Annotated in this window: 109 protein-coding genes, 3 tRNA genes, 3 rRNA genes, 1 riboswitch and 2 other annotated features (1 of these 118 running past the window's edge); of the genes, 79 read left to right on the top strand and 36 right to left on the bottom strand. The window is 48.3% G+C overall.

From position 1 onward, the window contains the following. Window positions 1–474 precede the first annotated feature (474 nt). The 3 genes from ACU70B_RS09285 to ACU70B_RS09275 are packed head-to-tail and all read left to right on the top strand — an operon-like array spanning window position 475 to window position 1,440. Window positions 475–702, top strand: coding sequence for a DUF3791 domain-containing protein (locus ACU70B_RS09285; protein ID WP_447183278.1), 228 nt, complete (start codon window positions 475–477; stop codon window positions 700–702). Then, window positions 699–1,196 (top strand): DUF3990 domain-containing protein, encoded by a 498-nt coding sequence (locus ACU70B_RS09280; RefSeq protein WP_447183277.1) that lies wholly within the window; start codon window positions 699–701, stop codon window positions 1,194–1,196. The genes ACU70B_RS09285 and ACU70B_RS09280 overlap by 4 nt, the downstream gene beginning before the upstream one ends. 13 nt (window positions 1,197–1,209) lie before the next feature. Next, the gene (locus ACU70B_RS09275) at window positions 1,210–1,440 is read left to right on the top strand and encodes a hypothetical protein (RefSeq protein ID WP_447183276.1); all 231 of its coding nucleotides are present in this window, start codon (window positions 1,210–1,212) and stop codon (window positions 1,438–1,440) included. Between the two features lie 199 nt (window positions 1,441–1,639). Here the strand turns inward: ACU70B_RS09275 and ACU70B_RS09270 are convergent, their stop codons facing one another. Together ACU70B_RS09270 and ACU70B_RS09265 are read right to left on the bottom strand one after the other, a co-directional pair. Then, window positions 1,640–2,431, bottom strand: coding sequence for an MBL fold metallo-hydrolase (locus ACU70B_RS09270; RefSeq protein WP_447183275.1), 792 nt, complete (start codon window positions 2,429–2,431; stop codon window positions 1,640–1,642). Window positions 2,432–2,597: 166 nt separating this feature from the next. Further along, window positions 2,598–3,371 carry a carbohydrate deacetylase gene (locus ACU70B_RS09265; RefSeq protein ID WP_447183274.1) on the bottom strand — a complete coding sequence of 258 codons (774 nt, stop codon included), beginning with the start codon at window positions 3,369–3,371 and terminating at the stop codon, window positions 2,598–2,600. A gap of 547 nt (window positions 3,372–3,918) precedes the next feature. Between ACU70B_RS09265 and ACU70B_RS09260 the strand changes: the two genes are divergently transcribed. Beyond that, window positions 3,919–5,469 (top strand): L-lactate permease, encoded by a 1,551-nt coding sequence (locus ACU70B_RS09260; RefSeq protein WP_447183273.1) that lies wholly within the window; start codon window positions 3,919–3,921, stop codon window positions 5,467–5,469. 120 nt (window positions 5,470–5,589) lie between these two features. Here the strand turns inward: ACU70B_RS09260 and ACU70B_RS09255 are convergent, their stop codons facing one another. Next, complete coding sequence (locus ACU70B_RS09255) at window positions 5,590–5,853, bottom strand: hypothetical protein (protein WP_447183272.1); 264 nt, start codon at window positions 5,851–5,853, stop codon at window positions 5,590–5,592. 287 nt (window positions 5,854–6,140) lie between these two features. Here ACU70B_RS09255 and ACU70B_RS09250 point away from each other — a divergent pair, with 287 nt between their 5' ends. The 18 genes from ACU70B_RS09250 to ACU70B_RS09165 all read left to right on the top strand — a co-directional run bounded on the left by ACU70B_RS09250 (window position 6,141) and on the right by ACU70B_RS09165 (window position 21,770). Further along, entirely contained in the window at window positions 6,141–6,611 is a 471-nt protein-coding gene (locus tag ACU70B_RS09250) for a DUF3842 family protein (RefSeq protein ID WP_514393149.1), read from the top strand. A gap of 66 nt (window positions 6,612–6,677) precedes the next feature. Continuing rightward, window positions 6,678–7,289: an FmdE family protein gene (locus tag ACU70B_RS09245; protein WP_447183271.1), complete on the top strand. Its 612-nt coding sequence runs from the start codon at window positions 6,678–6,680 to the stop codon at window positions 7,287–7,289. Next, the gene (locus ACU70B_RS09240; RefSeq protein WP_447183270.1) at window positions 7,282–8,076 is read left to right on the top strand and encodes a CooT family nickel-binding protein; all 795 of its coding nucleotides are present in this window, start codon (window positions 7,282–7,284) and stop codon (window positions 8,074–8,076) included. Before ACU70B_RS09245 ends, ACU70B_RS09240 begins: the two co-directional genes overlap by 8 nt. Before the next feature lie 244 nt (window positions 8,077–8,320). Beyond that, the gene (cbiM, locus tag ACU70B_RS09235) at window positions 8,321–9,040 is read left to right on the top strand and encodes a cobalt transporter CbiM (protein WP_447183269.1); all 720 of its coding nucleotides are present in this window, start codon (window positions 8,321–8,323) and stop codon (window positions 9,038–9,040) included. Continuing rightward, window positions 9,033–9,347: a PDGLE domain-containing protein gene (locus ACU70B_RS09230; RefSeq protein WP_447183268.1), complete on the top strand. Its 315-nt coding sequence runs from the start codon at window positions 9,033–9,035 to the stop codon at window positions 9,345–9,347. Before cbiM ends, ACU70B_RS09230 begins: the two co-directional genes overlap by 8 nt. Window positions 9,348–9,491: 144 nt before the next feature. Beyond that, window positions 9,492–10,340 (top strand): cobalt ECF transporter T component CbiQ, encoded by an 849-nt coding sequence (cbiQ, locus tag ACU70B_RS09225; RefSeq protein ID WP_447183267.1) that lies wholly within the window; start codon window positions 9,492–9,494, stop codon window positions 10,338–10,340. A 101-nt stretch (window positions 10,341–10,441) separates the two neighbouring features. Then, the gene (locus tag ACU70B_RS09220; protein WP_447183266.1) at window positions 10,442–11,239 is read left to right on the top strand and encodes an energy-coupling factor ABC transporter ATP-binding protein; all 798 of its coding nucleotides are present in this window, start codon (window positions 10,442–10,444) and stop codon (window positions 11,237–11,239) included. Window positions 11,240–11,771: 532 nt separating this feature from the next. Beyond that, window positions 11,772–12,122, top strand: a complete 351-nt coding sequence (locus ACU70B_RS09215) for a hydrogenase maturation nickel metallochaperone HypA/HybF (RefSeq protein WP_447183265.1) — start codon at window positions 11,772–11,774, stop codon at window positions 12,120–12,122. Further along, the gene (gene hypB, locus ACU70B_RS09210) at window positions 12,122–12,781 is read left to right on the top strand and encodes a hydrogenase nickel incorporation protein HypB (protein ID WP_447183264.1); all 660 of its coding nucleotides are present in this window, start codon (window positions 12,122–12,124) and stop codon (window positions 12,779–12,781) included. Before ACU70B_RS09215 ends, hypB begins: the two co-directional genes overlap by 1 nt. Window positions 12,782–12,875: 94 nt before the next feature. Further along, window positions 12,876–13,934, top strand: a complete 1,059-nt coding sequence (locus ACU70B_RS09205; protein ID WP_447183263.1) for a hydrogenase small subunit — start codon at window positions 12,876–12,878, stop codon at window positions 13,932–13,934. Next, window positions 13,934–15,403 carry a nickel-dependent hydrogenase large subunit gene (locus tag ACU70B_RS09200; protein ID WP_447183262.1) on the top strand — a complete coding sequence of 490 codons (1,470 nt, stop codon included), beginning with the start codon at window positions 13,934–13,936 and terminating at the stop codon, window positions 15,401–15,403. The genes ACU70B_RS09205 and ACU70B_RS09200 overlap by 1 nt, the downstream gene beginning before the upstream one ends. An 8-nt stretch (window positions 15,404–15,411) precedes the next feature. Further along, the gene (cybH, locus tag ACU70B_RS09195) at window positions 15,412–16,059 is read left to right on the top strand and encodes a Ni/Fe-hydrogenase, b-type cytochrome subunit (RefSeq protein WP_447183261.1); all 648 of its coding nucleotides are present in this window, start codon (window positions 15,412–15,414) and stop codon (window positions 16,057–16,059) included. A 19-nt stretch (window positions 16,060–16,078) separates the two neighbouring features. Beyond that, complete coding sequence (locus ACU70B_RS09190; RefSeq protein ID WP_447183260.1) at window positions 16,079–16,546, top strand: hydrogenase maturation protease; 468 nt, start codon at window positions 16,079–16,081, stop codon at window positions 16,544–16,546. 105 nt (window positions 16,547–16,651) lie between these two features. Next, entirely contained in the window at window positions 16,652–18,922 is a 2,271-nt protein-coding gene (gene hypF / locus ACU70B_RS09185; protein ID WP_447183259.1) for a carbamoyltransferase HypF, read from the top strand. Continuing rightward, a complete protein-coding gene (locus tag ACU70B_RS09180) occupies window positions 18,922–19,140 on the top strand; it encodes a HypC/HybG/HupF family hydrogenase formation chaperone (RefSeq protein ID WP_447183258.1) in 219 nt (72 codons plus the stop codon). Before hypF ends, ACU70B_RS09180 begins: the two co-directional genes overlap by 1 nt. 2 nt (window positions 19,141–19,142) lie before the next feature. Next, entirely contained in the window at window positions 19,143–20,210 is a 1,068-nt protein-coding gene (gene hypD / locus ACU70B_RS09175; protein WP_447185743.1) for a hydrogenase formation protein HypD, read from the top strand. 81 nt (window positions 20,211–20,291) lie between these two features. Beyond that, entirely contained in the window at window positions 20,292–21,302 is a 1,011-nt protein-coding gene (gene hypE, locus ACU70B_RS09170; RefSeq protein WP_447183257.1) for a hydrogenase expression/formation protein HypE, read from the top strand. A 177-nt stretch (window positions 21,303–21,479) separates the two neighbouring features. Beyond that, window positions 21,480–21,770 carry a hypothetical protein gene (locus tag ACU70B_RS09165; RefSeq protein WP_447183256.1) on the top strand — a complete coding sequence of 97 codons (291 nt, stop codon included), beginning with the start codon at window positions 21,480–21,482 and terminating at the stop codon, window positions 21,768–21,770. 12 nt (window positions 21,771–21,782) lie between these two features. Here the strand turns inward: ACU70B_RS09165 and ACU70B_RS09160 are convergent, their stop codons facing one another. From ACU70B_RS09160 to ACU70B_RS09150, 3 genes are all read right to left on the bottom strand, one after another. Continuing rightward, complete coding sequence (locus tag ACU70B_RS09160; RefSeq protein WP_447183255.1) at window positions 21,783–21,965, bottom strand: hypothetical protein; 183 nt, start codon at window positions 21,963–21,965, stop codon at window positions 21,783–21,785. Between the two features lie 2 nt (window positions 21,966–21,967). Beyond that, complete coding sequence (locus tag ACU70B_RS09155; RefSeq protein WP_447183254.1) at window positions 21,968–22,153, bottom strand: hypothetical protein; 186 nt, start codon at window positions 22,151–22,153, stop codon at window positions 21,968–21,970. Window positions 22,154–22,282: 129 nt separating this feature from the next. Next, window positions 22,283–23,617 carry an ISNCY family transposase gene (locus tag ACU70B_RS09150; protein WP_447183053.1) on the bottom strand — a complete coding sequence of 445 codons (1,335 nt, stop codon included), beginning with the start codon at window positions 23,615–23,617 and terminating at the stop codon, window positions 22,283–22,285. Window positions 23,618–23,961: 344 nt separating this feature from the next. On the opposite strand from ACU70B_RS09150, the gene ACU70B_RS09145 reads away from it, so the two are divergent. From ACU70B_RS09145 to ACU70B_RS09135, 3 genes are all read left to right on the top strand, one after another. Further along, on the top strand, window positions 23,962–24,354 hold the full coding sequence (locus ACU70B_RS09145; protein ID WP_447183253.1) for a hypothetical protein: 393 nt from the start codon (window positions 23,962–23,964) through the stop codon (window positions 24,352–24,354). A gap of 114 nt (window positions 24,355–24,468) precedes the next feature. Further along, window positions 24,469–25,389, top strand: coding sequence for an MBL fold metallo-hydrolase (locus tag ACU70B_RS09140; RefSeq protein ID WP_447183252.1), 921 nt, complete (start codon window positions 24,469–24,471; stop codon window positions 25,387–25,389). Between the two features lie 11 nt (window positions 25,390–25,400). Then, complete coding sequence (locus ACU70B_RS09135) at window positions 25,401–25,811, top strand: hypothetical protein (RefSeq protein WP_447183251.1); 411 nt, start codon at window positions 25,401–25,403, stop codon at window positions 25,809–25,811. A 20-nt stretch (window positions 25,812–25,831) separates the two neighbouring features. Here ACU70B_RS09135 and ACU70B_RS09130 read toward each other — a convergent pair whose 3' ends face one another. Continuing rightward, window positions 25,832–26,038: a hypothetical protein gene (locus tag ACU70B_RS09130; protein ID WP_447183250.1), complete on the bottom strand. Its 207-nt coding sequence runs from the start codon at window positions 26,036–26,038 to the stop codon at window positions 25,832–25,834. Window positions 26,039–26,246: 208 nt separating this feature from the next. Here ACU70B_RS09130 and ACU70B_RS09125 point away from each other — a divergent pair, with 208 nt between their 5' ends. Beyond that, on the top strand, window positions 26,247–27,851 hold the full coding sequence (locus ACU70B_RS09125; RefSeq protein ID WP_447183249.1) for a DNA recombination protein RmuC: 1,605 nt from the start codon (window positions 26,247–26,249) through the stop codon (window positions 27,849–27,851). 301 nt (window positions 27,852–28,152) lie between these two features. Here the strand turns inward: ACU70B_RS09125 and pdaB are convergent, their stop codons facing one another. Continuing rightward, entirely contained in the window at window positions 28,153–28,887 is a 735-nt protein-coding gene (pdaB, locus tag ACU70B_RS09120) for a polysaccharide deacetylase family sporulation protein PdaB (protein WP_447183248.1), read from the bottom strand. Window positions 28,888–28,945: 58 nt separating this feature from the next. Next, the gene (locus ACU70B_RS09115) at window positions 28,946–29,698 is read right to left on the bottom strand and encodes a polysaccharide deacetylase family protein (RefSeq protein ID WP_447183247.1); all 753 of its coding nucleotides are present in this window, start codon (window positions 29,696–29,698) and stop codon (window positions 28,946–28,948) included. Between the two features lie 256 nt (window positions 29,699–29,954). Between ACU70B_RS09115 and ACU70B_RS09110 the strand changes: the two genes are divergently transcribed. Beyond that, window positions 29,955–30,029, top strand: a tRNA-Val gene (locus ACU70B_RS09110). A 514-nt stretch (window positions 30,030–30,543) separates the two neighbouring features. Here the strand turns inward: ACU70B_RS09110 and ACU70B_RS09105 are convergent. The 4 genes from ACU70B_RS09105 to ACU70B_RS09090 all read right to left on the bottom strand — a co-directional run bounded on the left by ACU70B_RS09105 (window position 30,544) and on the right by ACU70B_RS09090 (window position 34,170). Further along, window positions 30,544–31,260, bottom strand: a complete 717-nt coding sequence (locus ACU70B_RS09105) for a 4Fe-4S double cluster binding domain-containing protein (protein WP_447183246.1) — start codon at window positions 31,258–31,260, stop codon at window positions 30,544–30,546. Window positions 31,261–31,332: 72 nt separating this feature from the next. Then, on the bottom strand, window positions 31,333–32,406 hold the full coding sequence (locus ACU70B_RS09100) for a sugar ABC transporter substrate-binding protein (protein WP_447183245.1): 1,074 nt from the start codon (window positions 32,404–32,406) through the stop codon (window positions 31,333–31,335). Between the two features lies 1 nt (window position 32,407). After that, window positions 32,408–33,394, bottom strand: a complete 987-nt coding sequence (locus tag ACU70B_RS09095; protein WP_447183244.1) for an ABC transporter permease — start codon at window positions 33,392–33,394, stop codon at window positions 32,408–32,410. A 17-nt stretch (window positions 33,395–33,411) separates the two neighbouring features. Beyond that, a complete protein-coding gene (locus tag ACU70B_RS09090) occupies window positions 33,412–34,170 on the bottom strand; it encodes an ATP-binding cassette domain-containing protein (protein ID WP_447183243.1) in 759 nt (252 codons plus the stop codon). 171 nt (window positions 34,171–34,341) lie between these two features. On the opposite strand from ACU70B_RS09090, the gene ACU70B_RS09085 reads away from it, so the two are divergent. Continuing rightward, a complete protein-coding gene (locus ACU70B_RS09085) occupies window positions 34,342–35,142 on the top strand; it encodes a pseudouridine-5'-phosphate glycosidase (RefSeq protein ID WP_447183242.1) in 801 nt (266 codons plus the stop codon). Between the two features lie 206 nt (window positions 35,143–35,348). Here ACU70B_RS09085 and ACU70B_RS09080 read toward each other — a convergent pair whose 3' ends face one another. Continuing rightward, the gene (locus ACU70B_RS09080; RefSeq protein ID WP_447183241.1) at window positions 35,349–36,671 is read right to left on the bottom strand and encodes a hemolysin family protein; all 1,323 of its coding nucleotides are present in this window, start codon (window positions 36,669–36,671) and stop codon (window positions 35,349–35,351) included. Window positions 36,672–37,172: 501 nt separating this feature from the next. On the opposite strand from ACU70B_RS09080, the gene ACU70B_RS09075 reads away from it, so the two are divergent. Beyond that, on the top strand, window positions 37,173–38,621 hold the full coding sequence (locus ACU70B_RS09075; RefSeq protein ID WP_447183240.1) for a metallophosphoesterase family protein: 1,449 nt from the start codon (window positions 37,173–37,175) through the stop codon (window positions 38,619–38,621). 78 nt (window positions 38,622–38,699) lie between these two features. On the opposite strand, the gene ACU70B_RS09070 is transcribed toward ACU70B_RS09075, so the two are convergent. Beyond that, window positions 38,700–39,929: a thiolase family protein gene (locus ACU70B_RS09070; protein WP_447183239.1), complete on the bottom strand. Its 1,230-nt coding sequence runs from the start codon at window positions 39,927–39,929 to the stop codon at window positions 38,700–38,702. A 562-nt stretch (window positions 39,930–40,491) separates the two neighbouring features. Here ACU70B_RS09070 and ytxC point away from each other — a divergent pair. The 23 genes from ytxC to ACU70B_RS08955 all read left to right on the top strand — a co-directional run bounded on the left by ytxC (window position 40,492) and on the right by ACU70B_RS08955 (window position 67,580). Beyond that, entirely contained in the window at window positions 40,492–41,427 is a 936-nt protein-coding gene (gene ytxC / locus ACU70B_RS09065; protein ID WP_447183238.1) for a sporulation protein YtxC, read from the top strand. Window positions 41,428–41,607: 180 nt separating this feature from the next. Then, on the top strand, window positions 41,608–42,198 hold the full coding sequence (locus tag ACU70B_RS09060) for a DUF445 domain-containing protein (RefSeq protein WP_447183237.1): 591 nt from the start codon (window positions 41,608–41,610) through the stop codon (window positions 42,196–42,198). A 29-nt stretch (window positions 42,199–42,227) separates the two neighbouring features. Next, window positions 42,228–44,135: a threonine--tRNA ligase gene (gene thrS / locus ACU70B_RS09055; protein ID WP_447183236.1), complete on the top strand. Its 1,908-nt coding sequence runs from the start codon at window positions 42,228–42,230 to the stop codon at window positions 44,133–44,135. Between the two features lie 332 nt (window positions 44,136–44,467). After that, entirely contained in the window at window positions 44,468–45,001 is a 534-nt protein-coding gene (gene infC, locus ACU70B_RS09050) for a translation initiation factor IF-3 (protein ID WP_447185742.1), read from the top strand. Next, window positions 45,001–45,195, top strand: a complete 195-nt coding sequence (gene rpmI, locus ACU70B_RS09045; protein ID WP_447183235.1) for a 50S ribosomal protein L35 — start codon at window positions 45,001–45,003, stop codon at window positions 45,193–45,195. The genes infC and rpmI overlap by 1 nt, the downstream gene beginning before the upstream one ends. A 19-nt stretch (window positions 45,196–45,214) precedes the next feature. Next, the gene (rplT, locus tag ACU70B_RS09040; RefSeq protein ID WP_447183234.1) at window positions 45,215–45,574 is read left to right on the top strand and encodes a 50S ribosomal protein L20; all 360 of its coding nucleotides are present in this window, start codon (window positions 45,215–45,217) and stop codon (window positions 45,572–45,574) included. Between the two features lie 74 nt (window positions 45,575–45,648). Further along, complete coding sequence (locus ACU70B_RS09035) at window positions 45,649–46,443, top strand: TrmH family RNA methyltransferase (protein ID WP_447183233.1); 795 nt, start codon at window positions 45,649–45,651, stop codon at window positions 46,441–46,443. 160 nt (window positions 46,444–46,603) lie between these two features. After that, window positions 46,604–46,829: a binding site (T-box leader), on the top strand. 47 nt (window positions 46,830–46,876) lie between these two features. Next, a complete protein-coding gene (gene pheS / locus ACU70B_RS09030) occupies window positions 46,877–47,899 on the top strand; it encodes a phenylalanine--tRNA ligase subunit alpha (RefSeq protein ID WP_447183232.1) in 1,023 nt (340 codons plus the stop codon). Window positions 47,900–47,913: 14 nt separating this feature from the next. Further along, window positions 47,914–49,962, top strand: coding sequence for a phenylalanine--tRNA ligase subunit beta (gene pheT / locus ACU70B_RS09025; protein ID WP_447183231.1), 2,049 nt, complete (start codon window positions 47,914–47,916; stop codon window positions 49,960–49,962). Between the two features lie 174 nt (window positions 49,963–50,136). Continuing rightward, window positions 50,137–51,813 (top strand): uridine kinase family protein, encoded by a 1,677-nt coding sequence (locus ACU70B_RS09020; RefSeq protein WP_447183230.1) that lies wholly within the window; start codon window positions 50,137–50,139, stop codon window positions 51,811–51,813. Between the two features lie 53 nt (window positions 51,814–51,866). Further along, window positions 51,867–52,595, top strand: coding sequence for a response regulator transcription factor (locus ACU70B_RS09015; protein ID WP_447183229.1), 729 nt, complete (start codon window positions 51,867–51,869; stop codon window positions 52,593–52,595). Beyond that, window positions 52,588–54,357, top strand: a complete 1,770-nt coding sequence (gene pnpS / locus ACU70B_RS09010; RefSeq protein WP_447183228.1) for a two-component system histidine kinase PnpS — start codon at window positions 52,588–52,590, stop codon at window positions 54,355–54,357. The genes ACU70B_RS09015 and pnpS overlap by 8 nt, the downstream gene beginning before the upstream one ends. Window positions 54,358–54,546: 189 nt before the next feature. Further along, the gene (locus ACU70B_RS09005; RefSeq protein WP_447183227.1) at window positions 54,547–55,404 is read left to right on the top strand and encodes a phosphate ABC transporter substrate-binding protein; all 858 of its coding nucleotides are present in this window, start codon (window positions 54,547–54,549) and stop codon (window positions 55,402–55,404) included. A 44-nt stretch (window positions 55,405–55,448) separates the two neighbouring features. Beyond that, window positions 55,449–56,408 carry a phosphate ABC transporter permease subunit PstC gene (gene pstC / locus ACU70B_RS09000; RefSeq protein ID WP_447183226.1) on the top strand — a complete coding sequence of 320 codons (960 nt, stop codon included), beginning with the start codon at window positions 55,449–55,451 and terminating at the stop codon, window positions 56,406–56,408. Beyond that, a complete protein-coding gene (pstA, locus tag ACU70B_RS08995) occupies window positions 56,395–57,228 on the top strand; it encodes a phosphate ABC transporter permease PstA (protein ID WP_447183225.1) in 834 nt (277 codons plus the stop codon). The genes pstC and pstA overlap by 14 nt, the downstream gene beginning before the upstream one ends. Window positions 57,229–57,243: 15 nt before the next feature. Next, window positions 57,244–58,005 (top strand): phosphate ABC transporter ATP-binding protein PstB, encoded by a 762-nt coding sequence (gene pstB, locus ACU70B_RS08990; RefSeq protein ID WP_447183224.1) that lies wholly within the window; start codon window positions 57,244–57,246, stop codon window positions 58,003–58,005. A 15-nt stretch (window positions 58,006–58,020) separates the two neighbouring features. Then, on the top strand, window positions 58,021–58,698 hold the full coding sequence (gene phoU, locus ACU70B_RS08985) for a phosphate signaling complex protein PhoU (protein ID WP_447183223.1): 678 nt from the start codon (window positions 58,021–58,023) through the stop codon (window positions 58,696–58,698). Window positions 58,699–58,932: 234 nt separating this feature from the next. Continuing rightward, window positions 58,933–59,211: a cell division protein ZapA gene (locus ACU70B_RS08980; protein ID WP_447183222.1), complete on the top strand. Its 279-nt coding sequence runs from the start codon at window positions 58,933–58,935 to the stop codon at window positions 59,209–59,211. 3 nt (window positions 59,212–59,214) lie between these two features. Beyond that, entirely contained in the window at window positions 59,215–60,870 is a 1,656-nt protein-coding gene (gene polX, locus ACU70B_RS08975; RefSeq protein ID WP_447183221.1) for a DNA polymerase/3'-5' exonuclease PolX, read from the top strand. A 180-nt stretch (window positions 60,871–61,050) separates the two neighbouring features. Then, window positions 61,051–61,716, top strand: coding sequence for a DUF421 domain-containing protein (locus ACU70B_RS08970; RefSeq protein ID WP_447183220.1), 666 nt, complete (start codon window positions 61,051–61,053; stop codon window positions 61,714–61,716). A gap of 21 nt (window positions 61,717–61,737) precedes the next feature. Further along, on the top strand, window positions 61,738–62,706 hold the full coding sequence (locus ACU70B_RS08965; RefSeq protein WP_447183219.1) for an NGG1p interacting factor NIF3: 969 nt from the start codon (window positions 61,738–61,740) through the stop codon (window positions 62,704–62,706). Window positions 62,707–62,747: 41 nt separating this feature from the next. Further along, on the top strand, window positions 62,748–65,237 hold the full coding sequence (locus tag ACU70B_RS08960; RefSeq protein WP_447183218.1) for a U32 family peptidase: 2,490 nt from the start codon (window positions 62,748–62,750) through the stop codon (window positions 65,235–65,237). A 3-nt stretch (window positions 65,238–65,240) separates the two neighbouring features. Beyond that, window positions 65,241–67,580, top strand: coding sequence for an endonuclease MutS2 (locus tag ACU70B_RS08955; RefSeq protein ID WP_447183217.1), 2,340 nt, complete (start codon window positions 65,241–65,243; stop codon window positions 67,578–67,580). 141 nt (window positions 67,581–67,721) lie between these two features. Here the strand turns inward: ACU70B_RS08955 and ACU70B_RS08950 are convergent, their stop codons facing one another. Further along, window positions 67,722–70,160: a transglycosylase domain-containing protein gene (locus ACU70B_RS08950; RefSeq protein WP_447183216.1), complete on the bottom strand. Its 2,439-nt coding sequence runs from the start codon at window positions 70,158–70,160 to the stop codon at window positions 67,722–67,724. Window positions 70,161–70,361: 201 nt separating this feature from the next. On the opposite strand from ACU70B_RS08950, the gene tyrS reads away from it, so the two are divergent. Next, window positions 70,362–71,543: a tyrosine--tRNA ligase gene (gene tyrS, locus ACU70B_RS08945; protein ID WP_447185741.1), complete on the top strand. Its 1,182-nt coding sequence runs from the start codon at window positions 70,362–70,364 to the stop codon at window positions 71,541–71,543. A 33-nt stretch (window positions 71,544–71,576) separates the two neighbouring features. On the opposite strand, the gene ACU70B_RS08940 is transcribed toward tyrS, so the two are convergent. Then, window positions 71,577–71,828, bottom strand: coding sequence for a hypothetical protein (locus tag ACU70B_RS08940; protein WP_447183215.1), 252 nt, complete (start codon window positions 71,826–71,828; stop codon window positions 71,577–71,579). Window positions 71,829–71,915: 87 nt separating this feature from the next. Further along, complete coding sequence (locus ACU70B_RS08935) at window positions 71,916–72,962, bottom strand: GT-D fold domain-containing protein (protein ID WP_447183214.1); 1,047 nt, start codon at window positions 72,960–72,962, stop codon at window positions 71,916–71,918. Window positions 72,963–73,109: 147 nt separating this feature from the next. On the opposite strand from ACU70B_RS08935, the gene ACU70B_RS08930 reads away from it, so the two are divergent. Next, window positions 73,110–74,039: an NAD-dependent epimerase/dehydratase family protein gene (locus ACU70B_RS08930; protein WP_447185740.1), complete on the top strand. Its 930-nt coding sequence runs from the start codon at window positions 73,110–73,112 to the stop codon at window positions 74,037–74,039. A gap of 219 nt (window positions 74,040–74,258) precedes the next feature. Here ACU70B_RS08930 and ACU70B_RS08925 read toward each other — a convergent pair whose 3' ends face one another. The 4 genes from ACU70B_RS08925 to gltX all read right to left on the bottom strand — a co-directional run bounded on the left by ACU70B_RS08925 (window position 74,259) and on the right by gltX (window position 77,529). After that, window positions 74,259–75,056, bottom strand: coding sequence for a MerR family transcriptional regulator (locus ACU70B_RS08925; RefSeq protein ID WP_447183213.1), 798 nt, complete (start codon window positions 75,054–75,056; stop codon window positions 74,259–74,261). 734 nt (window positions 75,057–75,790) lie between these two features. Next, window positions 75,791–75,866: transfer RNA gene (locus ACU70B_RS08920), tRNA-Glu, on the bottom strand. Between the two features lie 7 nt (window positions 75,867–75,873). Further along, window positions 75,874–75,947 (bottom strand) — tRNA-Gln (locus ACU70B_RS08915). Window positions 75,948–76,068: 121 nt separating this feature from the next. Beyond that, window positions 76,069–77,529, bottom strand: a complete 1,461-nt coding sequence (gene gltX, locus ACU70B_RS08910) for a glutamate--tRNA ligase (protein ID WP_447183212.1) — start codon at window positions 77,527–77,529, stop codon at window positions 76,069–76,071. A gap of 162 nt (window positions 77,530–77,691) precedes the next feature. Here gltX and yunB point away from each other — a divergent pair, with 162 nt between their 5' ends. From yunB to ACU70B_RS08885, 5 genes are all read left to right on the top strand, one after another. Then, window positions 77,692–78,348 carry a sporulation protein YunB gene (yunB, locus tag ACU70B_RS08905; RefSeq protein ID WP_447183211.1) on the top strand — a complete coding sequence of 219 codons (657 nt, stop codon included), beginning with the start codon at window positions 77,692–77,694 and terminating at the stop codon, window positions 78,346–78,348. Between the two features lie 263 nt (window positions 78,349–78,611). Then, a 16S ribosomal RNA gene (locus tag ACU70B_RS08900) occupies window positions 78,612–80,282 on the top strand. Window positions 80,283–80,482: 200 nt separating this feature from the next. After that, window positions 80,483–84,030: ribosomal RNA gene (locus ACU70B_RS08895) — 23S ribosomal RNA — on the top strand. Window positions 84,031–84,333: 303 nt separating this feature from the next. Continuing rightward, window positions 84,334–84,446, top strand: a 5S ribosomal RNA gene (gene rrf, locus ACU70B_RS08890). The 16S, 23S and 5S rRNA genes sit together here, the layout of an rRNA operon. Continuing rightward, on the top strand, window positions 84,438–84,695 hold the full coding sequence (locus ACU70B_RS08885) for a hypothetical protein (RefSeq protein WP_447183210.1): 258 nt from the start codon (window positions 84,438–84,440) through the stop codon (window positions 84,693–84,695). Before rrf ends, ACU70B_RS08885 begins: the two co-directional genes overlap by 9 nt. Here the strand turns inward: ACU70B_RS08885 and ACU70B_RS08880 are convergent. After that, entirely contained in the window at window positions 84,692–85,297 is a 606-nt protein-coding gene (locus ACU70B_RS08880; RefSeq protein ID WP_447183209.1) for an RDD family protein, read from the bottom strand. The genes ACU70B_RS08885 and ACU70B_RS08880 overlap by 4 nt on opposite strands. 17 nt (window positions 85,298–85,314) lie before the next feature. Further along, on the bottom strand, window positions 85,315–86,307 hold the full coding sequence (gene sppA, locus ACU70B_RS08875) for a signal peptide peptidase SppA (RefSeq protein WP_447183208.1): 993 nt from the start codon (window positions 86,305–86,307) through the stop codon (window positions 85,315–85,317). 353 nt (window positions 86,308–86,660) lie between these two features. On the opposite strand from sppA, the gene ACU70B_RS08870 reads away from it, so the two are divergent. Further along, a complete protein-coding gene (locus ACU70B_RS08870) occupies window positions 86,661–87,311 on the top strand; it encodes a hypothetical protein (protein WP_447183207.1) in 651 nt (216 codons plus the stop codon). Between the two features lie 113 nt (window positions 87,312–87,424). On the opposite strand, the gene ACU70B_RS08865 is transcribed toward ACU70B_RS08870, so the two are convergent. The 5 genes from ACU70B_RS08865 to ACU70B_RS08845 all read right to left on the bottom strand — a co-directional run bounded on the left by ACU70B_RS08865 (window position 87,425) and on the right by ACU70B_RS08845 (window position 92,565). Continuing rightward, entirely contained in the window at window positions 87,425–88,105 is a 681-nt protein-coding gene (locus ACU70B_RS08865; protein ID WP_447183206.1) for a hypothetical protein, read from the bottom strand. A 148-nt stretch (window positions 88,106–88,253) separates the two neighbouring features. After that, on the bottom strand, window positions 88,254–88,829 hold the full coding sequence (locus ACU70B_RS08860; protein ID WP_447183205.1) for a DUF4489 domain-containing protein: 576 nt from the start codon (window positions 88,827–88,829) through the stop codon (window positions 88,254–88,256). A gap of 248 nt (window positions 88,830–89,077) precedes the next feature. Continuing rightward, entirely contained in the window at window positions 89,078–90,802 is a 1,725-nt protein-coding gene (locus tag ACU70B_RS08855) for an NADH-dependent [FeFe] hydrogenase, group A6 (protein ID WP_447183204.1), read from the bottom strand. 23 nt (window positions 90,803–90,825) lie between these two features. Next, window positions 90,826–92,049 (bottom strand): NADH-quinone oxidoreductase subunit NuoF, encoded by a 1,224-nt coding sequence (gene nuoF, locus ACU70B_RS08850; RefSeq protein WP_447183203.1) that lies wholly within the window; start codon window positions 92,047–92,049, stop codon window positions 90,826–90,828. Between the two features lie 72 nt (window positions 92,050–92,121). After that, window positions 92,122–92,565 carry an NADH-quinone oxidoreductase subunit NuoE family protein gene (locus ACU70B_RS08845; RefSeq protein WP_447183202.1) on the bottom strand — a complete coding sequence of 148 codons (444 nt, stop codon included), beginning with the start codon at window positions 92,563–92,565 and terminating at the stop codon, window positions 92,122–92,124. A gap of 279 nt (window positions 92,566–92,844) precedes the next feature. Further along, a riboswitch (molybdenum cofactor riboswitch) is annotated at window positions 92,845–92,985 on the bottom strand. Between the two features lie 305 nt (window positions 92,986–93,290). On the opposite strand from ACU70B_RS08845, the gene ACU70B_RS08840 reads away from it, so the two are divergent. Both ACU70B_RS08840 and ACU70B_RS08835 read left to right on the top strand, forming a co-directional pair. Next, window positions 93,291–93,995: a sigma factor gene (locus ACU70B_RS08840; RefSeq protein ID WP_447183201.1), complete on the top strand. Its 705-nt coding sequence runs from the start codon at window positions 93,291–93,293 to the stop codon at window positions 93,993–93,995. 16 nt (window positions 93,996–94,011) lie between these two features. Continuing rightward, on the top strand, window positions 94,012–94,953 hold the full coding sequence (locus tag ACU70B_RS08835; protein WP_447183200.1) for an anti-sigma-I factor RsgI family protein: 942 nt from the start codon (window positions 94,012–94,014) through the stop codon (window positions 94,951–94,953). Between the two features lie 58 nt (window positions 94,954–95,011). Here the strand turns inward: ACU70B_RS08835 and ACU70B_RS08830 are convergent, their stop codons facing one another. From ACU70B_RS08830 to flgG, 3 genes are all read right to left on the bottom strand, one after another. Next, the gene (locus tag ACU70B_RS08830) at window positions 95,012–95,371 is read right to left on the bottom strand and encodes a GerW family sporulation protein (protein ID WP_447183199.1); all 360 of its coding nucleotides are present in this window, start codon (window positions 95,369–95,371) and stop codon (window positions 95,012–95,014) included. 116 nt (window positions 95,372–95,487) lie between these two features. Then, window positions 95,488–95,871, bottom strand: a complete 384-nt coding sequence (locus ACU70B_RS08825; protein WP_447183198.1) for a rod-binding protein — start codon at window positions 95,869–95,871, stop codon at window positions 95,488–95,490. Between the two features lie 6 nt (window positions 95,872–95,877). Further along, window positions 95,878–96,666, bottom strand: a complete 789-nt coding sequence (gene flgG, locus ACU70B_RS08820; RefSeq protein ID WP_447183197.1) for a flagellar basal-body rod protein FlgG — start codon at window positions 96,664–96,666, stop codon at window positions 95,878–95,880. A gap of 327 nt (window positions 96,667–96,993) precedes the next feature. Here flgG and ACU70B_RS08815 point away from each other — a divergent pair, with 327 nt between their 5' ends. Then, complete coding sequence (locus ACU70B_RS08815) at window positions 96,994–97,287, top strand: YlmC/YmxH family sporulation protein (protein WP_447183196.1); 294 nt, start codon at window positions 96,994–96,996, stop codon at window positions 97,285–97,287. A gap of 136 nt (window positions 97,288–97,423) precedes the next feature. Beyond that, window positions 97,424–97,876: a transcriptional regulator NrdR gene (gene nrdR / locus ACU70B_RS08810; protein WP_447183195.1), complete on the top strand. Its 453-nt coding sequence runs from the start codon at window positions 97,424–97,426 to the stop codon at window positions 97,874–97,876. Window positions 97,877–97,902: 26 nt separating this feature from the next. Here nrdR and ACU70B_RS08805 read toward each other — a convergent pair whose 3' ends face one another. Then, window positions 97,903–98,739 (bottom strand): helix-turn-helix domain-containing protein, encoded by an 837-nt coding sequence (locus ACU70B_RS08805; protein ID WP_447183194.1) that lies wholly within the window; start codon window positions 98,737–98,739, stop codon window positions 97,903–97,905. Window positions 98,740–98,746: 7 nt separating this feature from the next. After that, window positions 98,747–99,031, bottom strand: coding sequence for a hypothetical protein (locus ACU70B_RS08800; protein ID WP_447183193.1), 285 nt, complete (start codon window positions 99,029–99,031; stop codon window positions 98,747–98,749). A gap of 131 nt (window positions 99,032–99,162) precedes the next feature. Here ACU70B_RS08800 and pgeF point away from each other — a divergent pair, with 131 nt between their 5' ends. The 10 genes from pgeF (at window position 99,163) to ACU70B_RS08750 (ending at window position 106,974) form a co-directional block, all read left to right on the top strand. Then, on the top strand, window positions 99,163–99,900 hold the full coding sequence (gene pgeF, locus ACU70B_RS08795; RefSeq protein ID WP_447185739.1) for a peptidoglycan editing factor PgeF: 738 nt from the start codon (window positions 99,163–99,165) through the stop codon (window positions 99,898–99,900). A 12-nt stretch (window positions 99,901–99,912) separates the two neighbouring features. Continuing rightward, window positions 99,913–100,632 carry a response regulator gene (locus ACU70B_RS08790; RefSeq protein ID WP_447183192.1) on the top strand — a complete coding sequence of 240 codons (720 nt, stop codon included), beginning with the start codon at window positions 99,913–99,915 and terminating at the stop codon, window positions 100,630–100,632. Between the two features lie 12 nt (window positions 100,633–100,644). Beyond that, window positions 100,645–101,682 carry a sensor histidine kinase gene (locus ACU70B_RS08785; RefSeq protein ID WP_447183191.1) on the top strand — a complete coding sequence of 346 codons (1,038 nt, stop codon included), beginning with the start codon at window positions 100,645–100,647 and terminating at the stop codon, window positions 101,680–101,682. A gap of 166 nt (window positions 101,683–101,848) precedes the next feature. Further along, window positions 101,849–102,529 (top strand): YggS family pyridoxal phosphate-dependent enzyme, encoded by a 681-nt coding sequence (locus ACU70B_RS08780; protein WP_447183190.1) that lies wholly within the window; start codon window positions 101,849–101,851, stop codon window positions 102,527–102,529. 54 nt (window positions 102,530–102,583) lie between these two features. Beyond that, window positions 102,584–103,015 carry a cell division protein SepF gene (locus ACU70B_RS08775; protein WP_447183189.1) on the top strand — a complete coding sequence of 144 codons (432 nt, stop codon included), beginning with the start codon at window positions 102,584–102,586 and terminating at the stop codon, window positions 103,013–103,015. Next, complete coding sequence (gene proC, locus ACU70B_RS08770; RefSeq protein WP_447183188.1) at window positions 103,015–103,821, top strand: pyrroline-5-carboxylate reductase; 807 nt, start codon at window positions 103,015–103,017, stop codon at window positions 103,819–103,821. Before ACU70B_RS08775 ends, proC begins: the two co-directional genes overlap by 1 nt. 17 nt (window positions 103,822–103,838) lie before the next feature. After that, a complete protein-coding gene (locus tag ACU70B_RS08765; RefSeq protein ID WP_447183187.1) occupies window positions 103,839–104,105 on the top strand; it encodes a YggT family protein in 267 nt (88 codons plus the stop codon). Between the two features lie 127 nt (window positions 104,106–104,232). Beyond that, the gene (locus ACU70B_RS08760; RefSeq protein WP_447183186.1) at window positions 104,233–106,155 is read left to right on the top strand and encodes a peptidase U32 family protein; all 1,923 of its coding nucleotides are present in this window, start codon (window positions 104,233–104,235) and stop codon (window positions 106,153–106,155) included. Window positions 106,156–106,186: 31 nt separating this feature from the next. After that, entirely contained in the window at window positions 106,187–106,681 is a 495-nt protein-coding gene (locus tag ACU70B_RS08755; RefSeq protein ID WP_447183185.1) for a DivIVA domain-containing protein, read from the top strand. A gap of 2 nt (window positions 106,682–106,683) precedes the next feature. Beyond that, window positions 106,684–106,974: a DUF167 domain-containing protein gene (locus tag ACU70B_RS08750; RefSeq protein WP_447183184.1), complete on the top strand. Its 291-nt coding sequence runs from the start codon at window positions 106,684–106,686 to the stop codon at window positions 106,972–106,974. Here the strand turns inward: ACU70B_RS08750 and ACU70B_RS08745 are convergent. Continuing rightward, window positions 106,965–107,861, bottom strand: coding sequence for a DMT family transporter (locus tag ACU70B_RS08745; RefSeq protein ID WP_447183183.1), 897 nt, complete (start codon window positions 107,859–107,861; stop codon window positions 106,965–106,967). The genes ACU70B_RS08750 and ACU70B_RS08745 overlap by 10 nt on opposite strands. A gap of 404 nt (window positions 107,862–108,265) precedes the next feature. On the opposite strand from ACU70B_RS08745, the gene ACU70B_RS08740 reads away from it, so the two are divergent. The 4 genes from ACU70B_RS08740 to nth all read left to right on the top strand — a co-directional run bounded on the left by ACU70B_RS08740 (window position 108,266) and on the right by nth (window position 111,310). Further along, a complete protein-coding gene (locus tag ACU70B_RS08740) occupies window positions 108,266–109,054 on the top strand; it encodes a basic amino acid ABC transporter substrate-binding protein (protein WP_447183182.1) in 789 nt (262 codons plus the stop codon). A 140-nt stretch (window positions 109,055–109,194) separates the two neighbouring features. Next, window positions 109,195–109,866, top strand: a complete 672-nt coding sequence (locus ACU70B_RS08735) for an amino acid ABC transporter permease (RefSeq protein ID WP_447185738.1) — start codon at window positions 109,195–109,197, stop codon at window positions 109,864–109,866. Continuing rightward, window positions 109,863–110,585 (top strand): amino acid ABC transporter ATP-binding protein, encoded by a 723-nt coding sequence (locus ACU70B_RS08730; protein WP_447183181.1) that lies wholly within the window; start codon window positions 109,863–109,865, stop codon window positions 110,583–110,585. The genes ACU70B_RS08735 and ACU70B_RS08730 overlap by 4 nt, the downstream gene beginning before the upstream one ends. Window positions 110,586–110,680: 95 nt before the next feature. Further along, the gene (nth, locus tag ACU70B_RS08725) at window positions 110,681–111,310 is read left to right on the top strand and encodes an endonuclease III (RefSeq protein ID WP_447183180.1); all 630 of its coding nucleotides are present in this window, start codon (window positions 110,681–110,683) and stop codon (window positions 111,308–111,310) included. Between the two features lie 10 nt (window positions 111,311–111,320). Here the strand turns inward: nth and ACU70B_RS08720 are convergent, their stop codons facing one another. Next, a complete protein-coding gene (locus tag ACU70B_RS08720; RefSeq protein WP_447183179.1) occupies window positions 111,321–112,601 on the bottom strand; it encodes a methyl-accepting chemotaxis protein in 1,281 nt (426 codons plus the stop codon). A gap of 218 nt (window positions 112,602–112,819) precedes the next feature. Continuing rightward, window positions 112,820–113,040 (top strand) — a binding site (T-box leader). Between the two features lie 54 nt (window positions 113,041–113,094). On the opposite strand from ACU70B_RS08720, the gene ileS reads away from it, so the two are divergent. Then, window positions 113,095–115,343: the 5' portion of an isoleucine--tRNA ligase gene (gene ileS / locus ACU70B_RS08715; protein WP_447183178.1), read on the top strand. It continues 529 nt past the right edge of the window; only the first 2,249 of its 2,778 coding nucleotides appear in the window; it begins with the start codon at window positions 113,095–113,097; its stop codon lies beyond the right edge, outside the window.

The raw sequence follows: 115,343 nt of genomic DNA, 5'->3' as shown, positions 1-115,343 counted from the left end.
CGATCCTCTCAACGTTTAGCATGCTACTGCATTTGCCGATTGCCGAAGAATACAGCATAATAATGAAAACTCATCAAATTTGGCGGGAAAACCATTGATTTAGCTTCATTTGACACAAGGTATTTTGGGGTGGGAAACGAATTAAAAGAGATAAAAAGGCCAAGCAAGAAGGGTTAAGTGCTGGAAGATGTGAAGGTCTGCAAAGTGCTTAAAACTATGGAGTGGATATGATAAATAGATATATGATGGCAGTTGATTAGAAAAGTTGGCGACTATCCGGGAATTCCGGATAGTTCAAACCTGGTTAAGTATTACGGCAGGAATTGCATATACTGCCGAGGACGGTAAAAAGTATAATAAGGTAAGACAGAGCTTGTATTGTTATAATAAAATTATAGAGGCCATCGTTGTGTGCTTATTGGACTAAGAAGTTAATGAAGCAATGATAATATATCGTGTGAAAGGAGGAGGCTAATGCTTACAAAACAAAGCAGGAATGTCATAAATTTTATGGTAGCCTGCGTTAACGAATTTGCTAATAAATTCGGGTTAAGCGAGAAAGAAGCCTTCGACTATTTGCATAAATACAACGGAATAGCGTTCATTAAGGATCATTACGAAGTCCAGCATTGCCTTAGTCTGGAGGATACCATTGACGATCTTGTTGCGGTGTGCAAGAACCATGGAGGGTTTTTAACATGATTTTATATCATGGCTCAAATGTGTTGGTTGAAAAAATTGACCTCCAAAAATGCAGACCGTTCAAGGATTTCGGTAGAGGTTTTTATTGTACCGAGTTAAAAGAGCAGGCTGAGTTGATGGCAAAACGTGTTGCTTATATTTATGGGGGCCGCCCTTATGTGACGATGTGGGAACTGAATGATGAGGCTTTCGTTTCATCTGAACTTAACATAAAGGCATTTGCGAAATCGTCAAAAGAATGGGCGATGTTTGTACTAAATAACCGAAGCAGGGATTTTACTGAGTACGACAGTGCTGAATGCAATCATGACAATAAATATGACATTGTTACAGGACCGGTTGCTAATGATGATTTAGCACTATTATTTCGAACTTTTACAAACGGGTTTATAGATATGGATGCTTTAGTAAAAGGAATGAAGTATAAACGCCTTTCGGAGCAGATTTCCTTTCATACCGAGAAAGCACTGCGCTATCTCAAACCAATAACGTAGGAGGGCTGCTAAGATGGATGTCGTCAATGCTTTGATTGAGGGTGTGACCCAGGACATCATTGGCTACCTGGTGGAAGACAGAATGATTGAAATTGAAGAAGCGATGAGCATTTTTTACAAGTCGGTATTGTGCGAAAAGCTACTAAACAAAGATACCGGCCTTTACCGGGAAAGCTCAGCCTATCTGTACGAATTACTGAAAGATGAACTGGCGGATGGGGAATTTATTCAAAAAGAAATTTAAGATAATCGACGGCAAAGGCAGCTAGCTGCTAAGTGTAGTCAAGTGCCATTATTTTTAAACCCCGCGAGGTTTACCCCTCGTGCCGGTTCGACCCCGGCCTCGGGCGCCATTGATAAGAAAACGGTTTTTATTTGCTTGGAAGTTTTTAAAAACCGTTTTTTAGTCCCGTTGCGACGGAATGATAACTCAAAACAATTATCTAATCAATAGAATCAACTTTCAGCAGCCGAGCATCATGAGCCATTAAAAGGCGGGAACCGAACTTTTTAATCTCTGCCCATGGAACTGCCTGTCCCTGTACCGGGCCTGAGCAATCACGTTCTGTCAACCAGGCGTTTATAGTGTCCCATACACCTTCTTCCCAGTAGAACTTCCTTCCCGCACCCTCCCGAAAAGACCGCCAGCGCTCCGGCGGAATCTTTGCCCAAAGCAGGTCGTAGTTAAACGGGGAATCCCCGATAAGATATACCGGCCCTGATTTGGTTTGGACTTCGACCAGTTGATGACCGCTGGTGTGACCACCACTTTGTATGACCTTAAGACCCGGTTTGATTTCTCTATTGCCCTGAATTAATTCGATATTGGGAAGCAGGGGCAGCCAGTGGGAAGGGCTGAAGTAAGTTTCCTCATTGGGATTGAGCTGAAACAAACCGCGAAACTCGTTAACCTGGACATAAAAACGGGCTTGGGGAAAGTCGGGCATCCCAGCGGTATGATCCCAATGAATATGGGTCAGAATCACCTCTTTTATTTGAGAAGGGGCAAAACCCAGTTTTTTTATCGCCGCCTTTATCTTTTGCTCCTCGGTTTGGGTTGAAGAGGTATTGGCGCCTGGAATTCCCTTCGGGTCAAAACCGGTGTCGACCAGTACCGCCTCACCTGCTTCGTCCACCACCAGGAAAGCGAAGCAGTGAATATTCTCCAAAGAACGGGCTGATTTAAAGTAAATGTTGAAGCAGCCGTTGAACAGGGGATAGATGGTATGATGCATCCTTAATATCCTCCGATGAAAGCTAATTATAATTTGATTATACGCTTTTCGGCAGTACCTTTTAAAGATATATCAGCTATAAAAATACATATTAGTATTATTAAGGAGAACAACCTCAAAAATCCCCCGTTTTTGAGACTGACGTGCAAAAACTGGCCGAAGGTCATCAATATACGATCCGATTCCTATTGCGTAAATCAATTGAATAGTGTAAATGGTTGTAATTAATAAGCCTGATTTCCAGCGCACGTATCGTTTCTAAAACCTCCGGGTCGCTTAGAACACCGAATTCAATTTCCCTGACCTGGGTCCAGGTGCATACACTTTCCAGACACTCATCCACATAGCCCGGGTGGCAAATAAGTTCCGAGGTGCCATGGGGTAATGAACGCAGGTTTTCTAGAAGGAGATTCTTCCCGCCATCCTCAAAATAAGCATGGGCGTAGAAATTGTCTACCCCCGGCGGCAGGCGCATATCCAATGCAGGTTCCCAACCAGTGCGGCGCATAGGCAACTTCATGCTTCGGGCCAGCAGGATCATTGGGCGGCATACAGTTTTCCGATCCTGGGTAAAACGGTGCGAGTCAATATGGGTGGGCCTTATGCCCGCAGTCAGCAAGCGGTTCATCTGAGCTTTGAGCTCAATCATTATATCCCGTTCGTTCCAATCCAATTCTTCGGAAAAACCGCCCTCCCCGTCAACCAGAGATGGTACCCAGCTAGCCGGAGAGATGGGCGAACCGGAGGAGAGATTCAAATGCAATCCTACCCCCAGGGTTGGGATATTGACTAACCGTCGAGCTGCGTCCTGGAATCCTGGCATATTTACCATCAGGGAAGTACTTTTGACAACCCCGGCCTGGTGCAAATCGATTATAGCCCGGTTTACGCCCGGAGCCAGGCCACAATCATCGGCATTGATAATCAAATATTTTGTCATCGCAAACCCTCCTTCTATCAGTATCGGCACAATTTATCTTATGTAATGGCAATTTATACTGCTACTGGGAAATAAAACTACAAACCTGTTCGATAATTATAACTGGCCTTTAAACCAGGATGTAGTGCGTGCAAAGTGTTAAAATATATAAATAGGCATAATTTTACGGGAGGGTTAATAATTGGCGCTATTTTCCAAAACCGGCCTGGAAGCCACAGGGGCTAGAATAATGTACTGCCCGGTTTGTGAAGCCAGGTTAATTTTTGACCAGGCTGCTAATATATATATATGCCAATTTTGCGGGTGGGAAATTAATGAAGAAGAGAAGCCTGTTCCGTATGTATTAATGGCGGACATGCTAAACCGATTTAAGTAAACGCGTCTTATAAGATTCTCCGGGTATGCCGGTTCCGGCTGCATTGGATTGATCTCCCCCAAAAAGTGCTTGTCGGCAAACTTGCCTTTTGCTAAACTAACTTATTGGATGGTAAAATACCCTCACAATTTTAAATGGTAGGACAGTAGGATAGGAGGAGTGTAAAGTCTGATGGATGTAGTGTTGACTTTAATACCCATTGTTGCTGTGCTGGTTTTGCTTACCCTGGCGAAATGGCCGGCCGATTTGAGTGGAATGGCAGGATGGATTCTGGTAGTAGCTATAAGCGCTTTTTTCTTCAAAACATCGCTGCAGGTAGGTTTAACTGCCAGTCTGGCCGGAATGATTGCTTCCTTTCCGGTTTCTTTAATGGTAGCCACCTCTATATTTCAAATCACTTTTCTGGAATCAACCGGCGCCCTAAAAAGAATAGTTGTCTTTGTTAAGACCCTGGCCAAAAACGACCAGGCGGTACAGATAATGATAATAAACATGGGTATAGGCACCCTGCTGGTAGCAGTGGGGGCGACTCCTGTATCCATACTGCCCCCGCTTATGCTGGCTTTGGGATACTCAACCTTTGTGGCCGTAGCTCTGCCAGCCCTGGGTTTTGACTCCCTCTGTACATATGCCCTGCTGGGTGCGCCGCTGGTAGTGTTTTCGGATATGACCGGTACCCCATTGACTACTTCTGCCCTGGTATTTTCCAAATTCATGCCGATGATATCGACCATGATCGGCTTCGGCATGCTATGGCTGGTGGGGGGATGGAGCAAGGTGAAAGAAGGCTTTATACCCTGCACTCTGGCCGGACTTACCATGGGGTTCACTGCGGTAGCGGTAGCCCATATTGGCAAAGGCATAGTGTTAACCGGTGTACTTGGCGGTCTGGCTACTATTGTCATGATGCTGCTTTACATGAGATTAAGCGGAAAAGCCATACTCGACCGCAGTTGCATCAGTAATGAAGAGAAGCAGATAGAAAAAAATATGCCGCTGCTTACTGCTCTGGGTCCCTGGATAATACTGCTGGCAACCTGCCTCTTCATCAACTTCTGGCCGCCGCTTTTTGATTTCCTGTTCAAAGACCTGGCTATGCCGGTAGAGATTATACCCGGCGGTAAGCCAATAATGACCCGGATGCTGTGGAATGCTTATACCTGGGTGATAATAAGCACTCTGCTGGCCATACCCTTTATCAAGCCGACCCGGAAGCAGTGGCAGGATATCGGGAAGAAGTGGATAAAACGCGCCCCCCGGCCGGTGTTTTCCGCAGCTATTTTTTTCGCCATCGCCTATGTGATGACCTATTCCGGCTATGCTCCGGTAAATGGGATCTGGGAAATGTCTAGCTCTGACTATAATATGATATCCATCCTGGCCGTTGGCTCGGCAGACTTTTTCCAGGGCCTTTACCCTGCGGTAGCGGCTTTTCTGGGCCTCCTGGGCGGGTTTGTCAGCGGTAGTGAAGCTTCAACTATAGCCCTGTTTACCAAATACAATATCCTGACCTCAAAAATATTGAGCGTAGATGCCCTGGTAGTCACTGCTGGTACAGCAATTGCCGGAGGGCTGGCCAGTGTCATTTCACCCGCCAAACTGCAAAACGCGGCTGCCACCATCGATAGCCTGGGTACCGAGTCCAAAGTTATCCGGGCGGTAGTGCCTATAGCTCTGATTTTTACAGCAGTGGCGGCACTTTTGACCCTTTTCTGGGCTTGAGGCCGCTTGCCCGCCTGCGCCCTATGGGTATAGCCATGCGGCCATGGGGTTAATGAATATACAGAAACCAACCCGGGCGTCATATTGCTCATTTGGGGATAGAAGACCCGGGTTGGTTTTCTAGTTGTTTATCTGGTATGTTTTCCAGGCTAATTCCTCTGGTTTAACCCTGGTTAATAATCTCACCAATTCCTCTGGCCCCCGATAGATGCCATCGCCTTTAAAGTTCTGGGCCATCAGAACCACCGGCATCAGGGGAAAGAACTTCGAAAATACCTTGACTGCTTCTGAAGCCAGCAAATCATTTTCTACCACGTCGCGCTTTACTATCACTACCACACAGGTAGATTCTTCCTTTTTGAAGATGGCTGCGGTGAATTCCATAAGCCTGTGCTCCTTTCCGGGACTATAGTCTTAACCGGGAAAATATTCTTACGACTATATTTTATGGTAATAAAAAAACCGGCTGCAGACAAGCGGATTCAGGCAGGAAAATCTCATTTATTGTAGAATGTCAACATATAATAGTTTTATACCACTTATTATTAACCACGAAGGTTAAATGTTGCCTGAAGGCGGTGCTGTTTCTTCGTGCCTTTTTATTTTCTGAAGGCAGGATAAGGGGCAATTGTAGAAATATAAAGAGAGATAGGACAGGGTGTGTTATACTGATGGCAACCAAAAAGGGGAGCGGAGGAGAAGGTTTGAGAATAGCCGTGATTGATGGCCAGGGGGGCGGAATCGGGCGTGTCATAGTAGAGAAGCTGCGCCGGGAGATGGGTGACAGCTGCGAAATAGTAGGATTGGGCACCAATTCCATAGCCACCTCTTTAATGCTCAAGGCGGGAGCTAACGAAGGGGCTACGGGGGAAAATGCAGTTGTAAAAACTGTGGCTCAGGTTGATGTGGTTACAGGCTCTTTAGCCGTACTGGCAGCCAATTCCTACCTCGGTGAGTTGACCCCGGCAATGGCTGAGGCTATTGCTTCGTGCCGGGCCAGTAAATTGCTCATACCTTTGAACCGTTATAAAATTGAAATTCCAGGCGCCCTGGATGAACCGCTGCCTATTCAGGTGGATCACCTGGTTGCCAGGATAAGGCAACTTTACGACCAGGAGTTCAAACTGCGCAACAGTCAATAAATAACAATAAGGGTGCATAATTCCCGGACGAACATTAAAAGTGTAAATAGGAAAGGTGGAGACATTATGTGCAAAAACATGCCGCCGTTGGAATTGGCTATCCAGTTTCATGGGCATATTTGCCCGGGTCTTTTAATAGGGGTAAGGGTAGCCGAATTCGTTCAAAAACACCTGGATATATCCCAGGACTATGATGAAGAATTAGTGGCCATTGTCGAGACCGATTCCTGTGGAGTAGACGCCATTCAGGCCATACTGGGATGTACCTTCGGCAAAGGTAATCTGATATTCAACGACTATGGCAAAAGCGTATATACCATTGCCAGCCGGGAAAAGGGACGTGCTGTCCGCGTTGCCCAGAGATTCGGGGCAACTGCTTTCAAAGAATCGGAGCGTTTCCGGCAACTAAACCGTAAGGAATCCTTAAACGAAGAAGAGACGGCCGAAAAGGAAAACCTGATCGGAGTCCTTTTTGAAAAGATTATGACCATGCCGCTGGACGAGCTTATTACCTGGGAGGATATAGAACTTAAAATGCCGGGTAAAGCACAGATACATGCTACTCTGCAATGTGCCGATTGCGGCGAGGGAGTTATGGAAACCCGCAGCCATAAGACAGAAGCGGGAATCCTGTGCATACCCTGCTACCAAAATCGAGGAGGTGGGTCCGGTGTGTGAAGCCAATATCTACATTGACCGTGGTTCCGGCGAGGAATTGTTAATGGAAAAGGTAGATCGTATTATTCCCGGAGAAGAAAATAATATTTTTATGGAGAGCATCTTCGGTGAACGTCGGGTAGTAAAAGCCCGCATCAGGGAGATGGAGCTGGTTCACCATCGAATCGTTCTTGAAGAGATTAAAGAGGTAAACGAAGTACAGGAAATGGAAATCTGGCTGGAACCGGATACTGACCATGGGCATTTTCACGAAGGTGAAGAGGTAAATCTGAAACTGCTCAAAGGCTATAATATGAAGGCTGATTCAACCGCAGACCTTAAAAATGCCAGGGCTTTTGTAGTGGCCGAGGGGGAAAAGAAGGAGCTGCATTTTCACGAGCACGATGGAGACAAAAATCTCCTCATGGGGCAGGAAACCGAAGGGTTAATCCAGGTTTATGCGGCTGACGAGGATGGGCTTTATGCTAAATTAATTGTTGAAATAGGGCACCACCATCATCACGGGCTGCAACCGTTGGGATTGCCCCTGGAGATTGTCCCCAGCAGCTATAGTCATGCCCGTATGGGTGAGAATTACGAAATCCAGGTGCTGAAAGAGGGAAAACCATTGGCCGGAGTGGAGGTCAGAGCAACTTACTCCGGAACCCACAACCGGGATTACCCCCATCATCTGACCACTGACAGTGAAGGCAAGGCTCGCTTATATCTTACGGCTCGCGGCAACTATCTGTTTACTGCCAGCGATGAAGGCATAACCAGTACCTTTACCTTGATGAAAAGCTTCTAGGCGGGGAAGACGGAGGTAATTCCATTGCTTCCCTGAAATAAATTTGCCCGATGAGAAGGAATTTAGTATATGGTGTAGAATTATGAGACTCAAGCAACGTCATGAAGGCGTTTCACAGGAAACCGGGTAAAGACTGAACAGAGACCATGAAGGTCAGGCTGGTATGAAACCAGTATTGATACTTTATGGTCTTTTCGTATTACCGGCGAAGAATTATACTCAATAAATTGGGGAGGGTGTAAGAATGCACATTCCAGATGGGTATCTGAGTCCGCAAACGGCGGTGCCGTTGATTGCAGTCATGGTTCCGGTTCTGGGGATAGCCGCCAACAAGGTCAAAAATGAAATGAAGAAGAAAGAGGTGCCGGTGCTGGCTGCCGGAGCAGCATTCTCGTTTGTCATTATGATGTTTAACTTACCTATACCGGGGGGGAGTTCGGCTCATGCCGTCGGGGCGGTTTTGCTGGCGATACTTCTGGGCCCGTGGGCGGCCTGCCTGGGAGTGTCAGTAGCCTTGATCATCCAAGCCGTTGTCTTTGGGGACGGCGGTATTCTTGCGATAGGGGCGAATTGCTTTAATATTGCTTTTATAATGCCGTTTGTCGGCTACTATACCTACAAGATCATTAAAGGCAGGGCGGAAAAGCTGTCTGCCAGAGGTATGGCTGCAGCATTTATTGGCGCCTACATTGGGCTTAACGTGGCAGCCCTTTCCACCGCTCTGATGTTTGGGGCCCAGTATCATCTTTTTCAGGCTGCTGACGGCACGCCCCTTTACTTCATGTATCCGATCAAGGTAGCCGTAGCCGCTATGATGTCCGAGCATCTGATTCTGGCCGGGCCGGTCGAGGGAGCGGTTTCGGTCTTGGGCCTGTGGTTTATAGGTAAGAATTACCCGGCTCTGCTGGCAGAAGGCAGCTTATGGAGGGCACGTGAGGGCAAGGAGGCAGGAACTTATGTTTAAAACCTATAAAAAGCTGTGGTGGGGGCTGGTGGTGCTTATAGCCTTGTCGCCTTTGGGATTGCTGGCAACGGGTACAGCGTTTGGCGAATGGAGCACCGACGAATTAATTGGCGAAGTTGGGTTTATTCCAGCCGGATTGTCTAAATTTGCGGACTTCTGGCAACATGTCCTTTTGCCTGATTATTCCGTACCCGGTTTGGAAGCGGGGTTCACCCAGTCGGCTGTCGGGTATATTTTCTCTGCTGTAGTAGGAATACTTCTGGTAGTTCTGGTGATATCAATTTTTTACCGCATGGCTAAGGATTAGGAAGATTAAGGCTGCTTGCCCGGGGACAGGGGATGCTCTTTTTGTCCTTCAGCTGAAGCGGGGAAAAAGAACCGTTCCCCTGCCCCCCTCCCTGGTTCCAGGGTATAATTTTCCCGGCGTCTGCGGTTGGAAAGATGGTAATTTATGGGTAACGGCAGGATAGACCTCCCGGACTGGATGGGCACAAAAGAATATGCTGACTTCGGCTTAGAGGTAAAAGGAAGCCATAGCACGGGCTTTTTGCGCAAAACCCTGCATGAACTGCAAAAAAGCCTGTCCAGTGAACGGCTGAGTGAGTATTATACCCGCCAGGATGGTCTGTTGCAGGGTATCGACCCCCGAATTAAGCTGATAGCTGCTGTGGCATTGATACTATGGGTCGGTTTGGTCCATAACATAGGGGTTCTGCTGGGTCTATGGCTCCTAACCCTTATGCTCATGTACTTGTCCCGGTTGCCGGTTGTGAACATGCAGGTGAAGATTTGGGCGTTTATCCCGCTTATAACCCTGCTGGTTGCCATACCCGGCATGTTTAACCTTATTAACAACGGAACCCCCTTACTGGTGGTGCACCATTTCAGTGAGCCTGTATACCTGTGGGGTTATAAGCTGCCTCCCAGTATATTCATAAGTTATCAGGGAGCCAGGGCTGCATTATATCTTTTCTTGCGAGTGGGGATATCAATATCTCTGGGGGTATTGTTGGCTGTGACCACGCCTGTATCCCGCTTGCTCAAATCCCTTCATATGCTTGGAGTACCGGCGCTGTTTGTAATGATTATCGAAATGACCTACCGCTATCTGATGCTTTTACTCATGTTATCGCTGGAAATGTTTGAGGCACGCAAAATGCGTACCGTAGGCAAAATATCCCTACGCCGACAGCAGGCTCAGGTGGGTTCATCGGTAGGAGCTCTGTTTGTCAAAAGCATGCTGATGGCCGAGGAGGTCTATCAAGCCATGACCGCCCGCTGCTATACCGGTAATAGCTGAAGAGGGTCAGGGGAACAGGAGCAGGTGACGGCAAGAAATAACCTATTCTCCGGGCTTGACCTCTTAAAATAACAGGCTGAGTAAAGATGGGAGGATGTTCTTTGAAGGAAACGCTCTTCAGTTTGCAGGGAGTCGGCTTCACCTACGGCAGGGGAATAGATGTTTTTCGTAATTTAAACTTGAAGGTGGCAAAAGGGGAGAGCCTTTGCCTGCTGGGGGCCAATGGTTCCGGAAAATCTACCCTTTTAAAGATACTATGTGGTCTGGTTTTTCCCGAAGAAGGTAGATTTATAGCCTTTGGCCGGGAAATAACCGAACAGCTTATGGAAAATGACCGTTTTGCTCAGAGTTTTCACCGTCGGGTCGGCTTTATTTTTCAGAATTCCGATGCCCAGCTTTTTACCACCCGGGTGGAGGATGAAATTGCCTTTGGCCCTTTACAGCTGGGATTAAGCCAGGCTGAAGCGAACAAGCGGGTAGACGATGTGATCGGCATGCTGCAGTTGGAAGAACTGCGAGAGAGATCACCCTATTTGCTCAGCGGCGGGGAAAAGAAAAAAGTGGCTGTCGCTTCAGTCCTGGTACTGAACCCGGAAGTGCTCATCCTGGATGAACCGACCAACGGTTTGGACCCCAGGACCCAGAGATGGTTGATAGATCTGCTGCTGGAACTGAACCGTCGGGGCTGTACCATCATAACCTCTACCCACAACCTGGAACTGGCACATGCTCTATCCCGGCGGGCACTGGTTTTATCCGAACAGCATCAGCTGATATATGACGGTTCAACCGCTGAAGTGCTGGCTAATCGTAAACTGCTTCAGGAGGTAAACCTTATCGATGAGTACTGTCATATCCATGGAGAGGACGAACACGTTCATCGTTATGTACACAATTAGGGCAACGGGGCGGTAGCGGTGAACGATCGAACCGGCCGCTGTTTTTTTCGGCCTTTTTTAAGCTTGTCAAAGAAAAGAAGATACAATAAGATAAATTAACAAGCCTATAAAAAAAATTAGGGTATTTTGTAGGATAATTTAAAGTTATATAGAATATATATTTATGATGATCGCTGGCAACTGTCAATGAATGACGGTTGCGAAAAAAACATAACGGATAGTTGTTGAAATTATTGCAACAATAGTAAAAATACGGGTTGCGTCACATAAATTGTCCGGGTCTGTATGACCTCCGGTATAAACTGCGGCATGCAGACCTAGGTATGGCTGGAACCGGCCAGGTTTTCCCGTATCGTGAAAAGGAGATGCTAAAGTTTAGGCAGAAGTGATAAGCGTGTCCATGAAGGGCCCGGCTGCTTATCTATTTGTGCATCTATGCTCGGCATTTCGTGCCGAGCTTTTTTTTCGCTGGGGCGGGGGCCAAAAGGTGGCTGATTGATTATTTTGATCAACTTGGGTGAAGGTGGAGCAAATGCATGAATTATCAATTATCCAGGGCGTAGTGGATGCGGTCAGGGAAAGCGCCATAGAGCATGGCCTTGCCCGGGTTAATAAAGTCAAATTGGTAGTCGGAAAATTGACTGCGGCCTTGCCTGAAAGCCTCTGCTTTGCCTTTGAGGCAGTAGCGGTGGACGAAATGTTTAAGGACGCGACATTGGAAATTGAAGAGAGAGAGCTTTGTTGTATATGTACCTGCTGCCAGAGCCGATTTCAAGTGAATGAGGACTATAATTTCATTTGTCCGCAGTGTGGGCACGGACAGGCTGATATAATTACCGGACGGGAACTTTATATTGATTATTTCGAAGGGGACGAAGTCTGATGGTACAGGTGAACCTGCAAAGCAACATCCTGGGGGCTAATGAGCTGTTGGCCCGTAAAAACCGCCATACTTTTAAAGACAGCCGGGTGCTGGCAGTTAACCTTATGAGTTCTCCCGGTTCCGGTAAGACCACCATACTGGAGCGCACCATTGAAAAGCTGGGAGACAAACTTAACCTGGGGGTTATCGAAGGTGATCTCTATACCGACCAGGACGCCCGGCGCATAGAGAAAAAAGGAGTGCGGGTGGTGCAGATCAATACCGAAGGCACCTGCCACCTGGATGCGGGGATGGTTGGGAAGGCGTACGAGGCTTTATCTGCAAGCCGGCTCGACCTGGTATTTATCGAAAACGTAGGCAATCTGGTCTGCCCGGCCGAGTTCGACCTGGGGGAGGATTTCCGGGTAGTGGTTATCAGTATTACCGAGGGGAATGACAAGGTCCTGAAATATCCTCTGATTTTCCGGGAGGCACGGGTAGTATTAGTTAACAAGATAGACTTGCTGGACTACACCGATTTTAATTTAGAGCAATTTGAAAATGATTTGAAGCAGGTGAACCCTTCCGCACTGACCTTTATGGTCTCTGCCCGGACGGGTATGGGAATAGACAAATGGAGTGAATTCCTGCTGGAGGAGGTGAGGGCTAAGATAAGCTAGCTAATAATAGTAGAGAGAGAGTATAACCGTGATTGGGATTGTATATAGAGTTTTTGGTTGTTGGTTAATTAATCGATTGGGGGGAATGTCTTAAATGCCTACCAAACTTAGTCGCAGAGACTTCGTTCGCCTCTGTGCAGGTTCGGCCGCAGCTATATCCATGACAGGATTCCTTGGTCCTTATATGTCTGAAGCTGTAGCAGCCGGTGCTCCTCCGGTTATCTGGATACAGGGGGCATCTTGCACAGGGTGTTCAATTTCCTTGTTGAATACGGTTCATCCTGACATTAAAAAGGTTTTGACCGAAGTGATCAGCTTGAGATACCATCCCAATATTATGGCAGCTGCCGGTGATCTGGCTCTGCAGGAGATGTATAAAGTGGCCGAGGAGAATGCGGGTAATTTCTTCCTGGTGGTTGAAGGTGCGGTACCGACCGGTGCTAATGGTGCATACTGTACGGTAGGTGAGGAAAACGGCCATCATATAACCTTTGAAAAGCTGGTCACCGATATCGGTAAAAAGTCCACGGCGATATTGTCTTTTGGCACCTGCTCGGCTTTCGGCGGAATTCCTGCTACGCCGCCCAACCCCACTGAGTGTAAGCCCGTTTCCAAGGTGGTTAAAGATGTTCCGGTTATTAATGTACCCGGCTGTCCGCCTCATCCCGATTGGATGGTAGGAACCATCGCCCATGTATTGCTGTATGGAATTCCTGAGCTTGATAACTTTGGCCGTCCTACCATGTTCTTTGACAAAATCATCCATGACAATTGCCAGAGAAGGCAGTATTTCGATAACGGCATATTTGCCAAGAACTTCGGGGAAATGGGATGTATGCTGGAACTGGGCTGCAAAGGGCCTATCGCTCATTGCGATGCTACCACCAGGCTGTTTAACGGCGGGGTAAACTGGTGCGTCAAGTGCGGTAGTGTCTGTATTGGCTGCACTGAACCGCAGTTTCCGGGTTGGCCGATGTATGAGAGAATGGCAGAGATGCCGGTGGGACCTGCAACTTCCGTAACCGTTGACCAAGTCGGCGGGGTGCTGGGCGCCGCTGCCGTATTAGGTATTGGCGGGCACCTGGCAGGTAATATAGCTACCGGTCGTATTGGCCCCAAGAGGAATGAAGAAGAGAAAGAGGGTGACAATTAATGGCCAAGGTTGTTGTCGATCCCGTAACCCGTATTGAAGGCCACTTGAAACTGGAGGTCGAAATAGATGGCGGTGTGGTAAAAGATGCCTGGACCAGTGGAACTCTGTGGCGGGGATTTGAAAAAATACTGCAGGGCAGAGACCCGCGCGATGCCGAGCAGATAGTGCAGAGAATTTGCGGTGTTTGTCCTACCTCCCATGCTACTGCGGGTATTTTGGCACTTGATGATGCATTTGGCATTGAACCGCCACCCCATGGAAGGATAATCAGAAACCTGATTCTCGGTTCCAATTTTATTCAGTCGCATATATTACACTTTTTCCATCTGGCCGCATTGGATTATGTTGATGTGGAACGGGTGAAAAGTATCAATGTAAATATACCTCCTTTTAAACCCAGGTATAACACTCCTTTTAATTTGCCGGATGATATAAATGAGTTTGCTGCCGGCTGCTACCTGGATGCTCTGGTGGCGCGCCGCAAAGCCCAGGAAGCCCTGGCTATTTGGGGCGGCAAGATGCCTCATGTCCAGTCCATAGTTCCGGGCGGAGTCTCCGAAGTTCCGGATGCCCAAAAGGTTTTCGAATACATCACTCGCATAGATGAACTTATTAGTTTTATTGAAAATAAATATATACCGGTGGTTCAGGCAGTAGCCCAATATTTTCCGGAGGACTTCAATATTGGTATTGGCTGCAAGAATATGATGGCTTACGGCGGCTTCCCGCTGGAAGAGGGGAAAGACCATGTTAAGAAGGATAAGTTCTTCCCTTCAGGCATCTATTTGCGAGGACAGGATCTGCCTTTTGACCCCAAGAATATAGCTGAGGAAGTAAAATACTCCTGGTATGAAGATGATACCGGCGGACAGACTCCGGACGTAGCTGTTATTACCGCCGCCCCCGAAAAGAAGGGTGCCTATTCCTGGATGAAATCTCCCCGTTATAACGGCAATCCCATGGAAGTCGGCCCTCTGGCCAGAATGTGGGTCATGAAGCAAAAAGATGTACGGGGACTGGGTGACAAGGCCTTTTCTGTATTGGGAAGACACTTTGCCCGGGCAGTCGAATGCAAGTTGGTGGCTCATGAACTGAAAAAATGGGCTCTGGAGCTTAAACCTGGTGAACCGGTTTGTACCCCGCATAAAGTTCCCAAGGGCAGTGAAGTTGTGGGAATGGGTCTCACTGAAGCTCCCCGTGGCGCTCTGGGACACTGGCACAAGATCAGCAGCGATGGCCGGACCGCCGTCTATAATGCAGTAGTGCCCACTACCTTCAATGCTTCTCCCCGGGATGAAAGAGATGTCCAGGGACCCATGGAGCAAGCAATAATCGGTACTCCGGTACAGGATATCAATAGTCCTGTGGAACTGGTCAAGATAGTGAGGTCTTTTGACCCCTGTTTTGGCTGCGCCATTCACATTATGACTCCTGACAAAAAAACTATCAGCCAGTTCGCTATCAACTAGGGGGTGAAATGATGGTAAAACAGATGGAGGATAGGCATTCTGGCTGGATCCGGTTTTGTCACTGGACTAATATGATTGCTATAACCCTTTTGATTTTAACCGGATACTACATCCATGCCCCCCATGCTTTCAGACTGTTCAGCAATATGGATACCCCACGCACCCTACATTTTGCTATGGCTTACGTGCTGTGTTTCGGGGTGGTATTGCGGGTATATTATGCTATTGCAGCCAAAGACGCCAAGAATATTGTTTTTAACATCAAAGAGGATACCCTCAAGTTTCCCAGTATGATAAAATATTATCTCTTCATGGCTGATAGCCACCCTTATTACGGCAAATACAACCCAGGTCAAAAAATGATGTACACTGGATGGCTGTTCATGGCCCTTATCCAGATCATCACCGGGTTTATACTCTACAAGCCTAATATGTTTATGGCATTAGGCGGCTTCCTGGGTGGTTATTTAGCCGTTCGCTTGATTCATTATATAGTAACCTGGCTGTTTGTACTTTCTGTGCTGGCTCATGTATACCTGGATATTTCTGAAGGTATCCCGGTATTGAAATCCATGTTTACCGGCAAAATCCCCACCGATTTTGATCATGGCACCCATGAAGAGGAAGTCAAGGCCGATGGCGGATTCAGTGCTTAAGGGAAGAGGGGGCTATGGTTTGAAAAAAATCATGGTTGTAGGTATAGGTAACCTGATCATGCAGGATGATGGTGCAGGTGTGCATGTGATCAAGTGCTTGAGTGAGATGGATATTCCTGCCGAAGTGGAATTAATTGATGGCGGTACCTACAGCTATGACTTGGTGGATTTTTTTTGCCAAGGAGATATTATTATCGTTATTGATGCCATGCAGGCCGGGGGAGAGCCGGGGACAATTTACCGGGCTCCCCTGGAGCAGCTTGGCCTGCAGTTTGATTCTGCCATGACCTCGGTGCATGATTTGGGGTTTGTGCAGGCAGCACGGCATGTTAATATGCTGGGCCACTATCCCCAAATTCTGGTTTATGGCATTGAACCTGAAAATCTGGGCCTGGGACTTGAACTTTCCCCGGAAATCGCCGGCAAGGTGCCAAAGATGGCAGAGCTTATAAAAGATGACATTGACCGTTTGCTGGAGATGCTTTGATGAACAAGAGGAACAGGGGGATGTTCTTTTTATTTCTTTACCATGTGAGGAAGCAAAGGGAACGTCCCCTTGTTTAGCTCTTGTTCCGTCTAAAAAGGTGAAATAATGCTAGAAGCAGCAGCTGGATACAGAATAAAAATCACCGGTATAGTCCAGGGAGTCGGTTTCAGGCCCCATGTATACCGCCTGGCCATCGAGCATGACCTGAAGGGATGGGTGCTCAACGGCTCCACGGGGATATATATTGAAGTTGAAGGCGGTGAAGACGACCTGCGGGAATTCACTCGCCGCCTGGTGGATGAACCACCGCCCCTGGCTGTGATTCGCAGTTGTTCGATAGAGAACATAAGCTTTCAGGGTTTTGAAAAATTCACCATTCGCAATAGCGCCGAAGAAAATGCTAAAACTACCATGATTTCCCCTGATATCGCTATCTGCGAAGATTGCAAGCGGGAGGTCAAGAATCCAGCAGACCGGCGCTATGGGTATCCCTTTACCAACTGCACCAACTGCGGGCCGCGTTATACCATTATTAAAGACGTACCCTATGACCGGGCCAATACTACCATGGCAGAGTTTCCCATGTGTCCGGAGTGCCGGCAGGAATACGAGAATCCCCTGCACCGGCGTTTCCATGCTCAGCCCAATGCTTGCCCGGTATGCGGCCCTCATGCGACTCTTCTGGATAATAAAGGTCGGGTGCTTGATGTTCCGGCAGTGGAGCTATTAAAAGCCGGCCATATTGTAGCTGTTAAAGGTCTGGGCGGTTTTCATCTGGCAGCTGCCGCCGGGAATAAAGCGGCGGTCAGGAACTTGCGGGCAAGAAAGCGCCGCGATGCCAAACCTTTTGCGGTAATGGCCCGGGAGCTCAAGGCGGCGCGCAAATATGCCCTGATAAGCCCGGCGGAGGAGAGATGGCTGAGTTCCCCCCAGGCCCCTATCGTAATACTTGAAAGCAGGCAGCATCCGGAATTGGATGGTAGCCTGATTCATCCCGGGTTAAAGACCCTGGGAGTTATGCTCCCGTATACCCCGATACATTATCTCCTTTTTGATGATGAGCTTGACCTTTTGATTATGACCAGTGCCAACCTGAGTGACGAGCCGCTTATAACCACCAATGAAGAAGCGCTGAGCAAGCTTGCTAAAATAGCAGATTATTTCCTGATCCATAATCGGGAGATATACAATCCCTGTGATGATTCGGTAATAAAAATAAGCAAAGCCGATACCCCACATTATTTTCGCCGTGCCCGCGGTTTTGTACCATTAGGGATTCCAATCCCGGAACGCTCTCGGTCCGTACTGGCAGTGGGGGGGGAAATGAAAAACACCTTCTGCATGACCCGACCGGGAGAAGCATTTTTGAGCCAGCACTGGGGAGATTTGAACCATTATCTGAACTACAAAAATTTTCTCAATGGCATAGAACGCTTTCAAAAAATGCTGGATGTACGGCCGCAGGTTATCGCCCACGACCTGCACCCCGATTATCAAAGTACCCGTTGGGCCAAGGCGCAGAAGGGGGTAAAAAAGGCAGCGGTTCAGCATCACCATGCCCACATGGCATCGGTTATGGCGGAGAACGCAATTGAAGGAGAGGTACTGGGCTTGATATGCGACGGCACCGGATGGGGCGCCGATGGTGCGGTCTGGGGATGTGAAATACTGCAGGGAGGCTACCGCAGCTTTAAGCGCCGGGGTCACCTGAAATACCTGCCGCTGCCCGGCGGAGATATTACCGCCCAAAAACCCTATCGTATGGCCTTGGTATATATTATTGAGGCCTTGGGCGAGAGCCGAGCCCTGGGGATAGCTGCAAAGTATCTGCCCGATCTTAAAAAGGAGGAAAGCGACTTGCTGCTAAGCCGGCTGGCCGGGGGAAAGGAAATCCTGACTTCGTCCTGCGGAAGGCTTTTTGATGCTGTGGGCGCGGTTCTCAATATATGTGCCGTAAATCGCTATGAAGGACAGGCAGCTATCGAACTGGAGGCATCAGCCGGGCACAAGACAGATGGATACTACGATTATAACATCGAAAAAGAACAGGGAATATGGATTATGAATCCCCTGCCCGTATGGCCGGAACTGTTGGCTGATATAGAGCGGGATCTGCCGGTGGGTGCCGTTGCCTATAGATTTCATCAGACGGTAATCCGGATGTTCCTGGAGGCGCTGATAAGGGTGCGTGATGACACGGGATTGAACCGAGTCGTTTTAAGCGGCGGGGTATTTCATAATGAGATTATCGCAATTGGCCTTATACAATCCTTAGAAGCCAATGGATTTGAAGTTTATTATCACCAGCAAGTGCCGCCGGGTGACGGGGGCATAGCGCTGGGCCAGGCTGTAATAGCAAGCGAGGTGATTGATTGATGTGTCTGGGAGTTCCGGCCCAAATCCTCGAAATATTGGATGGCCATATGGCCAGGGTAGATGTCGACGGCAACCGGGTTGACATTAGTATCCAGCTTATCCCTGATGTTAAAGCCGGGGATTATGTCCTGGTGCACGCCGGCTTTGCCATGGATATTATCGATGCCGATGCCGCCGATGAGACCATGCGATTACTTAAGGAGTTGCAGCCCAGTTGAATGTGAATAATGATAAAAACTATATCGACTCCCTGCTCAGGGATATTCAGTCTGAAACCCGGGACATTGCACTGATGGAAGTCTGCGGGACCCATACCATGGCGATCGCTAAAAGCGGAGTCCGAAATCTGATGCCGGACAACCTGAAGTTGTTATCAGGTCCGGGCTGCCCGGTCTGTGTAACCGCCCAGGGCGATATAGACGCAGTTATAGACCTGGCCGAGAGACCAGGCATTATCCTGGTTACCTTCGGTGATATGATGAGGGTCCCGGGCAACAATAGTTCTTTGCAGGAAGCGCGCAGCCGGGGGGCGGATGTGCGGGTGGCTTATTCGCCTCTGGACGCTCTGGCAACAGCCCGGCAGAATCCGCAGCGAGAGGTAGTTTTCCTGGGCATCGGCTTTGAAACCACGGCTCCGGCAGTAGCGATTACCACTGAGCAGGCCAGGAAGGAAGGGCTCGAAAATTTCTCCGTTTTCTCATTGCACAAGGTGGTTCCTCCTGCCCTGGAGGTTATTTTTTCCGATCCCGACATCAGAGTGGATGGACTGATTTGTCCCGGGCATGTTTCTATTGTAATAGGTTTGGAACCGTATCTTGGCCTGGCGGAAAAATACTACCAGCCCTGTGTGATAACCGGCTTTGAGACCCGGGATATCCTGGAAGGAATAGTGATGCTGCTGCAGCAGATTCGCAAAGGCGAGGCCCGGGCCCAAATTCAGTATAAACGGGTAGTAAGACCGGAGGGGAATCTGGCTGCCCGGGAGACTCTGAAACGGGTGTTCACCACCGCTGGCGCCCGCTGGCGGGGACTGGGATTTATTGAGGACAGCGGCCTGGAATTCAATCATGACTATGAAAAATGGGATGCCCGCCGTAAATTCAGTATACCTGAATATGAGGATATACCGATAAAAGGCTGCGCTTGTGGCCAGGTTCTGACCGGCAGGATAACCCCGCATGACTGCCCTCTCTTCGGCAAGGCCTGTACCCCGATAAATCCGGTAGGTCCCTGTATGGTCTCCCACGAAGGAGCCTGCGCCGCCTATTATCGCTACAGAATAGCTTAAGAGCCCCCTTTTGGATGCGGAAAACGCGGAAAGGGGAGGTTGCCACGTTCGTTTATAATTGTTCAAGGGAGGAAATATTCAATGAAAGCGGAGCGAATCCTAATGGCTCACGGCAGTGGCGGCTTAATGAGCCAGCAGCTGATTGACGAGGTTTTTAAAACCGCCTGGAGGAATGAATATCTGGAGACCATGCTGGATGGTGCCCTGCTTGATTTACCTGCGGGCCGGGTAGCCATGTCAACTGACTCCTTTGTCATTACCCCCATATTTTTTCCCGGGGGAGATATAGGCAAGCTTTCCATCTGCGGTACAGTCAATGACCTGGCAGCCTGCGGGGCTCTACCCCTTTACCTCTCGGTGGCTATGATTATCGAAGAAGGCCTGCCTCTGGCTGATTTGCATCGGATTGCAGAATCCATGGCGCAAACGGCTGTCCAGGCCGGGGTCAAATTGGTAACCGGTGACACCAAGGTAGTGGAAAAGGGGAGTGCCGACGGCATTTTTATAAACACCACCGGCATCGGTCTAATACCTGAAGATATCGATTACCGCCCGCAGCGAATCCGGGAGGGCGATCATATTATAGTAACCGGAACCGTGGGTGACCATGGTCTGAGTATCTTGGCTCAGCGTGAAGGTCTGCGTTTTTCCACCCCGGTAATCAGTGACTGCGCCCCGCTCAATGCCATAGGCCGGAAACTGGCGCCGTATAAGGCTGATATCCGCTGTATGCGGGACCCGACCCGGGGAGGGCTGGCCACGGTCTTGAACGAAATAGCCGCCCAGTCCAACCTCGGCATAATAGTACGGGATAATGACATCCCGGTTTCCCCGGTAGTTCGCGGTGCCTGTGATATGCTGGGGATGGACCCCCTTTACATGGCCAATGAAGGTAAGATGGTGATATTTGCAGCTCCCGAAAAATCTGCTGCCGTGCTTAAAACCTTGCATGGCATTCCCGAATCCCGGGCAGCGGCGATAATAGGTGAACTGAGAGCGCAGCCGGCCGGGCTGGTGCTGATTGAAACCGAGCTGGGAGCCGAACGGATACTGGGTCCCCTGGAAGGAGAACACGTGCCTCGCATCTGCTAACAACAAGCTATAGAAACTTTAATGAAGGTTCCTTCTTTTTATACCAGCTGGGGTTCCCTTGCAAAAACTCCTGCCGTTATTTCAGCAGGAGTTTTTATTCAGCCAAAACCAATAGGGCAGGAATGAGGGCTTAGCTGTCGAAGTTATCCAATAAGCACATAGGTGAGGTGAGTTAACTTGCAGCTTGTAGCAATCGAAAACTTTCGCATGATTGATCGTAACAAAGCAGCGGGAGCAGGCCAATTTCGCGAAGGTCAAACCGATGCTTCGGTGGAGCTTATTTTTTATTTACAAAGCAATTATTGTGTGACCGTCAAGGTTGGCCGTCACGATAAAACCTTTTTTCAGGAGAAATTGGACGATTTCGTCCACGAGAACCGGGTGGAGCTCAAGAAGATGGTGGCGCCCATGATACCACCAGCCCGCGAAGCCGCCCGTAAAGCCTGGATGGAACAATACCGGGAATAGGGTTTAAGTTATTTACTTCAATAGAGCCAATATTATCCCGGCCAGGACACCTGCTCCCAATGAGATTAAAGCAATCTTTTTATCCATCAGGACAGCAGTGATTTTATGGAACTTACCCCGGGTGAAATCCCCCAGGAGCAGATGAATTTTGTTGTTGGCGTCAATAATCATATTGGGCTTTCTGTTGCCCGGCATAGTTAGCACTTCCTTCCACCATTATACTTCTTGATAACAGCGATACTGAGGGAATCAGCCCCCAATATGAGCAGGTAAAGCAACCAGAAGCCAGGAGTGTTGAATATCCCTTTAAATATACCATAAAAGACCATTATCAGCAGGATTATAGTGAGCAAAACGGCCAATAATTTTAACGCTTTAATCAAATGGCAGCCTCCGTTCCATAAAAAAATTATCGCAAAAGTCGCATATAGATTATAACTCCGGCAGGATATAAATAATATAAGCTAAGCCTGAACACCTGTCTGTCAATGGTCAGGGAAAATGTCACCCCTTTACCTAGATAACTCAGCAGCAGAAATGTCATCCCTGCTGCGGCTCTTAGAATAGAAGATTTCACTATATGCGAACCAAGGTGATTTGTTCTTTGGCTTGATTTTGGGCTGAGCCGGCAGGCTATTCAAGGAATTGTCCTGCTGAGGTATTTGTACTATACTTTCCTTGGGCTGAGTTTTGAGCAATTCGGGTTTAATAACGAGGCCTTTGTAAAGGACCTGCATTCCGATATGCTTACTGGTTGCTACAGTAATCGTATCATGAGGGGATGCAGGGACTTTTATATTTTCCACCTTGGCAGGCAGACGGTATTTATGGTTCTCAAAGGAAAAGGAAAGCCCTGAATCGATTTTTCTTGTTACATGCTTGGCAAAAATCAACTGCAATGCAGACATATCTTGCTTAGGCAAATAGGCCTTTTCCGGGCTGGCAGCCTGGACGGCGAATTTACGGTTGTAGTAGGGAATATAATGCTTTAGGAAATCATTAGCCTGTTCGATAGAAGAAATTCCTTTACGCTGCATATCTTTCGCCAAACGGTCCTGTAAAGTCTCCCAGAGCCTTTCAATACCACCTTTAGCCTGAGCAGACCGGGCAATGATTAACAGGATGTTGAGTTCTTTAAGGGCTCTGGCAAAGTTAGTCTGCTTTTCCACTTTGCCGGCCAATTCTTCTTCAAGGGTTAATTCCTTTTTCTTTTTGCTGTTATAAACAAAAACGGTTCTGCCATCAGTGTAGATTTCTCTTGGCAGGTGCCCATTCTGATTCATCTGAAACATCAGTTCACAATAACCTTCAAAGGTTTCTTCCTTTTCGAAATGAAGAGCCAGGATACGACCAGTGGCATCGTCAACCGCACCGTGCAGGTGCAAGTAGGAACCATTGCCAAGCCAATCAAAGCTGGAAGCATCCATCTGAATCATTTCACCCTCGCGCTCCCGGGCATTTCTGGAACGATGTTTCTTGGGTCTGCGCTTGGCCTTTGGAGAGCGAATACCACTGGCCCTAAGATACCTTGAGACAGTGCTTACCGAAACAAAAATATCTTTATCTTCAGCAAGCACATCGGTAGCATGACAAAAATTATATCCGGACAACTCCGTTTGATAAATTCGGCAGATTTTTTCAGCAACTTCAGGATCCAATGCATTAGCCGGTTTCCGTCCTCTATTCTTATGCAAAATACTTATAACCCCATTTGCGGATGCCTCCGCTTTCATCCGCTGTACTTGTCTTACACTGAGGTCTAAAAGCTCTGCAGCCTGCTTATTTGTAAACCGGCCTGCCAACAGTTCTTCGATGATAGTTATTTTTCTTGCTTCTTGTTTGCTCATTTCTAATTTCATCCTCCCATTATATCTTTTCTGGGGGATGACATTTTCCCTGAAGAGTTATACCATGACATTATCACTGATTAACGACATAAGCCTGAACACCTGTCTTGCAGTCAGGGTATCTTTGTGGTACAATTTTACCCTGTTGATGTTGCAGCATCCTGGCAAATTATTTCGGAAACCGCCATGGTTGTTTTTTAGGGCGTAGTTCACATATAATCTAGGTAACAAGAGTACAATTTACTGTATACGTTTGAAGCACATGGCTATGACCTTGCCAGTTAAGCGAAGGCGTACAATTGAATAGTTCCAGGTTGCGGCAAATAGATACGGAGGTGATGCTAATGAAAAAGAAGTGGGGCAAAGGGGATCCGGTAAATCTCTCGGATTTACTGAAAATTACACCAGTAGCCAACGAAATCATACAGCTTAGCGAGGAACTGGAAATAAGTACCACCGACGTAATGTGGATAGTGTCCCAGATAATCGATAACGGTGAAGAAATAAACGCCCATCAACGATCCATAGATGATGAAGATGTACTGGACGACGACTGGGACGATATAGACCTGGAGCATCTTGAAGAGGACATGGATCAGGCCATGTATATGGTGAATGTTAAAATCAATGGGAGCGGCAGGTTCCCGGAAATAGGATTCAAGGCAGGCATCAATGACCGGGATGATATAGCGTACTTCTTTGACATGGTACTGGAAATGCTGGATAAGCTGGATTAGATTAAAAACATTTGCGGCCCGGTTGCAATCCGGGCCTTATTAATATATAGACGCGCTTTTTTTAAGGGGGGAGAGTGTGGGCCGAGATTACTGCCTGCACCCGGGACTATGATCGTGGAGTTAACCAATAACATCAGGGTGATTCGTCCTGAAGCCAAAGCTATGTATCCCTACAGCAATTCCATGTATATCCAAGATGAAACCAGTATGCTGATAGATGCCGGGGCGGGAGCGGCAGCTTACGGCAAGATAGCAGCCGAGAATGTTGAGCTTCTTTTGCTAAGCCATTACCATTTCGATCATACCCATTGTACGGATCTTTTCCCTCAAGCCGGCATAATGGCAGGCCGGGAAGAGGCCGGAGCTTACACTGATCTGGACGATTACATCAGTCGCTCAGGCTTTCTGGAATGGCAGAATTTGATGGGCAATCCGAAATTGGAACGGGAGACATCAAATTTTCCCTATCCCGATGATGTTCCGGTACGTCCTGGATTCAGGCATATCCAGCTGGCGGGGGATTTCATTGACGGCAGCGTATTCACCCTGGGAAAAACCGAGGTGAGGGCCATACATACACCGGGACATACCAGTGGCCACTATGCATTTCTGTGGGAAAAAGAAGGTATACTTTTCACGGCCGATCTGGATTTATCCCCTCGGGGCCCTTGGTACGGCGACGGCATGTCTGATGTGGATGAAATAATTGCATCGGTGGAAAAGATCATGCAAATAGAGCCCGCCGTACTGGTGACATCGCACCGGAGGATTTTTAACAGCAAAGACGATAATATTAAGAAAATGTTTCGTGATTATCTCGATATTATTTTATCCCGGGAGCAGAGTATTCTCGATTACCTTCACCAACCGCGGAGTATAGACGAGATAGCCGAGCAGGATCTGGTCTACGAACCAGGCCGGTTCAATCAGTATTTGATTTTTTGGAACAAAGTTATGGTTGACAGGCACCTGAGGCGCTTAAGCAGACTGGGTCAGGTCAAAGAATTAGAAGCAGGTCGTTATGTGAGAGCATAGGAGGTAGTAAAGTGAACTGGCGCCGGGTTATTTATGTTGCCTTGGTCGTATTTGTGGCCGCAGTACTTTTTCGAAACATTTCCGGAACTAAACCGCAGCCGCCGCCGGAACCGTTATTTGACCAACAGATGATACTGCGTGAGTTTAAACAGTTGGGGCACCAGGCTTATACCGAGGGTGATTACCAGCCTGACTCCATTTATTTTCCCTATGACTATACCGGTGACCGGGGCGACGAATTTTACCTCACCATAAAAAATAAAGAGGGGATAGCAACCCTGAAATATGTGCTAAAGAAGAATTCTTCAGGAGAACTGGAGTATGCACTTAAAAACCGCTGGCAGGATGTAAACCTCCCCCCCGATCGTTTTGAAAGCTATAGGTTTGAAGATAACGACTGGGTTAATACCAATCGGCTGTAAGTATTTTTGCGGGGGAAGTATTAGTTCTCCTCCTGGCGCATCTTTTCGGTTCTGATAGTCAGAAATTCTACCAGGGGGGAATAATGGAGCAGAGCGCTGGTCAGAGCCACCGTACCCAATACTCCGCAAATAGTGGCGGCACCACCCTCAACCATGCCGGTACCGGAAAGAAAATAAAAGCAAAACCACAATATAAACCGGGCTATAACCCCATCGCGCGTTAACATATGATCATCCTTCCTGTTTTTGAGCCGTCCGATAAAAGCTTATCAGGGAAAGCGGCCCCGTTTTTTATGCTTAACACCGGATTTAATGCTTTGCTCTTGTTTAGTATTGGTAGTCCGAAGCTTGCTATGTGTCAGGGATGCCTGTAAAATCAGGTAAGAAATGAAAATTTGTCAAGTTTGGCCTTTAAGAGATAGTGAGGTTTTTTCCATGCAAGTAAATATTATTGGTCTAACATGGCTGGGGCTGGGATTATTACTTGGAGCATCAATATGCTATGGGGCCGTAAAAGCCAGGTGGGAGGTCGGCCGTACCCGGGAGTTAAGTGAACGGATGGCTGAAGAAGCCGTTTTGAGAGAAAGGCTTCAGAGCAGGGAAAGCTATATCATGCAACTAAATGCTCAGCAAGATGAGCTTGGCAGTCGTCTGGGACAGCTGCAGGAGGAATTAAATCAGGAGCAACAGGCCCGAGCGGCAGCAGAAGAGAAGAACCGTCATATTCCCGGACTGGAAGCCGCCGTAGCCAACAGGGAACAGCAGATAGCGCAGCTAATTGATTTGAATACCAAACTGCGCGAAAAACAGAGCGAATTACAGACCAGGATACAGGAAGAGCAGCGGACAGTTGCAGAAAAAGTGGTTTTACTGGACAAAGCCCAGGAAAACCTTCTGGCAGCTTTCAAGGCACTTTCGGCAGAGGCCCTGCAGACTAATAATCAAGCCTTTCTGGAATTGGCCCGGATTTCCCTGGATAAATATCAGGAAGGAGCCCGGAGCGATTTGGAAAAGCGCCAGCAAGCCATTAACCAGTTGATTGAACCCCTGAAGGAATCCCTGAATAGAGTCGACCGGGAAATCAAGGAAATGGAGAATGTGCGCAACCTGGCTTATGCGGGCCTTAGCGAGCAGGTAAAATCCATGGCTCACACCCAGGTACAGCTCCAGTTGGAGACCGCTCAACTGGTAAAAGCCCTGCGTATGCCGAGCGCCAGGGGCAGATGGGGAGAGATTCAGCTTAAACGGGTGGTGGAAATGGCAGGTATGGTGGAACACTGCGACTTTTACCAGCAGCAATCGGTTGATACGGAAGAGGGCAAGCAGCGTCCCGATATGCTGGTCAGGCTGCCCGGCGACCGCTTTATCGTGGTTGACTCCAAAACACCTTTGCTGGCATATCTGGAGGCTATTGAGGCTAATCGTGAGGAAACCCGGCTGCATAGTCTGAAAGAGCATGCCAGACAGGTTCGGGCCCATGTTAATCAATTGGCCGGCAAGAGTTACTGGGAACAGTTCCAACCTGCTCCCGAATTCGTGGTGCTATTTCTGCCCGGGGAGTCATTTTTCAGTGCGGCACTGGAGCAGGACCCGGCCTTGATAGAGTATAGCTCCCAGCAGAAGGTGATTTTGGCTACCCCCACTACCTTAATAGCTCTCTTGCTGGCAGTGGCTTATGGTTGGCGGCAGGAAAGCGTTGCCGAGAATGCTGTGCAGATCAGCGAGCTGGGTAAGACCCTTTATAACCGTCTCAGTTTAATGGCTAATTATTTTAACGACCTGAGAAAAGGGCTGGAACGTTCCATTGAGGCTTATAACCGGGCAGTCGGTTCTATGGAATACCGGGTATTGCCCACCGCCCGAAAATTCAAGGAATTGGGAGCAGCTAATGGAAAAGCCATTCCGGTTCTGGAACCAGTTGATAAAATACCGCGTCATTTACTAAAGCAGGAGGATGATACTGAAGAGGTACAAGTATATAATACGGCAGCCTGCACCTATGATGACGGCAACGGACATGATACCTGCCCCCGGAAATAGTAGCCCGCCCCCGGCTGCTTGCTGCCGCATCTCTGAATAGAATACAGTCCATAAGTATGTGACAATATTTTCAAAATATTATGAAATCAATATGCTATAATAATAGAGTACTACCAAGTACATTTTTAAAATATAATAGTATCTCAGAAGGAGGTGATACGGTGGATAAGAAGCTGATTGACCAAATCCTCAAAGATATCGGCCTCGAGCATATCGAGGAAGGTAATGAGGGCAAAGACGACAACGAATAAAAAGAAGCCATTTAAGTGGAGTCCTTAAATGGCTTCTTTATTTTATATCCTTATTTCTTTTCTTTCTCAGCCTCTTTAAGCAATTCGGAAACGGTTACGAATGTGTACCCCTGTTGCTTGAGGTTTTTAATCACTGCCGGCAGAGCTTCATGGGTCTGCTTGCAGGTGTCGCTGGCATGCATCAGGATAATATCTCCCGGGTGGGCGCGTTTGCTGACCCTCTCGATAATAGTGCTGATTCCCGGATTCATCCAATCCAGGGAATCTGTACTCCACTGTATAGCTTCGTAATTGCACTCGTGAATGCCTTCAATTACCTGTTCGTTATAATCGCCGTTCGGTGTCCTGATGAGCTTGGCATCAACTGCAGTCACTTCTTTGATATTCTTGTGGGCCTTCATCACTTCTTCTTTAACCTCGGTCTTACTGAGATTGCTCAAATTGATATGGCGGTAGCCGTGACTGCCGATTTCATGCCCGTCTTTTTTAATCCGCTGGGCTATTTCAGGGTATTGCTTAACCCAGGGACCGGACAGAAAAAAGGTGCATTTTACCTTGTTTTCCTTAAGGATTTCAATTACCGGCATCGGGGTCTTGTTCCCCCAGCTTATGTCAAAGGTTAATGCTACCATCTTTTTATCGGTAGGGACTTCATAAATCGGCTTGACCCGGTGATATGCCTGCACATACACTACACTGCTGGCCAGTACCACCAGAGCTACTATCCCGATTAGGATAAGTTTAGCCCTGGCTGGCAGTTCATAAAAACCGAAAACTTTCGGCATAATAAACAGACCCCCTATTACGCTTTTTTACATTTTTATGGTAGCCGGCGTTTCTTTATTACTGGTTTTCCAATTTAATTAATTCACTCATAGTTACAAAACTATAACCTTCTTCCTGCAAGCGTGAAATTATCATATCAGTAGCCTTGGCGGTTTGTATCCCGTTGGGGCAACCGTCGTGGAGAATAATAATCTGCCCGGGGCTGATATTTCTTATTACATGCCTGGCTATGGCGGTTGCCTTTACCCCATTACGCCAATCTTTACTGTCCTGTTGGTAGGTCCAGTAAGCTATCGTCATTTTCCTCTCTTTAGTCATCGCCACCAGGTCATAGGATAGATATCCCCCGGGTGGACGCAATAAACGAGGAGTCTGTCCGGTGATATTTTTAATGATAATTCTGGTTTTATCTATCTCTTCAAGCTGAGCCTTTTTTTTTATCTTATTGAAATTGGGATGACTGTAACTGTGATTGCCAATTTCGTGACCTTCGGCAGCTATCCTTCGCAGAATTGCCGGATTGGCTTCCGCTTTTTTACCCATCACAAAAAAGGTAGCCTGAGCCTGATGATTTTTTAGTACATCCAGCACCATCGGAGTAAACTGGGGATCAGGACCATCGTCAAAGGTAAGGGCGACCATCTTTTTTTCGGTTTTGACCTTGTCTACTACTATTTTTTCTTTTTTCCAGTTATCCATATTAGGGTGTACAGCAAAGGCGTAAGTGCGCAGCATAAACATAATCACAAGCAGGAAAGAGAGCAAGTAAAAAACTGCGGTTCGCTTGCGCATCAATATTATGAATGTCATAGCTGATCCATCCCTTTAGTTTTAACCTATCTATATTTAATCCATGATAGAACTATGCCTATATGACGAGACAGCCGCAAGGGTGAGAGGAAGGGGAAGGTTGACAGAGCTAAGTTAAAGACTGCTTCTTTGACGCGAAAGGCGCCATCGGACATTTTTAAGGCAATATTATAGTGCCATGCTAAAAACGTCCTGCCGGTCTCCCGTCCCCTATTGATTTCTGGTAATGGTAGGGTTATAATAAATATCGTCTAATGGGCCGTTAACTCAGTGGGAGAGTGCTTCCTTGACGCGGAAGAAGTCATAAGTTCGAATCTTATACGGCCCACCATTATAGTATTTTAGAAGCCCGAATCACCGGGCTTTTTTCTATTTAAAGAATTTTAAGAGGCTAACGTCGGTAAAATAAAAATCCCAATATATCCGCATGTATCTGTTTGTTTGGGTACAGGTGGGGTACAAAAATAACGGGTAAAAAGATCGCTGTAATTGGGATAGAATAGATTGCCTGTTTCCTGCAGAAAAGAGAAGGCTTCTGGGAGAGAGCCGAAGACATAAGTAGGGGGTTCTTGGATTGGAATGGAATTTAAATGCGCATATCATAAAACTAAGTCATAACGCGGAAAGATAGGAAAGAATAGGAGCGTAAGCCTTACGTTCCCAGACAGCTTGAAACCCTTTTGGGCATTCTCCGAAAACGACGCCGAGGCAATGGAGAGAATTTCGATCATCTTTACCACCTATAACAGCGAAGGGCCGGGAAGTGGAAACGCTGGCCGCCTTTATTTTGCAGTAGCAAGGCAAGCCAGCGGCTAAAAGAGTTGCAGATAATAATCCCACCCAATCTATCTTCTGGTCTTTCCGAATGGGCACACGGCCACGCACAGTCCACATACGCTGCGTTCTATCTCGATTCCCCATTCTCTTTTTCTGCTTTGCATATAATGGTAACATTTAATTGGGTCTAACCGGTTGCAGTCAGCTTCATTTTCATCAAATTCACGACCTTTTATTGCTCCTGCCGGGCATGATTTAATGCAAATATCACAAGACCTGCAACCTGATTCTATCTGTTTTCCGGCAGCTAGCGGAGCATCGGTGAGAATTGTAGCAAGGCGCACCCGCGGCCCTTCCTGCTTGGTCAAAAACAGACCGCTTTTCCCAATCCAACCTAGACCGGCTGCTCTTGCTACTAATTTGTGAGATACAAGTCCGGCAAGATGATCTGGGTATACTCCATAGGAAGCGGGTACGGGATATGCTCTCCAACCGGTCCGTTCCAAATAATTGGCAATTTTGACGGCGCCGGTGTTTTGTAAATAATCAACGGCATAATAATTATAATTAAGAAATGACAGAATTTTATCTGGCTGTTGATCTGCTATAGCATCAACAACTGCGTTTGAAAGTCTTATAACCAATGATATTGCCCTGGGAAATTGTTGAATGAAGCTGCCGCAGACCTCCTGCATGTACCAGTGATAGGGCTGGAGATCTGCAAAACCACAATAATCCCAGCCATGATTTAAAGCCATATTTTTAATTTGTTCTTCTAACTTCATGTTTAATTATCCTTGTTTCTTATGAATAACAGAAAAACGGCTGCCTCTTTAACAGCCGCTTTTCCAAAAACTTTAGTGCCAGTTTTCATACTCTTGAATATTCTCCTTGGTTACGACAGCCAGCGGACTATTAACTTGTTCGGGGACATCCATTCCTTGAATTGTCTTTAAAGCTAGGAGAATTCCGGCCTTAGCATATGCATCCATGGAATAAGCAATACTTCCATCAAGTTTGGCTGCCTTAATGGCTTCTTTTGCTTCATTGGTAAAATCAACTCCAAATACGATGCGGCCATCTCTTTTTCCGGCAGCGGTCAGGGCGTCTGTTGCTGCCAAAGCCATTACATCGTTACAGCAAAAGATGCCTTTGATATCTGGGTTTGACTGTAACAGGTTGGTTGTTATATTGTATGCCGTATTTCTATCCCAATTGGCAGGCTGAATTGATACCAGCTTAATACCGGGTGTTTTTTCAAAAACTTCCCTGGCGCCTTTGGTTCTTCCTTCGCTCTGACCTGCACCGGGAATGCCTTGTATAATGGCTACCTCGCCGCCGGCCTGGCCTGCTTTTTCAACAATATATTGGGCAGCCTTTCTTCCTTGTTCTTCAAAATCAACCGTGATGCGACCATCGAGTTTTCCGCCGGCCTCAGTTACTGCGCCGACATCTATTCCGGGCCCCAGGTTAACTATTTCTATTCCTTTTTTGTTCGCTGCGATTACACCGGGTACCAGATTGAACGGCTCGATAGGTGATACGATAAGACCTTTATAATCTTTTGCTACCATAGCTTGCAGTGTTTCCAACTGAGATTTGGTATCGCCTTCGGTGGGTGCCGCCATTACTTCAACAGTAACTCCCAGTTCCTTAGCCGCCCTTTCGTAAGACTCCTTGAGGGAAACCCAATAAGGATTGGCCAGAGTTATAACCAGTATGCCGATTTTTTCACCTTGCTTAAGCTGGGGTAAAGGTTGCAATTGTTCCATAAGAATTTTTTCATTCTCAACTACCTTGGCATCGTCTCCAGGTGGCATTGAAGAGTTTACTTTATTTTTTGTATTTTCTGCTTGATTCCCGCACCCGACAACAGACAACATAAGGATACCAATAAGAATAATAGCTGCTAGCTGTTTACCTTTTTTCATGTTAAACCTCCTCAAAGATATTTTTACGATCAGGTTTATTTCTAAGACGCAGTTCAGATATGATTATTGCTACCAGAATAATGACGCCAATGGCGAGCTGCTGGTAATAGGATGGTATGTTTAAAATGGTCAGACCATTGCGCAACATTCCTAACAATACGCAAGCCATTACGGTCCCGCTGATGCTCCCCCTACCTCCCTTCATGTCCGTACCACCCAGCACGACTGCGGCAATAGCGTCAAGTTCGAACATCCAACCGGCCAGCGGCTCAGCCGTATTTAAACGCGCGGTGACAACCAATCCGCCAATTGCAGCCGTAAAACCGGAAATGCCATATACAATAGTTTTATATGTCTTATGAGCTACTCCGGAACGCCTCAGAGCTTCTTCATTCCCTCCCAGTGCCAAGGTATAACAGCCTAATTTGGTTCCGCTTAAAATCAAAGTACCTGTTATATATGCAAGTAAAGCTATTAGCATGGGCGGATTTGCCGGTCCTATATGGCCGCTGCCCCACCAAGTAAATGTTGCGGGAAATCCGTAGATGGGGATACCGTTGGTAAGAATTAAAGCTATCCCTCTGGTAACAGACATGGCTGCCAGGGTGACAATGAAAGGACTGAGATTTAATCTGGAAATCAACAGCCCGTTACACAGGCCGACAAAAACACCGGAAGCGATACCCGAAAGAACCGACAGTTCAACTGGTAATCCGGCATGCAATGCTAATGCCATACAAACGCCGCTCAATGCAGTTACGGCTCCAACCGACAAATCAATTCCACCTGTGGCGATAATAAAAGTCATCCCTACGGAGATAATTATGAGCAGCGCACTTTGATCAAGGATATTTCGCCAATTGTCCCACGTCATGAAGAAGGGTGATGCCTGACTCAACAAGTATGCTGTAAGAATCAAGACAAATGAGAGTAGAATCTGGGAAAAATGTTCGTTCCAATTAATTGTCGTCAGCTTAATTTTCTTCATTATGCTTAAACTCCTGTTTAGTATCTGTCTTTTGCTGTTACTCCCATAATGAGTTCCACTATTTGTTGAGGTTGATAATCCTGCGTCTGACATATGGCAGATACTTGCCCATGACGTAACACACAAATACGGTCGGATATTTCAAATACATGATGCAGATTGTGACTTATTACCACAACGGCCATGCCGTCGCGGGCTAATTTTTGCATAAGTCCGATTACTTTGGTTGATTCCTGAACGCCCATGGCTGCTGTCGGCTCATCAAATATGATGACGTTTCCTCCCTGGATAATGGCCTTGGCTACCGCAACTCCCTGCCTTTGTCCACCTGACAGAAGCCCTACCGGTGTTTTCAGTGAAGGAATATTAATCTGCAAATTGTTAAGAACATATTCTGCTTCCTTTTCCATTTTCTTGCGGTTGATAAAGAACCCAGCAATTACCGGTTCCCTCCCCAAGAACATATTGCTCACGACATCCCGGCAGTCGACCAGCGCCAGATCCTGATAAACTGTAGAGATTCCAAGCCTAATGGCCCTAATTGGTGATAAGTACCGATATTCTTTCGCACCGACAATGATCTTACCGGAATCAGCCGCAACTGCCCCGGCCAGTATTTTTATCAGGGTACTTTTGCCAGCCCCGTTGTCACCTACAATCGCTAATATTTCACCCGCATAAATATCCAGATTTACATCAAGCAAAGCGTTTATTTTCCCATAAGATTTGCTCAAGTGAGAGATTGAAACGACCGGATTTTGAACTTTACTGCACATACGCTACTCTTCCTAATTCTCTTCCTAATGAATTATAATAGATAACAATATATTATACTAAGTCTAACGTTGTATAATATTAGGGATTATAGTCTATTTTGTTTTTGGCGTCAACGGTTATAATTTTCAATTGATTATGCGTACACGTAGGTATTGATGAGGAGGATTTAGATGTATATGACTGACTCTAAAAAATATGTTGTTGAAAGTGCTCTTCTGGGTCAGGGACTTATTTCGATAAGCAATAATCAAATAATTAAGGTTTGGCCAGAGGATGCAATGATAATCTGGCTGCAAAGCGGCAAAATTGCCATTGGCTGCGCAGATGCTTTTCTGCATGCCCGAGAAGGCATTAAAGACTGGCAAAGGTTGGATGGAATAACCCTGCATGAAGGTTTGAGAGCAGGAGCAAACGCTTTTCTTACAGCCTCCGCTACAATGACGCTGGCGCATGAATTAGGCTATCCTGTTGCTGTAACGGCAGGAATGGGAGGTATTGGTGATATAAAAGCAGAACGGCTTTGCAATGATTTGCCCGTACTAGCCGGAACGGAAATTACTCTGGTGGCAACATCCCCCAAAGACATGCTGGATATACCTGCTACAATTGAATGGCTTCATGATAAAGGGGTAAAAACCTACGGAATAAACACTGGATTTTGTGATGGTTATGTTTTTATCGGACAGAGAACGAAACTATCTAAAACCTTGGATATTAAAGAAGCTGGCCGCCTGCAAACCGGCAATAATCTAGTATTAAACCCTATTCCGCACGACAGAAGACTCACTGATACCGGTTTTCTAAAAGAAGCTGTTGCTGCAGGAAAGCAGGCTGAAGATGATGGACAGCACTACCATCCTGCCGCCAATAAACGTTTGGATGAATTAAGTTTAGGATGGTCTTCAAAGATACAACTGGATTCGCTGGTTGCGAATATTGAAACTGCAAGGAGAATTGCTGCAAATTTATAAACGGGAGCATATCATAAACCGTGTAAATTAAATAATTTTCCCTCATATGGTAATGCGCTTTTACTCATGTACAGGACAGCGCAACGCAGAGGTGCGACTCGAGCGGTGCACGAGGTTTGGCGAAGCTAAATCCTGACTACATGTCCAGACCGGCTTTACCATGGCGAGCTTACCAATCCGAGAAGCGCTCTCCTAGGAACGCTTCTCTAAACTGGCTGAGCCAGACATACAACGGCTGCTTCCAGACGGTGCCCCTTAATTTCGGTAACTTTAATATTCAGACCGCATTCTTCCAGTTCAGGCATGCTTCCATCTTCGGGGACGGTTCCCAGCAAGCCGAAAATAAAGCCTCCAAAGGTTTCGTATTCGTTGTCCGGTAAGCTTACTCCCAGTTGTTGGGCTATTAATTCCAGCGGAGCTGCCCCTTGTATTTTCCATGTGTGGGAATCAATCTGTTCGATTAGCGGCATCTCAAGAGGCATAGTATCGTCGTCTTCCAGATCTCCGACCAATTGTTCCAGCAGGTCGTTCATGGTAATGATGCCGTTCATTCCTCCGTATTCATCTAAGACAATGGCAAAATGTTGTCTGGTATTTTTCATGTTTTGGAACAATACGTCGGTGCGCACTGTTTCCGGCACGAAGTATGCAGGCCGTACGGCCGTTTCTAAAATATTCTCGATGGTTTTGTCTTTAACTCCTAAATAATCCTTGACTTTCAGAACCCCGATGATGTGGTCGGGGCTCTCATCGCATATCGGGTAAACCGAATGTCTGCTTTCGATAATAGTCTTTTCCCATTGTTCCACATCATCATCAAGCCAAAGTACCGAGACTGCCAATCTATGGGTCATGATTTCTTCAGCAGTTTTGTCGTCGAATTCAAATATATTTTGGATCATATACTTTTCGCTATGGCTTATTGCTCCCTTTTCACTGCCTGCGTCAACCATCATGCGTATCTCTTCCTCGGTAATCTCCTCATCGTTTTCGTCCGGATCAATGCCCAGCAGGCGCAGTATGCCGTTGGTTGATACGGTTAACAGCCATACGATGGGATTGAATATCCGGGAAACGCCGTAAATCAGACCTGACATAGCCAGTGCCAGTTTTTCAGAATACCTCATGGCCATTCTTTTAGGAACCAGTTCTCCCAAGACCAGGGTGAAATATGATAGAACTAAAGTTATCAGTATCACGGAAATGGTGTCAAGGGTAGCATACGGGATTTTAACGCCGATATAAACGAACCAATCAGCCAGCTTGTCGGAAAAATTATCGGCAGCAAAGGCACTGGCCAGAAAACCGGCCAAGGTGATACCCACTTGAATGGTAGAAAGGAAACGCGCCGGCTGTTCGGTGAGTTGGGCCAGCTTGACGGCGCGCTTATCCTGGGCTGCGACAAGTTTAGCCAGCTTGTTGTCGTTCATTGATATTATCGCAATTTCGGCACATGCAAACACAGCGTTAATAAAAATTAACACGAGCTGCAAGAGTAACGGCAATATCAAAGGGTTAATTTCGGTCATTGATTAGCCCCCTAATCAGGTAGTAATAAAGCAACGAACGATGATGTATAAATCGTAAGCTCTTTATCGGGGTTACGATTGTTGTGCACTACAGTAAAAAAACGACACGCAAACTCACCGGATAAAATATATCCGAATCCGAGCTTACGTGTCGCGATATTTGCCAATCTATTTTTTAAAAGACTTCGGTCAGGTACAGGTGAGTCATCCAATTGATCAAAACTCTCCCATCATTTTTAAAAACAATACAATATCCGAAGCGTAAAAGTCAACAGTTGACCGGGGAAAGGGAAAAAGTCAAAAAACAGCCTGTCAAGGCACAGAGTATGATCCGACCGCCATGCTGAATGCAAAGAATCAGTCAAATCATAGTTGCTTCGTGTTATACTGGTAGTGAGCCAGAACATCCAACCTCTACATATTAAAATGAATGTGAAACATGCCTTTTATTATATTTTGAAAAGTACCAGGGAACGAGACTTCTGTGGGGAGGAATTTCTGGTGCAGCTGACTGAGAAAACAGAGCTGAATGTACGTATATTATTTTTCCTCAAAATATCTGCTGCTCTTCTTACCGGCTTGGTTGGGGCCATGCTTGCGGTCTGGCTTTTCGGAGCCAGTACAGTTGAAGTTGAAGGCATTGAATTTAAAGTTGGTCTGGCCCCGGCCAGAACCGGTTTGACCGAAGTGCGTTTTCCTCCTTTCGGAGTAGTTGAAGCCAGGACTCATCAGGGACCGGTTAAACTAATAATCAACCTCGAGCAGATAAGCAGTGACAGCTTTAAAGCCCATTTGGACAACCCCCCTGATCAGGAAAGAATTGTTCGGCAACTGCAGGATACGGCCCGGGATAGAATAACCGCTTTCGCCCTGCGTCAAATAGCGGTGGCGTTTTTGGGTGCGTTCATATTGGTGCTCCTTGTCTGGCGTCCCGGTCTTATAAAGTTACTGTTATACCCGGCGGTATCAACCCTGGTCCTGTTATTAATCTTGTCCGGAGTATTTCGTTCTTACGACATTAAGGCTTTCCACGAGCCTGAGTATAAAGGGGTTCTCAGCATGGCTCCGGCGGCGGTCAAATTCGCTACTGATTCACTCACCGATTTGCAGCAGATTAGAACCCATACCCGGCAGATTGTATCCAATTTAGGGCAGCTCTTTGCCAGCGCCGATAGCCTGATGACCATGGCTGATCCAGAAGAACAGGGTAAAGTGGTGAAAGTCTTGCTGGTCAGTGACCTGCATTCCAATCCGGTGGGGATTGAACTAACTAAAAGCCTGGCAACCCGTTTTAGGGTAGACTTCCTCATAAATGCCGGTGACCTTACTGATATGGGATCAAAACTTGAAGCCGGAACTGCCGAGGGTCTCGCATCATTGGGAATACCGCAGTTATTTGCAGGGGGAAACCATGATAGCCCTGAAATAATGGATTTTATGGCCCAACTCCCCGGGAGCCATATTCTGGATGGTGGCATGATCACGGTGAAAGGGGTTAAAGTACTGGGTTTTTCCGACCCGCTTTCAGCAGTGCCGGATGTACAGTATAGCAGCAAAGAAGAAGAGGAGGAGGCCTTCAGCCGGCAGGTAACCAGGGCGTATGAGGCTGTGGCGACCCAGGGGCGGCCTGATATACTGGTAGTTCATGATTCCAAACTGGGCCAAAGGCTGGTTAAGCTGGCAGGCCTTGTTGTTGCCGGTCATGACCATCGCCTGAGAGTAGAGCAAGGAGCGGGTTGGGTTTTCGTTAATCCGGGAACTACAGGGGCTTCAGGCTTAAGGGGTCTCTATTCGGAAAAGGGGATCTCCTATTCGGCAACCATTGCCTATATTTTACCTGATCACGGCTTACTGGCAGTGGATATGATAAAATATAATCCGGTATCGAGGCAGTTTTCCCTGGAGAGAAAGCTCTTAAACACCAGACCGGATATAAGGGAAGGCCAATAGATACAGATAAAGAATAAAAAAACCCGGAAGATAAAACCACCTTCCGGGTTAAATATTAAAGAGCAGGATAAAGGATTATTATATATCCCGGGTCCACAGTGACGCCATGGCGGGGCCGCCGCCAACGCACAGTGATGCGCCGCCCACTGTTTTGCCCAGTCTTTCCAATTCATAATAAAGGCTGACGATGATGCGCAATCCCGTGCACCCTACCGGATGGCCCAGGGCAATTCCAGAGCCATTGTTATTGATGTTGCCGTCCCGGTTTAAATCGCCCATATCCAGTTCGATACCGAGATCATCTTTTATCTTTTTCCTTACCCCAATGACTTGCGGAGCAAAAGCCTCGTTGATTTCCCAATAATCAACATCATCATAAACCATGTTTGCCATCTTCAGAGCTTTGGGTATTGCCACCGCTGGACCCAGACCCATGAGTGCAGGCTCTACACCTTCGGTACAAATAGAAACAAGTTTCATCAGTGGCTTGATGCCCAGCTCATCGGCTTTCTTTTTGGTCATCAGTATGGCTGCGGCAGAAGCATCATTCATACCGGAAGCATTGGCAGCAGTAACGACCCCGTTTTTTTTGAAGGCCGGAGGCAGTTGCGACATCTTCTCCAGACTGGCTCCCCGTATAGGATGTTCATCGGTATCAAATACGGTGACCCCTTTCCTGGTCTTTATCTCCATGGGAACGATTTCCCGTTTGAAACGGCCCTCGTCAATTGCTCTTACTGCCCGTACATGACTTGTCAGTGCCAGCTCATCACATTCTTCGCGGGTTATACCGTAAAGTTCAGCTATATTTTCAGCGGTTCCGCCCATATGGCTGCCGGCCAGTTTGCAAAACAGACCATCTGACAATATTGGGTCGACAGCTTTGTTGTCACCCATCCTTGCCCCCCACCGCATGGCCGGAAGCATGTAGGGAGGTCTGCTCATACTTTCGGTTCCGGTTACCAGAGCGACTTCAGTATCACCAAGCATCAGCTTCATCGCGGCAATATCAACGGCACGCATGGCGGATGCACAGTTTTGACTTAGCATGGTTGCACCGGATCTTTTGTCCATGCCGATTTCCATAGCAACGATCCGTGGCGGAAGAGATCCGTTGCCATGGTGCATGCACAGGCCGGAGACGATTTCATCTACCATTGCCGGCTCTATACCAGCTCGTTTGATTGCCTCGCTGGCCACTGTTTTAGTCATCTCATTAGCCGGAACATCGAGAAGAGCTCCGCCGTATTTGCCTATCGCAGTTCTGCATGCACTTACTAGTACGACTTCATTAATTTCTCTCATCATCTCAAATACCTCCTTTTATTGGTTTTCCCCCTAGTCGTCTGAATTGTCTTCTCTCTAGAACACCCCCTGTAAAGCTATTGCCAAAACTAATATGGAAGACCGTACCTGATTGGAGCAGGCAGGTTACCATGCAAATGAATAAATGATGGGATAATTTTTAACGGCTATGCTCTGCCGCAGTTAAAAATTCTGATGTGTTCCATAAATGCAATTAATATGCCAGGTGATTCGTTGAGCTTTGGCCCGGCCTGGCAGCCTGTAAAAGGTCAATCTGTCTTATCCGAAGGGTGGAGGCTAGTTGTAACAGTTAAACTGAAAATAAGCACTATGATACAAAAAGGTAACATAATGAGTCGCATTGTAACTTTTTAGCGGTTAAGCGGATTTGATTATTGATTAGTTTAGGCGGTTAATTGGCGCCGCAATGGCATCCGATTATGCTGGGCTCAAAAATATATGGTAAAAAAGCGTCTAAAAAGCAGTATTTTCATGGCCTCCGGGTTTGAATAATGAAAAACTGCCAAACATATAATAAAGTATCTGTTTTACTGGAGGCCAGCATATGTTATATGAATTCCAAGTACTTACAGCAGCTGATATCGACTCTTTCCTGGGCGATTACGATAATCGCCTGCACTGGATTAAACAACGGGGCTATATCCCTACGGCATCCTGTCAGGATATGGATGACGATATGCGGTTGATTATCCTGCGCCTGGAAGGCAATCAGGCGGAAGGGGTATTTCGGAATGAAGACATCGTATATATTTTCAAGCATCAAATTGCGGAAATCCTGGCTGAGCATATTGTAAAAGATTGGGGAGGCAAATTGCTCTGGCGGGAAATAATGCGAACCTGCCGCCACCTACCGGCCCAGGAGCGCAACAACGTGCATCAGCGGGCGATGGATTTTTTGAAGAAATGCCATGATAATGAAAGCCTGAATCTGCTGCTTAATTTTAGCCGCAAGAACAGGATTGCTCATCGCTTATTCGATTATATAAGCAATAATATAACTGTAAATGTAGAAGGCTTTATAAATTTCTGCATGCAGGATTACCTGACCGAGCTTAAATTTGCCGTGGAGGTAGCCCTGGAGGAGCTTCGCAATCAAAAGGAATACAACGATTTTGTTAACCTCCTGCGCTACTTTGTGGATACTCAGGCGCCCAAAATCTACGAAGTCAATCTGATGATGAGCGGGAACGGAATGTTCTATCTCTGGGATGGTCAGGGAATCAAGATCGAAGAGAATTACATAAACTACTATCTGGACGAAATGCTGATGGATGAAATAAATCTGGATGATGTATTGATAAGTATTCTTATAACCATTGCACCGAGGAAGATTGTACTGCATAATGTTGCCAAAGTTGACAGTGAGCCGGTGGCCATGATTAAAAGTGTTTTTAAAGAAAAAATCAGCGAATGCCATGGATGTGAACGCTGTTGCCAGTATCAATTGGAAAACGACTGCGAAGGCCGCCACAAGCATTGAAGATTTTGATGCCAAACCTTGTCTCTTCATCTGTCCTCCCATTATCAACTCAGGTTAACAAGCCACATCCTTCCTATACATTCCGCTGCTTGCCGCCTGCCGATTAAAATTGCGATTATATACAAAATTTGATATATTCTTTAAGTAATGAATTAAGCTCTGGTTTAAGGTGGAATCCAAGTGCTGAAGTTTATTGTGCTGCCACTGATTAGTGCTCTTATTGGTTATATTACCAATGTAGTTGCCATCAAGATGCTGTTCTGGCCCCGTCGGCCAGTTAATTTATTATTATTCAAGCTGCACGGACTCCTCCCCAAGCGCAGGGCCGAACTGGCCAACAGTCTGGGCAAATTGGTAGAAGAACAGCTGCTGTCCCTGGATGATTTGTTCGAGAAGATAAACACCCCTGAGGTGAGGGAGATAATAAGCCGACAGATTATTACGGCTGTGAAAGACAGGCTGGGGGAGATTATACCCCGTATTGTACCGGCTAAAATAACCCAGGTAATAGTTGACAGTCTGGAAAAACTGATTCGCCAGGAAGCGGAACACATGATCAGGCAGATTATCGACTCGGGACATGAATACCTGACTAAGGAAATCCAGGTAAGCAGAATTGTGGAGGATAAGGTCAACGCTTTTGATTTAGACCAGTTGGAAGAAATGATTCGCGAGGTCTCTTCCCCGGAATTGCGGGCTATTGAGATTCTGGGCGGAGTACTGGGTTTTATAATAGGAATAATTCAGGATGGTATATTATTGCTCCTATAGACCGCGAGCTTTTATCGGGAGGTATTAACATGATTCGGATCAGCTTAAAAGACGGCAGCCAGCGCGAGTACCCTGAAGGCATTACTCTCCTGCAGGTAGCTCAGGATATTGGTCCCCGGCTGGCAAAAAATGCGGTAGCGGGCGTCTTTAACGGCAAACTAAGTGACTTAAACGCCAGGATTACTGAAGATGGGGAACTGGAACTGCTGAGCTTTGACGACAGAAGAGGGGCCGATGTATACCGGCACTCATCATCCCATGTTATGGCTCAGGCGGTAAAACGTCTGTGGCCGGATACCAAACTGGCTATCGGTCCGGCTATTGACCGGGGCTTCTATTACGACTTTGACAGCCAGCATACCTTTATTCCGGATGATTTTGCCCTTATCGAAAAGGAAATGAACGCCATAATCGAGGCCGACTACCCTTTTATCAGAAAAGAATTAAGCCGGGAAGACGCTCTGGATTATTTTAATGACCGTAAAGAAGAATTTAAAGTAGAGCTGATCCGGGATTTGCCTGAGGATGCAACTATAAGCATGTATCAGCAGGGAGAGTTTGTAGATCTCTGTGCCGGGCCTCATGTTCCCTCCACCGGCAAGCTTAAGGCCGTAAAGCTGATGAGTCTGGCCGGGGCTTACTGGCGGGGCAGCGAGAAAAACCCCATGCTGCAAAGGATATATGCTACTTCTTTCCCCAAAAAAGCGATGTTGGACGATTACCTGTATAAATTGGAGGAAGCGAAAAAGCGTGACCATAGGCGTCTGGGCCGGGAACTGGGTTTATTCACGATTGTCGACGAAGGGCCGGGATTCCCTTTCTTCATGCCCAAAGGCATGATTCTGCGCAATGAACTGGAGAACTTCTGGCGGGAGGAGCACCGTAAAGCCGGTTATCAGGAGATACGCACCCCTATTATTTTAAACCGCCAGCTATGGGAAAATTCCGGACACTGGGATCATTACCAGGAGAACATGTATTTCACCACCATTGATGAAGGCGATTATGCCATAAAGCCCATGAATTGTCCGGGTGGAATGCTGGTATACAAGCAGCAGCTGCACAGCTATAAGGAACTGCCGATTAGAATGGGAGAACTGGGATTGGTTCATCGCCATGAAATGTCCGGAGTATTGCATGGCTTGATGCGGGTTAGGGCCTTTACCCAGGATGATGCCCATATATTTATGCTGCCGGAACAGATTGTTGATGAAATCAAAGGGGTAATCAACCTGATCGACCGATTCTATGGCTTATTCGGTTTTCCCTATCACGTAGAGCTATCTACCAAACCGGAAAAAGCCATGGGTTCAGACCAGGATTGGGAGACTGCGACCGATACTTTAATCCAGGCATTAAATGAGAAGGGTATGGATTATGTAATAAATGAAGGCGATGGAGCTTTTTACGGGCCCAAGATTGACTTTCATCTGCAGGATTCTTTAGATAGGACCTGGCAGTGCGGCACCATTCAACTCGATTTTCAGATGCCGGAGAAATTTGACCTGAGCTATATTGGCGAGGATGGGGAAAAGCACCGCCCAGTCATGATTCACCGGGTTATTTACGGCAGTATTGAAAGATTTATCGGCATACTGACCGAACACTTTTCCGGCGCGTTTCCTGCCTGGCTGGCTCCGATTCAGGTTCGTATTTTGCCCATTACCGAGCGGCAGCACGATTACGCCCGTCAGATACGGGCAGAAATGGAGCGACTGAATATAAGGGTGGAGATTGACCTGCGCAGCGAAAAGATAGGCTATAAGATAAGGGAAGGGCAACTGCAGAAGATTCCCTATCTGCTCATTTTGGGCGACAAGGAACTGGAAGCTCAAAGCGTAGCTGTCCGCCATCGTAAAGCAGGCGATCTTGGCGCCATGCCCCTGGCTGGCTTCGTAAAGAAAATCAAAACGGAGATAGAAGAAAAGACCCTGTAAAGAGCAATCCGGAGCTCTTTTCGAGGCATAAACCAAAATTAAAGGTTTAAGGCGGTTGGTTAATGGTAAGAACCCCGGATTCACACTGATTATTCTTTTTAAAGCTTTCAGGCAACCAGTGCTGACCTGTGGTTAAACAAGTTGCCATCCGTTCTGCAATATGGTATACTCCATTACGTATTAAGCAGAAGCCTCGCTTCTCACCTTACAACTTGAGTTCGTAAGGTAATTGGTCAGACATCCGGGTAGTGAAAAGGATTATTTATACTTGTCTGCCATACAGCGAGTTTTTGCGAACTCGCTTTTTTAATTTATTAGGAGGTGAACATCTTATCAGCAAGGATTGGAGGATCAATGAAGAAATCCGGGTCAGGGAGGTCAGGCTGGTGAGCGACGACGGGGAGCAGCTCGGTATAGTATCCATACGCGACGCCCTCGCCATAGCTTTGGAGAAAGGTCTTGATTTGGTAGAGGTGGCTCCTTCAGCTCAGCCGCCGGTATGCCGCTTGATGGACTATGGCAAATTTAAATTTGAACAAAACAAGCGGGAAAAGGAAGCTCGCAAGAAGCAGCACATCATTTCCATAAAAGAAGTCAAGATGCGGCCCAATATTGAAGAACATGATTTTCATGTCAAGGCTAAAAATGCCCGGAAATTCCTTTCCGGTGGAGATAAGGTCAAACTGACCATTATGTTCAGGGGAAGAGAGATAACCCACCCGGAGCTGGGAGAGAAACTGTCTTTGAAATTTGTCAATGAACTGTCTGACATATCAAATGTTGAAAAATTACCCAAGGTTGAGGGAAGAAATATGGTAACAGTCCTGATACCAAAACTGGATAATGATAAGAAGGAGGATGCTTAATGCCCAAAACCAAGACCCATAGGGGTGCAGCAAAAAGATTTAAAAAGACCGGTAGTGGTAAGATAAAGAGAGCTAAAGCCTACACCAGCCACCTGCTGGGCTCCAAGAGCCCCAAGAGAAAAAGAGGACTGCGCAAGGCCGGTTTGGTCAGTGAACAGGAAACCAAAAGAATATCCAAATTAATTCCTTACTAGACACAGGAGGTTTTGATATATGCCGAGAGTAAAACGTGGAGTAACTTCACATCAAAGACATAAAAAGATTCTCAAGCTGGCCAAAGGGTATCGCGGCAGCAAATCCAAACTATACCGGGTAGCCAACCAGCAGGTTATGAAATCAGGGAATTACGCTTATATCCACCGGCGCCTGAAAAAAAGAGATTTCCGTAAGCTGTGGATCGCGCGCATCAACGCTGCTGCCCGTGACAATGGCACTACTTACAGCCGTATGGTGCATGGGCTTAAAGTAGCCGGAGTGGATATTAATCGCAAGATGCTGGCGGAACTGGCTATCACCGATCCGGGTGGATTTACCGAACTGGCGGAACTTTCTAAAAAATACCACAGCAAGTAAACATAAAGTTCTAAAAAGTATGGCTGATGGCCATACTTTTTTAGATTTATCAGCACCAAAACAGGAGCTGTGCGATGAAAAAGGTTACCTCTAAAGACAATCAATATATAAAACAGGCGGCAAGTCTTAAAAATAAAAAATACCGTATCCGGGAGCAGATGTTCCTGCTGGAGGGAAAGAAAATGGTGGCCGAGGCCCTGCAGGCTTGCAAGCCGCTGATCAGGGTGTTAGTGGACGAAGCTCACCGTGAGGAATACCGGCCTCTAGCTGAGCGATATCGCGACCCGGAGTGGCTGGAAGTGGATTCCCGGGTCTTTGGCGGAATTGCCGCTGCCGATACTCCCCAGGGCATCGTAGCCGTGGCCCCCATCCCCCATAATGACTTTTCGGATTTATTTAAGCAAAGCGCGGGTCTGATTCTGCTTGACCAGATATCAGACCCGGGCAACCTGGGAACCATCATAAGAACTGCCTGGGCCCTTGGTATTGACGGTATATTGCTCAGCCAAGGATGTACTGACCCCTTCAGCCCTAAAGCGGTTCGCGCCAGTATGGGAGGAGTTCTTAATGTCCCCATTTATGATGCTGTAAGTCTGTCTGCTATAGAACAGCTGAAGTCCGGGGGGTACAGGGTTATAGGGACAGATCTTGATGCCCGCGCCAGTATTTTTACTGGCGACTATAAAGGGGCTAACATAATAGTAATCGGAAGCGAATCCCGGGGGGTAAGTCCGGATATCCAAGCCTGCTGTGACAGCCTGATTAAAATACCAATTAATCCCGCCGTAGATTCTTTGAATGCGGCTGTGGCATGTGCTATAATTATGATGGAAGTATGGAAACAGAGAAATAATGCTTTCTTGTCCTAGATTTCCCGCTATGATATAATAAAACTCAGTTCGACCCGGGACTATTATTGAAGGGTGGAGCAGAATGGCAGATCAGGCTGAGTATCTATGGAATTTATTTGAGACTTCCGGCTGCATCATATATTATCTCTTGTATAAAATGATTGTTACCCATTAAAATACAAAGGCGATGAACAGGACAATTAGCTTGCCGTTTAACCTTGCAGGGAGGCTGTACCAGCGACTGAGAGTACGCCAGGGGAAAAGCAAGTGAATTCACCTGGGAGCAGTGGACTGAAGTAGCAGTAGGTCTTACCGGCCGCCTCCGTTACAGGCATTAAGTGAACCAGCCGGAGATCAGGCTGGTTAAAAAGGGTGGTACCGCGGAACAAACTTTCGTCCCTCATGGGGGATGGAAGTTCTTTTTTATTTTCTGGCAGGGAGGATGAGGGCTGTGCTCGATAAGTTAAAGCAAATAGCCGACAGTTCCGAGCAACGACTGGCTCAGGTAAGCAGTATCGATGAAATCAACGAACTGAAAGTCAGAATTTTGGGCCGCAAAGGGGAGATAACCCAGCTGCTGCGCGGGCTGAAAGACTTAAACGGTCAGGAACGAGCCGGTATAGGCAAAATTGCCAATGAACTGAAAGCAAGACTGGAAGACACCATTAACCGCCGAACGGAGGAAATCAAGGGTCAGGAACTGCAACTGCGGCTTGAACAGGAGAGAGTGGATATCAGCCTTCCCGGTTTGCCCTGGCAAAGAGGGGGGAAACATCCGCTTACTCTGGTTAATGAGGAAATAAGGGATATATTCATAGGGATGGGATTTAGTGTTGCCGAAGGGCCGGAAATAGAATCCGATTATTACAATTTTGAAGCCTTAAATATCCCGCGGGATCATCCCGCCCGGGAAATGCAGGATTCTTTTTATATCAGCGAGGATATTCTGCTGCGCACCCACACCTCGCCGGTGCAGGTACGTACCATGGAAAAGCTGGCTCCGCAGATACCGGTTAAAATTATTGTACCCGGCAGGGTCTACCGGAGAGATGACGACGCTACCCATTCTCCCATGTTTAACCAGGTTGAGGGCCTGGTAATAGACAAGAGGATAACCTTTGGCCATTTAAAAGGCACCCTGATGCTTTTTGCCCGCAAAATCTTCGGTGAAGACGTCAAGGTGCGCTACCGTCCCAGCTTCTTCCCCTTTACCGAGCCCAGTGCGGAGATGGACATTTCCTGTGTTAATTGCAAGGGAGCCGGCTGTCGGGTTTGCTCGCATACGGGCTGGTTGGAGATACTGGGAGCAGGAATGGTAAACCCCCGGGTACTGCAATACGGAGGCTATGACCCGGAACAGGTTACCGGCTTCGCCTTCGGCATGGGGGTGGAGCGTATCGCCATGTTAAAATACGGCATTAACGACCTGCGCCTGTTCTTTGACAATGACAAACGCTTCTTGAAGCAGTTTTAGGGGGGTTTTGCAATATGGGCGTATCAATCAAATGGTTAAAACAATATGTTGATTTCAAGTGGAGCGCCGAAGAACTGGCTCACCGGCTTACCATGGCGGGGATAGCCATTGAAGGCGTAGACCGGGAAGATAACGATTATATACTGGATCTGGATCTCACTCCCAACCGTGGGGACTGCCTGGGCATGATTAATCTGGCCCGGGAGGTGGCTGCCCTAAGCGGCTCCGGCTTGCAGTTGCCGGTTGTGAAGGTTAAAGAAAACAAAGAAAACATAGACAAGTTCATCAAAGTAGAGATAGAAGCTCCCGAGCTCTGTCAACGTTATGTGGCTCGGCTGATTAAAAACGTCAGAATAAAGGAATCGCCGGAATGGATACAGGAAGCCCTGATTCATTCCGGAGTAAGGCCGATAAATAATATAGTGGACGTCACCAACTATGTAATGCTGGAGTGCAACCAGCCGCTGCATGCCTTTGATTATCGCCTGCTGGGGAATAAGATAGCGGTACGCCGGGCCAGGCCCGGGGAAAAATTCACCACCCTGGACGAAGTGGAAAGGCAATTGGATGAGGATATGCTGGTAATAACCGATGGCAGCAGGCCGGTTGCTCTGGCCGGCGTCATGGGCGGGCTTAACACCGAGATTCATGATGCCACCGTTGACGTTCTGCTGGAATCAGCCTGGTTCCTGGGCCCCAATATCCGCAGAACCTCGCGTAAGGTAGGTTTGCGCAGTGATTCCTCCGTGCGCTTCGAAAAGGGTACCGATATCAACGGGGTGATATATGCCGCCAATCGGGCCGCCATGCTTATCCAGCAATTGGCTGGCGGGGAAGTGGTAGGCGGAAGCTGTGATGTATACCCCAACCCGCGCAAAGCCCTGCAGGTAACCCTTCGTCCGGAACGGGTCAATTATCTGCTCGGGACTGATATCAGCCCGGCTGAAATCCGGTCTTATCTGGAACGACTGCAGCTTGTGGTTAAGGATAATAAAGGCAGCCTGGTGGTCGACATACCCAGCTATCGGCCCGACATCGAGCTGGAGGCTGACCTGATTGAAGAAGTGGCCCGCCTCCATGGTTATGATAAGATAGAGCCTGGTTTGCCGGGAGGAAAAACTATCCCCGGAGGCCTGACCCCCTATCAGAAATTCCGGGAAGAAATGAAGAACATCGTAGCGCAAAGCCTAAATGAGGTGGTCAACTATAGCTTTGTCAGTGAGGAAAACTTCGACCGTTTACTGCTGCCCCAGGATAGCCCGCTGCGCAAGGCGGTAAGGGTAGCCAACCCTTTGTCTGAGGAACAGGGGGTCATGCGTACCCTCCTGTTACCTGGTTTATTGCAGAATATCAGCACTAACCTGGCCCGAAAGAATGAAAACCTGGCCTTTTTTGAGATGGCTTCGGTATTTTACCCTTCACCGCAGGGTCTGCCGGGCGAAAAATTAAAGCTGGGGGCTGTTGTCTGCGGGCATCACGACCTCAACTGGACTAAACAGCGGGTAGAAATGGACTTCTTCTACCTCAAAGGCATAGTGGAGAACCTGCTCCGGCATCTAGGCCTGGAGCAGTGTGAGTTTGCGGTGGCCCATGATGTTTCCTATCATCCGGGAAGGTCGGCGGTACTCAGGTACTTCGGTGATGAAATCGGTATCGTAGGCGAGGTTCATCCCCTGGTTTTGCAGAATTACGATATAAAGCAGCGGAGCTGTGCCTTTGAACTGGATGTAGAGAAGCTCTATGCTCACCGGAGAACCCGACTCATGGTAGACAGAATCGCCCGCTACCCGGCAGTAGAGAGAGATATTGCTGTGGTGCTGAATAATGAGGTTACTGCTGCCGAGGTCCTGGCAGTAATCGGGGAGACCGAAAAGGAGCTGCTTAAAGATGTTGTATTATTCGATATTTATACCGGCGAGCAGGTAGCTCAAGGGCATAAGAGCGTAGCCTTTAAGATGACCTTTCAGTCCCCGGACAGGACCCTGACGGAGAACGACGTCAACAGCAGCGTAAGCAGAATATTGGAAAGACTGCAACAGGATGTCAAAGCCGAACTAAGGTAATAAAAAGAAGCGGGGACAGCGCTCCCCGCTTATAACCTGATACCCGCGCCGACTTTCCCCGCGTTATTGCCAATTATCCCCTCTTGCCCCCATCATCAGTATCTATTTTCACACTATCATTTCATAAAATGTTATATAATGATAAGCATCACGGGGGCATGAGGAGGAGAATAAATGGCCGTCAATTCTTATTCGCAAGACCTGCAGATTGCCATTAAGGTAAAAGGTATAGGTGATTACCTGGTTAAACCGGGAACCACTGCTGCCGAGTTGGTCAAAAACATAGCCAGCGCAGGCCAGCATCCGGTAATGGCAGTCATTAAAGAGAACACTCTTTACGACCTGCATCATATTTTAGACCAAGCATGCGAACTGGAGCTGGTCTACCCCAGCAGTGAAGCCGGCATGAGAATATACCGCCGTACGGCTTCCTTTGTGCTGATAAAGGCTTGCCGGGAGCTCTATCCGGATAAACCCCTGGTGATAAAGCACTCCCTGTCCAATGGGCTATATTGTGAATTTATCGGTTATCAGCCATCACGCCGGGACATTGCCAGCCTGGAAAAAAGAATGCAGGATATCATCGCCTGCGACCTGCCCATTAACAAATTGACCGTACCTAAGGAAGAAGCCCGCAGCATCTTTGCCCGCCAGGGGCAGATGGATAAAGTAAAACTCCTGGAATTCCGGGATAAAGGCCACGTTCATATCTATGAACTGGATGGGTTTTATGAGTATTTCTACGGTTATATGCTGCCGTCGACCGGCATATTAAGCGAGTTCAGATTGCTGAACTATCCTCCCGGGCTTATACTGCAGACTCCCGAAAAAGATGAACCGGGTCGTATCGTCAAGTATCTGCCGCAGCCAAAGCTTTCCCAGGTTTTTTATGAAGCTAAGAAATGGGCGGAAATGCTCGATACTCCTCATGTGGCTGCCCTTAACGATATAATCACCTGCGGCCGTGCCGGTGACCTGATCCGGGTCAACGAGGCCCTGCATGAAAAGAAGATAGCCTATATTGCCGATAGGATATGCGCTGATTCCAATATCAGACTGGTACTGATATCCGGTCCCTCATCTTCGGGAAAAACCACCTTTGCCCAGCGTTTGCTGATTCAGCTGCGGGCAAATGGAAGGAGACCGGCATCGGTATCCCTGGACGATTACTTTGTCGACCGTGACCTGACCCCCCGGGACGAATATGGAGATTACGATTTTGAAGCCCTGGAAGCACTCAAATTGGATCTTTTTAACGACCACTTGCTGCGTCTGATTCAAGGGGAGGAGGTGAAGATGCCCGTTTATAACTTTAAAGACGGATGCTGCGAGGCCTTGGGCAGAAGGACCCGGGTTCCTGCCGGGGAGCCGATTATAATTGAAGGCATCCATGGGCTCAATGAGCATCTGACCTGGAGTATTCCCCGGGAACAGAAGTTTAAAATTTATATCAGCGCCCTTACCCAGCTTAATGTGGATTATACCAACCGGATTCCTACTACCGACAGCCGCCTTTTGCGCAGGATTGTTCGCGACAGCCGTACCCGGGGCTACAGTGCCCGGGCTACCCTGAACCGCTGGCCATCAGTAAGAAGGGGAGAGGAGATGAACATTTTCCCCTTCCAGGAAAATGCCGATGTAATGTTTAATTCCTCCCTGGTTTATGAGCTTTCCGTCCTCAGACCATACGTGGAACCGTTGCTGATGGAAATCGGGCACGACCATCCCGAGCATGTCGAAGCCAAACGGCTCCTGAAATTTTTAAGCTATTTTCAGCCCCTTGATACCAAGGACATTCCTCCCAACTCCATAATAAGAGAATTCGTCGGGGGCAGCTGTTTTGATGTCTGATATATCCACATAGATTTGCAGCCAGCGGGATATGGTATAGGATAAGAGCAACGATGCCCCCTAGCGGAGGTGATAAGGTGAAAGGCAAGATTCTGGTGGTGGATGATGAGGAAGCCCTGACCAGGCTGGTGAGCTATAACCTGGAGAAGGATGGGTTTACTTGTCTTCAAGCCAATGAAGGCGGCAGGGTGCAGGAAATTATCGCCAGGGAGCAACCCGACCTGGTTATTCTTGATTTAATGCTGCCCGGCCAGGATGGTCTGGAGATATGCCGCGATATGCGTTCTGCCGGGGATAAAACTCCGGTTATCATGCTTACCGCCCGTGATGATGAGATTGATAAAGTACTGGGGCTGGAACTGGGGGCTGATGATTATGTCACTAAACCCTTCAGCGTGCGCGAATTAAAGGCCCGGGTAAAAGCGGTTTTAAGGCGCCGGAATGACCGGGACGAGGAGAACGGCAGGAGCGGCCCTGTTAATATCGGCAGTTTTACCATTAACCCGGACAGCTATGAGATATTTCGCAATAACCGGGTTCTTGATTTAACGGTAAAGGAATACGAGCTCTTAGCCATATTGCTGCGCAACCGGGGAAAAGTGCTGAAAAGGGATTATCTCTTGGACGTTTTGTGGGATTATCCCGACAGCAGCAGCACCAGGGTGCTGGATGTTCACATCAGCAAACTGAGGGAAAAGATTGAAAGGGATACCAGAAACCCTCAGTACATTAAAACTATCCGTGGCATCGGCTACAAATTTGAGGAGGAAGTTGATGTTTAGCTCCTTCCGCTCCCGGTTGACTATAACCTATATCGTAATTATCGCCGTGATATTGTCTATTACCGGCGTTTTTTTATCTGTGATTTTCAAGAACTATTATTTTGATTCTGTAAACTCCGGCTTACTGCACGAGGCGCGGTTGGTAACTGAAATGATAAGTTTTTATAATGGGCGGCAGGACGGGCCTAAGTTCTTTCAGCAGGTTTGTCTCAAGGCTGCACAGGGCACAGATACCCGGGTGACCATAGTAGATGACCGCGGCCGGGTTCTAGGTGATTCCATCTATGAACCGGAACAGATGGAAATTCATAAGGATCGTCCTGAGATTTATCAGGCTTTACAGAAGGGGAGCGGTATGGAAACACGATACAGTGAAACGGCCGGTATACGCATGCTCTATGTAGCCGTGCGTTTTCATCAGGACGGCCTGCAAGGTGCTGTCCGCCTGGCCCGGCCCCTGACTGAGGTGGAAGCATTCTACCACCGGGTTTTGTATACCCTCCTGCTGGCTGTTTTACTCACCGGTTTACTGGGAGCAGGAATAAGCAGTGCTATAGCCGGCCGGTTCTCCCGGCCGGTAGCCCGGATAACCAGCGCGGTAGTGGATATGTCGCTGGGAAACTTGAAGCGCCGGATTAGATACCAGGGTGATGATGAACTGGGTAAATTGGTTGGCGCCATAAATAACATGTCGGAACACCTTGACCATACGATTGATGAAATATCAGCGGTAAAAAACCGCCTTGAAGTCCTGCTGGAGAATACGGTGAATGGCATCATCATGATTGACAGGGATAACCGGATGGTCTATATCAATCCTGCTGCCGCAGCTTTGCTGGGCTGGGACGAAAACCTGCTGGGGCGTAAAGCTGTTGAGGCCATAAAAAGTTACGAGCTTCTGGAACTGATCGATCAAGTCAGGATAAAAACGGAGAACAGGCGTCAGAACATCCGGATATACAACCCGGATAAAAAGGATATCGAAGTAAACGCGGTTCCCGTCAATCAAGGCGATAAAGAAGGAACAGCCAGTATCCTGGTGGTGATGAACGACATAACTGAAACCAGGAGGCTGGAGCAGGTACGCAAGGACTTCGTGGCCAATATATCACACGAACTGAAAACCCCTATAGCAACTATCAGCGGCTTTGCCGAAACCATGCTGTCTGAAGGGAAGGAGAGCGCCGAGCATGTGGAGGAGTTCTCTGCCATTATTTTTGAAGAGGCTCAGCGCATGAAGAAACTGATCGATGATTTATTGGAATTATCGCGCCTCGAGACCGGCAAGCCGCAACTCAATATCCGGCCAGTCAACCTGGTGAAACTGATTAACGACAGCATCGAACTGGTTAAGATGCGCAATCCGGTGCTCAAAGCCCGGATAGAGTTCAATAAACCGGCGGAAATGCTCTGGATCGATGGAGATATGGACTCTATTGCCCATATTATTGAAAATCTGTTGGATAATGCGCTGAATTACAGCAATGAAGGCGGAATAATAACCGTTACCCTGGAAAGCCAGGGCGAAAAGGGAGTCCGGGTCAGGGTCAGGGATCAGGGGGATGGCATTCCTGAAGCTGAGCTGCCGCGCATTTTTGAGCGCTTCTACCGAGTGGATAAAGCGCGTTCAAGAAAGACCGGGGGAACCGGCCTGGGTCTGGCTATAGTAAAACACCTGGTGGAAAACCACGGCGGCAAACTGGAGGTAGAGAGCCGCTCCGGCGAAGGCTCGGTTTTTTCCTTTACCCTGCCGGGAAGATAGAAAAGAGGCGGACAGGACGCCTTCTTAAGCGTCCCGCCCGTCTCTTCTGCTGATTTTTACAACTATTTTACATTACCCATACAAAATCTTTTAACAGCCTGAGATTTATCTTAACATCGGGCTGTTATTCTTTTTATGGGGACATGGCGTACACCCCCGAAAACATATTTTATGAGGAGGAATTAATTTATGGTATCTGCGAAAAGAAGGAAATTGACCAGTTTTATTGCACTGGGGCTGCTGCTGGTAATAGCGGGCCTGATAGGCGGTTGTTCCAGGCAGGAATCAACTCCCGAAAAGACAGAAGGCAAAAAGTTAAGTGGGACTATTACGGTGGCCGGTTCTACATCGGTTCAGCCCTTTAGTGAAGTATTGGCCGAGGAATTTGCCAGAACCTATCCGGGGGTGCAGGTTGATGTTCAGGGCGGAGGCTCCAGTCAGGGTATACAAGCCGTTATCGGCGGAGCAGCCGATATAGGGGCCAGTTCCCGGGAACTTAAGCCCGAGGAGAAAACATCCGGATTAGTTGCAACAACCATTGCCCTGGATGGAATTGCCGTAATTGTCAATCCCTCCAACCAGGTCAACGAAATTGCTTTGGCTGCTTTAAAGGATGTCTATATGGGCAGGATCAACAACTGGAAACAGCTTGGCGGCAGTGACAGTCCTATTACGGTAGTGTGCCGGGAAGCCGGTTCCGGAACCAGAGGCGCCTTTGAGGAACTGGTTATGAACAAAGAGAACATCAGCAACCGGGTTATTATCCAAAACTCTACCGGTGCAGTAAAGACAACCGTAGCCGGTGATGAGAAAGCCATCGGCTTTGTTTCCATGGCCGCTATAGATCAGGATATAAAAACTTTAAAAATTGATAGTGCAGAAGCCAGTGTTGCTAATGTCAAAAACGGCAGCTACAAAATCTCCCGCCCCTTTCTTTACCTGACCAAGGGGCAGCCGGAAGGCCTGGCCAAAGCCTTTATAGAGTATGTCCTCAGTGACGAGGGCCAGGGGCTTATGCAGGAGGAAGGAGCCATATCGGTTAAATAGCGTCAGGCATTTGGAGAGATGGCAGCAAAAGGAAGATGATGGTCATGAATAACAAAACCGAGTCTATAATCAGGGGAACAATAGGGGGAGCAGTACCATCTGCATTTAATAACAGCAATGTCGTCAGGAGGTATCCGGTTGGGAGACTTAACCGGGATAAGCTGGTGGAAATGATTTTAATGCTTAGTGCAGCCGTATTTATATTAGCTATTATAGTAATATCCGTTTTTATTTTTGTCCGGGGTATACCCCTCATATATAAAGTAGGAATCGCCGACTTTTTGTTGCAACTGGAATGGAATCCTACTGCGGGCAGGTTTGGAATCGGCGCCATGTTTGTGGGAACCCTGGCCGTAACCATGGCATCCTTGCTTTGGGCTGTTCCGTTGGGCGTGGCGACCGCCGTTTTTATGGCGGAACTGGCCCCGGCCCCGATAGGTGGATTGCTGGGGCGGCTGGTTGAACTGCTGGCCGGTATACCTTCTGTAGTTTATGGCTTTTTCGGCCTGATTGTAATCGTTCCCTTTATAAGAAACCACCTGGGAGGAAGCGGCTTAAGCGTTATGGCCGGAGCCGTTATACTGGGAATAATGATTTTGCCGACTATTATCAACATATCCCGGGATGCTATTGCGGCGGTCCCGCTGGACTATAAAGCCGGCTCCCTGGCACTGGGTGCGACCCATTACCAGAGCATAGGCCGGGTTATCTTGCCGGCAGCCCGTTCAGGCATAATCACGGCCGTGATACTTGGCCTGGGCCGGGCCGTTGGTGAAACTATGGCGGTAGTAATGGTAACCGGCAACTCTACCGTAATACCGGACAGCCTTATATCGCCCGTTCGCACTATGACCGGAAACATAGTGCTGGAAATGGGCTATGCCTCCGGCGACCACCAGGCTGCTCTCTTTGCTACCGGTGTAGTACTATTCATATTCATAGTAATACTCAACCTGATTGTAAACGTCTCATTAAAGGCAGGTAAAAGTTATGCGGGCAACTAAAAACAGGGATAAGATCATTACCGGTCTCTTCTGGTTGATGGCCTTGATGATAGTAGGGATATTGGTGGGCATAATAGCCTATATAGCTGTCCGCGGATTACCCGGGATTAGCCTGGATTTTATTTTGCAGCCCCCTTCACGGGCGGGCAAAGAGGGAGGAATATCCACCGCCATAGCAGGCACGTTATACCTTACAGCGGTTGCATTGATTTTAGCTGTTCCTCTGGGGGTAGGTGCTGCTGTATATCTGGAAGAATATGCAAGGCCGGACAGTAAATTTGCCTGGATGGTAAATCTGACCGCAGAAACCTTAGCCGGTATTCCTTCGATAATCTTCGGACTATTTGGGTTTGTATTCTTTGTTATATTTCTGGGATTGGGCTGGTCCATAATATCAGGGGCTTTGACTCTGGCTGTTATGATCTTGCCGACCATAACCCGTACCGCCCAGGAAGCTATACTGAGCGTGCCCCGTGAATACCGGGAAAACAGTCTGGCCCTGGGGGCGGGTAAATGGCAGACGATACGCCGGGTAGTAATTCCTCCGGCTCTGCCGGGCATAATCACCGGCATAATACTATCCATCGGACGGGCGATAGGAGAGACGGCGGCTATAATACTCACTGCCGGCAGTTCCCTTAATATGCCGGTATCCTTGAGTGATCCGGCGCGAACCATGTCGGTTCATCTGTATCTTCTGGCCATGGAAGGTATCTCCATGGAGAGGGCTTTTACCACTGCCTGCCTGATCATCATACTCATAATAATAATTAATTACCTGGCTGATCTGAGTTTAAAAGGGCTGGCTGCCGCTAAATAGATGGGAGGTGGTTCTATGGAGCAGAAGATAAAAATAAAGAGCAGGGATATTAATGTTTTCTATAAAGACTTTCAGGCACTGCATGAAATAAATATTGACATCGAAGCCAACCGGGTGACAGCCTTGATTGGTCCGTCAGGTTGCGGTAAATCTACTTTCCTGCGCACCATAAACCGGCTTAATGAACTGATTGAAGGCACTACTACCAAAGGGCAGGTGTATATTGATGAGCAGCCCGTATACAGTAAAGATACGGATGTAGTAGCGCTGCGCCGGCGGGTGGGGATAGTTTTCCAGAAACCCTCGGTTTTTCCCATGTCCATATACGAAAACGTGGCTTACGGGCCGCGCATTCATGGAATAAAAAACCGGGAGCAACTGGATGAAATTGTGGAAAACAGTTTAAAAGCAGCTAATCTGTGGGCCGAAGTGGGCAGCAGGCTGCATTCGCCGGCAGCACGATTATCCGGCGGGCAACAGCAACGCCTGGTTATAGCCCGGGTACTGGCGGTTGAACCCCAGGTTATACTGATGGACGAACCTGCTTCAGCCCTGGATCCGATATCCACTGCACGGCTGGAAGAACTTATAAGTGAGCTTAAAAAGAATTACACCATAGTCATAGTAACCCACAATATGCAGCAAGCCGCCAGGATATCTGATTATACCGGATTTTTTTTAAACGGAGAACTGGTGGAATTCAGTATGACCGATGAATTGTTTGTAAATCCCCGGGATAAACGTACCGAGGACTATATTACCGGACGCTTTGGTTAAAGAGGAGGAGAAGCTATGGCGCATGATTCGCTGCGGGATGAATTGGACAGATTGAAAGATGACCTGCTGAAAATGGGGCGTTTGTTGCAGCAGCAGGTAGATAATGCGGTTAAGGCATTGACTGGCAAGGATATCCGGTTGGCGCAGAAGGTTATAAAAAACGATGACCTGATTGACGATATGGAACTGGACATAGAAAAAAGAACACTGGGATTGATTGCCTTAAAACAGCCCCTGGCCCGGGACTTGCGTTTGATTGCCGGCATATTTCGCATAATCATCGATATAGAGAGAATGGCGGACCATGCCGAAGACATAGCCCATATAGCTGATGATCTGCATGAACAGGTTTACATCAAGCCCCTGATTGATATACCCCGTATGGCGGTTGTTGCCCAGGATATGCTGGAAAAGGCGCTAAAGGCTTTTACCGCAGAAGATTACGACCTGGCCATGACCCTGGTGCCGCTGGAGAAAGAGTTGGATGGGCTCTATGAACAGGTGTTCAATGAACTGTTGATTTACATGATGCGCGACCAGAAAAATATACCTCAGGCCACGGCTCTGCTGCTGATAGCGGGCCATCTGGAGCGGATCGGCGACCATACCACCAATATTGCCGAGATGGTGGTGTATGTTGTTGAAGGCCGGCGCATCGACTTGAACCGCATATCACGGGAACGGTTCTTGTGACATGTTGTTTTTTTAAAACAATTGCACCATGCTCTGCAACAAATGGTAGTATTCTATGGTGTACCCTTAACTGTATGGGTTGCTGAAAAATTTTTTCTGCGCATTCCTGTGCTTCCACTCTTTTATGCTTTCATTCATAATAATAACAGAGAACTGTGCCCGTGGTATTATAGAAGGAAATGATGTATTCGTAGCGAATTATAATCGTATTCCATATTAAGGAGGGCGTTCCTGGTGGATGACATAAAAAGTGCTGTTAACAGGGTTACGGTAACTATTTTTAACGAAGAATATGTGGTAAAGGGTGAAGAAAATCCGGAATACATGGAAATGCTGGCCGGTTTTGTGGACCGGCGGATGAAGATGATACAACAGCGCAATCCGAACCTGTCAAGCACCAAGGTTGCAGTGTTAACCGCTTTGAACCTGGCGGATGAATTAAACAAATTACAGGAAGATTATGACGAACTGGTAAAAAACCTGGAAGAAGAAAAGAAAAACAGAATGGGGTAGTAAATGAAAAACCGTGAAGTGGCTGCAATCCTGGCAAGAACAGCGGATATGCTGCAAATAAAAGGGGACAATCCGTACAAAATCAGGGCTTATCGCAAGGCAGCCGAATCCGTTTACCATCTTGACGAGGATATTGCCATTCTTTACGAAAAAGGCCGGCTAAAAAACATCCCCGGCATTGGCGATGCGGTGGAAGCCAAGATTGAGGAAATACTGAAGACAGGTAGCTGTGCGTACTATGACCGGCTCATCCGTGAAGTTCCTGCCGGATTGCTGGACATGCTTGCTATTCCGGGCCTGGGACATAAGAGCGTTAAACTGATATACGATAATCTGAAAACAGAGACCCTGGATGAACTCGGGGAAGCCTGCAAAGAGGGTAAGATCCGCAATATACCAGGGCTGGGCGTTCGGACTGAGGAAAACATAATCAAGGGAATTGAAGAGATAAAACAGAGGGGCAAAAAAATTAATTTGGGCATTGCCCTCCCGCTGGCCCGGGAATTGCTTGATTACCTGCAAAAATCACCTCTGATCGAAACTGCCTCCGTAACCGGCAGCGTCCGCCGCGGAAAAGCTCAGGTCAGCGACATCGACCTGTTGCTGGCCAGCAATACCCCGAAAGCAGTTCACGAATATATCAAGGCCTTTCCTGCTGTCAGCCGGACAGATTACATAGAACCTGATCTGGTAAAAGGCCAACTGGGTCGGGAAATAGCGTTTGAAGCCATTATTGTTCCCCCGCCTGATTTTTACCATAGCCTGGTCTGGACCACCGGCTCCAAAGAGCATCGTAAACGCATATTCGCCGGGTTTGACCGCCGGGATTTTGAAGGCTCAGATAGTGAGGCAGAGGTATACTACCGCCTGGGAATGGATTTTATAGCCCCGGAGCTGCGGGAAAATGCCGGGGAGATCGAAGCTGCCATTGACGGTAGTCTACCCAAGCTGGTCAATGCGGCCGATATCAAAGGGGATCTGCATGTCCATTCCAACTGGAGTGACGGCTCCGAACGGATTCAAGATTTGGCAGCTGCCGCCCGCTCCCGGGGCTATCAATATATAGCCATAACAGACCATTCCAGATCACTGCCTATCAGCGGGGGACTTACCGAAGAGAGGCTGCAAGCTCAGGGCAAGGTTATCGATGCTCTCAATAACGAGACTGATGATTTTCATATCTTAAAGGGCTCGGAAGTGGATATTTTAAAAACGGGTGAGCTGGATTTTTCCGATCCGGTCCTAAAGGACCTGGATATTGTAATCGCTTCAGTTCACAGCCATTTTAAGCTGGAGCCCCGGCAGCAGACCGAGCGCATAATTGAGGCTGCCAAAAATGAAAACGTTGACATAATCGGGCATTTGACCGGACGACTTTTAAGTCGGAGGAGCGGATATGAAATTGCAGTAGAGGAAATTATTGAGGTTTGCGCCCGCTGCAATACTGCTCTGGAGATTAATTCCCATCCGGACCGCCTGGATATAGACGAAAACATAGCTCGAACGGCCAAAGAACATGGAGTAAAAGTCGCTATCAACAGTGATGCCCACCATAAAAAAGAGTTGGATTTTATAAATTACGGCGTTATAACCGCCCGCCGGGGCTGGCTGGAAGCTAAAGACATCCTGAATGCTCTCAACCGGGATGAGCTAAGGTAAGGTAAGGGCTGAGAAGGGGACGGTTCTTCTCCAGTTTTGGAAACCCGATGGAAGAACCGTCCCCTTGCAGCCCTTGTCATTAAACTATCCCTCAAGAATATACCTTATCTGTACCCGGGAATAAAGCCATAGATTCTGACTCAATACTAAGGCAGTAGGCTCTAAACGGGAGGAATAAGCATGATAGAGTTTGTCCTGCGGGCTGCTGCCATGTATTTCATGGCCTTATTGATGGTGCGGGTGTTAGGTAAAAGGGCGCTGGGTGAGCTGGGCCCCTTTGATTTTGTGGTGATGACCGGGGTGGGTCACACCGTGGTATCAATAGCTTTGGATAAACAAATACCTTTTTACGAGGGTATTATAATACTGGCAACCCTGGCAGTGCTGGAATACATGATGAGCTATGCCGCTCTCAAAAACCATAAACTTTCCAACCTTATCACCGGCAAGCCCGTCCTCTTAATCGATAACGGGCGTATCATAAAAAACAATCTCGCCCGGGAAAAATTTAACGTGGATGATCTCCTGCAGGAACTGCGCAAGCAGGGGATTCGCGATATCGATGAGGTTGACAAAGGCGTTCTTGAATCCTGCGGGGGATTCAGTGTTATCCTGAAAGAAGAGGACGAACCGGTTTCGCTGCGCGATTTGGGATTAAAACCGCTAAGGCGGAATGAGATTCCTACTAGCGGAGCCCTGTCCCGGGGAGATTTTTTCGCCCGCCAGGAACAGGAGTCCATTCAGGACAAGGGGTTTATGCTGGAAGAGATTTTGGCTAAAATAGAAGACCGGCTGGATCTTATATATAATAAAGTAGAATCCCTGGAGAAAAATCGAGACCGCTAAAGGCAGATCAAGGAGGTTGCTATGAAGCTTAAAGAGATATACCAACTGGCTGTTGACATGGGTAAACGCTATGACCTGAGGGGGGAATATCTTTCTGCTTTGCTGGAAAAGAAACTTGCCGATTTCGAGAAACTGAGTGAGCAAGAGCGTGATTTTTATGATATGGAGACCTTGCGCAACCCTTACAGCGATACCAGAATCCTGGTGGGTACGGGTGAAGAGGAAATCACCACCGTTATGTCAGGCATAGACATAGAGACTCCGGAAATACTGCTGGCCGACCGGCTCAGGGAGCGGGGCCACAAAATCGACCTTCTGCTGGCCCATCATCCCGAAGGTATGGCTGCAGCCGCCCTGCACGATGTAATGCATGCGCAGGCCGACATGATGGAAAAGGCTGGAGTTCCTATAAATATTGCCGAGGGCATAATGGCCTCCAGGATATCGGAGGTTCAGCGGGGAATGATGCCCCTTAATCACCAAAGGGCAGTCGACGCGGCCCGGTTGCTGGATTTGCCTTTTGTTTGTGTGCATAGTCCGGCTGATATAATGGTCAGCCACTTTCTTCAGGAGTTGATCGCTAAAAGCGAGATTTCCACTGTTGACGATATTGTTCAGCTCCTGTTGACCCTTCCGGAATACCGGAAGGCCAGTGAGGTAAAAGCTGGGCCCCGGATTGTGGCCGGGGATAAGAAACGCCGGGCCGGTAAAATCTTCGTTAAAATGAGCGGGGGAACCGCCGGCTCCGAAAAAGCCTACGGGAAATTGGCTGCGGCCGGGATAGGAACCTATATCTGTATGCATATCCCGGATAAACATCGTCAGGAAGCCCGGGAAAACAATATCAATGTTATAGTGGCGGGCCATATGGCCAGTGATTCACTGGGCATGAACCTCTTCCTGGATCAGTTGGAAAGCAACGGGGTCAAGATTATTCCCTGCTCGGGACTGATCCGGGTCAAACGCATAGCCGAGCCCAATCTGCACTAACACGGATAGAATTAAGTTTTTTAACAGGAGGTTTGTCATCGTTGGAATTACTCGCGCCGGCCGGCGGCTGGGATGCCCTGGCGGCAGCAATAGAAAACGGGGCCGATGCCGTATATATCGGGGGAAGGGATTTTAGCGCCCGCCAGGGGGCGGAAAATTTTGACCGGGAAGAGATAGCAAAGGCCATCGAATATGCCCATATCAGAGGACGAAAAATTTACGCCGCCGTTAATACCTTGATAGACAACACCGAGTTTAATAAGGCGCTTGACTATATTTATGAGCTGTACCGGCTGGCGGTTGACGCAGTTATAATACAGGATCTGGGCCTCCTCTATGCGTTAAGGAAGGTAATGCCTGCCCTGCCGGTTCACGCCAGTACCCAGATGACCATACATAATGCGTACGGGGTAAAATATTTGCAGGAACTTGGAGTCAAGCGGGCAGTTCTGGCCCGGGAGGTGAGCGGGGAGGAAATCAGGCAAATTAAGCAGGCGGTACCGGCCATGGAACTGGAGATGTTTGTCCACGGGGCATTATGCTTTTCCTACTCCGGACAGTGTCTCTTCAGCAGTATGGTCGGGGGGAGAAGCGGTAATCGGGGCCGTTGCGCCCAGCCCTGCCGCCTGCCCTATGACCTGTATTCTGCCAAGCCCGCATCTTCTGCTCAACCGGAGGACAGGGGGCGATATGTGCTCAGCCCTTCTGACCTCTGCCTGATAGATTATCTGGCCGACATCAGGGATATGGGGGCAACTTCCCTGAAGATTGAAGGGCGGATGAAGCGGCCGGAATATGTGGCAGTAGTGACCCGTTCCTACCGTGAAGCTTTGGATTTCCTGGAACAGAATCCCCGCAAAGATTCCGGCCAGCTGAAAAAGGATATGTTGCAGGTTTTTAACCGCAATTTTTCCAGCGGCTATTACCGGGGCGAACGCAGAGGCTTTTTAAGCAGTAAAAGACCCAACAACCGCGGTGTTTATACCGGACGGGTTCTAAAACAGGAGCAGGATGGACTTACCCGGCTGAAGTTAAGCGACGAGCTCAGCCGGGGAGATGGCATTGAATTTTGGGTAACCCGGGGCAAAAACCCGGTAGCCTATGTCAGGGATATGAAAGCCGGCGGCCGGGATGTAAGCTGTGCTGCCCGGGGTGATGTCGTGGAGCTGAAAATTGAAGGCCGGGTTTCATCTGGAGACAGGGTCTTTAAGATATATGATGCCCCGCTTCTGGAAAAGGCTGCCCGGAGCGCCAGGGAGTACAGCAGCGGGAAAATCGAAGTTGATGCCGAGGTTGTAATGAGCCCGGGGAAAGCGGTAAAAATAACTTTTCAGGACAGGAAGGGGAACCAGGCTCAAGTCTTCAGTAAAAGCCCGGCTCAGATTGCCGAGAGGCATGGACTGGATGAAGCCCGCTTGCGCGATAAGCTGGGCAGGCTGGGGAATACACCCTTTACCCTGGCCGATTTGACCCTTGCCGGTACCGGGGAATTAATAATTCCCCTGAGCGAGTTGAACGAGGCCCGGCGACAGGCGGTAGAGCAGTTGCGGGCCGCATACCTGAAACCTTATCAATATCCGGCAATAGAAAAAGACTACCGGACATTTTACCGGCAGTATGCACCCTCACCGGCAAAACCGAAGAAAGCCGAAAAACATGCCGGTACTTTCTTAAGTATAATGGTAAGCGGGGCGGATGAAGCCCGTGCCGCCATGGATGCCGGTGCTGACAGGATTTACATCGGCCTGGAGGGACTGGGGAGGGCCCGGCCGGTATCTATAAAATCTCTGGCTGACTTGATAAGCCGGGCCAACTCCGGAGGCTGTGAGATTGTACCCTCCCTTCCCCGTATTCAGAAACCGGGAGAAGAAAAAGAATGGGAAGGACTTTTACAGCTTTCCTGTGATACTATAATGGTTGGAAACCTGGGCAGCCTGAAATGGGCCCAGGACAGAAAACTATGCGTCCGGGCGGATTACAGCCTGAATGTGTTTAACAGTATAACCTTGAACTACCTGCTTAATAGCGGGGCGGAAAGCGTATGCCTGTCACCGGAGCTGAGCTTCAGACAGCTGCAGGATTTGAGGCCGCTTGACAAAACCGAAGTGCTGGTACAGGGTGAATTGATCCTCATGCTTTCCCAGTTCTGTGTTTTACGAGCCCTGCTGGGAAATGAAGAGGAAAAATGCCCGGCCTACTGCCGTAAGGCTGATTACCGTATCCGGGATGACAAAGGTTACCAGTTTCCCGTTATGGGGGACAGTGATTGCCGGTTTTATCTTTTTAACTCCCGTACCCTTTGCCTGCTGGATGATTTGGATAAGGTGCTGGCCCTGGGAATAGGAAGTGTAAGAATTGAAGCCCGGCGGCAAACCGCCCGCCAGGTAGGGGGAATAGCTGCTGTTTATCGAACGGCTTTGAACGAGCTTGGGGCCGGAATTAAACCCGATTACAATGCTCTCAAAGCCCGGTTGCTGGATCTAAGTCCTTCGGAATTTACAAAATGTCACTATTATCGAGGGGTATTATAACTAATGGACAAAAATAGCCTGATGAAACTTGAATTTGATAAGATGCAAAGCCAATTAGCTGAGCTTGCCTATAGTGAAGGCGGCAGAATAAAGGCTCAGGGTATGGCTCCCTCCGGTAATGAAGCCGAGATACGCCATTGGCTGGACGAAACCGGAGAAGCCATGGAGGCCCTTCGTTTCGGTGATACCGGGTTTCTGAGCGGGCTGCAGCGGCTGGACCCTTACCTGGCCAAAGCCCGGGCAGACGGCATCCTTTATCCGGCGGAGCTTTACGATGTGCAAAGAACTTTAACTGCAGGCCGGTTGGCTGTGCAATATGCCGCTAAAGAAAAATACCCCTCTTTGGGACAACTGCTTGAAGGATTGCAGGAAAGTCCTGCTCTGGAAAAGCAACTGCGGGCGGCTTTGAGCGAAGAAGGGGAGTTGAGAGATGATGCTTCTCCTGCTCTGAAAAGCGTCAGAAATCAGATTAATACCAGTCGTAACCGTATTCGTGAGTACCTGCAGGATTTTATCCGCTCCGGAAATAACCAGAAGCTGCTGCAGGATGCCATTGTTACCGAAAGAGATGGTCGTTACGTGGTTCCGGTCAGGCAGGAATACCGCTACGAAGTAAAGGGAATCATTCATGACGAATCGGCCAGCGGGGCCACTGTTTTCATAGAACCCCTGGCAGTGGTTGAGCATAATAACCGTATCCGCAGTCTGCAGATGGAGGAAAAGCGTGAGACTGAAAGAATCCTGCGGGAGCTTACCCGGGCGGTGGCGGCTTTTGCCGGCGAACTCTCAGCTAATATGAAGGTCCTGGACCAGCTCGATTTTATATTTGCCCGTGCCCGTATGGCCTATAAACAGAACGCTTTCCGGCCCCGGGTTAATTCCCAGGGTATAATTGAAATAAGACGGGGGCGCCACCCATTGCTGGGAGAAAAAGCGGTTCCGGTGAACATTGAGCTGGGAAAAGCATTTGATATTCTGGTCATAACCGGACCCAATACGGGCGGTAAAACGGTAGCTTTAAAAACCCTGGGTCTGCTTACTCTTATGACTATGTGCGGCATGTTTATTCCTGCCCGGGAAAACAGCTCAGTTGCTGTTTTTAAATCGATTTATGTCGACATCGGTGACGAGCAAAGCATAGAACAATCACTTAGCACTTTTTCCTCCCATATGAAAAATATTATCAGGATTTTGGAACAGGTCGATGGTCACTCCCTGGTTTTACTGGATGAACTGGGCGCAGGTACCGACCCGGTTGAAGGAGCCGCCCTGGCCCGGGTGATTCTGGAAGAACTCAGAAGTAAAAAAGCACGGGCGGTAGTTACCACCCACCAAAGTGAATTGAAAAAATATGCTTACCAGAATGAGAGGGTGGAAAATGCCTGTGTGGAATTTGACCCGGTTAATCTCAGACCCACCTATGAATTAACCATAGGCATGCCTGGCCAGAGCAATGCCTTTCAAATAGCCGGAAGATTAGGACTGAAAAACTCCCTGGTGCAGCGGGCACAGGAACTGGTACCGCGCAGCGAAATGGAGCTGGGCAACATGATTCGCCAGTTGAAAGAGAGCCGACGGTATTATGAAGACTCTTTACGCGAAAGCGAAGCTCTGCGAGCCGAGTTGCTCCGGCAAAAGGAAGTTCTGGAGGCAGAAAAGGTCGGGTATCAGCGGGAACAGGAAGAAATTATGGCCAAAGCCCGGCAGGAAGTCCAGGATTATCTGCGCCTGGTCAAAGATGAAGCTGCAGAAGCCATCCGGGATTTAAAGGAATTGTTAAAGGAACGGGATAAGCCGCCTAAATGGCACGAAGTTGAAAAGAAACGGCAGAGGCTGAAACAACTGGAACAGGATGTGCGGCTGGAATTCGAGCCCGAAGGCGGAGGAGACGAAGAGATAAGGGTCGGCGATTATGTCCATGTCAAAAATATCAACCAAAAGGGCCACGTCTTGGAAGGGCCCAACAGCCAAGGCGAAATGTTGGTACAGGTAGGAATCCTGAAGCTAAATGTAAAACAAGCGCAGGTGAGTAAAGCTCAGTCACCGGAGGAGATTAAAATCAAGTGGCGCAACCAGACTTATCTGGAGAAGGCTCAACATATCAGCAAGGAGATTGATGTCCGGGGCCTTTTGGCCGAGGATGCCCTCCTGACCGTTGACAGGTATCTGGAGGATGCCAATCTGGCAGGTCTGGATTCGGTCCGGGTTATCCATGGCAAAGGAACCGGAGCCCTGCGCAAGGCTTTGCGCAATTACCTGAAGGGCCACCGCTACGTCAAGACCTTCCGGGATGGACTCATGGAAGAAGGAGGACATGGAGTTACCGTAGTAGAACTGAATTAACCGTCACGGCCGAAGACCGCACCCCAAGGGCATACCTTTCGGGCACAGGCAAGCAGCCGTTTAAGAAATAGGAGGCAGAAATGTTGATCAACACTAAAAGCGCTGCCTGCAGCAAATGCAGGCAGCGCTTCCCTTAGTTGTTTAATGATCCAGGAAATCATTTATGACCTCTTTGGGCTTTTTGCTTTTTATCTGGTGATCAGGCAGGGGACAGTCAGGAATACTGGTTCCGGCGGGTAACTCAATCTTTTGAATATACATGTCGGGACAGCCGCCGCTGCGCAGAGGACCGGAGAATCTCGCCCGATATATTTCCCCGCCATGCCTCGGGTCAGCGCAAATATAGACCTCTCCTCCGGAAGAGGGGTCATACTTATTATTATTCAAATCTATCAGCGGCGCCTGAGTATGGATATCACACTTTTCCGTGGGGACCTCGGGAAGCTTTCCGTCATCACCAGGTTTAAAAGGGGATAAAATCTGCGGATTGGGACAGTACTTGCCGGCCAGTTTGCCTGATTCCGGACAAATATAGATAAGTTCATGCAACTGGTCACAGGTTTCTTCCGGCAGAAAACGCTTGGCGCAATAATCGGAGATAACAGTATCGTCAGGGCAACTTTCCGACGGCCGCTTGCCCGAGAGGGAACAAACCGTTGTCTTAGTAATACCTGCCGGCATCTTTCGAGCCGCAAACTTTTTATCCTGATGGGCCTTCTGTAAAACCGCCCGGAACAGGCGAGCCGGATAGCCGCCGCCGGATTCGCCGCTCATGGCATGGTCACTGTCGTAACCCATCCATACGGCAGCGGCATAACCCGGGGTGAAGCCGCAGAACCAGGAGTCCTTGTGCTCTTCTGTGGTGCCGGTTTTACCGGCGGTAACTATGCCGGGGACCCTGCCGTTGGTACCGGTTCCGGCGTTGCACACCGTTTGCAGCATATCGCTCATCAACCAGGCCGTTTCTTCGGTCATCACTCTTTTATCCTCGGGTTTATAACTATAGATTTCCAGGCCCTGAGCATCAACAATTTTAGTAATGCAATGAGGCTTGCTATAAACGCCTCCATTGGCAAAGGCTGAATAAGCCGCTGTCATTTGTACCGGCGTTGCCCCCCGGGTAAGCCCTCCCAGCGACAGGGGGGAAAGGCTAAGGTCGTTGGTACCTGGGGAGTCCACCAACTGCAAGCCCAGGGAGCGGGCAAAATCAAAACTTTTTCTAATACCTACCTGATCCAGCATCTGTACAGCGTAAACATTGATTGACCACTGCACCGCGGTGCGCATGGGAATAAGGCCCCGGTATTTGCCGTCATAGTTATGCGGAGTCCATATCGTATTTCCTATTTTAAAGGAAACCGGGGCGTCATTTAAAACATGGAAGGGCATATAGCCGTTTTCGAGAGCAGGAGCATAAACGGCTATAGGTTTTATGGATGAGCCTGGTTGGCGGTAAGCGCTGGTGGCCCGGTTGAACCCGCGCTTACGTTCGTAGCTGCGTCCTCCGATCACGGTCTTTATTTCACCGTTTGAATGGTCGATCACTACCATGGCTGACTGGACGATGTTGCCGCCTTTACTCTCGCGGGGAAAATTGGCCGGGTTGGCGTATAACTCTTCCGCATATTGCTGTACGTCGGCATCCATGGCGGTATATATTTTCAGTCCTCCCCGATAAACTGCATTATTAGGGTCGGAACTGAGTTTTTTGCTGGCCAGGATATCTATAGCTTCGTCTATAACCGAATCAATATAATATCCATACCTGGTGTTGGCATTGGTCGCTTTTTTGAATACCAGGGCTTCCTGGCTGGCGGCCTGAGCCTGGGCGGCATCGATATAACCACACTTAAGCATATTATTCAGCACGATTTCCTGGCGCTTTTTAGCCCGGTCATAATATTGAAAGGGATTATAAGCATTGGGGCTCTGGGGTAAACCTGCCAGTAAAGCGCATTCGGCCAGATTTAATTGTTCAACATTCTTGCCGAAATAGGTGTTGGCCGCAGCCTGAACTCCATAAGCGCCGGCGCCAAAGTTTATTTTATTCATGTACATGGAAAGTATTTCATCTTTGGAATAGGCTGATTCCAGCTTAAAAGCGATTATCATTTCTTTTAATTTACGCTCCCAGCGTTTATCGAAAGAGAGGAAGGCGTTACGCGCCAGTTGCTGGGTTATTGTGCTGGCACCCTGGCCGGTTAGGTCCCCGGATTGAATATTATAGAAAACCGCGCGGGCTATGCCCTTAAAGTTCACCCCGTGGTGGTCATAAAAATCTTGATCTTCGGTAGCGATAAAGGCATTGACAAGATCTTGAGGAACTTTGTCCAACTTGACCTCAGTCCGGTTTTCTTCAGCATGGAGCCGGGCTACTATTTGCTCTTCATCATCATAGAGCAGAGTTGTCTTGGCGCCTGATAATTGCTGCGGATCCCAGGACGGGAGTCTGCTGGCGGTAAAAATGACTACGCCCAGCGCACTGCCCGCAAATATCAGCAGCAGCACCACAGCAACAGTTAATATGGCCCTTTTTTTTATTTTTTTCGATTTTCTGGATTGTGGATTATAGCTTACCATATAAAAAACTAGCCTCCTGGATAAATTATGGTTAGATTATTTGACAATGCTACCCGTATCTCCTGCAAAGCGCAGGTTTCAATACTATATATGCCTTTACAGCTCTAATTATTGCACACACTTTCAAGCATATGCTATCATTTTTTAAAGCAAGGAGGTTATCGAGTGAGTAAAAACATAGATCTTAAGGTAAATGAGCAGATGCAGCTCATTCGCCGCGGGGTAGCCGAGATAATACCGGAAGAGGAGTTAAGGCAGAAGCTCTACCGGTCAATCAAGGAAAACCGCCCTCTCAGGGTAAAACTGGGATTGGACCCTACCGCCCCTGATATACATCTGGGGCATACCGTGGTGCTCAATAAATTACGCCAGTTTCAGGATTTAGGCCACGAGGTTCACCTGATCATAGGTGACTTTACCGGCAGGATTGGCGACCCCAGCGGTAAATCCGAAACCCGCAAACAGCTGACGGAGGAAGAGGTACAGATCAATGCGGCCACTTACAAGGAACAGATATTCAAGGTACTGGACCGGGATAAGACCATTATCCGCTTTAATAGTGAGTGGCTGATGCCGTTAAACCTGGCGGATGTTTTGAGTCTGGCGGGAAAATATACCGTGGCGCGGATGCTGGAAAGAGATGATTTCGAAAAACGTTATAAAGAAGGGCTTCCCATCGGAATCCATGAGTTCTTATACCCCCTGATGCAAGGTTATGACTCAGTAGCCCTTAAGGCCGATGTCGAAATGGGCGGGACGGATCAGAAGTTTAATTTACTGGTGGGCAGAAATCTGCTCAAGGAATATGGCCTGGAACCACAGGTAGCCCTAACCATGCCTATACTCGAAGGCACTGACGGAATACAGAAAATGAGCAAGAGCCTGGGGAATTACATAGGGGTGAACGAGGATGCCAATGAGATGTTCGGCAAGACTATGTCTATTCCTGATGAACTAATCACCCGCTACTTTGAACTCGTGACCATGGTTGCCCAGGATGAGATAGACAGCATGCAAAAGGCTATGCGGGAAGGCAGCGCCAACCCCCGGGATATCAAAATGCGCCTGGCCCGTGAGATTATAACCATTTATCACAGCAGGGAAGAGGCCCAAAAGGCCCAGGAAAGATTTCAGCTGGTATTTTCCCAACGTGATATACCGGAAGATATTCCCGAAGCTATAGTAAAGGAAAAAGAATTATGGCTGCCAAAATTCCTGCACGAACAAGGCATGGTGGACTCAACCAGCGACGGACGGCGTATGCTTAAGCAGGGGGCAGTCAAGATCAATGGCGAAAGATATGAAGAAGAAAACATAGAAGCAGAAAACGCCATGGTGGTACAGGTGGGCAAGAGGAAGTTTATCCGTTTAACGCTTAAATAAAGGCTAAACCCGGGTATTTGCAACCCGGGTTTTTTAATACCCTTTTTCAACTTTTTTAAGTATCTTTGCCATTTCATCCATATGCCCTTCAAAGAATATGGCGTGGCCTCTGACATCAGGATAATCCAGGGAAAGCAGCTTTATAAAGGTAAAGCCCATCTCTTCCAGGCTCTGACGATTGGTTTGACGGATAATGGCTATCTGTTCATCGCTCACTTTTCTGGCGGCACAGTATACGTCCTTACCCTTAGCATTGGCCAGGGCAGTGGCTACCAGGGTCCGCATCGCTATCACTCCCGTACGTTTAAATTCTGCTTACACACGTATTTCTTATTTTACATGTTGCGTAAGGAGTGAGCAAGTTAAGGCTGCTTAAAGCATCCATTCATATGGTATGCGGGTTCTCTGGTGGTCGAGATGGCGGTGGTGGTCAACCAGCAAATCAAACAGATGTCCGGCATCAATCGCTACCCGGCTCATCCTCTCAGCCGTTGCCGAACAGAGGATTTTTGCCGCGATGCCGGCCGCCATCAGGGCGATATCGAAAGAGTGGCGGGAGATTGCAGCCAAACTCTCATCTATGTTACCGAGGTTTACCGGTTTTACGACTCCGCTTATCCTTAGCCCTTTTGGTCCCATAAGATCTGCCAGTTCTCCAGCCCGGTTTCCGACCAGTAGAACCCCCGGTTTATAACCGGGAGAAAATGAATAACGCTGAGCTATCTGCGGATAATCGCCAGGGGAGAGGATGCGGTTCATCCATCCGGAGGTGTAGAGCAGATAATGCAGGGCAGAATCGCCAAACCGCATTTTTTCCGGGGCCAGGTTCAGCAGCTTGAGCTCCTCCAGTAAAACCGTTTGAAAGCCTTCCACCAGTTTCAGATGGGCACGGGAGCGCCCGGGACGGTTGCTTACCGGGATGCCTATAAGACTGGCGGATTTCACCGCCTGGGCTAACTGGTCGCGAACCTGCAAATCGGGATAATTGACTCCGGAAGCATGCATCATGTCTCTCCACCGAACCACTTCATTATTATCTCCCTTGCCCAGAAGCGGATCCCGGCAGAGTTCCGCCATTAAGTCTCCCCAGATGGGAACATTTGCACTGGTTGGGAAAACGGTATCCTGGGCCAGAGTTAAAATCTCCGCGTCCCCCAGGCGGATAATAGAGAAGCCGCGTTGATCCCGCAGCGCTTGCAGGATTCTATCAGCCACCTGGTCGACCGTCATTACCCGGGATTCCAATTCCCGACGCTTCAGGACGAGGGCTAATCTTTTCTCATCCCGGATTATCTCTCGCGACCCCGAATAAAACCTGACGCCATTAAAACCAGACATTGGCGGGTTTAATGCCGTTCCTTGGGGAGGCGATTGATTATTGCTTAATCTCACACTGGAGCGGTATCTTATTTCGGGCACAATATTACCCTCCTTCTGATTGCATATACTTGCAGCAGTCCTATACTATTTTATACATTACCAGCCTGAGCGGTTACTTGCAGGTCACGCAGGAGGGATGTCAATCATATAAATAAAATAAGCAGTATGGGCGAGGGGGCTTGAGCTATAAAGATTCTGGTAACCGGAGGAGCAGGTTTCATAGCCTCTCATTTAAGCGATCATCTGGTGAGCAACGGGCATGAAGTAATAGTAGCCGATAACCTAAGTTCCGGCCTGCTTGAGCATGTAAATTACGGGGCTAAATTCTATAACCTGAATATTAACGATGATAAGCTGGAAAAGGTGATAGCCCGGGAAAAACCTGAAATTATATATCATTTTGCCGCCCAGGTCAACGTGGCCCGCTCCCAACAGGAGCCCGGGCTTGATGCCGATAACAATATCGCAGGTACTCTGAAAATCCTGAGCCATGCGCTTAAGTATCAAACCAGCAAAGTAATATTTGCTTCCAGTGCTGCTGTTTACGGCGACCCCTTGTATCTGCCCCTGGACGAACCCCATCCCGCTAACCCGGTTTCCTTTTACGGTCTCTCCAAATATACCGCCGAACGTTATATAAGAATGTATAACCTGCTATTTGGTTTGAAATATAATATATTGAGGTTCGCCAATGTTTATGGGCCGCGCCAGCAGGCTGCCGGGGATGGCGGGGTGATAGCACAGTTTGTCTCCCGTTATGCCCGCGGGGAGAATATTATTGTTCAGGGCAATGGGGAGCAGACCCGGGATTTCATCTATGTCGGCGATGTGGTTGCTGCCTGCAGCAACGCACTATACCTGGGCGATAATCAGACCTTTAATATCAGTACCGGCAAAGCAGTGCCCATCAACGAGCTTTGGGAGCTCTTAAACAGTCTTAATAAATGTCAAGCCCAACCGCTGTACGTCCCCAGGCGGGAAGGCGACATCATGCACAGCCGTCTGGATAATCGCAAAGCCGGAAAAATACTGCTCTGGAAGCCCCGGATAAGCTTAAGCGAAGGACTGGAAAGAACCCTGCGGTTTTTCCGGGAAAAACAAGCGGGGCTGTTGTGACTAAGCGATTGCCCTCAACTCCACAATATTCTTAAATCTGCCTTTTGTGGTTTTGGCGCCCCACTTTTGATAACCGACATATGCTTATAAGGGGGCGTTACCGATAGAATGGTGCTTTCTGCACCGCATAGTCCGTAACGATAAGCAGAGATAAACTATTGTAAAGCCAAAGGCAGGGAGATTCCGTAAGTTCACCCTGCCTTTGCTGTCCCGTTTCAGTTACTTTTTGATGGGAAAATAAATTTCGGTTACATATTCACTGGGCACAACATTGTCATCGCAGCCTTTGACATACAACTCAAAGGGCGGCCCGGAAACGGTGTACCCTTCTCTTTCAATCCATTCCATCAGTGCCGTGTAGAACGGAGTGAAATCGTCATAGGGGCCGATATGGGTGGCAAAGCAGCAAAGTCCCGGAGCAAGCGTCCGCACCTGCTCGCCGCTGCCGCCCGACACCTCCACCCCGACTTCAATATCGGTGCAGTCATGATTGAACTCCTCGTCATGGTAAACGGACAGGAACGGCCCGGCAGGCTTCAGCCGGTTCCTTTCCAAACCGGCGCATAACGTGCCGAAGGCTTCTTCAAAATCCCGAACACTCATTTTCCGTCTCAGGGAATAGATGGTTTTGGGCTGAATCTCCACGGTTTTCACCAAATAATTCGCTTGCATGATATTCTCACACCTTTCTATTTTCTCGATGTCCTGCTCCATTTGCAGCAGGAGGTGCCGCTGGTCCTCGATTTGCCGCAGGAACTCCTCTTTTTTGGCTTGCAGGAGTTGGGCCAGACGGCTGTTGTCCCTGGCGGCCAGAACAGCGGCAATCTCGGGCAAAGAAAACCGATACCGCTTCAGCCTCGCAATCAGCAGCATGTCCCGAAGCTGAGAGACCTCGTAATAGCGGTAGCCGGAGTCCGGACTGACAAATCCGGGCTTGAGCAGCCCGATCTGATCGTAATAACGGAGCGTCTTGGCAGACACCCTGCTGATTCTGGAGAATTCTCCGATTGTGAGCATAGAATCACCCTCCGATGGCATATGAACATGTTCTGATTGGAGTATACGGCTTCCAGTTAGGGCAAAGTCAAGCGCTCATAGATTTTTATATAATCACATCATCATATTTCTGCTCAACATAATACGAAAACAATTCCGCCGCAATCATTTGAGTATCCTTCGGCATCGGTTCCTGAATCATTGCGGTTTTGAACGGAAGGCCTAAAACACCTGTCTTTTCATCCGATTTTATAAACCCTATGCAGGAGCTGTTATCGGCGCTGTAGTATCCAGCCATGCTTTTGAATGGAATTGCAGGGTGATATCTTATTTACACTCGTATTCAATAACAGGAAAACACATTCCCCTAGGACAAATTGCAGCAAAGCGGCTTTCAAAATCCCTTTTGCTTTTTTCAAGCTCTTCGGCAGTGAATTGTTCTTTTAACCGGGGATCGTTAAAGTTATTCATCGTTTCTTTCCACAGGTCAAAAAGAGAAACGCGGTTAATATGTACCCAGTACTCTTTCCTGGTGTTTTGAAGAACACAATAGCCAAAAAGTTTCGATTTTACTCATTTGTATATAAGAGTCATTGTAATGTATTCGTTCAAAAATTTGTATCCACCGGTGGTAGAATTGCCCAAAATAAGAAAAAGAACCTGTAGCCCTATTCCAATAGGCCGGACGATTGATTCAGAAAATAATAAAACCCGTATTTCAATCGTTTTTGAAACACGGGTTTGTCAATTTAACTTGGTAGCCCCAAGGGGAGTCGAACCCCTGTCTCCGCCGTGAGAGGGCGGCATCCTAGGCCACTAGACGATGGGGCCATCAAAATGGCTGCCGGTCAAGGATTCGAACCCTGACGAACTGATCCAGAGTCAGTCGTGCTACCGTTACACCAACCGGCAATAATAAGGGGGCAATTACCCCGCGCGAAAATAATTATAATACAGGGCGAGGGTAATGTCAAAGGTTATTCGTCTGGTTTGGACCTGAATTTTAGCTGCCAGCCTTTTAATAAAGTATGCTTTAAAGACCGCGAATGTATGCAACAGCATTTTGCAGTCTTTGCCGGCATCTTTCCCGGCCCAGTAATTCCATGATCTCGAAAAGGCCGGGAGTATTGGTGCGGCCGCTTAAGGCCAGGCGGGCAGGATGAATAAGCTCTGCTGCTTTTAGCCGCATAATATCTGCCTGCAGGCGCATCCGGGTCTCAATCAGTTCTGCTTCAAATTGCGTACAATTATCCACCAATTCTATCAGGGCCGTCAAAATATCCACCGCATCAGCCTTACGAAAATGTTTGGCAACGCCCTTGCCGTCGTAAGCGGCAATATCCTCGCAGAAGTACTCAATTGCGGCCGGGATCTCGTTCAGGGTCTTAACCCGACTGCCAACCAGCCGCAATGCCTGCAGCAAATAATCGCGGGGATAAAGGGCCGACCATCTCTTGATCTGATTATCATTGCTGACCAGACTGAGGAGCCTTTCGCTATCGGCTTTACCCAAATAATTACCGTTCATCCAGGTAAGCTTTTCAATATCGTAGACAGCAGGGGAGCGGGAGATATTTTCCAGGTCAAATTCCGCCACCAGCTCATCAAGACTCCAAAAATCACGATCATCGCCGCTGGACCAGCCCAGCAGAGCCAGATAGTTTACCAGCGCTTCCGGCAGATATCCCTGCTCCCGGAATTCCTGCACTGAAGTGGCTCCATGGCGTTTAGAGAGTTTGCTCCGGTCAGGGGCGAGAATCATGGAAACATGGGCAAAAAGAGGGGGGGTTAAACCTAAGCTTTCATATATAAGCAACTGCTTGGGAGTATTGGAAAGGTGTTCTTCAGCCCTGATCACATGAGTGATGTCCATACTCGCATCGTCTACTACCACCGCAAAATTATAAGTGGGCCATCCATCTGACTTGGCAATTATAAAATCATCCATCAAAACATAGTTGAATTCCACGTCGCCGCGGATGAGGTCATGTACCACGCATGTCCCGTTATCCGGCGCCTTTATTCTTATGACCGGCTTTAAGCCCTGGCTAAGACGCTGTTGAACTTCTTCCGATGTAAGTTCTCTGCATCTGCCGCTATATTTATAATCTCTTTTTCCATTGCGGGCAGCTTCCTTTTCCTGTTGCAGCTCTTCATTGCTGCAAAAACAATAATAGGCCTGACCGTCGGCCACCAGTTGCTCCAGATATTTCCGATAAACGGGCAGGCGTTCGCTTTGACGGTAGGGGCCGTAGGAACCGCCCGTTTCCGGGCCTTCATCCCAATTAAGCCCCAGCCATTGCAGACCATCAATAATACCTGCCGACGACTCTTCGCTGGAGCGTAACAAATCTGTATCTTCCAGGCGGAGCACGAATACTCCGTCATGTTTACGGGCAAACAACCAATTAAAGAGAGCGGTTCGCGCTCCGCCGATATGTAGGCTGCCGGTTGGACTGGGGGCAAAACGTACCCTAACTTGCTGCAATATCACTCACTCCTTCAGAAAATAGTCTATAACATACAGCCGCAATTTTCAAAGCCAGGAAGGAAACTTTCACCGTTTTAATGCTTCTAGCAGTTTCCTGATTTTTCAGGGGCACTTTGTGCACCAAACACATCTACTTTACATATATTTGTTAGCGGAGGGGATGTTATGATCGACTACAGAAGACGCCGGTGGTTGCTTATCATAATTGCGGTTTTCTTAATAGCAATCACTATAATAGTAGACATAAAAATAAAATCCAGTATTCTCCAGCTGGCCCGATCCAGGGCCCAGCTGACTGAAACCGCAGCTATTAATCGTATTGTTAACGAACAAGTAGTTAATAACATAGAATATCAGGAACTGGTTACGGTGCACAAAGACGGGCAGGGCAGGATAGTTATGATCCAACCCAATACTATAATGTTAAACCGGATCATGACCCGGACCGTTATCGAGGTAGCCGAAGCCAGCGAGCAAATGCGGGCCGAGAGTATCAGCATCCCGGCTGGACAGTTGCTGGGACCGTCGTTTCTGGCTGGTTATGGACCCAAATTCAGGGTTAAAATAATTCCGGCCGGTGAAGTTCAGGTGAATGTTCTCAACAAATTTGACCAGGCTGGGGTCAACCAGACCAGGCACCTTATATACTTTAAAATTGACAGCAACATAAAAATAGCGGTTCCCTACCTGGACGAAACGATTCGTGTGTCGACTGTAATACCGCTGGCGGAGACCATTATTGTTGGCGAGGTGCCCAAAACCTATTTGAACTTCAATGGCAGCAGTAAACAACCACTTAGTCCCTTGATGCTGCAAGAATAATATCGCCGCCAAACAAGCGAGATTAGTGGTTAGATTAATAGCCGGAAAAATAATGTAGAACGCTTGACATAGAAACAGGGGCATGATAATATATGTTTTGCGCCCACGAGAGAGGGGCGCAGGATCTTGATAAAACAGAACAGCAAGGAAAGAAGTGCGGGAGAAATGGGACTGCATTTTCGGTATAAGAAAATACAAGCCAAGACTCCGAAAGAGACAACAAAAAGCCAGCCTTAAAAAGATTGAGGCTAGGAAATAAACTTTCATTGGAGAGTTTGATCCTGGCTCAGGACGAACGCTGGCGGCGTGCCTAACACATGCAAGTCGAACGGTTCAACACTCGACACTGAATGTTCTTGAAGTGATAAAAAGAGAGTAGGCGACAGCGTAGATGCGAACGGAGAGAGCATCAGGCCAAAAAGCCTAACACAAAAGGGAAGACAGAGAACATTGAGTGTTGAGTGTTGAATAGTGGCGGACGGGTGAGTAACGCGTGGGCAACCTACCCATAAGAGGGGGATAACAGTTGGAAACGACTGCTAATACCGCATAAACTATTGAGGTGGCATGACCTTGATAGAAAAGATGGCCTCTGAATATGCTATCGCTTATGGATGGGCCCGCGTCTGATTAGCTGGTTGGTGGGGTAACGGCCTACCAAGGCGACGATCAGTAGCCGGCCTGAGAGGGTGAACGGCCACACTGGGACTGAGACACGGCCCAGACTCCTACGGGAGGCAGCAGTGGGGAATATTGCGCAATGGGGGAAACCCTGACGCAGCGACGCCGCGTGAGCGAAGAAGGCCTTAGGGTCGTAAAGCTCTGTTGTAAGGGACGAAAGTTCGTATTGCGAATAGTGATACGGAATGACGGTACCTTACCAGCAAGCCCCGGCTAACTACGTGCCAGCAGCCGCGGTAAGACGTAGGGGGCGAGCGTTGTCCGGAATTACTGGGCGTAAAGAGCACGTAGGCGGATAACTAAGTCAGATGTGAAAGACCGGGGCCCAACCCTGGGGTTGCATCTGAAACTGGATATCTTGAGGGCAGGAGAGGGCAGTGGAATTCCTGGTGTAGCGGTGAAATGCGTAGAAATCAGGAGGAACACCAGTGGCGAAGGCGGCTGCCTGGACTGACCCTGACGCTGAGGTGCGAAAGCGTGGGTAGCAAACAGGATTAGATACCCTGGTAGTCCACGCCGTAAACGATGGATACTAGGTGTGGGAGGTATCGACCCCTTCCGTGCCGCAGCTAACGCAATAAGTATCCCGCCTGGGGAGTACGGTCGCAAGGCTGAAACTCAAAGGAATTGACGGGGGCCCGCACAAGCGGTGGAGCATGTGGTTTAATTCGATGCAACGCGAAGAACCTTACCAGGTCTTGACATCCAGAGGACCTTTGTGAAAGCAGGGGGTGCCTTCGGGAGCTCTGAGACAGGTGGTGCATGGTTGTCGTCAGCTCGTGTCGTGAGATGTTGGGTTAAGTCCCGCAACGAGCGCAACCCTTGCTATTAGTTGCTAACAGGCAAAGCTGAGCACTCTAATGGGACTGCCCGTGACAAGCGGGAGGAAGGTGGGGATGACGTCAAATCATCATGCCCTTTATGATCTGGGCTACACACGTGCTACAATGGATGGTACAGAGAGCAGCGAGACTGCGAAGTGGAGCGAATCTCAAAAAGCCATTCTCAGTTCGGATTGCAGTCTGCAACTCGACTGCATGAAGTCGGAATCGCTAGTAATCGCGAATCAGCATGTCGCGGTGAATGCGTTCCCGGGCCTTGTACACACCGCCCGTCACACCACGAAAGTCGGCAACACCCGAAGCCGGTGACTCAACTAGCAATAGAGAGAGCCGTCGAAGGTGGGGTTGGTGATTGGGGTGAAGTCGTAACAAGGTATCCGTACCGGAAGGTGCGGATGGATCACCTCCTTTCTAAGGAGTAGGGTTAACACCCGAAACAGGTCGATCACTTCGACCTTGCTGTTCGTTTTATATACATACCGCCAGAGAGGGCGGGAAGTTCTTTGAAAACTGCACAGGATAAAAAAGCAGAACAATTTCATTCGAGGGAAGCGGGAATGGCGAATCGAGGTTCAAAAGACCCGCTAAACGAAAGAAAGTTCTCTCGCAAAGGTCAAGATAAAAAGGGCGTATGGTGGATGCCTTGGCGCCAGAAGGCGAAGAAGGACGCGGCCAGCGGCGAAACGCCACGGGGAGCTGCAAGCGAGCATAGATCCGTGGATATCCGAATGGGGAAACCCGGTACCTGAGAACAGGTATCATCCCTACCTGAACACATAGGGTAGGAGAAGCGAGACCCGGTGAACTGAAACATCTTAGTAACCGGAGGAAGAGAAATCAAGAGAGATTTTCCTAGTAGCGGCGAGCGAACGGGAAAGAGCCCAAACCTTATATGTGTAAGCCTGCAAGCGTTGCATATGAGGGGTTGAGGGGCTGACAGGGCAGAATTGCAGAGCTGTCAAAGAGTTACAAAACCGATATTTAGGCGAACCTGTCTGGAAAGTCAGGCCGCAGAGAGTGAAAGCCTCGTAGCCGAAAAACATCGGACTCTTAGTCAGGACCCCGAGTACCGCCGGACACGTGGAACCCGGTGGGAAGCAGGGAGGACCACCTTCCAAGGCTAAATACTAACTGGCGACCGATAGCGAACAGTACCGTGAGGGAAAGGTGAAAAGCACCCCGGGAGGGGAGTGAAAAAGAACCTGAAACCGTATGCCTACAAACAGTCAGAGCACTATTGGGAAGTGAGAAGTGGGAAGTTAATTGAGAAGTGAGAAGCGGGAAGTTAGAAGTGAGAAATGTCTCACCTCCAACATCGCACCTCACACCTGTCAACCCAACCTCTCACCTCTCACTTCCCAAGTGTGATGGCGTACCTTTTGTAGAATGGGCCAGCGAGTTACGGTATCATGCGAGGTTAAATCAAAAAAGGATGGAGCCGAAGCGAAAGCGAGTCTTAAAAGGGCGAAAAAGTATGATACGGTAGACCCGAAACCGGGTGATCTATCCATGGCCAGGGTGAAGTCTCGGTAACACGAGATGGAGGCCCGAACCAGAGTACGTTAAAAAGTGCGTGGATGAGCTGTGGATAGGGGTGAAATGCCAATCGAACCCGGAGATAGCTGGTTCTCCCCGAAATAGCTTTAGGGCTAGCGTTATGAAGTGCCTTATGGGGGTAGAGCACTGGTTAGGCTAGGGGCCTTACTCGGTTACCGAACCTTCCCAAACTCCGAATACCATAAGGAAAAACATAGCAGTCAGTCTGCGGGTAACAAGGTCCGTAGACGAGAGGGAAACAGCCCAGACCAACAGCTAAGGTCCCCAAATCTATGCTAAGTGGGAAAGGATGTAGGGCTGCACAGACAGCCAGGATGTTGGCTTAGAAGCAGCCACCATTCAAAGAGTGCGTAATAGCTCACTGGTCAAGTGGCCCTGCGCCGAAAATATAACGGGGCTAAGCATAGTACCGAAGCTTTGGGATTGAGAAGTGAGATGTGGGAAGTTAGAAGTGAGAAAAAAGTGAGAGGTGTGCCAGATGGGAGAAGAAAAGATAAAAAGCTTTGAAGATCTCATAGTGTACCAAAAAGCATACCAACTAGTACTACAAGCTCACAAACTGACTAACACATTTCCAGAAGCAGAGAAAAGGGAATTAGGATATCAGATAAGAAGAGCAGCAGTATCCATACCAGCCAACATAGCCGAAGGCTATGGCCGGAAGAACTCCGCCAAAGAATTCAAGCATTACCTAAGAAATGCCTTAGGTTCCAGCAACGAAATGATAGTTCTTCTAAAGTTAAGCAAAGATTTAGGATACATGCAAGACGATAAAATCATAGAAGACTATGATGTACTCGGAAAACAGCTCTTTAGACTGATAGAAAAGTGGGAATAAAAATCCCGCGTCCAACTTCTCACATCTCACTTCTCAATCGGTAGGGGAGCGTTCCTATGGGGCAGAAGCTGTACCGTAAGGAGCAGTGGACTAATAGGAAGTGAGAATGCTGGCATAAGTAAGCGAGAAGGCAGGTGAGAATCCTGTCCGCCGTAAACCTAAGGTTTCCTGGGGAAGGCTCGTCCGCCCAGGGTAAGCCGGGACCTAACCCGAGGCCGAAAGGCGTAGGGGATGGACAACTGGTTGAAAATCCAGTGCCACCTAGTTTCCGATTGAGTGAAGGGGTGACGCAGGAGGATAGGTGAAGCGCACGATTGGAAGAGTGCGTCCAAGCACGTAGGGTGCCAGGCAGGCAAATCCGCCTGGTGTAAGCCTGAGGTGTGATGGGGAGGGAAGCGTAGTACCGAAGTCATTGAGTCCAAACTGCCAAGAAAAGCCTCTAGCAAGGAAGCGGGTGCCCGTACCGCAAACCGACACAGGTAGGTGAGGAGAGAATCCTAAGGCGCGCGAGAGAACCCTCGTTAAGGAACTCGGCAAAATAACCCCGTAACTTCGGGAGAAGGGGTGCTCTGACAGCGTGAGTACGTAAAACATGTACTTTGCGTGAGAGAGCCGCAGTGACCAGGCCCAGGCGACTGTTTAGCAAAAACACAGGTCTCTGCCAAATCGAAAGATGAAGTATAGAGGCTGACGCCTGCCCGGTGCTGGAAGGTTAAGGGGAGAGCTTAGCGGCAACGCGAAGGCTTGAGCCGAAGCCCCAGTGAACGGCGGCCGTAACTATAACGGTCCTAAGGTAGCGAAATTCCTTGTCTGGTAAGTTCAGACCCGCACGAAAGGCGTAACGATCTGGGCGCTGTCTCGACGAGGGGCTCGGTGAAATTGTAATACCGGTGAAGATGCCGGTTACCTGCGATAGGACAGAAAGACCCCGTGGAGCTTTACTGCAGCTTGATATTGGATTTTGGTAGTGCATGTACAGGATAGGTGGGAGACTAAGAATCCAGGTCGCAAGGCTTGGAGGAGTCACTGGTGGGATACCACTCTTGGATTGCTGGAGTTCTAACCTGGGCCCGTAAACCGGGTCAGGGACATTGTCTGGCGGGCAGTTTGACTGGGGCGGTCGCCTCCCAAAGAGTAACGGAGGCGCCCAAAGGTTCCCTCAGCGCGGATGGAAATCGCGCGAAGAGTGTAAAGGCATAAGGGAGCTTGACTGCGAGAGAGACATCTCGAGCAGGGACGAAAGTCGGGCTTAGTGATCCGGCGGTGCCGAGTGGAAGGGCCGTCGCTCATCGGATAAAAGCTACCCCGGGGATAACAGGCTTATCTCCCCCAAGAGTTCACATCGACGGGGAGGTTTGGCACCTCGATGTCGGCTCATCACATCCTGGGGCTGGAGAAGGTCCCAAGGGTTGGGCTGTTCGCCCATTAAAGTGGTACGTGAGCTGGGTTCAGAACGTCGTGAGACAGTTCGGTCCCTATCCATCGCAGGCGCAGGAGAATTGAGAGGATCTGTCCCTAGTACGAGAGGACCGGGATGGACAGACCGCTGGTGTACCAGTTGTCTCGCCAGAGGCACAGCTGGGTAGCTATGTCTGGACGTGATAAGCGCTGAAAGCATCTAAGCGCGAAGCCGACCTCAAGATGAGTTCTCCCATTCCGTCAAGGAAGTAAGGTCCCACTAAGACTAAGTGGTTGATAGGCCGGATGTGTAAGTGCAGCGATGCATTAAGCTGACCGGTACTAATAGACCGAGGGCTTGACCTTAAAGAGAACAGTATCTGCTTAATACCTGTGCAGTTTTGAGAGAACACGAGCGTTTCGCCTGAGCAAGGCGAAGAGCGAAATGCCGGGCTATCACATCCTGACCCAGAGGTCATGGGCCAGGGAACTGAAACAAAAACCAAACAAGTAATCATATTTCCTGGTGCGTCGATGCTCAGCCTAACGGCTTCGATCCATCGACACTCGCCGAGATATCGTCGGCTCGCAATGGCGGTCTCCGCCATACGTAAGTCAAAACTCGGCAGACAGGTTAATCTAAGCAAAACTTAATACGTAATCATATTTCCTGGTGACAATGGCGGAGAGGCCACACCCGTTCCCATCCCGAACACGGAAGTTAAGCTCTCCAGCGCCGATGGTACTGCAGAATCCTGTGGGAGAGTAGGACGTTGCCAGGATTTGATTTTTTCTGGAAAGACTCTGCATCGGCAGAGTCTTTCTTTTTCCAGCCTCCCGCTGCGGGCGCCGCCAGTCCTGCCCCGCGGGCTTCTTTTCGGCGGCATTGGGCGAGGGCGTCGTTGCCAGGTGGATGGGGACTGCTTATGTTCCGCTTTGCTTCACTGGTTAAGGCTGCAGGATTTGTGTTTCCTGGATTTATCGAAGGTGAAGAGGTGTTAAAAGCTCCCTTCACCTTGTTGGGCAGTTAAGACGGAACCGATATGCAGCGGGGGCGGGAGTCAGGGTTTTCATACACCACCCAGGTATCACTCAGGTAATCATGTACGCAACGTTTTCCCGGATTGAACCAGCACACTATATAACCCAGGTTAAGGCCCATGAGTTGGGATAGGCTGCGGGCCACCAGCTCACGAAAGATTACAGTGACCCAGCTTAATGGTTCTCCGCTGCGCTGTATCACCTTAATGCCAACAATCATTTTACCCAGGGTCTGCTGAAAATAGCGGGTCATAAGTATAAAATAGACAGAACCGGTGATGCCTAAGAATAGGGAATTCACATTTATAATTTTATGAAAGAGTGATATACCGGCTTCAGTCGGCAATAAAAAGTTCCATAGCAATGAATTTAAACCGGTGACAATCAATAAATCAATGGAAAAGGCCAGCAGGCGAATCCAGAAACCGGCTACGGGATATAAAGTTAAGCTGTGATCCGTGCATGATTCTGAAACAGCCGGTGCAGCTGCAATGCCGGGATTATCCCCATTACCGGTTGAATCGCTTTTTTCATCGGTCCGGTTTCCTTTTTCATGTTCACGGGTTGGGATATTTTCATCATAGTCTGCCATCTTGCAATAAACCCCCCTCAATTAGCAATATACATAAGTGCGGGCATCATCTGCTGCTCTATTTCTTGCTTCAAACCGAGAAGGTCAAAAGCAGGAGATTTCATGGAGCTAAGCCAGCTCAGAAAGTCAGGCCCCGGATTTTTGAACAATAGAACCGTTGGATTGCTGGTATTAGCCAATTTGGCAGCACCGGCGATTGCTTGCTCAAGGTAGCCGACCTCGTCTACCAGCCCCAATTTTTGGGCCTGGGTTGCGGTATAAATCCGACCGTCTGCTAATTGCAGGACCTGATTCCTATCCATATGTCTGCCTTCAGCTACTACATCAACAAAATAGCCGTAGCTTTCGTCCACCACACTTTGCATAATAACCTGTTCCTCGTTATTAATAGGCCGCATAGGGTTTAAAAGGTCCTTTTGCTCACCGCTTTTGAAGGTTACATCCTTTACCCCGATTTTATCAGCCAACTGCTGGTAATTATATGTCCTCAGAATAACGCCGATTGAACCGGTCAGGGTGTTACGGTTGGCGTATATCTTATCGGCGGCCATGGAAACATAATAACCCCCTGATGCAGCTTCCTGGCTCATATATACCACTACTGGTTTTTTGTACCGAGCTTTCAACTCCGAAATCCGGTTGTAAATCTCATCGCTTTCATAAACACCGCCTCCGGGTGAATTAACCTGTAGTATGACGCCTTTTATGTCTTCACGGGAAAAAGCCGCTTCCAGTTGTTTTAATAATAACTTATGATTATATGGAGTGTTCAGATAAGCACTGTTAGCAGGGTTATCAATTATTATTCCTTCCAGCTTAACCAAGGCCAGGGTTTCCCCATCCCCCTCCCGGTAGACCTGGGTAAGCAGTTGCCTGGCTTCCTTATCATTCAAATAACTGAGCAGGTTCGGGCCCGCGGTCTCGTCGGGTTTGACCCTGGTGGAGCCGGATACCCATACTATCAGCAATAGCACGAATATAGCCAATGCCCACCATCTTTTCTTCTTCATTCCCATCAATCCTTTCCTAAAAATGCATTAGGCGATATTAACATTATATAGTAAAGGAACTGCTATTAGCTTTTTTTTATCAAGCAGCCTTTTAAACTTCTTGCAGCCGACAAGAAAAAATGCCCTTTTAAGGGCACCTTGGCAGTGGGGTGACAAACCTCGTTTGCCTTTTGTAACCATATTCCTGCGGATTGTATATGATATTAAAAGAGATAAATCCGTCTGTTAAATAAAGCAATTTGCCTCGGGAGGGGTAACCCGAAAGGCCCGTACCCCTTCTTAATCTGTGCGGCATGGCCCTTGCCGTATGCTGGAAACCTATGGTGAATCCGAACATGAAGGAGGGGTAAGCGGTGACTGGCTCTTTTGATATGTGTGATATAGCTCCCCCGGGAAGCGATTTCCGGTCCTGGATTGCAGAAATGTACAACCTTCCTGCCTGGAAAAATGGATACATTAGATGTGAAGATATCTGTTTCCATGATATTTGCGTTCAGGATGTTCGCCTGATCTACCAGAATAAGATGGACTTTTGCCTGGAATTGCCCGATCCCCGGGAATTAGCCTTTTCCCCTGAGGAATCCTACGTAGTCGTAAAATGCACTGAGGAAAAGCTCAGAGACTGTTCTTATATCCACATGAAAATCAAGTATGATGTAGTGGTAGTGGGAACTGTGCCCGGCAGGCCGGAGAGAAAATGTTATCTGGTCTGGCAATGTCAAGAAGAAACCGATATTACGACTTTTTATACCTTTAAGGGCTGGCGTCAGGTGACCGGAGATGATTTATGCGGTTACTTGCGCCTAATTGATGGTTCCTCTGTCGTAATTGATCTTGACTGTGAGCTTAAGGACGGTTATGTTCACATCCATGGCAACATTGTTGACAAACTCTGGAAAGAAGAGAATCTGGTTGTTCTGGCAGCTAAGCCCTTTGGTGGAGTAACGGTAAAACATGAGTTTCAAGAAACCGAAATTCCGGATTGTGACTGCCGCCGGAGATAATAAAAAATTCGGTTTAGAATTTTTATAAGATATGGAGCACAGGCAATTATGAATTGACCCTGCGTCAAAAAACGGGACGAATTAATTTTTCGTCCCGTTTTTCAAATATAATATCACCTCAGGTAATGATTTTGCCTATGCACCCGATGTCCCGGGCGTATATACGGATAGTTCCAGTAAAGGGTTGGTACCAGATTTAACAGGTTTATAGGCTCCTCGGTACAATCATTGTGATTATGATTGTAATCACTCAGGCCCGAATGGATATGTCCTATTTCCTGGCCAGAATCAGCGTCGGCGTAATAATCCTCATCGAAGTCTGCATCCGACTCATCAGCGTCAGCGGAATAATCCTCATCGAAGCCTGCATCCGGCTCATCAGCGTCGGCGGAGTAATCCTCATCGAAGCCTGCATCCGGCTCATCAGCGTCGGCGGAATAATCCTCATCGAAGTCTGCATCCGGCTCATCAGCGTCGGCGGAATAATCCTCATCGAAGCCTGCGTCCGGCTCATCAGCGTCGGCGGAATAATCCTCATCGAAGCCTGCGTCCGGCTCATCAGCGTCGGCGGAATAATCAGAATCGGGACTGAACTGAATTTCCTCGTTAGCGAAGATATATTCGTTAATTGGATCATTACCTTCATCTTCCGGCCATGCCGCATCAATAAATCCCTGAACATTCATTTCATCGAAGTTGTTATAATCATTGTACCTGCCCGGAGGGTTGCTGGCATCAATTCTGCACTTTGCCGGGCGAATTCTGATATATGGCGTATGATTAAAGGTCAGCATTATATCACCTCCCTTCTGTTTTTAAGCCTGTTTCTGTTAAATATATGCCAAATTAAGAGAAAGGTTATTAGCTCTATATTTATAAAAAAACACCCCTGGGGCGAATTCGCATCCCAGGGATGTTAAGATTTGGGAGGAAAATCAGCTTTTAATCATCCCAGTGTGCCAAAGGCCCTACGGCCAGGGCGGTAATGGCGCCGTTGCTGACAGCGGGATGATCAACATTGTTGGTTTCGGCGTTGATTATTTCCACCACATAATGGCAGCAACCCGGACAATCCTGGCATTCACAGAAAGTAAAACCAAAAGAGTCAACTGTTTCAATCCTGGTAAAATGTCCACTGTTAACAGACGGCGCTGCTTCGGCATTTCTGACGCATAAACCACCGTGAACTTCTATAAAGCGCTCGTAATTCCAAGTGCCAAGGGCTACCCTGGCCCCGTTTTCACAGACCTTGATTAACTGAAAAGTAAGTCGCAGGTCGCTGGGGTAATAATCCGCTTCCTTAAAGGTAATCAGACTGGAAAAATCAATCTTTACTGTTGGACGAACCAGCGTTCTGGTGTCTATAGCGACACTGGCAACAACATAGGGATTGAACAACTGGGAATTGGATTCGCTATGATCAGGCAAAACGACCCCGGTTCCGCTCCCGCAGGCTAATATGGTTTGATTGACATTACCTGGCGGCGGGCAGGCGCAATTCATCTTGTAGGTAGACATTAACAATACCTCCTATAATGTTATAGCCACAGACCAGATCCCAATGCAGTTATTCGGCAATTGTTAATAGTGGTTATTTGAGGGATAAAATACCATGGCCTACCATATAGTATTCTCTGGATACCGAAGGTGTTACATTAGCAGTAATCCCGTCCCCATGACAAACCAAAAAAAATAGACCCTGTAAAAGAGTCTATAAAAAGAGAGTGAATGAGATATGCAATTAACTAACCGGAGTTAGTGCATATTTACAGATATTTTTTATTCTTGGCATGATAATGAGTATGCAGCAGTTCATGGGATTTGTGTCCCAGGGGCTCATGCAGGAACTCATCATAGAGAGTCTTGACTTCCGGATTTTCGTGGGATTTCCTGATGGCGCAATTCTCATCTTCCACGTAGATGCTTTCAATGCGCTCCACCCGTTTGGCATTGACTTTGGTGATTGGCTGTCCGCCGCCGCCAATACAACCGCCGGGACAGGCCATGATTTCTATAAAGTGGTAAGGAGACTCGCCTGCTCTGACCTGATCCATCAGTTTGCGGGCATTGGACAGGCCGTTGGCTATAGCCACCTTTACCTTGGTACCGCTCAAGTCAACTTCCGCTTCCTTGACGCCGGTAATACCGCGGGTAACCTCGAAGTTGACGTTCTCCAGAGTCTGGCCGGTTACCACTTCGTAAACCGTTCTTAAGGCTGCTTCCATAACTCCGCCGGATGCTCCGAAGATAACGGCGGCACCGGTATAGGCTCCCATCCAGGAATCAAAGCTGGATGCAGCCAATTTATCGAAGTCTATTCCGCTCATCCGGAACAGGCGTCCTATTTCCCTGGTGGTTAAGACCAGGTCTACATCCTGGTAGCCGCTGGCGTTCATTTCCGGCCTGGAGGCCTCGAACTTTTTAGCGGTACAGGGCATGATGGATACGGAATAGATCCTGGCCGGGTCAATACCCATCTTGTCCGCCCAATAGGTCTTTACCAGCGAGCCAAACATCTGCTGCGGTGATTTACAGGTCGACAGATTGTCTAAAAGGTCGGGGTAAAAAGTCTCACAGAAGTTGATCCAGCCCGGGCTGCAGGAGGTAAACATGGGTAGGGTGCCGCCTTCTTTAAGACGTTTTAAGAGTTCGTTGCCTTCTTCCAGAATGGTCAGGTCGGCAGTAAAGTTAGTATGCAGCACATGATCAAAACCGATTTGTCTTAGTCCGGCTACAAAGACTTCCATGGGCATATCGCCCGTCTTCATGCCCACTTCTTCACCAATAGCAGTTCTTACTGCAGGAGCAATCTGAGTCACAACAATTTTATCCGGGTCGGCAATGGCTGCCAGCAGCTTGTCAATTTCTTCAACTTCACCAATAGCTCCCACCGGGCAGGCATGGACGCACTGACCGCACATGACACAGGGGCTGTCCATCAGGTCACCACCCATGGTCGGTACTACCATGGAGTGAACTCCACGGCTTTCCAGACCCAGGGCGTTTACACTTTGGACTACCGAGCAGGCATCGATGCAGCGGCGGCAGAGTACGCACTTGTCAGGGTCTCTGAATATGGACGGGGTAGAGTAGTCTTTCTCCAGGCCTCTTACCTTCAGGGTAAATGGGTTGTCACGGATGAAGTACTCATTGGCCAGGTCCTGCAGCTCGCAGTTGCCGTTGCGGATACAATTCAAACAATCCTGGGGATGATGAGCCAGAATTAATTCCAGTATGGTTTTTCTGGCTTCTATTACCTTGGGGGTGCGGGTTTTAACAACCATTCCTTCCATTACCGGCTGCGCACAGGCGGCTTGGAGAAGTCTGCTTCCTTCAACTTCACATACGCATACCCGGCAGTTGGCTTTTACTGCCTGGTCCGGATGATAACAGAGTGTAGGAATTTTGACACCGACTTCTTTAGCTGCCTGCAGGATGGTTGAGCCTTCGGGAACGGATACTTGGATTCCGTCTATCGTTAAGTTAACCATTATATTCCCTCCTTCGCTCTTTCCTACATCAACTTGGCATTATAGTCGGCTGCAAAGTGTTTGATGGTGGTGAGTACCGGCGCCGGTGCTGCCTGCCCCAGACCGCAGAGGCAGGCAATAGACATGACATCGCCCAGTTTTTGCATAAGTGCAATGTCGCTTAAACTGCCATTACCGCTGTTCACCGATTCCATCAGTTCGTGCATGCGGGCGGTGCCTTCCCGGCAGGGCGCGCATTTACCACAGGATTCGTGTTCAAAGAACTTGGCAATACGGGTAGTTACATCTACTATATCGCGGCTTTCGTCAAGTACGAAAACGGCTCCGGAGCCCAGCGTAGCTCCTATAGCAGACATATTGTCAAAAGCCGCCGGCGTATCCAGAAGTGAATCGGGTATAAATGCACCGGAGGTTCCGCCTATCTGTACGGCCTTAAACTTCTTGTCTCCCGGGATACCGCCGCCGAACTGGAAGACGATTTCTCTGATGGTAGTATTGGTTGGTACCTCAAAGAAGGTTTTATTATTAACATCCCCGGTCAGAGTAAATACTTTGGTTCCCGGGTAGGAGGGAACACCGATGCCTGCATACCACTCGGCCCCTTTTTCAAGGATTACCGGGATGTTGGCAAAGGTTTCAACATTGTTGACTATGGTCGGTTTCATCCATAAACCTTCGGATGGAGGATAAGGGGGCTTGAAACGGGGTTCACCCCGTTTGCCCTCGATCGACTCAATCAGGGCAGTTTCTTCACCGCAGACATAAGCCCCGGCTCCGCTTCTTACCTCGACGTCAAATCCCTGCAGTACGCCTTTGGCTTTTGCCTGGCTGATGGCGTTGTTCAATATATCGATTAACTGGGGATATTCCCCGCGCAGATATATAAAGCCTTGTTTTGCTCCGATAGCATAACCGCAAATCGCCATTCCTTCGATCAGGGTGTGAGGGTCGTTTTCCATAATCAAACGGTCTTTATAAGTACCGGGTTCGCCTTCATCCGCATTGCAGACCACATATTTTTCATCAGCAGGGGCCCGGTAAGCAAAAGACCATTTTTGCCCGCAATTAAAGCCTGCACCACCCCGGCCTCTTAAATTGGATTTCTTGACTTCTTCTATAAGCGCTTCTCTATCCATACGGCTGGCTTTTTCCAGGGATTTATATCCCCCCTGGGCCATATAGTCTTCGATTTTCAAAGGATCGATTTTGCCGTAATTACGCAATACGATCCGCATCTCTTCGGCCATTTTTTGACCTCCTTTCTTTATGTTTGGAGTCTTGAGTCTTTCTAATCAATGGCTAGTACCGGTTTTTATTGACTACTTGTATTCTGCCAGAATGGATGGTATCCTGCCCGGGCTTACATCAAGATAGGGCTTGCCGTTTATTGTAATCACGGGAGTTGCCTGGCATTGTCCGACACATTCAGTATACTCCAGAGCAAACTGGCCATCTGAGGTGCTCTCTCCCATTCTGATGCCCAGCTCTCTCTCCAGCGCTGCCACAACATCGGCGGCTCCTGCTACATGGCAAGGCGCACTTTCGCATATTCTAATTACGTTTTTACCCCTGGACTCTACCGCAAACATAGAGTAAAAGGTAGCTACACCGTAGGCTGCGCTGGCAGGAACATTAAAGACTCTGGCTGCCTCAGCGACAGCTTCGACGGGCACATAGCTGAATTCTTTCTGTACCGCATGAAAAGCCTCAATTAACCCCCCAGGCTTATCCGCATAGCTGGCAATAATCTGTTTATAATCCATCCCCATATCCCTCCTTTCCTCAGATATTGCTTGAAAAGCCAAAACTGCAATGGAAGCCGCGATTTAAGCTAATACAAGGCATATAACCTGTAGCGGGTATTTGAAGTGACCAGCCCTAATTCGAAAAATGCCAGGAACCGAAGAAGATCCTGGCATAAATTTTGGAGCTGAATCGTACCCCAACCATACCCGACAAGCGGCAATTAACCAACGGGAATATCGATACATCTCCAAACCCTTGGCCAGGCGGTATTATAATGATTAACCAATTTTAAATTGCCTAATGTTTCCTAATCTTCTTTCCGAAAATGGGAGGCGCAGGCGTTTCCGCCTTGAACCCTAAGGGCATAAAATTTACCCAGCGGCCAATTGCCCATAGCACTTAGCCTTAGGCCAATTGGCTCGAAGATATTGTTATTAAACTGTAAAATTGTTAAAATTTTCACTAATGCTTATCTACCAACCCCTACTTCATTACAAGCATTCTGCAATTATTCCGCGAATTCCTCCTTAATATAAAAAATTTTTGTTTCACCTATAAAAAACTTTGGCAGAGATATTTTTGAAGACGACCCCAGATTTTAAGCATAAGCCCTCGTATTTATAAACAAAAAGAATAGCGGATAGATTGGGAAAATAACACAAATGCAAATCGCCTGTGCGCTGACAAAGCAAGCTTAGGGTTATAATGACTTTAATATAAAACAGTCCTCGGGAGGAACAAAATGCAGGTATCCAGAAGCAGCGAACTGGAGACGATCGCGCAGACTGCCTGGCGGGACTACCATTATGGTAATAAGGAAGTATTAAACGATATATATGACAGCATAATACCTTTCTGTCTGCGGGTCAGCTCCAAAACCTGTGGCAAGTATATACATGAATTTGACGAGGAAGCGAGTATTGCCCGCCTGGCCATAATTGAAGCGTTTGATAGATATGAACCTGGTCGGGGAAGTTTTTTACTCTATTTGGCCCGGGTAGTGCGGAGCCGCATTATTGATTATCAGCGCCAGGAAAAACGTCGCCCCCTGCCGTTTTCTTTTTTAAAAGAAACGCAGCTGGACGACTTCAATTTTGACGGTGAAAATCAGGTGGAAGAAATCCTGGATGACCTTAGCCGCCAGGAGGAGATACATAGGTTCAGAGGTTTGCTGAGCGATTACCAGATTGATTTTAAAGACCTGGTGGCGGGCGGGCCCAGGCAGATAAGAGCGCGGGAGAAAGCTCTGGTTATCGCTTGGAAAATCGCCCGGGATGAGGAAATGACCGCCTGGTTGATGAAAAATAAAACCCTGCCTCTAAAAGAACTGGAGCGCAGGTATGCCGTAAACCGGAAAACTGCTGACCGATATCGAAAATACATCATTGCCGCCGTTCTGGTCGCAGTTTATGATTTACCGCTGTTAAAAACCTATATCGAGTCATAGGGAAAGGAGAATAGGGATGGCCAAGGAAAAGGGTCTGGTGCTTGAAGCCGGAGAGGGCTGGGCCATAGTGCTGCTCCCCGGCGGGGATTATAAACGGGTTAGAACCCGGGAACGCTTACAAACCGGGCAGCTTTACCAGTTAAAAAGCAATGCGGCGTTAAAATATGCAAGTGTGGCGGCCGTTTTTATTCTCATCACCCTAACCAGTCTCGACTTTTTTACGGTCACGGCCAGGGCCAACGTATCCCCGGGAATCAATCTGGGTCTGAATCGCTGGGATCGGGTGGTGTCAGTAAGAACCAGTAATACTGATGCCAAAGCAGAGGTGAAGGACCTGAGCTTGAATGGGAAAAGTCTGAATCAGGCGATAAATATGATAGTCGAAAGGCGGGGAAGCGAGCCGGGGTTGGCAGCCGGGGATAAGGGAGAAAACAATCAGGTTAGTGTATCCTTATCCGTCAAGAACCAAAAAGACAAGCAAAGAGAAGAAAGGCTGTTGAAAATTATCGATACCACTCTTAAAGAGAGTGTGGCCGGGCAGCAAGGCCGACCTTCTGCCGCCAAGGTTATCCGCAAAGGCAACCAACTGATAGTGATTGATGAGCATCCTCCCGGTCAGACTTCGAAGACACCGGGGAATAGTGCGCCTAAGGGTGAAAAAAACAAACCGGAACCGAAACTGCAGGAGCATAAGGTAAATCAGCTTTTGTTAGATCAGCCGAAAAAAAAGGAAGGCGGCGGGAACCCGGAGTTTAAGGATAACAATTTTATGGCTGATCCGGAAAAGGGGCATAATGAAAAGAGGGATAACGGCTTACCTGCATCGGCCCTCCCTAAAGACCAAAAGATGGATTCGCAGAATAGCAGCAAAGGCGGCGGCCGAAGTGCAGAGCCCCAAGAGAAAACCAAAACTGAAAAAGACAGCGGACCGAAGCATCAAAAAAAAGGGAACAGCTGAAAAGCTTGCTGCCACTGTAAAAAATAAATCTGTGTAATCTATGGTTATTTTCTGATAATCATGTAGCCGTCGTCTTATCTGACTGAGGATTCATCACCGGGTTTTTAGATGACGATATTATCTCCGGCATCAGCCCGGAGATCTCCTGCAGATTACCTTGACCACTAAGAGAAAACAGTCGTGTCTCTTCATCCTTTATCACCAGCAGCGCTACCGGGGAGATTTTGCCTCCGGCGCCAGCACCGGAACCGTTAGCTGCGGCGCTGCCGGCGGCACCGCCGCCGGCTCCGAATGACAGACTGAGGATAGGGATCAGGGTAATATTTTCTACCCTGATCGGCTTGCCGATAAAGCTTTCGCTGCGGGAAAACAGCTTGATATTATCGAACAGGGCTTCCAGCTCTGAGCTCAGCTTCATAAGTTTCCTCCCAAACAATAGTACCCGCTCCTGATAAAACAGAATCGCTATACCTGCGCGAGAAACCGCCAAATATAGCGAATATAAATCCTGTTCTGAATAAAAGCCTTAAGTAATTATTTATCGGCATCCGGCTGAACCGGAGCTTGGGCAGTGATATTGCCGCTTAATTGCCGATAAAGTATATCAGCGATGCCTAATGATCCGGTTTTACTCATGGAGCGGGCGTACTCGGCATAAAGCATTGACTCGAAAGTATCGGTGGCAAAGCTATGGCCCGTAAATTCACCCCGGGGAACGCTTTGACGCATGCATTCCAACACTTTATTTAAAAACACGCTCTCCAGTTCCTGGCAGGCGGAGTAAAGCTTCTTATTATTCTTCTCATTAATTGCAGATTCCAGACAGCGGGAAAAATCTTTTTTTTCCAGGGTTTCCCCATAGGAGGGGGTAGCGGTTATTTTTTGAGCGGGCATGAACCCGGTACCGTTAATCATCATTATTTATTACCTCCGCAGGTTGGCGGCAGTCTGCAGCATCTCATCGGATGACTGGATTACTTTAGAGTTGAACTCGTAGGCTCTCTGAGCAGTAATAAGGTTTACCATTTCCTCAACTACCTGTACATTGGACATCTCCAGGTATTCCGAATGCAGGGCTATGCTATTGTCGGAATCAGGCTCCCATTGCATGGCTTCTCCCGAGTTGGCCGTAGCCTGGTAGAGGTTTTTGCCTATTTTTTGCAAACCGGCAGGATTACTGAATTTAAATATCTGCAAAGGTTCACCGGCAACGGTAGGTTCGGTTTCACCGGGAAGCATGTAGCTGACAGTGCCGTCAACGGCTACCCGCGGATCGGTGTAGTTTTCTTCCAGAGCTTCCGGCCCCAAATATAGATTGCCGTCAGCAGTGACCAACTGACGATTGCCGTCTACTTTTATAGCTCCATCTCTGGTATAAAGAGGTTCTTCGTAGCCCGGCACTTGAATGGCAAAAAAACCCGGTCCGCTGATGGCTACGTCAAGAGGGTTTTGAGTGGATTGAAGATTCCCCTGGGTAAAAAGGGTGTTAACAGCGGCGGGCCTTACACCCAGACCAACCGCTAAACCGACGGGTTCATTGCGGTTCTCGTCGGCGGCAGGTCTCCTGATGGTTTGATAAAGCAGGTCTTGAAACTCGACTCGTTGTTTCTTAAATCCAACCGTATTTACATTGGACATATTGTGAGCCAGGGTATCCATGTTCAGCTGCTGAGCACCCATACCGGTACTTGCTGTAAAAAGAGCCCTCATCATACGGCCGTTCCTCCTCTGTTTAATGAACGATTGCATTGCGGTATTTCAGTCAGTCAATACCGCCCGGGCTCCTCCGATTGAGTCCAGCCCGTTATATTGTAAACATACTACCGATGTATATCGTATTACTGAAGGAAAAGGTTTAGGAAAAGAACGGCTAAAACGTCCGGCCTGGAACGATGACGACAAAATTTCACAATCAGGCTCTCTTTTTCACAGGAAAATGGGAAGATCCGGAATGGACATAGTAGTCACGTTTTATGACCCCTTTTCATATATTAGTAATATTCACCAGGAGTATTCTATTCATTTAAGGGGTGGGAAAAAATGGTCAGGATATCTGATTTGCGGGCCCGGGACGTGGTAAATATTCTCGACGGAAAAAAGCTGGGCCATATTTACGACATCGAACTGGATTTGGAGGTTGGGAAAGTGGTTGCTATTATTCTTCCCGGCCGCCTGCGGGGGTTCTCTATCTTTGCCAAACGGGAGGAAATCGTTATACCCTGGAAAAAAATTGTCCGCATCGGCAGAGATGTCATATTGGTTGAGGTACCGGTATTTCAGGAAATGGATGATTACAAACGCAAAGAGTATTTGCTGGATGATGATAATTTCTAAAAATATCGCCGGAATCCGTGAAGGGTATATTATAAACAAAGCGGCCGCACCCGGGAATGTTGAATAAATATCTGCTTTTGTTCATAATAAGGGCAGATATCAGCATCATACTCTTTTGAAAGAGGAGTGACGTTTAATGCGCTGCCCTTACTGTCAGGAATATGAGAGCCGGGTGATTGATTCCCGGGCCAGTGAAGATGGCGGTACAATACGCCGCCGCCGCGAATGTACTGCCTGCAAAAGACGCTTTACCACCTATGAACGTTTGGAAGAAAGACCTTTGCTGGTTATAAAAAAAGGCGGAAACCGGGAGCAATTCAACCGGGAAAAACTGCTGAACGGTATCAGCAAGGCTTGTGAGAAACGCCCTGTAAGCATGGAAGATATTGAAACGGTGGTTGCCGATATTGAAAGAGAACTGCGGGACAGTTTTGACCGGGAAGTAAGCAGCAAGGTTATTGGGGAGAAGATTATGGACAGGCTGCAGAGCCTGGACGAGGTGGCCTATGTGCGCTTTGCCTCGGTATACCGGCAATTCGGCGACTTAAACAGTTTTATCAAGACCATAGAACAGCTAAAGAACAAGTAGCCTGAAACCTAACCTGAACCGGGGCGTTATTGTTGACCCAGATACAGGCGTAATTGCTCCTCCACCATGGGCAAAGGGAAAACCTTTTCCTCGACCCGGCTGATAGGCCGGCCGTAAACAAACATTTTATCATCATAGCGGCCGGTTTTTCTTATATCTTGAGGCAGGTCATCCAGGTTCTGCATCCAGCGTTGAGCGGAAGAGCGGGGCAGGTGGAAGGTGAAGCGATAATCAGGAACCTGAATACTGAACTCTACCAGGGAATAATACTCTTTAATCACCGATTGTACAGTACACTTAGGACAATAGTATTCGTTCCTTATATAATTGTTGTAGGACATGCCCGAGGTTCTGGCTGCATCCCGGCAATCCTCGCAAAGCCATATTTTACGACGGTCCGGACCCAAAAGGTAAAGGGCGTCAATCAAGGAGGGATTCTCCTGGTAGGCTTTCCTTAAGACCTGATTTTTCAGGCGGTAAAGGCGCTCGCTGTGCCCGGCATAGGTCTTGGCATAATGGTTGGCATGAAAAAGGTAAAAGCAAGCTTTTAAAACAGCGCTTTCCGGGTAATTGTCAACATTAGCCATAAATGAGTCGCAATAATTTACTACTCCGAATAATTTCCGGAATTCTGATGCTTTTCCCGGGCGATGCTTTCTTGCCGGCTGGTGATTATCCTTTATTTCAGCCAGCAGGGAAGGAATATCCAACTGGTTAAGTTCGTGTTCAGAAAAAAGATAGCTTATACCTTGCTGGCCGTGGCGGTGCACAGAGGCTACATTCAGATAACCGTGATTGACAAGATCGTATACCTGGCGGTTGCTTATCCGGTACCGGTCCGCAACCTGGCTGATGGTCAACATATAAGGGCTACTCCTTTTCCGTTTCCTCGACTGTGCTTTCTATAAGGGCCCTGGCTTCATCAGCCAGGTTGTTGGGGACAAAGATTTCAACTTCTGCCAGCGGTCCTATACTGACAGGTAATTGAGATACTTCCCGACGTTGGGTCTTAAAGGGTATGCCGCAAGACTTGAGCATGCTGCTTACGATGAGATCCTGGGGAGGATAAATTTTGGCAATACTTGCCCAGGAAACAGTAGAAGAATCACAAGCCCCATGACCGTCTTCCGGACTGTATAGCGGGTTTGTTCTCATTATCCAACACCTCCTGCAAGTAATATTTTAAGCTAAAAAGGGGGCAATAACAAATGACCAGCTTCACCTATGAAAGTAAGGCAGGGCTAGAATACATTACCCTGCCCCGGTGGCGGAGGCAGGGAGTGAGCATGGGTTTTTCCACCCGCTCCGGGGGGATAAGCCTCGCACCCTATGACAGCCTGAACCTGGCTTTACATGTGGGGGATAATTATAATAATGTCATAGGAAATCGCAGCCGTTACCTGGATTTGTTCGCTTTTACACTCGAAAATATGGTATGCTGCGAGCAGATACATGGTAATGTTGTCGCTGTTGTAGGTAAAGGGGAGCAGGGACGGGGGGCCATAGATAAGAGCGGCGGGCTGGCCGGGGTTGATGCCATGGTTTGCGCAACTCCGGGTATAATGCTCACCACGTTCTATGCTGATTGTATTCCGGTATATCTTTTTGACCCGCTGCAGCGGGTGGTAGCGATTGCCCACAGCGGTTGGAAGGGGACCATGGGGCGTATTGCCGGTGAGACTCTTAGGGTGATGGAAAAGGAGTTTGGCAGTTCGCCCCGCCATGTGGAGGCTTTTATCGGCCCCGGTATCGGTAGATGTTGTTTTTATATCGGCGAAGATCTGGCTCATCGGGTAAAAGAGGAATTTGTTGGGCTGGATGGAATACTTAACTGCGGACGGAAGGGTTATACCTGGGATTTACACCTTACCAACCGGCTTATCCTGCAGGAAATTGGTGTAAAGCCGGATAATATAATAGAATGTAACCTTTGTACCGCCTGCAACCGGGAAAGTTTTTTCTCCTACCGCCGGGATCAGGGGAAAACCGGTCGGATGGCAGCAGTAATTGCTTTGGATTATTGAGGTGATATACCTGTGCACAGCCCTAAAGTGCTTGTAGTTGATGATGAGACCTATATTGTTGAACTGGTCAAGTTCAACCTGGAGAAAGACGGTTTTCGGGTCATAGTAGCCTATGATGGCTTAAACGCCTTGGAAATGGTGAAATCTGAAAGCCCGGATCTTATTCTGCTGGATATTATGCTGCCCAATATCGATGGTCTGCAGGTGTGCAGGACTTTAAAACAAGATCCCAGTTACAACACCATTCCCATCATAATGCTCACCGCCAAAGGAGAGGAATTTGATACCGTACTGGGCTTGGAGATGGGAGCTGACGACTATATTAAAAAGCCCTTCAGCCCCAGAGAAATGGTAGCAAGAGTTAAAGCCCGCTTACGGGCCCTGAAGATACTGGAAGCTGAAAAGGCTATTGGCAAGAAGATATACGTAGTCAAGGATTTAATAGTCATACCGGACAAGTACGAAGCCTTTATGGGCGAAGACAAACTGGAATTAACTCCGAAAGAATTTGAATTATTGACTTTGATGACATCCAATCCGGGTAAGGTATTTACCCGGGAGGCATTGTTGGAAAAGGTCTGGGGCTATGAATTTTCAGGAGATACCCGCACCGTTGACGTGCACATCCGGCACTTGCGCCAGAAGCTGAAAGACGACTCCAGCTTCCCGGTTTATATTGAAACCGTCAGGGGTGTAGGTTACCGTTTCATCGAAGGACGTACAAATGCTTAGAGGGTGTATTTTATGGTAGCGGTATTGGACAACAAGCATATAGACGCCATTATGGCCAGCCTGATGGATGGCATAATCACCTTTGACGGCAAAGGACATATAATTATGGCCAACAAGGCAGCCGAGAACCTCTTTCTGGTACGGGAAGGGGGGCTTGAGGGCAAAACCATGTTGGAAATCGGCGATGACGACATCTTCGCCATGATTGAAGAAGTCTTAATGCGGGGCAATGAAGTCTTTGCCGAGACCGTAATACAGCCACGGACCCAGATATACCGGGTGCATGTGATGCCGATTAAGAACGATGCCAGGGAGATTGAGGGGGCAGTAGCCGTATTCCGGGATGTTACCGACGCCAGAAACTTTGACCAGATGAGATCCGAATTCGTCGGTAATGTTTCCCATGAATTGCGCACACCCCTGACTTCGATCAAAGGCTTTGTCGAAACCCTGCTCGATGGAGCTATGGAGAACAGTGCTATCTGCCGCCGTTTCTTAAGCATAATTGATGCGGAAACGGAGCGTTTAAGCCGGCTGATAGAGGATCTGCTGAGCTTGTCTTCCATAGAATCCAAGGAACGGATTATCAATCCCAAACCGGTGTGTTTGATACGCTCCATCCGTAGTGTGATGAATATTTTGGGCCCGCAAATCAGTGAAAAATCTCTGCATGTGGAGTTTATCTGTGACGCTCAGCTATCATTGATACTGGCGGATGAAGATTTGCTTAATCAGGTTCTCATTAACCTGCTCGATAATGCCATAAAATACACGCCCCGGCAGGGAAAAATCATAATACGGTCCCGCCAGAGGGACAGCCGTGTCATCACCACCTTTACCGATACCGGCATGGGCATACCCCACGAAAGCCTGCCCCGGGTTTTTGAGCGTTTTTACCGGGTGGACAAGGCGCGCTCGCGGCATCAGGGGGGAACAGGGCTGGGTCTGGCCATAGTCAAACACATTGTGGAATCCCACGGCGGAGAGGTGTTTGTGGAAAGCGAAGTAGGCCGGGGATCGACCTTTGGGGTCAGTTTCCTGGTGGTATAGACCAGCTTGCTGACGGGACATATTAATAAATTACGCCCGGACAGAGGGAAAACAATGGTTATTGAAGAATAAAAGGGCAAAGTAAAGATTATAATATTTTTGTGTATGTATATTTTCAGACCCGCGTGGCATATCCACAGTTTTTTTAAGGTTAAAGGTGAAACAAATGGAATTAAAAGATAGTCTAAATCTGGTAAAAGAACGCATAGCAAGGGCTGCTGCCAAAAGCGGACGCCGTTGGTCTGACATTACCCTGGTAGCGGTCAGCAAAACGGTTGACAGTGACACTGTGCGCCGGGCCTTTGAGCTTGGGGTAAGCGACTTTGGCGAAAATCGGGTACAGGAACTAAACAAAAAAATCAGCCTGCTGCCTGAAGCCAGGTGGCACCTGATTGGAAGGCTGCAGAGCAATAAGGTAAAAGATGTGGTGGGCAAGGCGGTTTTGATACATTCCCTGGATCGCTGGAGCCTGGCCGAAGAACTGGACAGGAGGGGACAAAGGGAGGGGGTTGAGGTTCCCTGTCTGCTGCAGGTGAATATTGCCGGCGAGGAACAGAAGGCAGGCGTAGACCCAAATGAGGTCCGGAATTTTCTGGAATCGATGGGTCAGTTGAAAGCCGTGCGTTTACATGGCTTAATGACCATGGCGCCGCTTTCGGATCAGGGTGAGAGGGCCCGACCGATATTCAAAGAGCTCTTGGAGATTAAAGAAAAAATGGTTAAACATCGATATATTAATGTTGACATGCGTTATTTGTCAATGGGAATGTCGCAGGATTATGAGGTGGCGATTGAGGAAGGAGCCAACCTGGTACGGATTGGAAGCGCAATCTTTCATCCCGACTAAGCAGTGGCTATCTAAATCGGATAGAAGAGCTAGAAAAACCAAGGAGGGTATAATATGGGCGTATTCAACAGGATGTGGACTTGGCTGGGTCTCGAGGGTGAGGAAGTAGTGCGGGAAGAGTATGTTTCCCTGCCGGGTAATGTCGAAGACAGCCAGAAATCGGTTCCCAATGTGGTAAGTATACATAGCAACAAGACCATGAAAGTGGTTGTCTGTGAACCAGACAGCTTTGAAGAGGTGCAGGTCCTGGCCGATCATCTCAAAAGCCGCAAACAGCTCATTCTAAACTTTGAAAACACCCAGCCGGATGAGGCGCGAAGAATCATAGATTTCATCAGCGGGACGACCTATGCCCTGGAAGGCAACAGCCAGCAACTGGGGAAAAATATTTTTGTCTTTGCTCCCAATAACGTAGAGATAGCCAAGGATCATCGCGCCCTGATACGCAAGCCGGGACTGCTCAATCCCTTCGGAGGTGAGCGCTAGTGCCGGAATGCCTGGGGATTGTCGGCTGCGGCAGGATGGCAAATGCGATCGTCAAGGGATTAGGTGCGGATAGGGCCGGGTTTGCGGAAATAATAGTCAATGACGTAGACGAGACCAAGGCTTTGACTTTTAGCCGTGAACACGGAATTAAAACCGCATCTTATGCAGAACTGCTGCACAAGTGCAGTACCGTTATTATGGCGGTTAAGCCTTATCAGGTGATAGAAGCCCTGAAAGCCGGCCAGGGTCTGTGGCACCCAGGTCAGTTGTTAATATCCATTGCTGCCGGGATCAAGCTGGCCGGTATCGAAAAAGCTACCGGGAATCAGATGGCGGTGGTAAGGGTTATGCCCAATACCCCCTGCCTGGTGGGGCAGGGAATAGCAGCGGTAGCTGCCGGCAGCCGGGCCACCAACCAGGATGTTGCCCTGGTCATGAGTATTTTTGACTGTTTGGGGACCGCAGTCAGGATAGATGAAAAATATATGGATGCAGCTACCGCTGTTTCCGGAAGCGGGCCTGCCTATGTATTTCTGGTAGTTGAGGCCTTCATGGATGCCGCTCTGCAAATAGGGCTTGACAGCGGCCTGGCCCGTGAACTGGTTTTACAAACCATGCAGGGCAGCCTGCAGATGATTGCGCAGAGCGGCGAACATCCGGCAATTTTGCGTAAGGATGTTTCGTCACCGGGGGGCACGACCATTGCCGGAATAAGACAATTGGAAGCTAATGGTCTGCGCAAGGCCTTTTTTGATGCGGTGGAAATGGCTTATAATAGGTCTGTTGAACTTTCTAAAGATGATTAAGGGGAGGATACGCTCCATTGATAACATCACAGATAATTTATATAGTAAACGTCGTTTTTCAGGTACTGGTATATCTGATAATTGCCCGGTGCCTGCTTTCCTTTGTCCGTCATAATCCCTATCAACCGATGATCCGGTTTATTTATGACGTTACTGAGCCGGTCATGAGCCCTTTCCGCAGGATTATACCTTCTGCCGGAGGGATTGATTTCTCACCTTTTATTGCGGTATTGGCGATAGAGATGGTGCGCTATTTGGTAATACAGTTATTATTGATGTTCTAAAAGCCGGGGTTCAGCCGGCAGGACGGGGAAAGCTCCGGATTTGGCAGAGTATGCGAACTGACAGGACTCAGCCGGTGAATCCGAAAAAAGTATAGATAATACGCAAAGGGACAAAGGCGAGGTACAGATGGATAAAAAAAGGATTGAACTCCTGGCTCCGGCGGGCAAATGGGAAGCACTGGAGAAGGTTGCCGCCGCAGGTGCAGATGCGGTATACCTGGGCGGCAAGAGATTTAATATGCGCCTGCTCCGGCCAGGTTTTAATTTTTCTGACCGGGAATTGCAGGATGCCGCAAACTACCTGCACCAGCAGAACAAGCGCCTGTATATTACCGTTAACAACATTTACTATGATGAGGAAATAAAGGGTCTTGCCGATTACCTTCTGTTTCTTGAAGAAATCGGAGTGGACGCCCTGATTATACAGGACAGCGCCATACTCCAGTTGCACCGGCAGCTTGGTTTAACCCTGCCGCTGCATGCCAGCGTGCAAATGGGTCTGGGCAGTGCCGAGGCTCTTGAATTTCTCGCCGCCAACGGGGTAAGCCAGGCGATACTGTCGAAAAACCTTTCATTGCAGGAAATTTCCCGAATTCATGAAAACCACCCCATGACCATTGAGTTTTTTGCTCACGGAGACCTCTGCATCTCCCATGCGGGGAAGTGCTTGCTCAGCAGTCTGATTACAGGTGAAAGCGGAAACCGGGGTATATGTATCAAGCCCTGCCGCTGGCAGTATAGCTTAAAGGGGATTACTGATGGCAGTAATGAGCCGGGGTACTATTTGGCTCACAAAGACCTCTGCCTTTATTCCCACCTTAAAGCCCTGGCGGAAGCCGGGGTTACTTCCTTTAAGATAGAAGGCCGGATGCGGGAAGGTGACTACCTGGCTTTCCTGGTGGGCATATACAGAAAAGCCCTGGATCGTATTATCGAAAATCGCGAAGACAGTCAGGCTGGTCAGAAAGATGAAGAAAAACTGGCGGCAAAAAGGATCAGAGATTTCAGTACTGCCAGTCTGTTTGGCCGCACCGGCTCGGAGTCGGTAGGCTTAAGCGGAGAACGGGAACCGTTTTTCCTGACTTCGGCCCGCAGTTTGGACAGACTCGAGACCGATGATTATATGGAACCGGGCAAAATTGCAGTTGGTGACGGCGAGCCGGCGGCAATCAGCGTTAAGGCAGCCAATCTGGAGATGCTCGAACCGCTGCTCAATATGGGCGTAAACAGGATTATACTAGGCTACGAGTATATGCGCCAGCACCGGGCAGGATGGAATAAGGCCGGGATAGAGCAAGTCCTGGAACGGACGGAAGGCCAAGCGATCGACCTGGTCGTGGAGACTCCGCGCGTAATTAACGCCGCCGAGATGGAACCTATAGAGCAGCTGCTGGATTGGATCAGGGAGCGGCCCCGGCTGGAGGTAATGGTTAACGAATACGGCAGTCTGGGATTGGCTCTGCATAAAGGTTTGGCGGTAAGCGCCGGTCCGGGGTTAAACGTCAGCAACAGTACGGCGGCAGATTTCTTCAGGAGCAAAGGGCTTAAAAGGCTGACGGCATCAACCGAGCTTGATTACTCTAAACTAAAGAGCATTCTAGATAGCGGAACCGACATTGAATTAATGGTGCACGGCCCCCTCTACGGGCTGGTTACCGATTTTTGCCCGGCCCGGGCCGCAACCGGAGCAGAAAAGGAAAACTGCCGCGAAGAATGCCGCTCAGAGGAATATGCCCTTATGGATGAACATGGTCAGCATTACCATATCCGCAGTGACGCCCAGTGCCGCAATTATATATATTACCCGTATGACCTGTGTCTTTTCTCTTACCTGCCCCGGTTATACCGTGCAGGTCTCAGATATTTGCGCATAGACGGACAATACTATGATCCGGAGCAGGTTGTGGCTACCGTATCGCTATACCGTGAAGCTATGGATAAAATGGCGCAGGGAAATTGGCAGGAAAGGGATAACTATATTAAACTATTGCATTTGCATCCCGGAGGCCTCACCGCGGCACCGTATTTCGGGAACCAGACCAGGGGTTAATAATAATAAGACTTGCTAAGGAGGGTTAGCTATGATTACGGCCATGGAAATCCGCAACCAGCAATTCGGTAAATCTATCCGCGGATACGACCAGGATGAAGTAAAAAATTTTCTCATGCAACTGGCCCAGGATTATGAAAACCTCTACAGCGAAAACGCTACCCTGAAGGAAACGATCAAAAGATTGGAAGGGGAACTTGGCAAGTATCGCAAAATAGAGGAAACCATGAACAACAGCCTTATATTCGCCCAGAAGACGGCCGAGGACATGAAATCCAGCGCCCGTAAAGAATCGGAGTTGATTTTACAAGATGCCAAAAAACGTATCGCTGAAGTTCTGATGGTGTACCAGGAAATAATAAAGCGACTGAGCGTTTTCAGCACCGAACTCAAAGCGCAAATAGGCGGCCAGATGGAAATGCTGGAAAAGAACCAGAGTAAAGTGGATGAACTCTCCGAGTTTTTTTACAGCCGGGATTTGAAGGATATGCTGGAGAAACTGGAGCACATAAACATTAAGGAATAACTATGCTTAACATACAGGAAACCGACAATGGAATCAGGGTGGAAATTAAAGTGCAGCCGCGTTCGTCCCGGAACCAGATTGCCGGGGAACAGGACGGGGCCTTAAAGGTTAAGCTAACCGCGCCCCCGGTGGAAGGTGAGGCCAACCAGGCTCTGATCGACTTCCTGGCTCGTTTCCTGAAGTTACCACGTAAAAACATAATCCTGCTTCGAGGTGAAACGTCCCGGAACAAACTTATCGAAATCAGGGCTATGGCCAAAGAGGAATTTTTACTGAAGACCGGTCAGATCTGACCGGTCTGCTGGTGAGGAACCAGGCTTTTTTTTCGGCTCAGGATGGAGATAAGCATAGCCGCCAGAATCAGTACGGCTCCCACCAGGGCGCGTTGAGTAAAGGTTTCATGAGCCCAAAGATGACCTGCCAGAGCCGCAAAAACCGGTTCGGTAGTCAATATAACCGCAAAACGGGTAGGGGTACTGTATTTTTGCATACTGTTCTGCAGCAGGAAGGCCAATGCGGTGGCAAAGATAGAAGTAACCAACAGCGCCGCTATAAGTGAACTGCTGAATCGGAAGGGCCAAGGTTCGCCAACCAGTCCTACCAGCATGCAAAACAAGCCTACAAAGAGTAATTGTCCGCTGGTAATAGCGATAGCATTATGGCGGTAAGACAAGCGGTCTACAAAAATGATATGAAAAGCAAAACCTATGGCCGATACCAGAACCAGCATATCGCCATAAGACAGAGACGTGTGCCAATCTTTGAACGACAGCAAAAACAGGCCCGAGAATGCCAGCAGAACCGTAATAACGGTATTAAAACCTGGTTTTATTTGGTTTATGGCCGCATAGAGAATAGGTACCAGCACCACACTCAGACCGGTGATAAAGCCGGCGTTGGATGAAGTAGTATATTTCAGCCCTACGGTCTGAAACACATAGCCGACGGTCAGCAATATCCCCAGGAAAGAGCCGGCATACAAGGTGGAAAGCGGGGCCTTTATCAGTTGACGCCAGGATATTGCAGCGAGTAACAGAAAAGCCATAATAAAACGTATGCCCAGAAACAGGAAAGGCCCGATCTCCGCCAGCGAGTTTTTAACTATAACAAAGGTGCTGCCCCAAACGACAGCAACCAGCAGCATACTGAGTTCAGCTTCGGTACGTTTCTTTAAAATCATTTCCAAGCCCCGATCAAAGTAACTTTTTGCATATTATAAACAGCAGCATTCTTAATTATAGTGATTGCCTTCAATAGATGCAAAGCCTAAGCCGGCAATTCAGGGTAATCATATTTAGTTTGCCTGTCCGATAAAAAATGTATAAGTACGATTAGCCGAAAACAGACCCGGACGGACGGAGCAGCCTGACCCTTAAGCCTGACGCAAGGACTTATTAAAGTTGACTGCCCACCCAGCCCTTCTGTTTTCGTCTACGGCCATGCGTCTGCCTGTGATGCCCCCCGGGCGGCATAGAAGGGAACGGGAAAATAATGGCCGCAAACTAAACCGTTGTCGAAGTAAAACACAATGTATATAATTATGATATGTATTAATCATATTGACAACAGAGGAGTGAACGGCGGTTGAAAAAGTGGTTTAAAGCTTTGGCAGCAGGTTTGGTACTCACCGGCTTGCTGGTTACGGTAATCGGCTGCGGCGGTCAGAGCGGGCAGGATAACAATGACAGCGGCAAAAAGGAGAAATTGGTGGTTGGAACCGAGGCAACCTTTCCCCCCTTTGAAATGGTCAAAGATGGTCAGTATACCGGAATTGACATGGACATCATAAGGGCTATTGCCGAGAAGCAGGGATATGAAGTGGAGATCAAGAATCTGGGCTTCGATGCCCTGATACCAGCGGTTGAAAGCGGCAATATCGATTGCGCCATAGCGGCTATAACGATTGAACCTGACAGGGCCAAGGTCGTAGATTTTAGCAAGCCGTATTTTGATGCCGGTCTTATCATTGCGGTCAAGAAAGACACTGCCGGCATTAGTACCACCAAAGACCTGCAGGGTAAACGGATAGCGGCCCAGGTTGGTACTACTGGTGCTGATACCTGCCAGAAGATAAAAACGGAGGATCCGTCTACTAAGGTAAAGATATTTGAGTCAGTGGGCGAAGCCTTTATGGAACTGCAAAAAGGCGGGGTGGATGCGGTCGTGAATGACCATCCGGTAACTGCTGATTATATCAAGACCAGCGGCAAGGATAACGTAAAAATGGTAGGCGAGGTATTCAGTGCTGACAGCCAGTATGGTATTGCCGTCAAGAAGGGGAACAGCAAACTCCTGAATGATATCAACAAGGGGCTGGAGGAGTTAAAGGCTAGTGGCGAGTACGATCAGATTTACAAGAAATGGCTTGATTAAACTGCTGCGCTAAAGTTGGTCAACCATAATAACGGCAGCTTAAAAGCGTGAGTCACAGGCTCGCGCTTTTAAATTGTAAATTACCTAAAGGGGACTAATTGATGTTACAGTGTCTGGACCTAAATATATTCGGCTTGGATATGCTGCAATCGTTGCTGTCATTGAATGGCTTTCAGGTAGTCAGCAGTAATATGGGCAATTTTCTGCGGGGTACGGTGCTTACCTTGGAAATCACCGCATTGTCCGTTGCCTTTGGCATGATACTGGGCTTGATAGCCGCTTTACTAAAAATGTCACGCTATAAGCTGGTGGCTCTGCCCGGGATTGTTTATATTGACTTTTTTCGGGGCACACCTTTGTTCGTGCAGATTCTGCTGTTTTATTTCGGCGTATTGCCGCTGGTGTTTGATGCCAATTCCTTTCAGGCAGCGGTTATAGTATGTTCTCTTAACAGCGGCGCCTATATCGCCGAAATAGTAAGGGCCGGTATCCAGGCGGTGGAGCGGGGGCAGATGGAAGCAGCGCGCTCGTTGGGAATGACCAACGCTCAGGCTATGTGGCATGTGATATTGCCCCAGGCTTACAAAATAGTCATACCGCCGATGGTTAATGAATTTATCGCCCTGCTCAAAGATACCTCTCTGGTTGCGGTTATTGGCGCCGAGGAGCTCACCCACCAGGGGAGGATCCTGTACTCGGTAACCTATGAAGCGGCATGGATTTGGGGTACCGTAGCCTTGATTTATCTGTTGTTAACCCGGCTGCTCTCAATGCTGGGCGATTACCTGGAAAGGAGGCTGGCAACCGAATGATAAAGGTCGAGAATCTATACAAGAGTTTTGGCCAGCTCCAGGTCTTAAAGGGTATTGACTGCCATGTATCTGCCCGGGAGGTCGTATGTGTCATCGGACCCAGCGGTTCCGGCAAGAGCACCCTTTTGCGCTGTGTCAACCAGTTGGAGAAGCCGGATTCCGGCAAGGTAACTATAGACGGGGTGGAACTGACCTCGCCTAAGACCGATATCAATAAAGTGCGCCAACAGGTAGGTATGGTTTTTCAGCATTTTAACCTTTTTCCGCACCGTACCACTTTGGAAAATGTCACTATGGCGCCTATAATCATTAAGAAAATGGATAAGGCCGAGGCCGGTCATATTGCCCACGAACTGCTCCGAAAAGTTGGGCTTTCCGATAAGGACGACGTGCATCCCGCCCAGTTGTCGGGGGGGCAGAAACAGCGCGTAGCCATTGCCCGGGCCCTGGCCATGCAGCCTAAAGTTATGCTGTTTGACGAGCCCACTTCGGCCCTGGATCCGGAGATGGTGGGTGAAGTACTGGAGGTAATGAAGGACCTGGCACGGGAAGGAATGACCATGATGGTGGTAACCCACGAAATGGGTTTTGCCAAGGAAGTGGGGCATCGGGTTCTTTTTATGGATGAAGGGATTATAGTAGAACAAGGCTCACCCCGCCAGATGTTTGAGACCCCGGCAAACCCCAGAACCCAATCGTTCCTAAGCAAAGTACTGTGACATCCGATATGTGGTAGGGCGGTCTCTTAACCAGGGCTGAAACGGTATATCACCTATGTTAGTTATTTCTAAGGCTGGTGTTTAATATTGTCACTATGAACAATGATAGGCGAGCGCTCAAAATAATCAATTTGTTAAAAGAGGAGTATCCCGAGGCGGGGACGCGCCTGCACTTTTCTGATTCCTTTGAGTTGCTGGTGGCGGTAGTGCTGTCAGCCCAGAGTACCGATGAGCAGGTTAATAAGGTAACGGCCGGGCTGTTTAAAAAGTACGATACCCCTGGACAATTCGCCGGAGCCGAATTGCAGGAACTGGAGGGGCTGATAAGGGGAGTGGGACTTTACAAAAACAAGGCTCGTCATATCAAGGAACTTTCGGCAATTATTGGCCGGGATTACGGAGGGCAGGTTCCCGGTGATTTCGATGAATTGATTAAATTACCGGGAGTAGGCCGGAAAACGGCCAATGTTGTATTGGCGGTAGGTTTTGGCAAGCCCGGGCTGGGGGTTGATACCCATGTGAAACGGGTAGCCGGAAGGCTGGGAATTGCCAGCGGCAAAAGTGCCGCCCAAATTGAAAATGGCCTGAAGCAGGCCATTCCTGTCAAATTATGGGGAGAAGCTCATCATCTTTTAATCGCACATGGCCGTACCGTCTGCCGGGCTCGCAAACCCGGGTGCGCCGACTGCGTTTTGCATGATCTATGCGAACGAAACATGGAATAGAAACCTCGTCCTATATCTTAAAAGTACGCACAATCGACTGCACTTTATCTACATGAACCTTCAAGGACTCTATTTCTCCGATCATGGAGTTAAGTGAGTGTTCCTGCTTGTCCGACAGCTCGTTGACCTCGCGTGAATTGGCGGCAGTCTGCTGAGCTATGGCGGCTACCTCTTTCACGGTGTCAACCAGCTGGTCGGTGGAAGCTGCCATCTCTTCGGTGGCAGCAGATATTTCCTGAATTTCTGAGTTTATTTGATTAACACAATTTACAATAGTCGCAAAGATATCGCTGGTTGCCTTTATAGCTTCGGCCTGTTGGGTGTAGGCGTCTTTGGTGGTGCTCATATCCGCTACCACCTGATGGGTATTGCTCTGCATTGCTTTTATAAGCCCTGCAATTTCCTGGGCTGACCCGGCAGATTGCTCGGCCAGGGTTCTCACTTCCTCTGCCACCACTGCAAACCCCTTGCCGTGCTCTCCGGCCCGGGCTGCCTCTATGGCGGCATTAAGGGCCAGAAGGTTGGTCTGGTTGGCTATGTTTCCGATTACTTCCACGATCTGCTCGATTTTGGCGGAATTCTGGTTAAGCAGTTCCACTGCCCGGCTGACTGCTGCAATGGCGGTATAGCTATCCTCCATTTTGGCATTCTGAAGTTTTACCGCCTCTACACCGTTCTGTATGGCCGACTGGGTTTCCATAGACATATGTACGCTTTTCTGAGTGTTGGCGGCGATAGTATTAATAGTCTCCACCAATTCCAAAATAGATTGGGTAATTGAGTTGGTGGCTTCTGCCTGGTTATCAGCCCCGGTGGCTATCTCGCTGGTTGAAGCCGCTACTTCCCGGGCGGCAATGCCGGTCTGCTGAGAAAGTCCCAGCAGGGTTTGGGATGAATCTACAATTATCTGGGTTACGTTGGTGGTTTCTCCAATCAGGTTACGCAGTTTGGCAGCCATATCGTTGAGGTTGTTGGCTACCAGGGCCATGTAGCCGTTATTGATGTCATTGATTTTAAGGGTCAGGTCTCCTTCCGATACACTGCTGGCGAAATCAGCCATAGTGAGGGAGGGATTTACAAATTCTTTAAGATTCTGCGAAGAGGAAAAAAGACCTATGAATATACCGCCGATACCGGCAACAATAGTGCAGAAAATAACCGTAGGCAATGCAGGGACATTTATTAAACTAACCCCGATTACCAATCCTAAGCAAGCAGCTCCCAAGCCTGAGCGCAGGCAGACCTTAATAACCATACCCCGCTTTTCCCCCTGGTTGTCTCTCGTACCCAATCTTAAGCCCCCCGTATTATAATATAGTTTAATGGTTCGATAAAAAAAGTAAATATCCTGCTATATCAACCAAAAAATTCAAATAAAAGAATATACATACAAGGAAGATTTGCGGGAAAAGGAATTATTCTGCTATAAGATGGCAATAATCCCTGCAGATGTTGTTTTGGAAAAATCAATATGCTAAAATTAATAAGATTGTTAAGAAGTGCTATATAACAATAACCGTGAACGGGACAGTAAGTGAAAAGGGCAGCTTTAAGCGAGTCTGGAACCGGTGGGAGCCAGGCACTGTATTTCACCGAAAATCACCCGGGAGTTTTCATGCCGAAGCAGAATTAGGTTTGAACGCAAAGCTGGCGTTATCAGCAGAAAGTGGTGTTCCATAACAGGGATGCTATTAGGGTGGTACCGCGGAAGAATGCCTTTCGTCCCTTGGGATGAGAGGTATTTTTAATTAATGGCTAAGAGAATTTGGTGAGGTGGTTAATTAATGGCAAAAGGAAAATACGACGCAACTTTGAATCTCCCCCGGACTGACTTTCCCATGCGGGCTAACTTGCCGGCAAAAGAACCGGAGATTCTGGATTATTGGAATAAAATCGATGTATATCAGAAAGTTCAGGAAAAAAACAGCGGCAAGCCGTCATTTATACTCCATGACGGCCCCCCCTATGCCAATGGCAACATTCACCTGGGGCATACCTTAAACAAGGTGTTAAAGGACATAATTATCAAACACCGCTCTATGACCGGTCATGACACGCCCTATGTTCCGGGGTGGGATACGCACGGCTTGCCCATAGAGACACAGGCTATAAAAGATTTGGGCATTGACCGTAAGCGTACTGATGTAATTGAATTCAGAAAACACTGTAGAGAATATGCGCTCAAGTACGTCGGCATACAAAGCGAACAGTTTCAGCGTCTGGGAGTACGGGGTGACTGGGATCATCCTTATCTGACTTTAAACCCTGAATTTGAAGCCATACAGATTAAGGTTTTTGGGGAAATGGCTCACAAGGGCTACATTTACAAAGGCTTAAAACCGGTTTACTGGTGTGCCGATTGTGAGACCGCCCTGGCTGAAGCCGAGATTGAATACAGTGATAAAACCTCTCCCTCCATCTATGTTAAATTCCCGGTGAAGGATGGCAAGGGCGTTATTCCCGAGGATGCTTACGTGATTATCTGGACCACTACCCCCTGGACTTTACCCGCTAATACAGGTATATCCCTGCATCCGGATTTTGATTATATCGTGCTGAAGGCCAATAAAGAAAAATACGTCATAGCCCGGGGACTGCTGGAAACGGTCGCAGCAGAACTTGACTGGGCCGACTATAAAATCATCAAACAATTTAAGGGCAAGGAAGCGGAAAGGGCAGTATGCCGCCATCCCTTCTTCGCAAGAGATTCCCTGGTAGTCCTTGGCGCCCACGTAACCCTGGATGCCGGTACCGGTTGTGTCCATACCGCACCCGGTCACGGTGAAGATGACTTCATTGTAGGCAAGGAATACGGACTGGAAGTAATTTCGCCGGTGGACAACAGCGGCCGTTTTACCGAAGAGGCAGGTCAGTTTGAAGGCCTGCTGGTTCATGATGCCAATAAGGATGTAATTGCTGAATTGGAGAAACGAAACCTGTTGTTAAAGGCTTCCCGTATCGAGCATCAGTATCCTTATTGCTGGAGGTGCAAACATCCCATAATTTACCGCGCCACCGATCAGTGGTTCGCATCCATCGAAGGCTTTCGCCAGGATGCGCTGAAGGCTATCGATAGCGTGCGGTGGATTCCGTCCTGGGGTCGGGAAAGAATCTTCAACATGGTAAGAGACCGGGGTGACTGGTGTATATCCCGGCAGCGCAGCTGGGGAGTGCCCATACCTATATTCTATTGCGAATCTTGCGGCAGCACGATAATTGACGAAAGCACCATTGAACGGATAAGCACCCTTTTTGCCGAGCAGGGGTCAGATATCTGGTTCAGCGGTGATGCTTCCTATCTGCTTCCCGAGGGTTATCACTGCAGCAATTGCGGCAGCGATAAATTCCGCAAGGAGACCGATATTATGGATGTCTGGTTTGATTCCGGCTCCAGTCACATGGCTGTATTGGAAACCTATGACGAATTGAGCTGGCCGGCGGATATGTATCTGGAAGGCAGTGACCAGCATCGGGGCTGGTTTAACTCGTCCCTTTCCACTTCGGTGGCGGTCAAAGGCATGGCGCCTTATCGGCAGGTGCTCACCCACGGCTTCCTGGTGGATGAGCAGGGGAAAAAGCAGTCCAAATCAATGGGGAATGCTATTGACCCGCTAAAACTGATAAAAAGCATGGGAGCGGATATTTTAAGGCTCTGGGTTTCTTCGGCAGACTATCGGAGCGACGTGTCGGTATCAGACAACATCATCAAACAATGCGCTGAAGCCTACCGTAAAATCCGCAATACCTGCCGCTTCATTCTGGGCAACCTCTATGATTTTGACCCGGTCAAGGAAACGGTGGAGTATCAGAAGCTGAATGAACTGGACAAATGGGCCCTGTTAAAACTGCACCAACTCATCAAACGGGTGAGCAAGGCTTATGAAGATTACGAATTCCATGTGGTGTTCCATGCGGTTCACAACTTCTGTACGGTTGATCTGAGCAGCATATATTTCGATATTTTAAAAGACCGGCTCTATTGCTGCCATCCGGAGGACCCGGAAAGGAAAGCGGCTCAGACCGTTCTCCATGA

Source organism: Syntrophomonas curvata, assembly GCF_052976825.1.
Note: the sequence above shows the minus strand (reverse complement) of the source record. Positions and strands in the feature narration are given on the sequence as shown.

Coding starts and splice junctions, on each gene's coding strand:
- pstC (WP_447183226.1), top strand. CDS start 55,449: ATGAATAACAAAACCGAGTCTATAATCAGGGGAACAATAGGGGGAGCA.
- ACU70B_RS08735 (WP_447185738.1), top strand. CDS start 109,195: ATGCTGCAATCGTTGCTGTCATTGAATGGCTTTCAGGTAGTCAGCAGT.
- ACU70B_RS09070 (WP_447183239.1), bottom strand. CDS start 39,929: ATGATGAGAGAAATTAATGAAGTCGTACTAGTAAGTGCATGCAGAACT.
- ACU70B_RS09095 (WP_447183244.1), bottom strand. CDS start 33,394: ATGAAGAAAATTAAGCTGACGACAATTAATTGGAACGAACATTTTTCC.
- ytxC (WP_447183238.1), top strand. CDS start 40,492: ATGTTATATGAATTCCAAGTACTTACAGCAGCTGATATCGACTCTTTC.
- pgeF (WP_447185739.1), top strand. CDS start 99,163: ATGGGTTTTTCCACCCGCTCCGGGGGGATAAGCCTCGCACCCTATGAC.
- ACU70B_RS08815 (WP_447183196.1), top strand. CDS start 96,994: ATGGTCAGGATATCTGATTTGCGGGCCCGGGACGTGGTAAATATTCTC.
- ACU70B_RS08830 (WP_447183199.1), bottom strand. CDS start 95,371: ATGAAGCTGAGCTCAGAGCTGGAAGCCCTGTTCGATAATATCAAGCTG.
- ACU70B_RS08775 (WP_447183189.1), top strand. CDS start 102,584: ATGGGCGTATTCAACAGGATGTGGACTTGGCTGGGTCTCGAGGGTGAG.
- ACU70B_RS08925 (WP_447183213.1), bottom strand. CDS start 75,056: ATGCTCACAATCGGAGAATTCTCCAGAATCAGCAGGGTGTCTGCCAAG.
- ACU70B_RS09105 (WP_447183246.1), bottom strand. CDS start 31,260: ATGAAGTTAGAAGAACAAATTAAAAATATGGCTTTAAATCATGGCTGG.
- pstA (WP_447183225.1), top strand. CDS start 56,395: ATGCGGGCAACTAAAAACAGGGATAAGATCATTACCGGTCTCTTCTGG.
- ACU70B_RS09125 (WP_447183249.1), top strand. CDS start 26,247: ATGCAAGTAAATATTATTGGTCTAACATGGCTGGGGCTGGGATTATTA.
- pheT (WP_447183231.1), top strand. CDS start 47,914: ATGGGCGTATCAATCAAATGGTTAAAACAATATGTTGATTTCAAGTGG.
- ACU70B_RS08865 (WP_447183206.1), bottom strand. CDS start 88,105: ATGCTGACCTTTAATCATACGCCATATATCAGAATTCGCCCGGCAAAG.
- rpmI (WP_447183235.1), top strand. CDS start 45,001: ATGCCCAAAACCAAGACCCATAGGGGTGCAGCAAAAAGATTTAAAAAG.
- ACU70B_RS09100 (WP_447183245.1), bottom strand. CDS start 32,406: ATGAAAAAAGGTAAACAGCTAGCAGCTATTATTCTTATTGGTATCCTT.
- ACU70B_RS09035 (WP_447183233.1), top strand. CDS start 45,649: ATGAAAAAGGTTACCTCTAAAGACAATCAATATATAAAACAGGCGGCA.
- ACU70B_RS09280 (WP_447183277.1), top strand. CDS start 699: ATGATTTTATATCATGGCTCAAATGTGTTGGTTGAAAAAATTGACCTC.
- ACU70B_RS08845 (WP_447183202.1), bottom strand. CDS start 92,565: ATGGATTATAAACAGATTATTGCCAGCTATGCGGATAAGCCTGGGGGG.
- hypF (WP_447183259.1), top strand. CDS start 16,652: ATGCTAGAAGCAGCAGCTGGATACAGAATAAAAATCACCGGTATAGTC.
- ACU70B_RS08840 (WP_447183201.1), top strand. CDS start 93,291: ATGCAGGTATCCAGAAGCAGCGAACTGGAGACGATCGCGCAGACTGCC.
- cybH (WP_447183261.1), top strand. CDS start 15,412: ATGATGGTAAAACAGATGGAGGATAGGCATTCTGGCTGGATCCGGTTT.
- ACU70B_RS09200 (WP_447183262.1), top strand. CDS start 13,934: ATGGCCAAGGTTGTTGTCGATCCCGTAACCCGTATTGAAGGCCACTTG.
- yunB (WP_447183211.1), top strand. CDS start 77,692: ATGATCGACTACAGAAGACGCCGGTGGTTGCTTATCATAATTGCGGTT.
- ACU70B_RS08785 (WP_447183191.1), top strand. CDS start 100,645: ATGGTAGCGGTATTGGACAACAAGCATATAGACGCCATTATGGCCAGC.
- ACU70B_RS08800 (WP_447183193.1), bottom strand. CDS start 99,031: ATGAGAACAAACCCGCTATACAGTCCGGAAGACGGTCATGGGGCTTGT.
- tyrS (WP_447185741.1), top strand. CDS start 70,362: ATGCAGCTCATTCGCCGCGGGGTAGCCGAGATAATACCGGAAGAGGAG.
- rplT (WP_447183234.1), top strand. CDS start 45,215: ATGCCGAGAGTAAAACGTGGAGTAACTTCACATCAAAGACATAAAAAG.
- ACU70B_RS08755 (WP_447183185.1), top strand. CDS start 106,187: ATGATTACGGCCATGGAAATCCGCAACCAGCAATTCGGTAAATCTATC.
- ACU70B_RS09080 (WP_447183241.1), bottom strand. CDS start 36,671: ATGACCGAAATTAACCCTTTGATATTGCCGTTACTCTTGCAGCTCGTG.
- ACU70B_RS08825 (WP_447183198.1), bottom strand. CDS start 95,871: ATGATGATTAACGGTACCGGGTTCATGCCCGCTCAAAAAATAACCGCT.
- ACU70B_RS08745 (WP_447183183.1), bottom strand. CDS start 107,861: ATGATTTTAAAGAAACGTACCGAAGCTGAACTCAGTATGCTGCTGGTT.
- ACU70B_RS09115 (WP_447183247.1), bottom strand. CDS start 29,698: ATGACATTCATAATATTGATGCGCAAGCGAACCGCAGTTTTTTACTTG.
- ACU70B_RS09205 (WP_447183263.1), top strand. CDS start 12,876: ATGCCTACCAAACTTAGTCGCAGAGACTTCGTTCGCCTCTGTGCAGGT.
- nrdR (WP_447183195.1), top strand. CDS start 97,424: ATGCGCTGCCCTTACTGTCAGGAATATGAGAGCCGGGTGATTGATTCC.
- ACU70B_RS08965 (WP_447183219.1), top strand. CDS start 61,738: ATGAAGCTTAAAGAGATATACCAACTGGCTGTTGACATGGGTAAACGC.
- hypB (WP_447183264.1), top strand. CDS start 12,122: ATGGTACAGGTGAACCTGCAAAGCAACATCCTGGGGGCTAATGAGCTG.
- nuoF (WP_447183203.1), bottom strand. CDS start 92,049: ATGGCCGAAGAGATGCGGATCGTATTGCGTAATTACGGCAAAATCGAT.
- ACU70B_RS09145 (WP_447183253.1), top strand. CDS start 23,962: ATGAAAAAGAAGTGGGGCAAAGGGGATCCGGTAAATCTCTCGGATTTA.
- ACU70B_RS09020 (WP_447183230.1), top strand. CDS start 50,137: ATGGCCGTCAATTCTTATTCGCAAGACCTGCAGATTGCCATTAAGGTA.
- ACU70B_RS09255 (WP_447183272.1), bottom strand. CDS start 5,853: ATGGAATTCACCGCAGCCATCTTCAAAAAGGAAGAATCTACCTGTGTG.
- ACU70B_RS08955 (WP_447183217.1), top strand. CDS start 65,241: ATGGACAAAAATAGCCTGATGAAACTTGAATTTGATAAGATGCAAAGC.
- ACU70B_RS09160 (WP_447183255.1), bottom strand. CDS start 21,965: ATGCCGGGCAACAGAAAGCCCAATATGATTATTGACGCCAACAACAAA.
- thrS (WP_447183236.1), top strand. CDS start 42,228: ATGATTCGGATCAGCTTAAAAGACGGCAGCCAGCGCGAGTACCCTGAA.
- cbiM (WP_447183269.1), top strand. CDS start 8,321: ATGCACATTCCAGATGGGTATCTGAGTCCGCAAACGGCGGTGCCGTTG.
- ACU70B_RS08855 (WP_447183204.1), bottom strand. CDS start 90,802: ATGGTTAACTTAACGATAGACGGAATCCAAGTATCCGTTCCCGAAGGC.
- ACU70B_RS09270 (WP_447183275.1), bottom strand. CDS start 2,431: ATGCATCATACCATCTATCCCCTGTTCAACGGCTGCTTCAACATTTAC.
- ACU70B_RS08780 (WP_447183190.1), top strand. CDS start 101,849: ATGGAATTAAAAGATAGTCTAAATCTGGTAAAAGAACGCATAGCAAGG.
- ACU70B_RS09265 (WP_447183274.1), bottom strand. CDS start 3,371: ATGACAAAATATTTGATTATCAATGCCGATGATTGTGGCCTGGCTCCG.
- hypE (WP_447183257.1), top strand. CDS start 20,292: ATGAAAGCGGAGCGAATCCTAATGGCTCACGGCAGTGGCGGCTTAATG.
- ACU70B_RS09260 (WP_447183273.1), top strand. CDS start 3,919: ATGGATGTAGTGTTGACTTTAATACCCATTGTTGCTGTGCTGGTTTTG.
- ACU70B_RS08950 (WP_447183216.1), bottom strand. CDS start 70,160: ATGGTAAGCTATAATCCACAATCCAGAAAATCGAAAAAAATAAAAAAA.
- ACU70B_RS08880 (WP_447183209.1), bottom strand. CDS start 85,297: ATGGCAGACTATGATGAAAATATCCCAACCCGTGAACATGAAAAAGGA.
- phoU (WP_447183223.1), top strand. CDS start 58,021: ATGGCGCATGATTCGCTGCGGGATGAATTGGACAGATTGAAAGATGAC.
- ACU70B_RS09085 (WP_447183242.1), top strand. CDS start 34,342: ATGTATATGACTGACTCTAAAAAATATGTTGTTGAAAGTGCTCTTCTG.
- pdaB (WP_447183248.1), bottom strand. CDS start 28,887: ATGCCGAAAGTTTTCGGTTTTTATGAACTGCCAGCCAGGGCTAAACTT.
- ACU70B_RS08835 (WP_447183200.1), top strand. CDS start 94,012: ATGGCCAAGGAAAAGGGTCTGGTGCTTGAAGCCGGAGAGGGCTGGGCC.
- ACU70B_RS09015 (WP_447183229.1), top strand. CDS start 51,867: ATGCCCCCTAGCGGAGGTGATAAGGTGAAAGGCAAGATTCTGGTGGTG.
- ACU70B_RS08760 (WP_447183186.1), top strand. CDS start 104,233: ATGGATAAAAAAAGGATTGAACTCCTGGCTCCGGCGGGCAAATGGGAA.
- ACU70B_RS08750 (WP_447183184.1), top strand. CDS start 106,684: ATGCTTAACATACAGGAAACCGACAATGGAATCAGGGTGGAAATTAAA.
- ACU70B_RS09005 (WP_447183227.1), top strand. CDS start 54,547: ATGGTATCTGCGAAAAGAAGGAAATTGACCAGTTTTATTGCACTGGGG.
- ACU70B_RS08970 (WP_447183220.1), top strand. CDS start 61,051: ATGATAGAGTTTGTCCTGCGGGCTGCTGCCATGTATTTCATGGCCTTA.
- ACU70B_RS09250 (WP_514393149.1), top strand. CDS start 6,141: ATGGCAACCAAAAAGGGGAGCGGAGGAGAAGGTTTGAGAATAGCCGTG.
- ACU70B_RS09130 (WP_447183250.1), bottom strand. CDS start 26,038: ATGTTAACGCGCGATGGGGTTATAGCCCGGTTTATATTGTGGTTTTGC.
- ACU70B_RS09215 (WP_447183265.1), top strand. CDS start 11,772: ATGCATGAATTATCAATTATCCAGGGCGTAGTGGATGCGGTCAGGGAA.
- polX (WP_447183221.1), top strand. CDS start 59,215: ATGAAAAACCGTGAAGTGGCTGCAATCCTGGCAAGAACAGCGGATATG.
- ACU70B_RS08940 (WP_447183215.1), bottom strand. CDS start 71,828: ATGCGGACCCTGGTAGCCACTGCCCTGGCCAATGCTAAGGGTAAGGAC.
- cbiQ (WP_447183267.1), top strand. CDS start 9,492: ATGGGTAACGGCAGGATAGACCTCCCGGACTGGATGGGCACAAAAGAA.
- ACU70B_RS09245 (WP_447183271.1), top strand. CDS start 6,678: ATGTGCAAAAACATGCCGCCGTTGGAATTGGCTATCCAGTTTCATGGG.
- pnpS (WP_447183228.1), top strand. CDS start 52,588: ATGTTTAGCTCCTTCCGCTCCCGGTTGACTATAACCTATATCGTAATT.
- ACU70B_RS08860 (WP_447183205.1), bottom strand. CDS start 88,829: ATGTCTACCTACAAGATGAATTGCGCCTGCCCGCCGCCAGGTAATGTC.
- pstB (WP_447183224.1), top strand. CDS start 57,244: ATGGAGCAGAAGATAAAAATAAAGAGCAGGGATATTAATGTTTTCTAT.
- ACU70B_RS09150 (WP_447183053.1), bottom strand. CDS start 23,617: ATGAGCAAACAAGAAGCAAGAAAAATAACTATCATCGAAGAACTGTTG.
- nth (WP_447183180.1), top strand. CDS start 110,681: ATGAACAATGATAGGCGAGCGCTCAAAATAATCAATTTGTTAAAAGAG.
- ACU70B_RS09090 (WP_447183243.1), bottom strand. CDS start 34,170: ATGTGCAGTAAAGTTCAAAATCCGGTCGTTTCAATCTCTCACTTGAGC.
- ACU70B_RS09275 (WP_447183276.1), top strand. CDS start 1,210: ATGGATGTCGTCAATGCTTTGATTGAGGGTGTGACCCAGGACATCATT.
- flgG (WP_447183197.1), bottom strand. CDS start 96,666: ATGATGAGGGCTCTTTTTACAGCAAGTACCGGTATGGGTGCTCAGCAG.
- ACU70B_RS08805 (WP_447183194.1), bottom strand. CDS start 98,739: ATGTTGACCATCAGCCAGGTTGCGGACCGGTACCGGATAAGCAACCGC.
- ACU70B_RS09230 (WP_447183268.1), top strand. CDS start 9,033: ATGTTTAAAACCTATAAAAAGCTGTGGTGGGGGCTGGTGGTGCTTATA.
- sppA (WP_447183208.1), bottom strand. CDS start 86,307: ATGAAGAAGAAAAGATGGTGGGCATTGGCTATATTCGTGCTATTGCTG.
- ACU70B_RS09285 (WP_447183278.1), top strand. CDS start 475: ATGCTTACAAAACAAAGCAGGAATGTCATAAATTTTATGGTAGCCTGC.
- ACU70B_RS09180 (WP_447183258.1), top strand. CDS start 18,922: ATGTGTCTGGGAGTTCCGGCCCAAATCCTCGAAATATTGGATGGCCAT.
- ACU70B_RS08730 (WP_447183181.1), top strand. CDS start 109,863: ATGATAAAGGTCGAGAATCTATACAAGAGTTTTGGCCAGCTCCAGGTC.